Genomic DNA, 115,343 nt, shown 5'->3' on the forward strand with positions numbered 1-115,343 from the left:
TAGGTTTAATTGGATACATGATTATTGACGCCTTAATAAGTCTATCACCAAGATCCGTGTATTGTCTTTCAGATAATAAATGTATCACTGTAATGAATGGAAAAGATGATGAAATCTATTTTATCCCTGGAAAATATACAGGTGAAGAAATTCCTTCAGATGACTATGTGACGGTAACGAATTTGGACCGAGATTTTGCAAGTGCGGTTTTCTCAAAAAACAATGTTGTGCTAATTAGAATTGATGGCAATCCAAAGGTTATTCAGCGATCTTCTCGTGAGGTGATTAAATTATACAATGATGATCTAGCAAACAACGATAGTTTATACACTTGTTTTGATGGACGAGACTCGGTGTACAAAAAAGGAGTTCATTTTATAAATATGAATCTTAAGGAAAATTATGCTTGGAATTCAGAGGGTAAGCTTAAATAGATTTTTGTTTATAGAATCAAAAGCTTATGGCTTAGCATTTGATCTTTCTATTTACGATGCTCATAAATTAAGTATACGATATTCTAGAAGCAGTTTTGGAATATCCTTTGGTTGGTATTGATAGCATTACAAAATTCTGATATGAAAAAGACTGCTTCTATTAATTTTTTTTTATTAATCCCACTTTTACCTTTATTGTTTAATTGTGCAGATTACAATAAAAGGCAATGTGAAAAGTTTACTGGATTTTATAAAGATGTACAATTTGACGTGGTAATTTTAAGTAAACCAGTTGCTGAGCCTAATTATTACCGGTTTTCTGTAAGGGATTTAGCGTCAAAAAAAGATTCAATATTGTCTGTTGATAGAGAACTCGTCTCACTATCTCCAATATGGAATATAGGAGACACATTAACAAAGAACCAAGGAAATACCATCGTAGAATTGAGGAAGAAAGATTCAATATTAAATGCTAGGAAGTTTTTAATAGAATGGACATGTAAAGGTACTTTCATTAATGGTGAAGATGGTAATATATGGGAGAGAAGGTTGGCCTTCGGTACGTTTTAGTTTTTCTTGTGGTATTGATAAAACTATAAGATTTTAGAAGAAACATATATTTTTAATTGTACGTTTGTTTATCGATTAATAATGAAAAGATGAAGTTAAATTCTAAATATAAAGGCTGGAGATTTGCATGTATTGTTCTTTTTTTATCTAGTTGCCTAACCGAACAAGGCTGTAAAGAAACTGTCAATTATTACAGTAACCTTGAATTTAATGTTGTAGTAGAAGGTCCTAGATCTGCGGAACCCAATTATTACGAAATGGAGGCAAAGGATATCCTTTTAAATAAAAGCAGTAAAGTTAAAATAGACCGTAGCCTTGCTAGTATTGTTCCTAAATGGTCAATTGGAGATACTTTGGTTAAAAACAAAGGAAATACCATTGTTATGTTAAAGAAAAGGAAAGCTGTTTTGGGCACGAGAATCTTTCTCTCAGAGTGGACCTGCAATGGAGGTACGATTAATGGTACACCCGTGGATACTTGGGTAAGCAAGTTTAAAGAATCGGGTCTAACAGAGGATTCTTATGAATAACGATTCCGTGAATTTTTGACTTATTTGTGAGGATCATTGCTTTGTAGTTTACTTATAAAATGGAAGGTGTTACCAGTTTTAACAAAGTAATTAGCGAAATGGAATTAAATGATTTGGAGACTAGTTTGAAGGAGTTAAGCTTGAATCCACTTGATAGTTTGTTTAATAGCATTGACTTTGAGGAGTTTGAACAAGTTTTATATAGACTTGCTTATAATCCAGAAAACGGAGATGTTAACTTTTTTATCTATACTTATATGTTAAGACTTTTAGGGGGGAAAGAGAATGATTGGCGAATACATTTATCCATCAGTAGGTTGATGGGGGGCATTTTAAATCATATTGATGGGTGTGAATTGATAGGTCTATACCATGCGAAAGAAGCGGATAAACTAAAGCCAATGGATGCAGATATTCTGGAGTTTATTTTGTATTATAACCATATTCCTGAAAAAATATTGTCGGATGAAGAAGCTCTGGTTTATTCTCAAAAGCTGCTTGTGGTTAAACCTGATAGTGACATAGTAAAAAGAGATATCTAGTAGAGAAGGCCAACATGGTATGTGTTACACTATGATGAAAAACGCTATCGTGATGAAGAAGGAAATTTGATAAAGTGGCTGAAAAAATCTTAAAGGACAGCATAAGCACAGATTATGTCAGAGATCTTCAAAGACAATTTAAAAAGCCTCCCATAAACAAATCAGTAAAAGTTAATCATGGTTCATTGGTAAATCCTACAATTACTAACTTAGAGTTAGATGCTATTCGCTACCAACGATCTGTGAGAAGCTGGCAAAATACAATTGGAAAATTTGAAAAAGGTACAAAAGGTTATGAAAATAAATTTGCTTTTTAATATTTTAATGATAGTTATCCTATCTTCATGTCAATCTGCTAATAAATGTGAGGATCCAATTTGCTTTAATACTTCAATTGAAGAAAGCAAGAATAATTATGTTGTTAAACTTGAATTTGAATCAAAAAAAGATACGATATTAAAATTAGATGCGAGAATGTTTACGACAGGTTGCCCTGATTATTGGGAAGATCCAACGGAGTTCTATAAAAATCGAAATCCCAATGTTTTAAAACATAATCATATTATTGTTGAGAATACAGATAATGAAGTTAGGCTACTATCGAGACAGTTTTTTCCAAAAGGAAAACAAATACCAATTGAATTACCTAACTGTGCCTTCTTGGAACAGTTTGATTTGATATTGAAAAAGAATAAAGTAATTTCTTATAATTTTTTTGTTGGGAAGAATCAAAATGAGCTAAGAGTGTCGACCTCAGATCGAAAAGTCAAATTACACTTATACCTGAAAAATAACGGACACGGTACTATTATAAGCTCAAGTAACTGGATTGATCTGAATCGGTACATTTCTGAGTAAATATATCATTTCTCATTCATTGATTAATAATGGAGAAGGTTCTGGTCAAGCTTCATAGTAGAGGTTGGCCTTTATAGACCCACCATGGATGATAATTTGACTTTATATGGAAATAATAGGTTCAGAAGTAGCTTTTGGGGAAGTGGTGAGTATAGGCTTGAGCCTGGTGTATTCACTACTAAGTTAGTTTTAATAAACTCAGGAAATACTGTGGCGAACGAATTGTCTGTTATCCGGAAGAATAGTAAAATAGTTATTATGCTGGACGACCTTTGCGATCGGTACTACGAAAAAGAAGATTGATTTGAATTCCAGCTGTATAAAGATGGCACGTCGATGTAGTAATACAATTGGGATATTTGGAAAAATAACAACTATTTTATATATAAATTTTTGTTATGATATTATCTTCGTGTATTGGGCAGTGTGGCGATATCATGGCCCTGGGTAGAGCTAATCTTCCAGGCCACTTCCACAAGCGTACAGTCCTATGCATCCATTAAAAAAGTATGAACAGGAAACAAAAGAAAGACTATGGCTAATGCAAACCAACCCGTTTCTAGGGCAACCAAAGTGGTAAAAATGATCTTGAAAATTTTACTGATAAGTTTTATAGGTTTAATTGGATACATGATTATTGACGCCTTAATAAGTCTATCACCAAGATCCGTGTATTGTCTTTCAGATAATAAATGTATCACTGTAATGAATGGAAAAGATGATGAAATCTATTTTATCCCTGGAAAATATACAGGTGAAGAAATTCCTTCAGATGACTATGTGAAGGTAACGAATTTGGACCGAGATTTTGCAAGTGTTGTTTTTACCAATGATAATATTTTACTTATTAAAATTGATGATTATTCAAAGGTATTTCAGCGATCTTCTCACGGATTGATTAAACTTTATAATGATGATAAATATTACAACGATAGTTTATATATAGATTTTGAGGGTACAAAATCGTTGTACAAAAAAGGAGTTCATTTTATAAATATGAATCTTAAGGAAAATTATGCTTGGAATTTAGAGGGTAAACTTAAATAGATTTTTGTTTATGTAAGTATGTTTTTAAAAAATGGTGAACACCTGAGGGGTGTTTATAATTTTATTCGTTAATATTCGCGTTCCATTTGAATTCGGGCGTAAAGTAAACCTCCTAATTTTGTTCATTAGCGCATTAATTAAGCAGAATCAAAAGCTTATGGCTTAGCATTTGATCTTTTTATTTGCGATGCTTCATAAATTAAGTATAGGATATTTTTTTATTTACATCTTCCTGTAAAAAAATATAAGAGAACAACTAAATTTTCAGATGATTATAATATAAAACATAATATATTTACTAAAAAGGAATCAAATACATATCAAACTTATCTATTTTACTCTAAGTAATGAAAAAAACTTGAATTTGGCCATTCTTATTTATCTTGTTTTTATTAGCTTTAGCAATCGCGTATTCAAGGTTAATTACTCACCCAATGGCATTAGGGAAATATTATTTCAAATATCATGAATGTGGCGCTATTGGGGAACTTCCTGATAAGGATGATACGCTTACTTTACTTGATGATAATAAATATAGAAGTTCTTTTTGGGGGAATGGTGAATATCGTATAGAATACGGGATTTTTAGAACACTATTAGTTTTGAGTTATTCAGGTGGTACCGCTTCATACGAACTTGAAATAAAAAAAGTAGGCAATAAGATCACTATTGTTTTGGATGGTGCTTGCAATTTTTTTTACGAAAAGATTGAGTAATTGCAGTTAGAGGATGTAGCTTTTATATTTACTGAGAATTACAAAAAGGTCATTATATTATTGTCATGCAAAATGTATTGATTTTTCGTGTGAGACCTGTTGTGGCTAGGTAAACATATAGTTGATCCTGCCGAGCGTAGCGGAATCCAATAGTGTATCAGTCTTTCCTGAAAGATAGTCCAGCGACACGTCCAGCAATTTAATCGCCGAAAATAGTTGTTAATTTTTACATTAGATAGGAATTGATTTGTTTAGATTTAGGAAGATGAAGAAAATTGAATTTTTAGAAAATCCGATGGGTTATTGCAACGAAACCGAGTACATTGCATATCTCCCAAAAGTAAAAGATGAAAATGACCTATTTAGAGAGTTGAATGATATTCTTGCATTTCCAGATTATTTTGGAGATAACTGGAACGCTTTATTTGACTGTTTAAGAGATTTTAGCTGGATTAGTAAGCGAGGAGTTGCATTAGTGCATTTAGAAATTCCTATACTGTCTGAGGAAGAACTAATGACTTATTTTGAAATAATATTTTCTGCAGTTGAAGACTGGACAGATACTGATGATCATTATTTTAAAGTAATTTTTTCCAAAGAAGATGAACCTAAAATTATGAAATTTATTACCGATCTGGAACGATAAAAAAGATATTTAACTCACGAGAAGCTCTAGTTGGCGGGTGAAAGATAAAATTTTTAACCCAAACCCAAGTCGCCTTTCCATAGTTTAATTACTTATTTTGATGATCAAAGAGATCATGAGATGGTTAATCAAGGTATTCAATATTGGAATAATAATTTTAAAAATAAAAAATGAGACAAGTATTGTTTTTTCTTACAGGATTTATCTTGTATGGATGTAGTGATTATAAAATTAAGTATACATCAGAAGAAATGAGAAATCTTCAAGAATGTTTAATTAAAATTGAGGAATTGGAAAAGAAAATTGATCGTTTGACGCAGAATCAAGAAATGTATCCTTCTTTTATTTCAGGCGACAACAGTATATCTTTCGATTATACTGCAATTGGTGAAGATGAAATAAATTTTAATAACAGAAGTAAAAATCATTCCAATCCCAGAGAAATAACTAAGCTGGTAAAAATTCCTGGATTATCAGTAACAGAAACCTCGGAGCTAAAAAAATTAATAACTTACATTCAAAATCGCTATAATATACATTCCCAGTCATATGTTATTTATGATCCTCGTGATTTTTCTGGTGTTTATTTATACGAATATATTTACGGAGACTTATATACTGATAACCCAGAACAGGTTGGATACATTACAGTCTTAAATGAAAAAAAAATTAATACTAAATGGTTTTCAGATCACTTTGTTATAGAAGATAAAAAAGAAGGTTTATTCTTGGTACGGAATAAACTTTAGTATTGATTATGAATCAAATTTTATTTTGGTAATAAGGTGGGTTGATTAAATCTTATTGTAATGGTTGAATATTACTTATAGAAAAATGTGTTTGAAAAATAAAAAGAGATTTAGTCTTTTCTTGAGTGGTGTTTTACTACCTTTTTTGTCTGGTTGTAGGACTGAAGAGAAATGTAGACAAATCATGGAATATAATAGTAACATAGAATTTAACCTAGTGATCGAGGGGCCTACAACTGCGGAACCCAACTACTGCGAAATGAATGCAAAGGATCTTATTCTCAATAGAAGTGGAAGAGCCAAGGTGGATCGTGGTTTAGGAAGTATTGTTCCAAATTGGAGTATTGGTGATACATTGACCAAAAGTAAAGGAAATTCTATTGTGATTTTGAAGAAGAAAAAACCTATTCAGGGCACAAGAATATTTGTTTCGGAATGGACTTGTAATGGTAGCTTTATCAATGGCGAACCCTTTTGAAATCTCTGCATCTAAGTTTAAATAAGCAGTTCTTAGCAATGTTTCCTTCGAATAGTTGGTTGCAGATAGCAAGAATTTTAATAGTATGATTCAGCTTTTAACAATTATATTTTCTGCAATTGGTATTTCTGCAAAACCGCGGATTGAGAAAGGATAGGATAGGAAGCAAAAGCAGCCATCAAGATTGTTTTATAACAAATTTGATTGACTGCTCCTTTATTTTTTACTTAAATAGACCAGCTACAGGACTTAGCAGCAAAGAAAAATACCGCCAGCCATACAAGTCCCTTTGCCAGGAAGAAGATAAATGCCCCCATGCCGGCACGCTTCAACCATTTTGATTTATTGTCTTTATTATTGTCTTTTTGCTCCATCTGAAGGGTTAAACAATATTCAGCCTATTTAGTTTGCACTGGCAATAGGCGTGAATACTTCACCAAAGTTATAAAAAGTTTGGTTTGCAATTTCTACCGAACGGTCAAAAGTTGCAGGATCCGCAGCATATTTGTTCAATACTGCTGTAAATCCAGCCCACATCTCACGGCTATTGTCACCGTAGCCTTCAAAGAAAGAAGTTCCCTTGTTGACGCCATATTTGTTCAGCATCTGTACGATGTAGGGGCCACCCATGATCGATCCTTCCAGTACATACAATGACGCAAGGGCTTCTTGTACATTGGTTACCGCCGGAGCTGTTGCTTCCGGAAGATTCTCCACGTTACCTCCCAAGGCTTCAATATCACTTTTGATATACGATGAGTTGCGGCGTTCCGCCAGATCAGGTAATACTTCGGATGTAACAAAAGGAGCGATGCTATCTTCCACAGCACGGAAATAAGCATAAAAACCTTTTAAAACCTCTGCATAATCTGCTTCAGAACGAATATTTTTCAATTGGCGCACGATCGTTCCTTCTACGTTTTGGTGAGCAGCGTGCGTTTGCTCTTTGATATGTTGACTTAACATGTTCATTCTTTTATTTATAACGATTCTATACAAAGATTCGTATTTATTTCCAATTTTTTATGCTGTTTTCTGATTTATCATCTATGAAAAACGACAGGATTTTACTCCACGATTTTGATTGGATAGGCATGATAAGGAGTGGTTTGTGTGAGAAGACGATTGAATACTACACGTATGCTAATACCACTGCTTAAATCTGAAGTAAGTCCTATCGGCGCATCTTCGGGTATCTGCACTTTAATGGATTTTAAATCATCAGAAATACCGAGGAAAGTCAAAGGCAAGCTGTTGGCGTTACCCTCTTCGGTATATTTTAAATTTACAGCTCGAATCTCAGATGCTTTGGTCAGATGTCTTGCGGGCAAATTGATAATTTCACCTCTTTTGACCAGCCATTCTTTTGTATGGCTAAAATAAACATAAGGAAGGAATTGGCCGGCAGGAACGGTTACAAACTTTTTACTACTTTTAACAGGGATGCCGAATTTGTTGATCACCTGCGCGTAGTAATCACCGGCAGGAATACCTGAACCATCTTGCTGATCCACATAGAAAGTAGTAAATGTATTCAATATAAGTTTATAGCTTTTATTCTGATCGTCGACGAGGTAGAGATTATCGCTTCCATCCAGCGCAAGATTATTCATTCGGATATAAAAACTGCTTTGGCCGACAATTGCCGTCACTTGGGTTTCTTCGTCTTGGAAGGAGGGAAGAAGCGCACCGTTTGACAGTTTTATGGTATAGGTTTTGAGGGTGCCGTCCTGGGCTTTAACCTGATATTGCAGTCCGTCTTTGAGCGCAATGGCTGTTCCAGAAGCAGGGCTTATACTTGCATTTTTGGAAATGTTGATAATGGGAGCAACTGTCTCGGGAACAGGCCATTCGGTAGAGCCAGGCCAGGAGACATAGATGGTTTCGCCATCCACTGCTGCTACGATGGTATCTTTACCCGCGTTGTACGGAATCTTAAATGAGGTGATTTCGGTGTAAGGTGTCGGCGCAATTTCATACTCTTTTTTGCAAGCCGAGAATAGTGTGACTCCCATAGTGAGCAACAAAATGGGAATACGGTATAACGTGTTTCTTTTTTTCATGGTTGTGGTGACTTTCTATCGTCAAAAGGCATGTGTTGTAAAGGCGAAAAGCAAATGCATTTCATCCATAAGCTATCAATGTATAGTTAGTTGTTGTAAATAATTCGAATCGGATTTTTTAAGGTTTCCTCACGGCTGTAGTAACGCACTTTGACATAGTAATCACCCGCTGCTGGCACTTTGTTGTATACTGGCGCATTGGCCGGGCCTGTCAAACGTCCTTCAATATTATTCAGGCTAAGATTCATATAAGCACTTGCAACAGATGGGGGATTTGCCGTAGAGGCTTGTTTAAAAGGATATTCTTTTCCATCTTTATCCACTAAGCTGGCACGTGCTAGTTCCAAATCACTCTCATAAGTAGCAATATAGGGGTAGCTAATGAGGTTGTTGTAAATGTAAAGAGTATTGGTGGTATACCAGTTAGATTGGTCATATATAACTGGTGCGTTTGGATCTGAACTAATCTCTTGCACATGGAGTGCCGGCTGGTCACTCTTGACGATCAGTGTATAGGTCGCTGTACTACCATCAGTAGCGGTAACAGGGTATTCAATCGTACGCCCTTTGGCAAAATAATCAACCATATTTGTAATCAGGGTATCCGTACCTTGTTTTAGCGTAGCACCTGATGCGACTTCTATTTCGGGTTCTAGACTGGTCATATAAAGTCCCTCTGGAAGGGTGACCGTAATGGTCTTGGTTTCATTGTCTATGGCGCCGATGATTTCTTTGCTCGTATTGACAATCTTGAAACTGCTGATCCGGGCCTTGCTCTCCTGCTCGAAGGGCTGAGTCTCGGTTTTTGTACAGGAGCTTGCCAATAAGCTGCTGATGAAAACGCTCGAGGCGATGACAAATTTGTGTGTGGTTAATAACTGATTTTTCATTTTAGTTGAGAAAAGAACCGGTACCAGCATGGCTGGCACCGGATTTAAAATTTACAATTCTTATTACAAAATAAGGGTGTCAAGGCTTGTTATAATTTCTTATAATCAAAGCTCATAAACGGAAAGTTTGTTGCTGCGAAACCCGAATTTGGAGTTTCATCTTTGTACACACTATTTAAACGCAATTTCCATAATTCATGGGTTGTTTTATTTTCCAGAATATATGTCCTTGGGCCATAGCTGCTCATAATATGATTGCTAATGTTATAGATATACCAGCCAGTACTGCTCGGATTGCCCGTTCCATTTGTACTGTTGGAAGCGGCTGTACCGTTTGAAATTAAATTTGCATCATCAGGCAATGTTGTCACGGATTCAAATGCTGTATTTACATAATACAGGTTATATTTAGCCGTATTTACGGTTAAACTTGCATTTGCTGTACCACTAAATTGAAAATCATAGCTGGTGGATGTACCACCATCATTTGTAATCAAATTGTAGTAATAGGTACTTGCCGGGTTTTTCCATTGTGTGGTATCCACTAAATCAGGCACCGTACCTTGGTGGAAATTCCGAGCACCATAGGTGCCTGTAGCGATCGTTTTTAAATATCCTTTTGTACCGGTTGCGGTAAAGTTTACCGTACCGCCAATTGTCGTCGAAGGCGTAACAGCACGTTTGCTGAGTGATTGCTCTTCAATATTAGGAGCAAGTGAATTGTCTTTACTACATGATGCGGTCATGCCAATCGCGGCAAGACCTAAGGCAATGGATAAAGTTGTGAATTTGATTTTCATTTCTTTTTCGTAATTTTGCCACTTCTACAGTGGGCTAGTTAATAAATATATGTTAATTAGTCAATTTGTTACCGGATGTACCTCGACCGTATATCCGGTTTTTTTTAAGAATTGTACTGTTTAAGGCTTTATCTCAAATGTTTTACTGCCTTTGGGCACAAGGACATAATCAAAAGAGATAAATACATGGGGAGAACTTTTGAACCATTGTTCAGGTTTTAAAAGATCCTTATACATGGATAAAGGCTTAATCTTGGCGTAGTTACCTTTTGCCGTACGAACAATTAACGTCCGTGGTTTAATTACTTTTCCGTTAAGTAATGTCAGCCCATTTCCAAGCGCATAAGCAACATGTTCAGTTTCCCTGTTTGAAGTATGTTGTTTGACTAAGATTCCAAAAAAATCGTATAAACACCAGCCTACACCATTTCCCTCATCTCCATTCTGATCCATCCCGATTGCATCGCCGATCACCTTGAATTCAGCATCAGCTGGCACTTCCGTTACTTCGTCGAATGCTTTCTCGACGATTAGGATACCACCAGTAGCGTTGTTACCATAACCAAAATTTGTATTGTTTGCCCCATTATTTCCAGAAACATGGCTGTTGAAGATATTGCTGAAGGCAATGTCCCAGTTACGTGTTTGTCGGTGGGTTTCTGGTATACCTTTGTTCGTCTCCAGGCTATAATAGACAGTAGGAGCGGCGTTGTTACCATCGTTTTTGTCTGTAGCGGCAAAATCGCGTACTGTAATCAATTTATTGTAAAGCCCGGTATTACTTTCTTCCTCTTTGGGTGGCTCTACAACAGGTTCTGTTACTGGATCCGATTTGCTGCAAGCGGTATTGATTGCTAGACCAATGCAGAGCAATGCAATGTACTTTGTTCTGGTAAGCTGTCTTGATATCTTCATGTGTTATATTTATATTTATTTAAAATCATTCTAAATAATAGTAAAGGTAAAGAGTTTAGCTTATTACTTGTGTATGAAAAATGATATTTTATATATTAATTTTGGTTTTAGCTTATTAACAATAAACAGGCAATAGGGAGATTTTCCCTGTTGCCCATTGTCTTATTTGAATTCTTGGTAGTCGATGGAATAGAAGACGAAATTATTTGCGCCATCATTAGCCTTTTCATTTTCGTAAATACTATTCATCTTAAGTTTAAAAAATGGCTTCCCGTGTTTTGAAATAATAAGTGTTCTATTTTCCTGGGCAGTTACGAGATGATTGTTGTCCCCGTCATAATTGCACCAACCGGATTCAGAACGAACGCTTTCTTTTCCTCCAAATTTCATTTTATAGATAGCACTGCTGTTAGAGCCAATCGCTGTAAAGTTGTCTGTTGCAACGACATCATTGAATGCTTTATCAATATAAGATAAGGTGTATCCATCCTCTGCATTTGCGGTTAGTGTTACTTTAGCGTCGCCAGATAGGCTAATCATATTTGTTTTGTTGTCTGTTCCATCATTTTCACTGAAGTTGTAATAATAGATTTTAGCGGCTTCAGCTGTCGGTTTTCCATCTTCACCACGTGCGAATTGTTTAAAGTTTTTCAGCGAAAAAATATTGTTTTTAACAGTCAGTTCCCCTTGAGTAAAATCAGTTTTTGAACTGATTTTAAGATCTTTGATAACTTTTGGAGTTTCAACTTGTATTGTATCATCATCCTTGCTACAAGAAGTAAAACCTAAACTCAATGCACATACAAGTGCTGCTGTTGTAAATAATTTGTTCATCTTTAATTTAATTGTGTAATTTTTCCTTATTTATAATGTGTTTGTATTTAAGTTTTTACTGCCGTCTTCCTGCACATAATATTTAAAAGTGTAGTAGGGGGCAGGCCAGTTCATATTGGTCACTGCTGAGGGATTTCCCTTATAGGCATTGATCAATTGTAATTTGGCATATTTGCCATCGGGCAGGCGAATGGCATAGGTACGGTTCGGCAGGGCCTGCATAATATGCGTACTCAGGCTATACTGAAACCAGCCCAGCGATTCAGAGTTGGATGCCCAGCCGATTTTACCAGTGCCGCTTTTATTGAATTCTTCATCCGAAGGGGCGACCGTAAGGCTTTGGTAAGACTGTTTTAAGAGCATAACAGCTGTATTGTTGGCTTCACCCTGATAACCGGGATTGAATTCATCCACAGCATTATTGACAAAGACTTCGGAATTATAAGGCCCTGTGAAAGCAATATCCCAGTCTTTGGTCTTCAGCCATTGGGCGGAATCCGCCTTTGTCTTGATCCAGATTTGCTTTTGATCTTTAAAGCGAAATAGAAAGGTGTAGAATGGCCGTTTTTCCTTGCCCTCGGCTCCATCACCCATGGCAGCGTCGGTATCGCCCGCCAGATCTTTAATCACGATGCTTTTGCCATCTTCCAATCCAATCGTATAGTCTTTGTCCTTCCCACAGGATAGGAGCATCAGCGCCAGAAAACCTGAAAAAATACAGCGTCCAAGCTTATGAAACGAAAGCCATATACTACATTCTGCTATAATGATGTTAATTGTTCTCATTGTTTGTCTACTTTATCGTATTTCTCTTTAACTTTAATCTCCAATCTCCAATCTCCAATCGCTAGTCCTTCATCCATCGGTAACTCACTCCACCCATAATGACCCGTCCGGGCTGTCCTAAGAGATAACGGCTGGTGAAATTGAATAGGTTATCGCCGATCAGACGGAGGGTTAATCTCCGGTTCATCAGACTTTTTTCGATCGTCATATTCAGGAGTGTATGGTGGGGGATAAAGATGTCGTACTTGTCAATAAATTGATTCCCGTTATATTCCTGAAAGGGGGTCTTTCCGCGAAAATTAATACGGGCATTGACGTTGACTCCCCAGGGCTTGTATTCGTACTGTGCTTTGAAATTGACCATATGGCGCGAGCGATCTTCAATACCCCAATAATCTGATTTTTTGCTTTGCCGATAAAGATCAGTGGCTGCATCATTGATCTGATTATAGGGGTAGTTGCCCGCTGCGATGCTATCCAATACACTGAGATCCTTTGCGATCAGGTATTGATAACCCATGGATAATTGCAGATCCCTGGTTGCCTGATAACTCATCGAGACTTCAAAACCTTTGTTCATCGCCTTCGGCAGGTTTCGGTAACTGTAGATCTGGGCGATACTGGTACCATTACCTACACTGACGGTATTGATCTGATTGTTGATCCGATGATAGAACAGGGAGAGATCTGCCTGAAATTTGCCGGAAGGATTCCAGGTCAGCCCAATATTGTTGGAAAGGCTAGTTTCGGCCTTGAGGTTTCCTGCAACTAAATTCAGCATATAACTGTTTTTATAGCTCAATTCACCCGCTTGGTCCATGGCGGCAATAACATCGGCTACCCGCTCGCTTCCCACCACTAGATAGTTGGCGGCAGGATTGAAAAATACCTGATAACGCATCTTGTAGTCTGGTGCTTTGAATCCCGCACCAACCCCGCCTTTAATCAATAGGGTTGGACTGATATGGTATTGCAAACCTAAACTTGGACTCAAATGCCCATTGTACACATTGGTGTGGTCATAACGTAGGCCTAGTGTCGTAAGAAGACGATCAACGGGTTTCCACTCGGTTTGGAGGTAGGCAAATGCACTGTTGAGTGAGCGTTTGGCATCCAGGTCCTGATTGTCCATTTGCTCCACACTGCCGCCTATTCCACCGGTGAGCTTAAGTTGTTGCACCGGACTGTAGGCAAATTGTTGTTCGATGCGATGTACATTTTGGCCAAATTCTTCAGCGCTGGCCAAAACCCCTTGTTGCAGCCACTGCGCCGCAATTTGTGAATGGAATCTGGAAAAATAATAACGTGTCATACTGCGCAATCCGGATTTAAAATTGTGATCGTAACTCGCTGACAGATTGATATCCTGATCTTTTTGTTTATCCTGTAGCGTTCTATCCTCCGACCAGGCATTGATCATTTCGGATTCACGCGCCGCAAATCGGCCCGTGATGCCCAACGTCCCCTGTTTACTGGTGCGGTAGCGTACCCGTCCCTGAAAGCTATAGTTGGTATAAGGGGGGAAGGTTGTACTCTTTGAATCCAGATACTGCTTGTCTGTATTGAACCCATCCGTGCGGTAATAGTTTCCGGAGACAACAGCGCTGCCCCGTTGATTGGAAAATGGTGTTTCGCCCTCTATTGTCGCATCGACCGTATTTAATGTGCCATAGAGTAGGGAAGCATGCGCTTGTGGGGTAATGGCGCCATGACGTGTAATAATATTAATGGCACCGCCAAGTGCATCGCTGCCGTATAAACAGGACGATGCTCCCTTAATGATCTCAATGCGTTCGATATTGGTCACTGAAATACGCGAAAGGTCAAAATTACCGCTATTACGGCCAAGCATAGGCTGTCCGTCGACCAAGACCATGACATAGTTGCTGCTAAACCCCTGAATTTGCACACCTACAGCTCTAGAGCCTCCTGCAATATCGTTTACAATGGCAATACCGGTCTGCTCTTTCAGCACTTCGTCTAACCTGCGGCTCCCCATCAGTTCAATCTCCCTCTTGGTAATGACCTTGACCGGCATAGCTGCGTTTTCAGCTTTGATCAAGTTATCAACGGCTTCCAATTTGCGGTTGACCTCGACCTCGTCAATCTGGCGGTTATCGGTTTGTAAAGTGATGGTGAGTTGCTGGTTTTTATCCGTCAAGTCTACAAATTGACGCAGTTCCTTATAGCCTAATGCTTGTGCGACAAGTTCATAACGGCCGGCATAGAGTTTGTTAAATTGAAATCTCCCCGCAGTATCTGTTTTAAAAGCATATTTATCTGGATAAAGATAGACGGTCGCATTGGCGACGCCTTTATTGGATTCGTTCTTTAATACACCCGAGATTTTCCATTTTTCTTGTGCTTGCACAGTGTAGATCTGGCAGGCGCATAGGGCTATCAGGGTGCTTGTTCGAATAGAAGAGAGGCTTTTAAACACTATTTTTATTTTTAATCATTCTAAATAATGTCACAAAAAAAGGCAATACTATTGGATTTTTCTATATGCAAATTGTCATAAATTCTATTTAATTCGATTTTTATTATCCGTAAAGGGGACGGTATTGTGTTTTATTTGCCTGTTTTACAGTTGTATATCTTATTTTTCTTGCTGTTTGTGTTTATTTATAGGGATTGAAAATAATTTGTATTTAGACTGATTATTGATTTGTTTTGTAGTCAACTAACAGTTGCTGTGCCGGAAATTGGAATCAAAATCCTGTGCAGTTTTAAAGAAGTTAAAGAAAGAGATGCGTAGAATTTACTTATTTATGCTATGTTGTTTGCTGCATACTGTCGGATGGGCAAACGCGCAGCAACGGATTATTACATTGAACAGTTCGCTGACGGAAACAATTTATGGGCTTGGTTTAGGTGATCGCATGATCGCAACAGATGTGACCAGCATCTCCCCAAAAGCTGCAGCGGCATTGCCACGGGTGAGCAAAAACCGCTCTGTCTCTGCCGAGGGGTTATTGTCTTTTAAACCTACGCTTGTTCTGGCAAATGAGGGGGATGTGGCCAATGCGGTCATTCAGCAGATCCGTGGTGCCGGTGTAAAGTTTATTGCGGTAAAGCCGAATTATTCTGCTGCTGGTGCTTTACGCTATATACAGGATGTGGCGGATGCGGTCGGAGAGCCATCCTTAGGAAAATCTTTGGCATCACGTACAAAACTGAGTCTGGATCATACGCTAGCATTGGTGAAAAAAGAAAATAAGGGTAAAGCAGTTCCGAAAGTATTGTTTTTGTATGCGCGCGGAACAGGGACAATGAGTGTGGCAGGAAAGGGTAGCAGCCTGGATGCGATGATCAATTTAGCCGGTGGAAAGAACGCTATACAGGAATTTTCGGATTTCAAGCCGTATACGACAGAAGCATTGGTGCAGGCCAACCCGGATATTATATTACTGTTTGATTTTGGTGCGAGTAGCCTAGGAGGAGAGGAAGCTATTCTTAAATTGCCGGGGATGCGTATCACGAATGCTGGCAAAAATGAGCGTTTACTGGTGATGAATGCCTCTTTACTGGTCAACTTTAGTAACAGGTTACCTGATGCGATCTTGGAGCTGCACCGTGGATTTGGAAAAGTAATGGATTCAAAATAGGTCAGGTGCAGAAGAAACAAAAGTTAATATTAGTGGCTTTGAGCCTGATATTGTTTATTACGTGTATTGTTGCATTAGGTTTGGGAGCTTATCATATACCTCCGGGGGATATTTTATCCATGCTCATGCAGAAGCTGCATTTGTCGACAGTTTCTGATCAGGACAGCATGCATGCCGACGTTTTATTTGAGATCCGCATGCCACGTTTATTACTGGGGCTTTTGGTCGGAGCCGCCCTGGGTATCTCGGGCGCTGCCATTCAGGGAATTTTTCGAAATCCGCTTGCAGAGCCCGGGTTAATCGGTATTTCTTCTGGTGCGTCCTTGTTCGCCGTACTGATTATCGCATTTGAAACGTTTCTGCTGACTTCGCTTTCAGCGTGGCTAGGTTATTATATTTTGGCTTTTGGTGCTTTTGTCGGTGCCGGGCTGACCGCATTTTTGGTGTATCGTATTGCCAGTAAAAATGGACGCCCTAATGTGACTACGATGCTGTTGGCGGGTATCGCCATCAATGCATTTGCGGGCGCGCTTACAGGTTTGATGACTTACATGTCTACAGAGCAGCAGCTCCGCACCATTACGTTTTGGATGCTGGGCAGTCTAGGGGGCGCAACTTGGGACAATTTATTGGCCATAGGTCCTTTTATATGTATATCCCTGTTTATTCTTCCATTTTTTGGGAAGTCTTTGAATGCATTTGCCCTGGGCGAACTTCAGGCCGATTTATTGGGAATGCGCACTGATCGTGTAAAAAGATGGGTGGTCATCTTATCGACTCTGGCTGTCGGTGCCTCGGTAGCTGTCTCGGGGATTATTGGTTTTGTAGGACTTATTGTCCCGCATACTGTACGTCTGATGGGAGGGCCAGATCATCGTTTTGTACTTCCGGGCTCGCTGCTCTTAGGTGCTTTGGTGCTGACGCTGGCAGATGTTATCGCCAGGGTATTGATAGCGCCGATCGAATTGCCTATCGGTGTGATTACGGCCCTGTTGGGGACGCCTGTATTTTTGTATATTTTAATCAAGGATAAATAGCCTTCGTTCGGATGTTTAAATACTATTTTTTATGTTGCGTGTAGAGAAAATCAACTATGAGGTGAAAGGCCGAAAACTACTGAAAGACATTACCTTTCAGGTTCGTAAAGGGGAGATTTTAGCTGTGCTTGGAGCCAATGGCGCAGGAAAGTCTACCTTGATGGGGCTCCTTTGCGGCGAAAAGAAGCCTGATTCCGGGCAGATTCATTTCAATGGTAAACTGTTGTCTGCGTATGACGCAGCGACATTGTCCAAATGCAGGGCGCTCCTGAGTCAGCAGCAACAGATGACATTGAGTTTTAAGGTGGAAGAGATCGTATTGATGGGGAGGTATCCGCATTATAAAAATACGCCCACAGTACGTGATTACCAGGTGGTGGCCGAAACGATGGAGCTCTGTGGTGTCACGGCATTCGCTGACCGGGATTTTTTGAGCCTCTCAGGTGGGGAGCAACAACGTGTTCATCTCGCGCGTGTTTTGGCACAGATCTGGGATAGTCCAGATGCGCTCCTGTTACTCGACGAACCTATTTCAGCCTTAGATCTGCATTATCAGCAAAAGGTGCTGGCGATTGCTCGCGCATTGGCCCGAAAAGGATTTATGGTTATTTTGATTGTGCACGACGTCAATTTTGCCGCAATGTATGCCGATCGGATTTTGATGCTCAAACATGGACGTAAGCTTTTTCACGGTACACCTGTGGAGGTGCTGGCCCAGAAAGAAATCTATACAATTTTTTCGGTGGAATCAAATGTGATCATGAACCCCCGCACATTAAAACCGTATGTACAATTGGAGGAGATGGAGATTGATCTGGAATTATTTAGATAGATTATAAATAATTTTTAATTACCATCCTAATTTGTTAATTTTAACTGCTTCGGGCTTATTTGGATTGAAATCATGTTGGTGAAAAGTAAAATAGTTGAGTTGGCTGATTGGCTTTTTGAAGAAGAAATTCCAGACGGCTATGTGCCTGACAAACCTTTGGTAGAAAATAAAATCACAATCCATACGGAGCCTGTTCACATGGAAAATTTTCAGCTCTCAACCTCGGGCTTGTTCATACTGCATTCGAAAATGCAATTTGACCGGCCTGTTCAGATATTGACCGAGATCGAAGGGGAGACCATTACCAGTCAATTTATATTCTTTAAACCGGTGGACAGTAAATTGCCCTACGGTATGAGCAGGCACAATATCCGGTATATACCTTCGGTTAAATCGGTTCATCAAGTGGAGCCGGGTATCGAGTATACGTATTTTATTGCTGTGATATCCAAGGAATATTACCTGAACCTTATTAAGCGGGATTCGTTGTTGCACCAGCAGTTTGTGCATGAAATCGAAAAAGGGGAGTATACATCGTTTTCAGAAGAAGATCTGATGGCAACTTATGAGATGCAGCACACCATAGCCGAACTCATCGAATCGAAGAAAAAAGGTGAGATACGTCGGCTGCATACCGAGTCTCGTATTGTTGAATTGCTGATGTACCAATTTGAGCAGTATAACGAGAAAAATGATCAGGCCGTTTCATTGTTCCATGACGAAGACGTGCAGCGACTGGAGCTGGCCCGGCAAATTCTCGAACAGCGTATTGCCAATCCGCCGACACAAAAAGAACTGGCGGCAGAGGTGTTGACAAGTGAAAGCAAGCTGCGAAAGGATTTTAAAGAATATTTTTCAGTGACAATCCACGATTACCTCACCCGAATCCGCATGGAAAAGGCCAAAAGTTATCTATTGGATGATAAGATGACCGTTTATGAAGTGGCTTTGCTGACCGGATATGGTCATCAGAATAACTTTAGCAGTGCGTTTAAAAAATACTATGGAATCTCACCGGGTGAACTTAAAATGTAATTAGCTGTTCTTTAGCGGCAGGATTATTTCATCGTGTAAAGCATAGCAATTGTACTCCTGCGGCATTCTTCGGCTATCCAGTCCCGTAAACTTGCTAAATGCCGGTAGAATAATCTGTTGTGCGGAGACCCAGAAGCAGGGCAGACGGAGATGTTTATTGGGCGGAAGCTTGATACGGATGCCCGGATGAATATGTCCACTGATGGTGAAAGCCGACGGATCTATGATCGGTTCATGTACAAAGGAGATCTGCTCCAGCTCGAATTTGTCGTGGTGATAGATCAAATCAACCTGCTCAGCTAATTTCTCCACCTTTCTATCATGGTTACCCACGACCAGATGAAAATTGAGATCAGCATATCTTTGTTTAAACGCTGCCAGTAAGAGGACTTCCTGATTGATTCCTGCATGAATCAGGTCGCCGACGACCAAAATGTTCTCTGCCCGGTAGTGATCAATTAGCGCAGCTAGTCTGTCGAGATCCCGGCTAGATGTATCTGAAGGAATAGGAATTCCATGTTTACGGAAATGTGCGGCTTTACCAAGATGAAGGTCGGATAGAATGAGGGTATTCTGCTTCGGCCAAAAGATCGTACGTTGATTGTTAAGGATGAGTGTTTGTTTATTGAATGTAATGTGCTGTTCCTGTATATTCATTTTCTTCGTCCACGTTTTGATTTATTTGCATGCTCCATGCGTTGAATCCGTTCGATTAATGCTTCACTAGAAAGGGACTGACGTAAACTGTCCACTTTGATCGGAAAACTCAGCGGTGTATATTCCTCTGCAAAGGTATAGATGATTTGGCTATTGTTTATTCTTTCAAATGCTTTTATCAGACGGTATTCCTCGAGTTGTTGGTTGAACACTTCGGTGAAAGCCTGCTTTAACAATAGATTGTCCGGATCATGATCCATTAAAACACGAAATATGATACCCGAGGAAGCTTGCAAGGATTTGTTGTTTTGTTGGGTTCCGGGATAGTTTTGTATCACCAATCCGGAAATTACAGCAATATCGCGGAATTTGCGGCTTGCCATTTCAGCGGAATTGATGCTACTGATCACGTCCTGCATAAGATTCTCCCGGCTCAGTACCTCGGTTAATTGTGCGTGATCCAATTGAATTTCTTTGTCGGAATAAAGTTCGAAACCATAGTCATTCATGGCCATGGAAAAACTAATGGGATAGCGTTTGCTGATGCGGTAAGCGACGAGGGCAGCCATGACCTCGTGGATCAATCGCCCTTCCAGCGGATAGAAAAACAGATGGTGCCCTTCTCTGGTCTTGATGTGTTCGACAAGAAATTGTGATTCATTGGGCACGGCCGAAAGGCTTTGCTGCTTCTGGATCAACGGCGCCAGGAAGCGCAGTTCTTTTTCGGTGTTGTCGGGACTTATTGCTTCTGCAAGTTTTTTACGTAGAAAATGGCTCAGGTTGGAGGAAAGTGGTAATCTGCCTCCCAGCCAGCTCGGCGTAATGGCCTTACCAGATGAATTTTTGACAAATACAGTCATATCCTTGACCATAACAAGTTCGAGAATCCGGCCAGCAAGGTTAAATCGTTCGCCCTTCTTCAATTTGCTGATAAAATATTCCTCAATCATACCGATATATCCGCCCGAGAGGAACTTTACGCGCATCATTGCATCACCAACAATAGCACCGATATTCAGCCGATGGAGCAGGGCGATGCGTCTATTTTTTATTATCCAGTTGCCATCATTGTCCTGTACTACTTTGTGAAATTCCTCATAGCGTTTGCCGATTTTGCCACCCGCGGTGATAAAATACATACACCATTGCCATTCCTCATCTTCCATATAATGGAACGCATGGGTCCGGGCAACGATCTGATGGAGTTCTGTCGATTGGAAACCGCCCCCGAGCGCTATTGTGACCATAAACTGTACTAACACATCGAAACTCTGGACCATGGGGTCGCGGTTTTCTATGGTCCGGGTTTTGACAGCTTCCTTTAGCGCGGCGACTTCAATGAGCTCCAGGGAATGTGTCGGAACGAAGTAGATAATGGATGTTTCAAAAGGGCTGTGGCCACTTCTTCCGGCGCGTTGCATAAATCTGGCGACACCTTTGCTGGATCCGATTTGAATCACGGTGTCCACGGGCTTAAAATCCACCCCCAAATCCAGGGATGAAGTAGATACCACTGCTTTTAGCTTTCCACTGCTCAGATTTTCTTCGATCCATTCGCGGATGTGTGCATCTACTGAGCTGTGATGCAGCGCAATCTGTCCCGCAAAATCGGGATGTGCTTGTAGTAATAGCTGATACCAAAGTTCACTCTGGCTACGGGTATTGGTGAAAAGGATCGTACTCTTACTTTCCAGTATAATGGGGACAACCTGGTTCACGAGATTGCCTCCAAGATGCCCGGCCCAGGGAAGGAGCTCCACTTTGTCAGGATAGATGGATCTGATCGCAATTTTCTTTTTCTCCTTTGCGATAATCTGTACGCTCGTTTTTGCTGCCGGCAACAGTACATCCATCGCTTGATCCAGATTGCCTATGGTGGCGGTGATACCCCAGATCTGGAGATCTTTATATTTATATTTTAAATACGATAATGCCAATTCTACCATAACACCGCGTTTATTTCCAATAAGTTCATGCCATTCATCTACAGTAATACATCGGATATTCTTGAAATATTTGTCACGCTGTTTTTGAGCGAGCAGGAGATGAAGGCTTTCCGGAGTCACCAAAAGAATATCAGGCATCGCTTTGGTTTGTTGCGCTCTGATCTTTGGATCGGTGTCCCCATTCCGTACCTGTACGATCCAATCTAATCCGATATCGTCTATAGCGGTCTGCATTGCTCTGGCCAAATCCTTTGCCAAGGAGCGCAAAGGCGTGATCCATAGTAATTTTAGTCCTTTTTGGTAGCGTTGTGGATGATTCATGTAATCGATCAGGACGGCCATAAACACCGAAAATGTTTTGCCAAATCCTGTTGGGGCAATGACCATTCCGCTGTATCCCAGCATGTATCGGTCCCAGGTTTTAACCTGAAAGCCAAAAGGGGTATTGCCCAAGGATTCAAAATAACGATTGACGATCTTGAATCCTTCACTGTGTATTATCTTCTGACTCAACTTATGGTATTAATTTTTTGATATTTTCCAATGTGTCTATATCGGTTGCTTTTTTGTCCCTGCGCCAACGCAAAATGCGGGGGAAGCGCAGGGCGACACCCGATTTGTGGCGTTTGCTATAGCCTATTCCTTCGAAGGCAATTTCAAATACAAGTTCGGGTTTAACAGTTCTTACGGGTCCGAATTTCTCCACCGCATTCTGCCGGATATAGCGGCTAACCTCAAGTATTTCTTTATCTGTAAGTCCCGAATATGCTTTTGCGATGCTCACTAAGTGATCACCGTCTTTAACGGCAAAGGTATAGTCTGTATAATGCGCGCTTCGGCGCCCACTGCCTTTTTGCGCATATATCAACACGGCATCGATGGTCATGGGATTGACTTTCCATTTCCACCAGCCACCTTTTTTTCGGCCAACATAATAAACGGAGTCTTTCTTTTTAAGCATAATGCCCTCACTGTTCAGCGCACGCGAGGCCGCTTGTAATTTCCGTAGGTCGGCCCAATTTTCACCATGAATACGTGGAGACAGTTGGATTGTGGGGCCAACATGAGCTTGGTACAGCTGTTCCAATAACTTGCGCCTGTCCTGCAGGGACTCCGACCGGAGGTCTTTACCATCCAGCTCCAATAAATCATAAAGGTATACAACAATAGGGACTTCTTCACGTAAGGTCTTGGAAATTACCTTGCGATTGATCCTTTTTTGCAGTTCATTAAAATTCAATATCTGACCATCTTTCGACGCCAGAATTTCACCATCCAAGACAAAGCTCCCTTGCCATTGCCTGAGCGCATCGGTGATCTCAGGAAACTGTACGGTGACAAGTTCCTCGCCCCTTGACCAGATATAGATTTCGTCGCCTCTTTTGATCAGCTGTCCGCGTATACCGTCCCATTTGTACTCGCATTGCCATTCCGCAATCGGCCCAAGTTCTTCCACTTCCTTTTCAATGGGGTAAGCCAGACAAAAGGGATAAGGTTTTGAAAGGTTGGTATTGCTATATTCGCCGCGAACGAGTTTGTCAAATGCGTAGTCATGGGGATTCCACTCGCCCATAATACTGTGGGTGACAATACTTGGTTCGATCTGGAAATGTGCCGCAATGGTATTTATCAGCCCCTTGGATGATATTCCCAAACGAAAGCTGCCACCCAGCAATTTGTTGAAAATAAAGCGTTCAACGGTATTGAGCCTGTTCCAGGAAGCGAGTACAAAAGCTTTTTTTTCTTCCATTGAAGCATTTGCCAACAGCAGGATGTCTTCCATCCATTCACTGAGACTTTTGTCTATTTTTTCGGATGCGGGAGGCAATAATAAAGCTAAGGTTTCGGAGAGATCACCGACAGCGGCATAACATTCGACAAACAACCATTCCGGGATATTGGTAATTTCCATTACCCAAGTTTTAAGTTCTTTGGTCGAAATCGCACGCCTTGGCCTTTTGCCGGTCATTAAAGCGAGAAACCAGCGTTTATCTTTCTCCGGTGCAACGCTTAGAAAGCGGATGATCGCTTCTTTTTTTAAGCTGGCTTTATTGGAGCTATCCAGCGCATTGATCAATGTTGCGAATTCTATCATACGCTTAATTCTTCTCCGTAATTTGTATTTACCTCTTCGGCTTCAATACCTATTTCATTCAGATATTTGCTGAATGTGGCTGTCTGTCCATGCGTGACATACACTTTTTCGGCGCCACTTTCCTTCACTGCCTGCAGCAATCCATTCCAGTCCGCATGATCGCTGATGGCGAAACCTGCATCTGCACTGCGCCATCTTCGTGCACCACGGATTTGCATCCAGCCGGAGCAGATCGCATAGGCAACATGTGGTATCTTTTGGAGCAGTTGCGTATCAAGTAATGCCGGTGGTAGCAATACGATCTTGCCGTCGAGCTCTTTCATGTCCGTCATCGGGTCGATAATCTGGTAGGATGGTAATTTTAAACCTGCATCACTGTAGGCCATATTTAATTTGGCGATGCTGTAATGCACATATATTTCGCCCATATCCTTTACCGCATTTAATATCCTTTGGGACTTGCCCAATGAATAACCAATAAATACGGATGTCTTTTTGTATCCCTGATTGTGTGTGATCCATGCTTTCAGTCGTTGATTTTGGATTTCAATACTCTCCCAGCGATAGATCGGCAGACCAAAAGTGCTTTCGGTAATTAACTCATGACATTTTACAGGTTCAAAAGGGGTGGAGAGGCCATCATCCTGAATTTTGTAATCTCCCGTAAAAACGGTGACTTTACCTTTATATTCCAATCGTATTTGCGCTGAGCCAATGATATGTCCTGCAGGATGTAAAGAAATTTTTACACCGTTGATCTGGATCGTCTGGTTGTAAGCTAAGCCTTCAACCCGGATATCAGGTCCAATACGACTTTTCAATATACCAACGGTAAGGTGGTGACAAAGATACTTTTTCATGCCCGGGCGCGCGTGGTCTGCATGTCCATGTGTAATGATGGCAAGATCAACGGGTTGCCATGGATCCAGGTAAAATTTGCCGGGAATACAATAAATGCCTTTTGATGTGAATTGAATCATATCGAATCCTTGTTTTTGAAAACATGACTTCCGTATAGAGCATGTTATGTATTCAAACAGGCAGGGATAAGTTAAAGTTTTGTTTATTTTTTAGTGAAAGTCGATCCTAGTGATTAAATTGCGGGGGTAAGGAAATTTTTTGCCTGAAGAATGGATCCGGTTAATTTTTTTACATTTGTTTACTTTGATTCTTAGTTTAAGCGCTCTATGATATTAATAGTCGATGACAACCCAGATAATATTTATTCATTACAAAAGTTATTGGAATCCAAAAATTTTAAAGTCGATACTGCCCATTCCGGTGAAGAGGCTTTAAAGAAGATTTTAAAATATAATTATGCTTTAATCATATTGGATGTACAGATGCCCGATATGGACGGTTTTGAAGTTGCTGAGAACATTGCTGGATTCAGTAAGACTAAGGAGACGCCGATTATATTTTTATCTGCTGTCAATACCGATAAACGTTTTATTACGAAAGGTTATGATTCAGGAGGACTGGATTACGTCACCAAACCCGTCGATCCGGATATTCTGATGCTTAAAGTCAAAACATTCTATCGGCTGTATGAGCAGACCCAGGCCCTCAAGGATATCCAGCAGGCTTTGGAAATGGAAGTGGAGAGAAGGAAACAGGCGCAATTGGAACTTCGTTCGAAAGTAGACTACTTACATACCTTATTGGAATCATTGCCACAAATTGCTTTTACCTGTGACCATCTTGGTAATATTGGCTTTGTCAATGGCCGTTGGTTCCAGTTTTCGGACAGTGAGAACACATTCCCGCAGACGCATCCTGATGACCGGTTGATCATGGCTGAATTGCAGGAAAGTCTTGAGTCCGGTAAACCTTTGGAAATGGAGGTGCGGGTTAAAAAGCGGGATGAATCGGGGTATTCGTATCAATTATTAAGGGTCTGGCCAATTTTGGAGAATGGCGAAAATAATTGGGTGGGGACATTTACCGACATTGATGCGCAAAAGAAAGCAGAGCAGGAAAAGGATGAGTTTTTGAGTATTGCGAGCCATGAACTGAAGACACCGCTAACAAGCATCAAAGCTTATATGCAGCTACTTGACCGTAAGTTGAGTCTTGACAAAAACTGCCCGGAGGCCAAGTATGTTGGCCGGGTTCAGGATCAGGTTGGAAAGCTCAACAGTTTGATCACGGATTTGCTCGATATATCAAAAATCGACAATGGTAAACTGCGGATCAATAAAAAGGTGTTCTCGCTTGAACGTATGGTACAAAATGCCATTGATTCCATTGTGCAGACCCATGATCAGAGCAATATGGAATTATATAGACAGGGGGATATTTCGGGACTCATGGTCTACGGTGATGAGATACGCCTGGAGCAGGTTCTTGTTAATTTTTTAACAAATGCGTATAAGTATGCCGCCGGAACGGAGAAGGTGATCGTCGACTGCAGCGTAATGACAGATGTCGTAAAAGTCAGCGTTATAGATTTTGGAATCGGTATACCTGAAAACAAACTGTCGGAGGTTTTTGACAAGTTTTACCGTGTCGAGGAAACTTCCTTTGATTTCCAGGGGCTGGGAATAGGCCTTTATATTTGTTCGGAAATTATCCGTAGCCATCAAGGTACCATTGCCGTTGAAAGTTCAGCCGGTAAGGGGGCCACATTTTATTTTACATTACCATTAAATCTGCCTACAGATGCCGAATAAAACACTTAATAACTTATCTATAGGAATTGGTTTTTCACTACTGGCGCTGCTGGTGAGTTCTACAGCATCTTATTTGGGGATTAAAGAACAGAATAAGCACCGTCAGGAGCTGGCCGCTACCCGAAAAATAATCAGTTTATCAAATGTTATCCTTAACTCTCTGCAAGGGGCAGAAACGGGAAACAGGGGGTATCTGCTCACGGGGAAGGAGAATTACCTGGAACCATTCAACCAGGCTTTAGCGAGCCTGCCGGTTGAGCTGAATGAAATAAAGGAGCTTACGAAAGCCGATCCTGAGCAAAATGTTCGGGTAGACAGCTTATTTACAGCGGCCCAGCAAAGGTTAGCTGTATTAAAGGAGTCGGTGAATGTCAAAAGGAATGGCGGGACTGTTAGTCTGACGCAGCTGGACGAGAGCAAATCCGCAATGGACAAATGCCGTAGCATCATTAAAGAAATTATTCATTACGAAGATGATGGTATCGATCAAAAATCCAGCAATTTAGATAATTCTTCGTTTATAACGACCTTATTTATCGTGATCAGTGCATTGCTATCATTGGTGATTACGACATACTTTTATTTTCGGCTAAGGGCAGACTTTCTTAGACGCCTAGCGCTGGAAAAGTCACTCCGTGAGAAGGATGAAGGGATTGCCCGCAGGTTAAATATGGTTCAGAAGATCACTAATCGTATTGCGCTAGGGGATTATGATGTAAAAGCCGAGGACATTGAGGAAGACGACCTTGGTGCGATTGCCAAATCCGTTAACCGGATGTCAAAAGCCTTAAAGAAATCATTTGATCAGCTTAAAGATAACGACTGGCTGCACATGGGATATGCCGATCTTTATACCGGATTGGTCGGTAACAAAACCGAAAGGGTACTTACCACAGATTCAGTAAAGGGATTAGTCAATTATATAGGCGCTATTACTGGAGCGATCTATGTTTTTAATGAGGAAAAACTTGAACTATCTGGTGCTTACGGATTGGACCCAAAGGCACAGCAATATTTTCTCCCAAATGAAGGTTATGTCGGACAGGTCTTTGTTGATCGGGAAACGAAAATCATAAATAATATAAACACGGAAGACTATATCGTGAGTTTTGCCAGTGGAAAGGTCAATGTACAGCACCTTATTTTTGTACCTATTGTATGGGCTGATCAGGTGTTGGGTGTGCTGGAGATCGGGCACCGTCAGCCGTTTGCGGAAATTGAATCAACATTTCTGACGGAATGTGCCAGACAACTTGGTATCGCTATCGCTTCGGCGAGGGGCCGTGCTAAAATTCAGTCACTTTTGGAAGAAACTCAAGTACAATCTGAAGAATTGTTGACGCAGCATGCGGAGCTGGAGAATCTGAATACGGAATTGGAGGCGCAGACCTTGCGTCTGCAGTCGTCCGAGGAGGAACTGAAGGTGCAGCACGAGGAATTGATGCAATCAAACCAAGAACTGGAAGAACGTTCAAAACTGTTGGAAGACAAAAACCTATTGATTGCCGAACGTAACCTGGAAATTCAGCAGAAAGCGGAAGAACTCGCTTTAAGTACCAAATATAAGTCTGAGTTTTTGGCAAATATGTCCCATGAGCTGCGCACGCCCTTAAATTCCATCCTGCTACTTTCGCGTTTGCTATCCGAGAATAATGAACACAATCTTAGCGCTGACCAGATCGAATCGGCTAAAGTGATCCAAAGTTCGGGAACGAGCCTGTTAACCTTGATTGACGAGATATTGGATCTTTCAAAGATTGAGTCGGGTAAAATGACATTGGAGTATGCGACACTGAATTTAAATGATATCTCGGCGGATCTGAATAATTTATTTCTTCCGATTGTCAATGAGAAAGGCCTGGCTTTCACAATTAATATTGATCCCGGGGTCAATAAAAATTTTCAGGGCGACCGGCTTAGAATTGATCAGGTGCTGCGGAATCTGATTTCAAATGCGGTTAAATTTACAGCAGCTGGTGAGGTAAGACTGGATATTTACGAAGATAGTACCGATAAGGATAAGCTTGTTTTTGCCGTGATTGATTCGGGTATAGGGATTCCCCTGGAAAAACAGAAGATAATTTTCGAGGCTTTCCAGCAGGCGGATGGTTCGACAAGACGAAAATTCGGAGGGACAGGACTGGGTTTGTCTATCAGCAGAGAGATTGCACGCTTGCTGGGCGGTGAAATCAGACTGGAGAGTGAGGAAGGAAAGGGAAGCACGTTCTTATTTATCATTCCGAATCATCCAGTAGATCCCGGGGAACAGCGTACGAAAGAAGAGTTGCTTGTAGAAGAGATCCATTCTGAAATAGAGGAGGTGCGCGAGCTTGTGGCGGATGACGTCTATAATCCAGCCACAATACGTATTCCGGAGGAGTTACCTGATGATCGGGATAGCATTGTTGAGGGTGATAAGGTTATTTTGATCGTCGAAGATGATATCAATTTTGCGAAAGCATTATTGAAATACACGCATAGCCAGCACTATAAGGGTGTTGTTGTTGTACGTGGGGATCATGCATTGCCGGCGGCCAAGAAATATCATCCACAGGCGGTTTTATTGGATATTCAATTGCCGGTCAAGGATGGATGGGCTGTGATGGATGAGTTAAAGGGGGATAAGAGCACAAGACATATTCCGGTACATATCATGTCTTCACTTGAAGTGAAGAAGCAAAGTCTGTTAAAAGGTGCAATTGATTTTATCAATAAACCTGTCGCTTTGGAACAGATGACATCGGTTTTTCAAAAGATAGAATCTGCTTTGAGCAGGTCTCCAAAAAAGGTGCTCATTGTTGAAGAGAATCCTAAACATGCTAGCGCATTGGCTTATTTTTTAAGTAGTTTCAATATCTCACTTGAAGTAAAAGATAATGTTGAAGATAGCATCACAGCATTGGGAACCGCTGAGGTGGACTGCGTGATCTTGGATATGGGTGTTCCCGATGAAATGGGCTATAATACCCTGGAGGCCATCAAACAGCATGAGGGACTTGAAAATTTACCGATTATCATATTTACGGGTAAAAATCTGTCAAAGTCAGAAGAGCTGAAGATTAAAAAATATGCAGATTCTGTGGTTGTTAAGACTGCACATTCTTATCAACGGATTTTGGATGAGGTGGGTTTATTTCTACATCTGATCGAGATAAACAGTTCGGATGATGTGCGACGTAAAAACAACGGACTTGGCGCATTAGCGGATGTGCTGAAAGGAAAAAAAGTGCTGGTGGCTGATGACGATGTGCGCAATATATTCTCAATGACGAAAGCATTGGAGAAATTTCAGGTAGAGGTTATTCCGGCAATGGATGGTAAGGAAGCACTGGACGTACTGCGTTCGGGAGAGTCGATTGATATCGTGCTGATGGATATGATGATGCCCGAAATGGATGGGTATGAAACAATCAAGAATATCAGGCAAACACCTCAATTTGCGACATTGCCCATTATTGCGGTCACTGCCAAATCAATGATTGGTGATCGTGAAAAATGTATACGAGCTGGTGCTTCGGACTATATCTCCAAACCTGTGGATATAGACCAGCTGCTGTCGTTGTTGCGAGTATGGTTATATGAAAATTAATTAAGGCGGTTAATGAATCAAAATAAAGTGATATTAATTGTTGACGATGACAACCGGAATATTTTTGCACTCGGTTTGACCTTGAGAGCGAGAGGATACCAAGTTGTCAGTTGTACTTTAGCAAAGGATGCAATTCAACTTCTGGAAGAGGGAAATGGTATTTCATTGGTGCTAATGGATATGATGATGCCTGAGATTGACGGTTATGAAGCGATTCGTTTGATCCGGGCTTCCACGGTTATCAACGATATTCCCATCATAGCTGTAACTGCCCAGGCAATGCCCGGGGACAGGGAGAAATGTCTGGCATCGGGGGCGAAGGCTTATATTTCAAAGCCGATTGATGTTGATTTGCTGTTGACCGAAATAGAACGATTGACATCGTGATGTTGGGTCATAATATAATTAAGGACGAGGAGATCGATATTTTATTGGAAGATATCTATCAGCGCTATGGCTACGATTTTATACAGTATAGCCGGGCATCGATTAAGAGAAGGATCAACCGGATCATGACGAATGACCGATTTGCGAGTTTTGCGGAACTCCGATTCGCGTTGAAAGACGATCCGGAGTTTCTGCAGCATTTTGTGGAGGAAATTACGGTGAATTTGACGGAGATGTTTAGGGATCCTTTATTTTTCCGACAGCTGCGCGAGGAGATCTTGCCGCAACTGGGTACCTATCCATTGATCCGGATCTGGGTGGCAGGCTGCGCCAGTGGTGAGGAAGCTTATTCTTTGGCTATTTTGCTTAAAGAAGCCAATCTACATCACAAATCGTTAATTTATGCAACGGATATCAATCCACGTGTGCTGGAAATAGCACGCAATGGTGTCTATCCACTGAGTCAGATCAAATCTTTTTCGGAAAACTACATCGAATCTGGAGGAAAGCAGGATTTTTCGAGCTATTATACAGCAAATTACGACTGGGCTAAATTTGATCCGGAATTAAAACAAAAAATGATCCTATCAACCCATAATTTGGTTTCAGATACTTCTTTTAATAGTTTTCAGCTGATTTTGTGTCGCAATGTATTGATTTATTTCAATAAAGATCTGCAGGACCGTGTATTTAGATTATTTGACGCAAGCCTGGAAAATCTAGGTTTTTTGGGTCTAGGTAGTAAGGAAACCATCCGTTTCTCAAGTATTCAACAGAACTTCACCGCAGTGGGTGATCAAAAAATTTGGAAAAAACTCTACCCACAATAAGATGGTTTTATTTGGCACGATATTCAAGCCTTAATAAAGCCATGTATGGGAGATAAACTAAGCGATATGAGCAAAAGAAAAACTGTACTGATATTTGAAGACGATACCATTATATTGGAGGTCATAACAGTGGTGCTGACAGATTTGGGTTTTCATGTTGAAGTCTCCGAAACATCACATGATATCATTCAAAAAGTTGAGTCTACGGAACCGGACCTTATTTTAATGGATAACTGGATTCCAAATATTGGCGGGGTAGAGGCTACCCGTCTCTTAAAAGCCGATGATAGGTTTAAACATATTCCGGTTATTTATGTATCTGCCAATAATGACATCGAATCGTTGGCTGTAAGCGCCGGTGCAGATGATTTCTTATCCAAGCCCTTTGATCTGGATGATCTGGATGATATTGTTAATAAGTATATCTAATAATTGATTGAACGAGGATCGTGTTCGAACTCCGGCCAGCCCTTCTGGTTCGAATCCATATCGAATAAAAAAAAACTTTCATTTCTGAAAGGTTTCTTATGCGGAGAGTGAGGGAGTCCATTCGAACACTTAATACCATTTTTGACATTTTTAGATGAAATAAGTTATCAATTTATTTAAGCCTACCAAATGTTAACAACTCCGTCATTTATTGAAATTGGTGATATTTCTTTTACTTGTACTTCATGAGAACCGAATTTCCCTATCCAACCAATAATAACATTCCCCTTTAAATAAATATCAGTTACCTTGCTTAAAAAGGTAGGATAATCTTCAATAAAATCTTTGAAGTATACTTCTTTTAGTGTATTAATAAAAACACGCCTCAAGTACAAATCAGTTTGTGCCCCCAATAAAGAATTGAAATTATTCTGAATCAAATCAAAATTGAATTTTTGATTTGATATATACTCTTTAACAATTATATCGGTAAGGTTATTCCACGTATGTTGCATCTCATTTTTATGATGCAATGAAAGAAAGAGCTGACTGCGACGACCTGCTTCAATAAGCAAATTGTCCAAAGTAACAAAGTCTTTCACATCTCGTTTATAAGCAAGTTTTTTTTCAACTTCATCTATATTATCTGCTATCTCGACTTTAAATTCTGTATTGTAAATAGATTGCTGACCGCAAGCTCTAAACCATTCATTTTCGACTAAACTTTCCGCCATAATTTTCATCTCTGGCGTTAAAACAATCTTTTTCCCAAATAAATTATCAAAAAATCCCATATTTCTATATTAATGATGTGCAACTCTACGGACGTCAATATTCTCTACTTTAGTCCATGGGTACTTTCCATTTCTCAATTGCTCTCCAAATGCTTTATATACTCCTTTCATACTAGTAAATACACCCATTCCCGCATTTCTTAATGATTTATACAGTTCAAAATTATATCTCAATACTTCTTCTATCAATCCAAGCGGATCACTATATGAATTAGAATCTTTAACATAGTCGTAAAATCGTAATCCACCTAGTAAATTAATCGGATCTTGACTTATATAATTTCCTGACTCGCTATCATAATACCTGAAACGATTATAAGCCAACCCAGTTTCTATATCTACATACTGTCCTTGATATAAAAAAGGAACAAAGCTATTGCCTCCTTTTCTCAATGAACCATATACATCTAATTCTCTTTCCCAAACTAATCCACCTTTATCATCATATGCATGTGTAGGTGTACCCAAATAATCACTTATGATACTAAAATGCTCTTCACCAACAATTTTACCACAAGGAACAAAACTACCATACTGATACAGCCAAGTTATTACATTTTCTACAGATTCTGCAAGCTCTTGGATATTATTTTCATCATCAATGGTAAATCCTGGCGGGAAACTCCTCTGATATTCCCATTCATGCAAAGGAACGTTACCATCCCAAATCCAGCGGGTTACTTTATTTTTATATTCCTTGGAAATACGTCTTCCCAAAGGATCATAGAAGAAATTTACTTCACCACCTTTTGGCAATATCACTTTTGCAAGCATACCGTTTCCTTTCCACTCATACTGCCATCCGACACCACTGCCCGTAAGGTTAATTCCATATTTATGTTCTATGGTTGAAGGAGATAAAACTGCCTGTGCTGTACTTTTCCTGAATTCCTTAAAAATCAGGTTACCTTCGGCATAGTAATAATAATTATAGCACAGATCTTTTAGTAATTTACCTCCTGCACCATGAGTACGGTCTGTACGGTCAGGGGTCTCAAACAAATTACCAATAGTATCTGGAGCCTTGTAGATTGTTTGGGTATCTTTCCGGTTATCATAGGTACCACTGACCAAATTATCCCAGGTATCATAATTGAAAGTAGTACTTGTGCCTGTAAGCTCATTGATTGATTTTAACAATCTATTTGCTTTGCCCCAATGGTAGCGTGTTCTGCTTTTCTCCACATTGTGGCTGCTTATGCATCTTCTGACAACTCTTCCCTGCTGATCACGCTCTGTAACCTGGCTTATACCTCCGGTAAGTTCCCGCTGTATTTCCAGTCCTGTAGCATCATACTGCCACTGAGCCTTCCAATCCTTGGATTCCATTTCGGATAATTGTCCAAAATGATCGTACCTACTGGTAATATTAGCTCCCAATGAACTCTGTACCAGCAATGAATTACTTTCCTTATCAAAAGCCTTAGTTACCCAATGCTGTCCCTGCTGTTCTTTCAGGATACGTCCATCTTTGCCACGATGTATTTTCAGGGTAATCTCCTGATTCATGGCACCGATCAGGAATCCGTCTTTATTATAGTGGTATCCGATGAATGAAAGATCAGAATGCTGCACCGTTGGTATTCTATTTACAATGCAGAAATTATAAGTTTAAAAGGAGCTATTGAAAGGTTGAGTGAAAATAGAAGTCTTGCATTTGGTATACTGGAAAATAAATTGGATATGTTGACCGATCTACGCTATGTATATGATTCAGCGGAAACGCTTCAAAAACGGGAATTTGTAAGCTTGGTGTTCGACAACAATCTTTATTATGAAAATCGAATCTTTCGAACACCTACCATGATGGAGATATTATCGCATAATTACCTAAAAATGAAGGATAAAGGGCTGCTTTTATACTAAAAAAAAAGAGAGTCTTTTAATAAAAGACCCTCTCAGCGGAGAGTGAGGGATTTATCGCGTCCCTTATCCCCATGCTGCTAATACCCGCGATGATAGTGTTCGAACCCCGGCCAGCCCTTCTGGTTCGAATCCATATCGAATAAAAAAAACCTTTCATTTCTGAAAGGTTTCTTATGCGGAGAGTGAGGGATTCGAACCCCCGAACCTGTGACAGTTAACGGTTTTCAAGACCGCCGCATTCGACCACTCTGCCAACTCTCCGCGACAAAAGTACGAATTTTTGCTCTCCTGCCAAATTTTATTTTAGAAATAGTTCCTATTTAGCTTTTATAAACTGTATATCAGCGCTAAATTTTACATCGTCACTTACCATCACGCCACCTGTTTCCAAAGCTGCATTCCAGTTAAGTCCAAAATCTGAGCGTTTGATCTTTCCTTCGACGATAAACCCAGCTTTAGTATTTCCCCAAGGATCTTTTTGAATACCCGCAAATTCCAGATCAAAAACTACAGCCTTGGTCACATCACGGATGGTCAGATTTCCTTTAATTTGATCATTTTCTAAGCTCGTTGCTTCAAATGTTATTGCAGGATATTTTTCTACATCAAAAAAGTCAGCGCTTTTTAAATGTCCATCACGTTGCTCATTTCTGGTGTTGATAGAAGCAGTATCAATAGATACTTTTGCAAGTGCATTCTCAAAAGTATCATCTTCTGCATCAAGATCTATTTTAAAACTGTTAAAGTTTCCTTTAACATTTGTGATCATCATGTGTTTTACTTTGAATTCTATTTCGCTATGTGCAGCGTCCAATTCCCATTTTCCTTGTGCCATAATTTTGTGTTTTTTCTTATTTGTTTAATAACACAAAGGTAACAGCGTTATTTGTCTTTTTGTTTGACCTAGATCAATAAAATAATCTTGTTGAAAAGCAATCAGTTATTGAAAAACCATAAAAAAAAGCAAGTGATATTTTGGAATTGTTGAACAAATGTCTACTTTTGCATTACCGAAAGCGACGCGCCAATAGCTCAGCTGGATAGAGCATCGGTTTTCTAAACCGACGGTCTCAGGTTCGAATCCTGATTGGCGTACAAAAAGCCCCTTTGTTTAATACAGAGGGGCTTTTTTTATACTCTGCTCAATTTTTCCAATCTGTTAGCTAATTGGGGCTCTACACCAAAATTTGGAGACAAATAGTGCTCGGTCGAAAATATTCAAAGCGTTTCTCTATGTATTTTGGTTAGGCGTATAAAAATTAGAGTTACTATTTTAAGTCGCAAAATAGGGGTAGGGACCGTTTGTCCAACTATTGTAGTACATGAATTTTGCTTCATTGGAAATAGTCTATTATACTTGATTTTTGTACCTTTAGAAAACGTTGAATTGTAGTTTATTTAGCTTATAGACAAAAGAATTGGTAATACTTTGTGGTTAGCTAGATAGAGTTAAATAGTGTAATAACATCTATATGGATGAAATATTTAAAAAACAGGTATACGAATTAACGAGACTAATCCCAAAGGGGCGTGTTTCAACTTATGGTGCTATTGCTAAAGCTTTGGGATACCCAAATCACGCTCGTCATGTTGGAAAAGCAATGGGCGGTTGTCCCGGAGATGTGCCTGCTCATCGGGTGATTTCCAGTGGTGGCATTCTGTCCGTTCCGGAATTTCAGATTAAACTGGAGGGCGAAGGTATTGTGATAAATAATCTTAGGGTCAGGGATTTTAAGAATTTATTCTGGAACCCGATAAATGAACTTTAAAAAATGGATAAATGATAAAATATTGTGCATTTCTACGGGGAGTAAATGTGAGGGGAACCAATATGAAGATGGCCGATGTATGCCGGGTATTTAAAGATACGGGCATGGATCATGTAAGTTCGGTGCTGGCTTCCGGAAATATAGTTTTTTCATCGGATAGCCCTGTGGACGAACTTAAAATCGTTTTGGAAGCTGCTATGTCCAAGTCTTTTTCCTACGATGCTTTTTTGTTCATTAAATCGGAGGAAGAAATTACGCTATTCAGGCGTAATATTCCTTTTGACATTCGTCCCGATTTTCATATTTATGCTTTTGTAGGTTTGCCAGGCGTAGAAGAACTGCTCATGCAAGAATTCAATAACAGTGCGAAAGCAGCTGATGAAAAAGCCAAAGTGATTAATGGGGTATTTTATTGGCAGGTGCCCAAAGGAAATACACTGGATTCAACATTCGGAAAAATATTGGGTAAGAAAAGTCTGAAGGATAAGTTCACCAGCCGCAATGTGAACACATTTGAAAAAATTCTGAAGATCATGCAGTAGGCTATTATTGTTATTGCATGCTAACATCAAAAAAGGCGTAATGATTATCGAATGATAGCCAGTACGCCTTTGATATTAAAATAATTTACAGATTGATCTAGCTTCTCTCAATCTCTGCGGATTGAGCCCATATATTAATATGTCCATCTTTTGCATAGAGATCAATCTCATGGATTTCTTCTGCCGTAAATGATAGCTTTTTGAGTGATCCGACACAATCAATGACCTGTTGCGGTCTCGACGCCCCAATAAGTGCAGAAGTCACCTGTTGTTTTCGAAAAACCCATGCAATGGCCATTTGCGCTAAGGTCTGTCCTCTACGTTGTGCAATGGCATGTAGCGCCTGAATATTTTTTCGGTTTTCTTCACTGAGAAACTTGGTCTGCAAGGATTTTGATTGTGAAGCCCTGCTATTTTCAGGAATATCATGTAAATATTTATCGGTTAACATGCCCTGGGCAAGTGGAGAGAAAACAATTGAGCCAATACCAATCTCGCCCAGAGTGTCTAATAGACCATCCGACTCAACCCATCGATTCAGCATGGAATAACTCGGTTGATGGATAACAAAGGGTGTTCCCAAGGATTTCAGTATTGCATAGGCTTCCTTGGTACGTTGCGAATTGTAGGATGAAATGCCGACATAAAGGGCTTTTCCGTTTCGCACGAGCTGATCCAGGGCCATCATAGTTTCCTCCAAAGGCGTGTTTGGATCGAAGCGATGTGAATAGAAAATGTCAACGTAATCTGTTCCTAAGCGTTTTAAGGACTGATCACAACTGGAAATAATATACTTTCGGCTGCCCCATTCGCCATAAGGACCATCCCACATGTGATAACCTGCTTTTGAGGAAATGATCAGCTCATCGCGATATCCCGCAAACTGTTGCTTAAGAATTTGTCCGAATGCAATTTCCGCGCTACCCGGGGGCGGTCCATAGTTATTGGCTAGATCGAAATGCGTGATTCCGAGATCAAAAGCCGTTGTGCAGATGTCAACCTTGGTTTGATGTGCCGTGTCATTTCCAAAATTGTGCCATAAACCTAAGGAAATAGCAGGTAACTGAAGTCCGGATTTACCACAACGGTTGTATATCATCTGTTGGTAGCGGTCGGGATGGGGAGTGTATTGCATAAAATTGAATTGTTTTATTCCAAATATAAGTAATAAACAAATTTCCGCGAATTGAAATTTAATGTATTTTTATGTCAAATTTTGCATAAGTTGAAGCTATAAAAAACATGAAGAAAATCACATGGATCTTAGGGGTGTTTTTGTTCTGGGCAGGCGGTGCCCAGGCACAGTCGAAACACCTATTATTTAAAACCGCATTTGGGGAGTTTAAGGTCGTACTTTATGATTTTACACCACAGCATCGTGATTTGATGTTAAGGTCGATTAAAGATAGTGTTTATCAGGGCGCCCTGTTCAATCGCATTATTGAAAATTTTGTTGTACAAGGAGGTGAACATGATATAGATATCGAAAAGAAGGAGGCAGCAGATCCTTTACACCGAAAACCTAGACTGGCGGCGGAATTCGACGAACGTGCTTTTCACAAAATGGGGGCATTAGGAGCGGGACGTGACGGCAATCCGGAGAAAGCCTCCTTCCTTGATCAGATCTACTTTGTAGTTGGAAAAAAGATCACTGCGGCAGATCTCGATAGCTTGGAAATAAAAAAAGGGATTAAATATAGCAAAGAACAGCGGGATGGATACCTCGCTCATGGTGGACAGCCCAGACTTGATCAGGATTTTACAGTCTTTGGTGAGATATATCAAGGGCTAGATGTCATCATGAAGATAAGTCGGGTGAAAACGGATAAACAAGATTTTCCTTTGACAAAGGTACCCTTTAGTATTGTGGAGATTAAAGAATAAAACCATCTTGAAAGATGGTTTTATTCTTTAATTTTTCAATCGATGTATTCAATTCTTAGCTATGACCGTTTTTATCGCAATAAATGACCGGGAAAATAAAACGGTCAATGCGAGAAAGGACACAAAAAGCCCCATTAATTACTTAATGGGACCTGACATATATAAAACTGATTAAATTTGGCAGACGAAAAATATTAAATCTTTCCTGTTTCTTTCAAAAGTTTGTAATATGCATACACAATATTGATTTCAGCATTTGTATACTTCAGTTCCGCTTCGAGTTTTGAATTGGAAGCATCCATAATATCGACTATAAGTGCCAGTTGGTTCAAATACTTTTTTTCAATTATACGATAGTTCTCATCTGCAAGTGCTTTGTTGTACTCGAGCGCATTGCGCTGTGAGTAGGCCTCATTGTATTTAATGTATGCGGTATTAACGGCCACACTGGTCTTTTGTTTCAGTGCTTGTTCGTATTTCTTGTTTTTTTCAATTTGTAAATCGTTTAGTTTTAGCTTTTTGTCCGTTGTATATAAAGAAGAAATGTTGTAACTCAATGAGACGCCCACATTCCAGGTATTCATATATTTATCAATGACAGGCATAACATTGGTGATCGGTTTGACCAGATTATTTCCAGCGAAAAGGCTGAGTGCGGGAGATTTCTCGGATTTGGTAATATCTTTTTCGGTGTAAAGAAGCTCTGTTTCTTTTGCGGCGAGCTGGACATTTGGATTTGATATGTAAGCCTCTTGTTTTAATGTTGTTAGATCCCGTGGTTGAAAGTGGGCCTTTAGAATACCGTCGTCGGGTGTGATGCGAGTGTTTTCCGGCAGTCCCAGTGCAACGACAAGTTCATCATTCAGAATACGCATATTATTTTGGACGACTTCTTTGGCGAGTTGCAATTCGGAGATCTGTAACTGATTTCTTATGACATCATTTTTGGTAATCATCCCTTGCTTGTATAATTTTTCTGTAAGTTCCAGCCGCCTTTGGGCCAATTCGATATTCTGATGATAAACCTGCTCTTGATTGCCGAGTTTAAAGAGGTCCAGATAGTATCCCAATACCAAAATTTTGATGTTTTGCTCTTCATTTTGGTGGTCCAGTTCCGCTAGCTCTTCTCCCAAAGAAGATGCTTTAATTGAATTCTTGATTACTCCGCCTTTCCAGATAAGTTCCTTGGCCTCCAAGGAATAGTTGTTTCCGAAATGGGGGAGAGGAACCTTCTCGGAGCCCGATAGGTTCTTCTCGATCAGCGCCGCATCACCAAGGTAAAACGCTGAAGCTGATGCACTGATCTCCGGTAATGTTTTCAATTTTGCGACTGCAGTTTTCTGCTTGGCAATATCAACTGCTGTCTTTGAAACAGCAAGGTTGGGGTGATTGCGTATGGCGAGCGCAAATAATGTTTCAATATTGATCTTTTTGGTCGAAATGCTATCCTGACCGTATGTTAGATTGCTAAAAGTTGTAAAGAAACAAACGACCAAGTACAAACCTGTTTTTAGTGCGCTTGATTTAATATTCATGGTATATTTCTTAGTGCTATATATGTAATACAAAGTTACATACCGGTATGATGTCTAGAAATGTCTATTTAATGCTTTGTGATGTTCAATTGGTAACAGTTGTGGCTTGTCGCTCCCGGAATATATTGGGGGTAATACCGACGTGTTTTTTAAAAAACTTGCTGAAAGCGTACTGATCAGAAAAGTGAAATTCTTGAGATAACTGATTGATTGTTTTATTGGAGACAATCAATTGTGCCCGAGCTTCGCTCAGTAACCAATTGCTCAGGATCGCGGAGGGAGAGTCTTTGGTGATTTCCCTGACACATATAGAAAGGTATTTGATAGAAATATGGAGTAATTCCGCATAGAACGCCAAATCCCGATGCTGTTTATAATTGTCAGCAACAAGTTGTAAAAATTGAACGGTAATCTCTTCTTTTCGCTGATTGCGGATTGTTAAATGACGCTCTCCGGCATCATAAATCACAGCGGCCAGTAAATAAATGATTGCCATAAAAATATTAACATTTGCTTTTTGAAGAAAATCCATCCCTTGATTTTGCGCTTTTTTTCTATTTTGATGTAATGTTGAAATTAATGTCCAAATCGTTTCAAAGTCAGTAGCCGTGGGGCTGAATGGAACGGAACTATTTGCATGGATAAGACGGTAAGCATCATATTTGCTAATGGAGAACCGGATTCGGTTGGAGAAATTTCTGTCGTAATTCAATACTTTGAATTGCGCATCTTGGCTGATCTCCGAAAAGCAATAGTACTTATTATAACCGATAAAGAAAATACTGCCTGCGTGCAATTGGACCGGGTTGCCGTTGCAATCAATGGCAACGGTCCCTGTATGTACGAGGATACAGGTCGTGTTAAGCGGGTGGTAAATATATTCACCTACTTTTTGGAGGAGCTCCGATTGATCTATAAGCTGTATTTTGTTCATCACCGGTATTATGCTAAAAAACCATCCTCTAGCATATAAGCACTGGAGGATATGGTCTTTGTGATTTAAAATGCAACTTTTTTAGGATCAGAACCAGAGAAACCCATCGTCGGCAATTCGCGAATTGTCTGTATATCTTCTTCCGTGAGATCGAAGTTGTCAACCGTTAAATTTCGCTTGATATTTAATGGATTGGTGGACTTTGGTAGCGGTAGTATGCCTTGAGATAAAGCAAATTTAATACAAATCTGTCCGACGCTGGTGTCCTTTTGCTCCGCTAGAGCAATTAGAGTCTCGTCTTGTAGGATTCTCCCCGAACCTAGGGGCGACCAGGCCTGGACTAAAATGCCATTGGATTTGCAAAGGTCAACGGTCTCTTGTTGGAGGTAACCCGGATGAAATTCAATTTGGTTGACGGCCGGGACGATTGTTACGGTTTCCAATAATTTGGCAAGGTAATCTTTTGGAAAATTGCTGACTCCGATTGCCTTCACCTTTCCTTGTTGATATAAATATTCAAGCGCTTTCCATGTTTCAGCGTTGATAGTTGCCCAGTTTTCGAATTGTGATTCATTGGCCGGCCAGTGAATCAAATAAAGATCAATATAGGCCAAACCCAAGTCTGTGAGGGATTTTTCGAATGCAGCAATTGTTTTATCATAGCCACGTTCGGTATTCCAGAGCTTGGTCGTTATAAATAATGTATCACGCGCTATTCCGCTGTCTTTGATAGCTCGGCCTACACTTTTTTCGTTACCATATATGGCTGCGGTGTCAATATGTGTATACCCGACTTTCAATGCTTCCGTAACGGCCTGGTATGCCTCTTCACCTTCCGGAATTTGCCAAGTTCCAAATCCAATTGCTGGAATATCAATTCCATTGTTCAATTTGAATGATTTCATGCTTAATCGTATTTTTTGTTTGACTAAATTAGGGTTTCAATTGTATTATCCCGTCACTGAAATGTAAAGAGGGCTGTCTTTTCGAGGGCGGAACCCAAACTTATTCTGGATTGCCAAAATATATTTATTTTCACAATTTTATTGTCAAAAAGGTCGGATTAACGCATGGTTTATGGCATTAATTCTTATCTTTAGGCGAAATTTTGAAAAATTTAGATTTTTCATTGATTTCACATAGCATTAAAAATTAAACATATTTCTAATAGATTACTATGTCAAACAAATCAAAAATTGTTTGGACAAAAACAGATGAAGCACCTTTGTTGGCGACTTACTCGTTTTTGCCTATTGTACAAGCGATTACAGCTACAGCTGGTATCGATGTTGAATTGAGAGATATCTCTTTAGCAGGTCGTGTTCTTGCAAGCTTTCCCGAATTTTTAAAAGAAGATCAGAAAATTGCCGATGCTTTGGCAGAGTTGGGGCAAATGGCTACAACTCCAGAAGCGAACATCATTAAGTTACCGAATATTTCAGCATCTATTCCACAATTAAAAGGCGCTATTGCTGAGTTGCAAAAAGCGGGTTACGCTATCCCTAACTATCCGGATGAAGCAACCACGGAGGAAGAAAAAACAATCAAAGCTAAATATGCAAAAGTACTGGGCTCTGCTGTAAACCCTGTATTGCGTGAAGGTAACTCGGATCGTCGTGCACCGAAAGCGGTCAAGAATTACGCGAAAGCAAATCCACATAAAATGGGGGCTTGGGCAAAAGATTCTAAAACAAAAGTTGCATCGATGACATCCGGTGATTTCTATGGTTCAGAACAATCTGTAACAGTGGAAAATGCAGGTCAGTTCAAAATTGAATTTGTAGATGCACAAGGGGGCGTTACTGAATTAAAAGGGCTTTCGCCTTTAAAAGCGGGTGAAGTAATTGACTCATCGACATTAAGCTTAAATGCATTAAAAGGTTTTGTGGCTGACGCGATCGCTGAGGCGAAAGCGGCTGGCGTGTTATTGTCTGCGCATTTGAAAGCAACGATGATGAAAGTTTCTGACCCTATTATCTTTGGTGCTGTTGTTGAAACTTATTTCGCAGACGTATTTGCTACCTATGGTGAGTTATTCAAAGAATTGGGTATCAATAAAAATAACGGTTTAGGAGAAGTTTACGCTAAAATTGCAGGTCATGCAAAAGAGGCGGAAGTGAAAGCTGCCATCGATGCTGCTATTGCGCAAGGTCCTGCTTTGGCGATGGTCAACTCAGATAAAGGTATTACAAACTTCCACGTTCCTTCTGACGTTATTATTGATGCATCTATGCCGGCGATGATCCGTATTGGCGGTAAAATGTGGAATAAAGATGGTCAAGAAGAAGATACAATCGCGATGGTTCCTGATCGCTCATACGCAGGTGTTTATGAAGCAACAATAGAAGACTGTAAAGCGAATGGCGCTTTGGATCCCAAAACAATGGGTTCTGTTCCAAACGTTGGTTTGATGGCTCAAAAAGCGGAAGAGTATGGTTCTCACGATAAAACTTTCCAAGCTGCAGGTAACGGTGTTATCCGTGTGGTGGACGCCGATGGTCATGTGTACATGGAACAGAGCGTTGAAGAAGGGGACATTTTCCGTATGTGTCAAACAAAAGACGCACCGATTCAAGACTGGGTGAAATTAGCTGTAAATCGTGCGCGTTTGTCAGATACTCCGGCAATATTCTGGTTAGACAAAGACCGTGCGCACGACAGAGAGATCATTAAGAAGGTAGAGAAATATTTGCCTGATTTTGATACGACAGGTTTAGATATTCGAATTCTATCTCCGATTGAAGCAACTAAGTTCTCGTTGGAACGTATCCGTAAAGGGGAAGATACTATTTCTGTAACAGGTAACGTACTACGTGATTATCTGACAGATTTGTTCCCTATCTTAGAAGTTGGTACCTCGGCCAAGATGTTGTCTATTGTGCCATTGATGAACGGTGGTGGTTTGTTCGAAACTGGTGCTGGTGGTTCTGCTCCGAAACACGTGGAGCAATTCCTGCAAGAAGGTTACTTGCGCTGGGATTCATTGGGTGAATTTTTGGCTTTAGGAGCATCATTGGAACATTTGTCGCAGGCACAGAATAATCCCAAAGCATTGGTTTTGGCTGAAACGTTGGATGAAGCAACAGAGAAATTCCTTGCAAATGACAAATCTCCGGCACGTCGGGTAGGTCAGATTGATAACCGCGGGTCTCATTTTTATTTGGCATTGTACTGGGCTCAGGCCTTGGCTGCTCAAACGAAAGATGCTGAACTGGCGAACCGTTTTGCCGCAGTAGCAAAAGAATTGACAGATAATGAGGCGAAGATTAATGATGAATTGATCGGCGCACAAGGTCAGGCACAGAACATCGGTGGTTATTACTTCCCGAATGACGAATTAGCGACAAAAGCAATGCGTCCTTCTGTGACATTAAACAATGCCATAGCGCGTATTTAATTATTACCTGATGTTGCAATAAAATAAGAAGAGCCCCGGTCAATGATCGGGGCTCTAATTTTAGGTCTAGTTGTTGTATGCTCTTACTTTATCGAAAGGAATAATCTATTTTAGCGGATATTTTACACCTTTAAAAGTCATCTTGACAGGTTGAATATGCCCCTTTTTGTCAAATTTCATTTCGTCGATGCAAGTGACACGTTCATTCGCACCTTCCTTGCCCAATGGTCTGCGATGATAAACGATGAAATATTTATCTTTATTAGGAACTTTAATGACTGAATGGTGCCCAGCGCCGACGGCAACTTCTGGATCACGTTCGAGGATAGTTCCAATACGCTCAAATGGCCCAAACGGAGAGTCGGCAATTGCATAAGCGACTTTATAGTCAGGACCAGTCCAGCCGCCCTCTGACCACATAAAATAGTATTTGCCATCTTTGATAAACATAAAAGGGCCCTCGACATAATCCTTTGGCGTAATTTCCTTGTAATAAGTTCCGTCATCAAAAGGGAGCAAGCCCGTAAAATCCGGTTTGAGTTTGACCATATTGCAATGTTTCCAGCCACCATAATACATATAGAACGTACCGTCTTTATCTTTAAAAACAAATTGATCTATGGGTTGCGCGCCGTTGATAATATCATTTATCAATGGTTTTCCTAGGAGATCTGTATAAGGGCCTTCAGGTTTGTCCGCTACAGCAACGCCAATTCCACCGATTTCCCCTTCATGTACGTCGTTAGCACTAAAGAACAAATAATATTTACCGTTATTTTCAAGTACGGCGGGCGCCCACATCGCTTTCTCGGCCCATTTTACTTGTGTATTTTGGAGTACCCGCGGATGTTTTTCCCAATGTGCTAAATCCGAAGAAGAAAATGCATCAAAAAATAGCTGTTCTTCATAGGGGGCTGAATAGGTCGGGAAAATCCAATATTTGTCATTATAAATAATTCCCTCAGGATCGGCATAATTACCATTTAAAACTGGATTCTTTTGCGCAATAAGTGTCGTCGCCAGAAACAAAGATGTTGTCGTAAAAAATGTCTTGATCATCGTTATGGTTTAAAAGCTTAAGATAATACATTCTATAGGAGCATATGGCTGATAAAATATCATTTTTATGCTGATTTTTCTCAATATTTTTAAAATGTTAAAATTATGTTAAAATAAGGCTGAGCTTTCGAATCTTTCCGCTTTATTTCACATATTTGTTTATGTCATTTCCAAATGGCATAAATACTTTTCATAAAATAGGTTAATAATATGGCTAAAATACCCGAAGTCCCCCAGGCTTCGGGTATTTTCTTATTCACGCTCCAACCCGAAGATCATAACTAATTTTCCATCAATATAAAAGTTTAATGTCTGCTCGGCGATGTCAAATTGAAGCTGCTTTTGCTCCACCACTGCAAAGAAATCATTTTCAATATTGGCTCCGTTGCAGGATTTCATCGTACTGGCGAGATGCGGAAAGCTGATCAAATTGCCTTTAACACTAAAATTACCCCAAAAATTATTACATCCGGTCGATCCGGCGATGGTGCCATTTTTTGCATCGAAACCAATGTTGGCTTTGTTGTTTGAAACATCTTTGCCATTTAATTGCAGTAAATTCCACCGGAATCTGGCGAGAAATGAAGCCACACTGGGTAGCCCGGTGACCTTTTCTTTGGAAATAATATCAAGTAATTCATATTGCATACTGTCGGTGTCTCTTGCTTTCGTTTGCTTTACTTTGATACGGTAACGATATTGCTCTTGGTAATCAAAACCGAGGATCGGATTAGAAATATATTCCCATTTATTTTTTTTAGTGGATTTCACCTGGAGGCAGTTTAATTTTCCCGAAGTTGGATTATTTACATAATTCTCGGCAACATCCCAAATGGCAATTTCCGCGTTTTTGGTTTTGGATTTGCTGATGATTTTCGCCAGTGAATAGATTGATTTGTGCGCGGTCTGCGTTTTTTTTACCCGAATCGTGTATTCAAAGTTGGCATTGTAGTTAAACTGTTGTATTTCTGCATAGAATTTTTCCCAGTCTTTGCTATTGTAATACTTTACGAGATAGGGTGGTGTACTTTCTAGCCCAGATTTAACTTTTATCCGAAACGTGCTGATTTGTGCATATAAACCGTACGGGAATAGAAATAAGAGCATAAAAAACAAGCTGGATTTCAGGGATTTCTTCATAATGGGCATTAAATATCAATAAAAACGTATCTTTAAACATGAATATTGCACGAACAAAAGTACTGTTAGTCATCGTACTTTTTCTGTCCGGCTTTCGGATATATGCCCAAAATAACAAGGATTATTTTAAAACACAAGTCCCGCTAGGTGAATTGACGGATCCGGGGCTAAAAGAAGTGTCGGGTATTGTAGCCGCCCATGAGGAAGGAACCTTTTGGGTTCATAACGATAGTGGCGATGGTGCAAACATCTATTTGATCGATCGTCAAGCAAAGTTGATCAAGAGCTTTTCACTAGAAGGAATAGATGTAATTGATTGTGAAGATATTGACCGTGTTAAAATTGCAGATAAAAATTACCTCGTTTTAGCAGATATTGGAAATAATCTCGGGAAGCGGACTTGGGCGTGCCTTTATGTGTTTCCTGAACCTTCAGTTAGCGATTCGTCACTGATATCAAAGAAAAATATCAAAACCATATTTGTTAAATTTCCGGGGCAGAAACGGTTGGATGCGGAATCTATCATGGTTGACCCAACAGATAATACCTTGTATGTGGTTTCGAAGCGCGAATTTCAATCGTCTGTATATAGCGCGCCAGTTTTCCGAAATAGAAAACAACAGTATTTCACGTTAAGTAAAGTGGCTGAACTCCCCTTTACTTTCGCTACAGCTGCGGCGATAGACCCTACAGGAAAAGAGCTGCTTATCAAGAACATTACAACTATTTTTTATTGGAAAAGGAAACCGGGTGAATCATGGGGCGAAACGCTTCAATCGAAACCGATTGAAGTGCCTTATTCGGTAGAACCTCAGGGGGAGGCCATCGCATTCGATAAGGATGGGACGGGTTTTTATACCATCAGTGAGCGTCCATTCGGTTTAAAATCCTATCTTTATTATTTCGGAAAAAATCCTAAATCAAATGATAAATAACAAACTTTTTTTAGTGAAACAGATGGGTGCTACAGCACGGAATAAATGGAATAGAAAGAACAGCCCAGTTCATTATTTCATGAATTTAAAACAATTATTAGTTTTATCAATTGCCTTATGTTGTTTTTGTATAGCCAGTAAAGCTGCAAAAGTCGATACTTTAGCGATCCGAAGTCAGCGCATGGACAAAGTTATTAAAACTGTCGTTATTCTTCCCAAGGGATATTCGGAAAGTACCAAATATCCGGTGCTCTATTTACTTCATGGATATTCGGGTAATTATAGCAATTGGGTGAAGAACTCCAATGTCGCTGCTCTGGCTGACCAATATGGATATATGGTTGTTTGTCCGGATGGGGGATTTGGAAGTTGGTATTGGGATATCACAAATGATCGAAATTATCAATACGAGACATTTGTTTCCAAAGAACTGATTGATTATATAGATGGACATTACGCCACAGTTCAGGACCGAAGAGGAAGGGCGATTACAGGACTTAGCATGGGGGGACATGGAGCCTTGTCACTTGCAATTAAGCATCAGGAGCTTTATGGTGCTGCAGGCAGTACCGCCGGCGGAGTGGATTTCAGACCCTTTCCCCTAAACTGGGAAATTAAGGACCGTATCGGGAATTACGCCGATTCGACCCAGGCCTGGGATGATCGCGTGGTGATCAATATGATTCCCAAATTAGTGAACAATCAACTTCGCCTGATTATTGATTGTGGAAAGGAAGATTTTTTCTATCCTGTCAATGTTGCACTTCACGATAAACTCATGTACCACAACATTAATCATACCTTTGTTACAAGTGAGGGGGGGCATAACTGGACGTATTGGTCACGCTCCATTATCTATCAAATGGCCTTTTTTAATGATTTTTTCAGTCAGCCAGAAAAAAAATAAAAAGAAAAATAGATAAATATTTGGCTTAAATGAATAAAATACTATTTTTGTTTCTAGAAGATCTTGACTAACAAATTATAAACTTATTATTAAGCCTTACAAATTGTAAGGCTTTTTTATTATTTTCAACAAATTTTTGAATTCAGTCTGCTATGCTTAAACCTATAAAGGTTGTTTTTTATTTTTCTTCTATTTTGTTTTGCGCACAGCAATCCTATGGTCAACAATCTAAATCTATATCAGGATTTATCAGAGATAGTATCAGTGGTGAAAATATCATCGGTGCTTTGGTCCGTAATGAAGCCGAAAAAAGATCTACGGCTTCCAATAAATATGGATTCTTTAGTTTATCCTTACGTGGACAGGATACTTTTCTGGAAGTTTCTTCCATGGGATACCGAACAAAAGTTTTGCCCGTTCAGGTGGGGAAGGACTCAACTTATATTGTGCAACTGGTGCCGGAAGAAAGCCAATTGGCTGAGGTTGTTGTCACCGGAAATCGGAGAAAATCAATCAAAGACCTTACGCCGGGTCTGACACAGTTTAGCCCGAAGGAGATTGAAAAAGTACCTGTATTATTTGGCGAAAAAGATATTTTAAAGACGATTCAATTGTTTCCGGGGGTGACAAGCGGCGGAGAAGGAAGTAGCAACTTTTATGTTCGTGGCGGGGGAGGAGACCAAAATCTGATCTTGTTGGATGAGGCTCCGGTTTACAACAGTTCGCACCTTTTTGGTTTCTTTTCGACATTTAATTCGGATGCCATCAAAGATGTCAATTTTTATAAGGGCGGTGTGCCGGCGCAGTATGGCGGTAAAATCTCCTCAGTCATGGAAATAACAACACTGGATGGGAATAACCAGCATTTTAATGTGGAAGGAGGATTAGGGCTGATCGCGTCGCGACTTAAGGTCGAGGGGCCTATACAGAAAGGAAAAAGCTCTTTTATGATCTCTGGCAGACGCACCTACGCTGATTTATTCCTGAAACTTTCAAGCGATGAAAATATTAAAAAGAGTGCTTTATTTTTCTATGATCTCAATGCCAAGCTAAATTATCGGGTCGACGATAAAAATACCCTTTACTTATCGGGATATTTTGGTAAAGATGCAATGGCCTATCATGATTTATTTGATTTCAATTGGGGAAATGCGACGGGAACCATGCGTTGGAATCACGTTTGGAGCAACCGCCTATTTAGTAATACCACATTGATATTCAGTAAATTTAATTATCAAGTGAAGATTGAAGACGACAATAATTTTAAGATTCGTTCCGATATATTCAACTATAATTTTAAACAGGATTTTCAGTACAGCCTTTCGGACCGTCACAATTTAAAGTTTGGTCTGCAGGCAGCGTTACAGGAAATCCGTCCGGCAAGTATTGAAGCCGGCGAAGATTCTAAGGTAAATTCATTGCGTATTCAGCATCGCAAGGGGCTGGACATTGCTGCTTATATCTCTGATGACTGGTCGATAAATGATAAGCTTAAATTGAATTACGGTGTTAGAGCAACAACCTACGCAACTTTAGGACCCGGCACCTTCTATACATTTGACAATGCCGGAGAAGCCGTCGATTCCACTTATGTTGGCCGTGGGGAGATGGGAAAAAAATATATCTATCTGGAACCCCGTATTTCCCTTAACTACGCCTTGAATGAATCGACAACATTCAAAGCTTCGTATAATACGAATGTTCAGTATTTGCATCAGTTGAGCAATACAACAAGTAGTCTCCCGACAGATCAATATGTATTGAGCAATAATACCATCAAACCGCAGTTGTCTAACCAGTATTCGCTGGGCTATTTCAGGAATTTCGTGTCCAATCGATATGAATTTTCTGTAGAGGGTTATTACAGAGACCTTAAAAATCAGATCGACTATAGGAATGGGGCCGATCTCCAGGCCAATGAACTTTTGGACGGGGAGCTCTTATTTGGAAAAGGTAGGGCGTATGGTGTCGAGTGGTTTATAAAGAAACGACTGGGGCGGTTGAATGGCTGGATCAGCTATACGCTATCCAAAAGTGAAAGACAATTTGAACAGATCAATGATGGGCAATGGTTTAACGCGCGTCAGGATAAAACCCATAACATCGCTGTCGTGGCACAGTATCAATTGAATCCCAAATGGAATCTAAGTGCAAACTTTGTCTATTATACCGGTGACGCCGTAACAATGCCTGCCGGAAAATATTTTGTTGATGATAGGACGATCTTCTACTATGATAAACGAAATGGCCAACGTATGCCTGCATATCATCGTTTAGACCTTGCTGCGACCTATGATATCAAACGTACAAAAAATACGTATTCCAGTTTATCTTTCGGGATTTATAATGCCTATAATCGCAAAAATGCTTATTTGATTGACTTTAGGGAGAAAGAGGGACAATCCAATATAACCGAAATTTATAGGATTGCATTATTTGGCACAATACCTTCAGTCACCTGGAACTTTAAATTTTAGCACAACATGAGAAAGATATTGGCATTAATAGCCTTAACCTGGATAACCTTGGTCAGTTGTGAAGATAAAATTGACCTTAACCTGCCCGAAAATACGGGGCAGATTGTAATTACGGCAGACCTGATGGTGTCAGACCAACAACATGAGATCAGCATACAAAAAGTAGTCGGTCTAAAGGAATCTATGTTGGCTCCCATAACAGACGCGGAAGTCTTCGTAAGAAGTCTGCAAAATAATCGGATTTATACCTTTTCGCCAGGTGCAAATGGCGTGTATACCAATAAGACATTGCGATTACAGGAAAAGGCCAGCTATCAACTGTATGTAAAGACTGCCGATGGAAAAGAAATTGAAGGAACTTCGACGGTGCCGAGCTATGTTGATGTTGATTCGATCGGCCTATCGGAGCGCATCATATTTACAGATACCATTTATTATCCAACTTTAGTCTTTAATGATCCGCCGGAGAAGGGAAACTACTACAAGTACAAGATGTCCGTAAATGGAGGAGAATTACGTTTTATTGATGTATTTGATGATAAGTATAATAATGGACTGCAAGTACAGCACGATATTATTGATCGGGATAGAGATCTTAAACTCGGAGATCGCGTCCGTATTTTGCGTCAATGCATTGATGTCGGTGCATACAATTATTGGAATAGCTTCCAGATGATCAATCCCGGAGCAGCCTCACCTTCGAATCCAATTTCAAATCTGTCTAATAACGTCTTGGGATACTTCAGCGTCAGTGTCGGAAAATATTATGAATCTGAAGTGGTGTTGTCAAGAAGCAGACCATAATCTTCATTCGAATCTTTCTATTTGGTATTGATTTGCCAGGAGAAATTCGATCGTTTTAGGTAGCGCATATTCAACACGGGGAATGGCTTTGATATTGTCATGAAAGATAATAACAGAGCCATTCTGTATATTGGGAATGACGTTCTGAAGGCATTTTTCGGGACTTAAACTTTGATCAAAATCTCCGGACATGACATCCCACATCACCACGCGATAATTGTTGTATAATTTTTTGAGCTGTGATTTTTTTGCTTTGGCATAAGGAGGCCGAAAGAGGTCCGTTTGTGTTAGTTCCTGACATTGAGCTACATTATCAATATAGGAATCATCATCTATATCCCAGCCTTTGAGATGATTGTAGGTATGGTTGCCAACTTGATGTCCTTCTTGTAAAATTCTTTGGAACAAATGTGGATTTTTTTTAATATTTTCACCAACACAAAAAAATGTTGCCTTGACCTGATATTTTTTTAGGATATCGAGTATAAAAGGTGTAATTTCAGGAATTGGACCATCATCAAACGTGAGATAGACTTTTTTTTCCGACCTCGGCATATGCCAGATCGATCTGGGATAAAGCCAACGCAGGAAAAAAGGGGATTTGACAAAATACATAACCGATAAATGAAGTTCAAATCTATAAAAATTGTATGGTTCTACATATGAACATGAAAAGATTTTATTATTCTGCAGTAATTTTTACTGGTTTTTTTCTGGGAACGAACAACCTGATCCAAGCCCAGCAGGTCGTTGGGGTAGCCGAGGCCATACGCATGACATTGGAACGTAATGTCCAAATAAAGCAAGCCGAGTTGAGCAAAGATCTCGCTGCGCAGGACTTATTTCAAGCCAAAAGTAATTTATTACCAGACTTAGGTGTCTCTGTTGATCAAAATTTCCGTTACGGCTTTGCCTTCGATTTGACTTCGGCGCAAATTGTCAACAATGCTTGGACCAGAACAACCAATGGATCCATAGGATCCCAAGTGAACATATTTCAGGGTTTTCAACAGGTCAATCAAATAAAGGTTAATAAATTGCAGTTGGAGTCTGCTGCTACACAGGTGGATAAGATTAAAAATGACCTTGTTTTAAATGTCTTAGTGAATTATTTGGAAGCCATTACAAACCATGAGTTGATGGTGGCTAGTGAGGATCAGATTGCCTTATCGAAACAACAATTTTTGTTAGATTCTATTCAATTTTCTGTTGGAAATAAGACTATCGCTGATCTCGCAAAATCAAAGAATCAGGTTGCTTCAAACGAATTGAATAAAGTCAATTTAAAGAATTCATATGAAATGTCACTGTTAACTTTGAAACAATTGATGGAAATGCCTTCTGAAACTGTTATTTCTCTCGAACGTCCAAGTTTAGAAGCTGTCTTGGTGAATGCAGAAGATAAAAATGCCATGGATGTATATCAAAAAGCATTAACGAGACAACCGGATATCCATAAATCTGCTTTGGATAAGGATGCAGCATTAAAACAAATTGATATCGCCAAAGGGGGGTATTATCCAGCACTCAATTTGAGTGTGAGCTATGGTACAAATTATTCTTCGGCAACAACTAGGCAAACAGATCCATTAGATATCAAAACGAGATACCGTGTACCTTTTAGCACACAAATATCGGAAAACAAATCATTTTTTACCGGCTTATCACTTACTGTTCCAATTTTTTCCAAAAACCAGAATAAGGTCAATGTTGCAAAAGCTAAGATTGGCTTAAAACAGGCTGAAGCAGCAGAACAATTGGCAAAAAATAATTTAAATAAAGCTGTTAACCAAGCAGTATTGGACGTCAATGCTGCCAAGCAAAAATACACTTCGGCAACGGCGGCATTCGAAAGCGCCGAAACAGCTTACAAAGCAACTAAAGAACGATACGATATTGGTATGGCAAATTCATTGGAACTGTTTACCGCGCAGACAGAACGTAACAAAGCTGAATTTGACTTAATTCAGGCAAAATATAACGTAATATTCAGATCTAAGATTATTGATTATTACTTAGGAAATCCAATTCAATTCGACAACAATTAACCTATTTGATTAACAAAGGCAATGGCAAAGAAAAAACGTAGTGTAGTAAAGATTCTATTAATAGTAGTAGCGCTTCTGGCAATTTTTGTTTTTGTCGGCTTTAAGGCCGGCTGGTTTGGAAAAGGGGATATAACCAAAGTCGCTGTAGATGTGGTAAAAGATATGGATGTGGATGAATTGGTATCTGCCAGCGGGAAAATACAACCTGAAATAGAAGTTAAGCTGAGTTCTGAGGTTTCGGGTGAGGTTGTAGAACTGAATATCAAAGAAGGTGACTTTGTAAAAAAAGGACAGGTACTCTGTCGGATCAAACCGGATATCTTGCAATCTGGATACGATCGCTCTGTGGCAGCAATGAATTCGCAGCGTGCGAATCTGGCTGCGGCACAACAACAGCTCAAACAACAGGAGGAAAATTTCAAAAATGTAGCGGCAACGTACAAGAGAAACCAGGAACTTTTTGAAAAGAGAGTTATATCAGCGGCTGAAATGGATAAGAGTTCTTCGGAATACTTTTCGACTCTTGCAGCTATCCAGGCACAAAGGGAGACTGTCCGATCGACCAGATATGGTATCGATCAATCTCAAGCCTCTGTCAAGGAAGCGCAGGACAACCTCAACCGAACAACGATTTATGCACCAACGGATGGTATTATCTCTTTATTGTCCATAGAGCAAGGTGAACGTGTCGTTGGAACGGCGCAGATGGCAGGTACTGAAATTATGCGTATCGCCAATATGTCTTCGATGGAGGTAAATGTGGATGTCAACGAGAACGACATCAATAACGTGAGAGTGGGAAATCAAGCCGAAATCGAAGTGGATGCTTTTCAAGATAGAAAGTTCAAAGGTATTGTTACGGAAATCGCAAGTTCATCAAAAAATATAGCAACGACAACTGCAGCAACATCTTCTACAGATCAAGTCACAAATTTTAACGTAAAGGTTCGCATTAGCGCAGAATCTTATCAAGATTTGGTTAAAGAGAACGTAGCTTCTCCTTTCAAGCCGGGATTATCTGCTACTGTACAGATTTTCACAAAACATGCGAAAGGTTTGGTCGTGCCCATACAGTCTGTTACTGTAAGATCCGATGATAAAGATTCGACCAATACAAATAAGAAAATACAAGAATATGTATTTATCTTAAACGGTGAAGCTGTCAAACAAGTGCCAGTTAAAACGGGGATCCAAGATGATAAGAACATTATTATCCTTACGGGGCTGAAAAAGGGAGATCAGGTTGTTTCTCGGCCATTTGACGCTATTTCCAAAACTTTAAAAGATGGAAGTAAAGTGGAAAAAGTAGATAAATCGGCACTATAAAATTATAACGGTATTAATATTTAACAAAGGGAGGTGTTTTTTAAACATCTCCCTTTTTATTTTCCTTCTAATTTATTAAATTTATAAAACCAAACCATTAACGGCTTATGAAAAGGCTATGGACTTATTTGAGATTTAATAAAACAGAGCAAAATGGTTTTTTTGTTGTATTGGTGTTAATCATTTTGTTTAGTATTGTGTATTCTTTGGTTCGTCGGAATGATAAAAAGGATCCAATAGCACATCAGGTGCGGGTTTTTGAACAGTCCTTTCATGACTCAACCGGTCTTGTTGATTATCAAAATAAGAAATATTCTGGTGCCGATGTTGATTTGGAAAAAAAAGTAGCTGTCGTAGAACCGGGGGCCGAAAGTAAAGAAAGGAGTACGAAGCTATTCTATTTTGACCCCAATAATTTACCTCCGGATGATTGGCAGAAACTCGGACTGTCTGCCAAGCAAATTGCAGTGATCAAGAATTACGAAAGAAAAGGTGGTCGTTTTAGAGAGAAAAGCGATGTCAAAAAGATGTACTCGATCAATGAACAACTGTATAGCAAACTTGAACCATATATTCGTATAAAAAAGGAAGCCGCAACAGAAAATGGAACAGATAAAACGACCTTATTGTATGATAAATTTGAAACCAATAAAGCTGAACAAATAGATATCAATACCTGTGATACAAACGCATTGATGAGTTTGAAGGGGATCGGGGCTATCCTTTCTAAGCGTATATTAAAATATAAGGAAGTACTTGGCGGTTTTTGTCGTATAGAGCAATTGAAAGAAGTGTATGGTGTCACTTCCGAAACATATGACCTGATTAAGGATAACGTTATGGTGTCTAATTTAGAAGGAATCAAAAAAATCAATATTAACCAGATTGATGCGAATTCATTGGGCAAACATCCGTATCTTAGCCCGAAGGATGCGAAATTAATAGTCAATTACCGTGATCAACATGGTAATTACACTAATATAGAGGATCTTACCAAGATAGGTACGCTTTCAGATCTTGCTATTGCTAAAATCGCGCCGTATTTAATATTTGAGAATGATTCAAGATAAATTGAAATTGGAAATCCGGGATATAGTGGATTTTCCTAAACCGGGTATTGTATTTAAAGATATTACCCCCTTGTTGAAAGACGCTGCGCTATGCAATGAAATGATCGACGCGATTATTGACCAACTTCAAGGAATAGAAATTGATGCCATTGCGGGTATTGAAAGCCGCGGATTTCTTTTTGGATTTTTACTGGCCAACCGATTGGGCTTACCTTTTATTCCGATCCGTAAACAAGGCAAATTACCCTTTAAAACGATTTCTGAATCTTATGCACTGGAATATGGTCAGGCAACCATTGAGATTCATGAGGATGCCTTTGAGCGGGGGAGTCGTATTTTGATCCATGATGATCTTTTGGCAACAGGGGGAACTGTTGTGGCGGCTAGTAAGCTTATTGAAAAATTGGGCGGAGTGATCGCTGCCTATAGCTTCATTATCTCATTGGACTTTCTCAAAGCAAAAGGCCGGTTATCTCGCTTTAGTGATACAATCTGTTCACTAGTGAGCTATTAATACAGAATATAACTGTTGATTTAGACGATATCACATGATACTCTTCGCAAATGCTAAAATAAATATTGGACTGCAAGTGATTGCCAAGCGGCCAGATGGTTACCATGAATTGAATAGTGTATTCTATCCGCTACCGCTCTATGACATTATAGAGCTGCTGGAGACAGATAAGCAACAATCGACATTGACAGTTCAGGGGGAACGTATCCCCGGAGATCAGGCCGACAATCTCTGCTTACGGGCTCATGCGCTGTTAAAAAAAGAATTTGATATTCCTTCCGTCACGATTGATTTAATCAAACAGATTCCGATCGGAGCTGGGCTTGGAGGAGGATCTGCAGATGCATCTTTTGTTTTGAAAGGGCTTAGTGAATTGTTTAAATTAAACTTAACAGATCTACAATTAAAAGGATATGCAGCACAATTAGGCGCGGATTGCCCATTCTTTATTGGAAATACGCCTGTATTTGCGACTGGAATCGGGACAGATTTTAAGCTGGTATCGCTTGACCTAAGTGAATACTATATCGCCGTTATTATGCCTGATATTCATATCTCAACTGCTGAGGCGTACAAGGGTGTGAAGCCAAAGGCTTCGGATGTCAACCTGGAGGAAGCGATCCGTTTACCCATTCAGGAGTGGAAGTTCCTGATTCGAAATGATTTTGAAGATGATATTTTTGATAACCATCCTTTATTGAAAGAGATCAAAGAAGCATTGTATCAGAAAGGGGCGATATATGCCTCCATGTCCGGCTCCGGTGCTGCCATTTATGGTATTTTCTGGAAAAAAACAGATCTAAGTGAGTTTTCCCGATATGGAAAGATTTATTATCCGGTTGCGCTAACGCAATAATATCATTTTAAAGAAAAAATAAGCCATACCTAGCGAAATGTATGGCTTATTACTTTTCAGCTTGATGCTATTAATATTCTTCTTCTACCTTATAGTCTAATAATTCACGGGCTTCTTTAAGAACTTTTTCTTTTCTGTCTTTGTTGAGTCCTAGAAAATCAAGTTTTTCAGGATTGTTTACAATATCTTTTACGAGGATCACCTGATTTTTTAATAGCTGCTGTTCCTCCAGGTCCGAAAGCGTCGTCAAACAGGTGATAGGGTAAAAGACCGCCTTGTCGACTCTTCTTTTGATACTATTTTCTTTCGGATAATCCCAGGATAGCAGATTGATGCCATAATACTCTGCAAAATCAATGGAATCTGTTGTAAAATAGGCGTTCGTAATCAACCAGCCTTCCTGAAATTGCAATTTTTTACCGAAAAACTCGTAATCAATCCCGCTGATATCTTTAAATCTTGACAGGTAATACATTGCTGTGGTGACGGAAATCTTAGCATCAATATCATTTCTAAATTTACATTCTGCTGTCATTAATTTACCATCCTTATACGCGACGACATCCAACTCGTGGGAAACGGCATGCCCCTGTACCGTTTGTCCGGTGGTGCTTTCGTAACCGATGGAGCGCAGCAGATGTGCAATATATTTTTCAAAATAAAAACCCTCTGGTCCCAGATCGCGTAGCGCTTTCTTTAGGCTGTAGCGTGCAGCAAATGAGCTACGAACTGTTTTCAGCGTATCGAATGCCAGTTGATACAACTCTCTCGTGGAAATACCATCATATATTTCACTGATAACACGAGCGTATACTTGGTTTACCTGCTCCATATTTGCTCCCGAACGGGAAAGGGAGTGCTTTAAGGCCTCACCGTTAAAAGGTACTAATTCACCGGAATATTTTTTGACTTGCATGGACATTGAATTTGATAAATACGAATATAAGCGATGTGATCGGAGAAATCACATAAAAAACTATTATTCTATATGTAAACTTTTTTGGGGCATCATTTGTTTACATTAAGAAACAATACTTAAATATAGATAATTATGAGTAACCTATTGACATTTGCATTTGACAAGATTAAAGCTAAGATAAAGGATGACTGTATTGAAGAGAATATTGGAGCTTCCGAACGTGTATTATCTGTAATTGCCGGTGGCTTTATTTTAGGGTTGGGAGTTAAAAAGCTTTTTAAATCACCACTGACGGGGATTTCGGGTTTGACACTTGGCGGGACACTAATTTATCGTGGCGTGACGGGGCATTGTGACGTAAAAAAAATGCTGGAAGATAAGGATGTTAAAAAGGTGGAAGTAATCGAACATCGTTATTTTGTTAAATAGCAATGGATGGCGGGTTTTTCGTTAAAAAAAGCTGAACAAGGATTCGTGAAGTTGCAATGCACATGGATTCACTTTTGTTACAGCTGAACGATAGCAGGAATGCCGGATATGAAAGAAAAAACCGGAGTTCGAAAAGATAATTTCGGACTCCGGTTTTTCCAGCCTCATGAATTAATCAGCTAGTTTTATACGTTAAAACGGAAGTGCATAATGTCTCCATCTTGCACGATATAAGTTTTTCCCTCTACGGCTAATTTCCCAGCCTCTTTTACAGCACTTTCTGAACCTAAAGTAACAAAGTCGTCGTATTTGATCACCTCAGCGCGAATAAATCCTTTCTCAAAGTCCGTATGAATAACACCTGCTGCCTGAGGGGCAGTAAAACCGTTTTCAATCGTCCAAGCGCGTACTTCCTGAACACCAGCAGTAAAGTAGGTAGCTAAATTCAATAGTGAATAGGCCGCTCTAATCAATTTGTGAACACCGGATTCTTCCAAACCAAGATCATCCAAAAACATCTTGCGTTCTTCATAGCTCTCTAATTGCGCAATTTCAGATTCAATTTGCGCGGATATGATCAAGACTTCGGCTTTCTCATCTTTGACCGCTTCTTTTACACGCTCCACATAAGCATTACCTGTATTGACAGATCCTTCGTCGACATTACATACATACAGTACAGGTTTCGCTGTTAATAAAGCCAAGTCTTGAATAAATTCAAAATCTTCGGCTTCAATCGGAGCTGTACGGGCTGATTTACCTGATTCCAAATGTTCTTTGACAACGGAAAGTATATCAAAAGTCTTTTTTGCATCTTTATCACCGCCAGTTTTTGCCATTTTCTCTACTTTTTGGATACGTTTTACCACGGTATCCAAATCCTTTAGCTGCAATTCTGTATCGATGATTTCTTTATCTCTGATCGGATCTACAGAACCATCCACATGAATGACATTTCCATCATCAAAACATCTCAAAACGTGAATGATCGCATTTGTGGTACGAATATTTCCTAAGAACTGGTTCCCTAATCCTTCTCCTTTTGACGCTCCCTTCACCAATCCCGCGATATCGACGATTTCAATGGTATTGGGAACGATACGTTGTGGATTGACTAACTCAGCTAATTTATTTAGACGGGCATCCGGTACGGTAATTACCCCAACATTTGGTTCAATTGTACAAAATGGAAAGTTTGCTGCCTGTGCTTTCGCATTCGACAGACAGTTAAATAATGTTGATTTACCAACGTTTGGTAAACCTACGATACCGCATTGTAAAGCCATATATAGTGCAAATTTTTGAAATTGCACAAAGATAGAAAATTCACTGTAATTTTTAACTATCTTGTGGTATGCTTCAGTGGTACAAAATTGATGAGGCCCAATTTTTAAAGGATAAGGGGATAACCGAACATAAGTTTGGCGGAAAAACCATTTGCCTGACTTGGTTTGAAGAGCAATTGCATGCATTTTCCAGAAAATGTCCGCATGCGGGAGCTCCTTTGAAAAACGGCTGGTGTGAGCGGGGCAAAGTAATCTGTCCCTTTCATCGGCATGAATTTGATCTTGTGACGGGAAAAGGGGCCCCTGCTCAACATGACTTTATTCATATTTATCCTATTAAACAGGAGGGCGGTGCCCATTTTGTAGGCATTGAGAAAGGTTTTTGGCAAAATTTTCTCCCTTCTAAAAGTAACTAAAGTATCATATCTCCCGATGTAATCGCATATCTAAGCAGTAAATAAGTATATTTGCTTTCGAAAACAAATTAAAAACATGCAGGGGAAAAAGATTGGTATAATAGGTAGCGGGAGCTGGGCGACAGCGATGATCAAGATGCTATGCGAAAATGACCAAGACAAACATATTTTTTGGTGGATTAGAAAAGAGGAAGATGCAGAATATATTCAAAAGTTTAAACACAACCCAACCTATTTGAGTGGCGTTGCTGTCGATTTGAGTATTACCAGCATTGATACCAATGCAAAAAATGTAGTTGCCAATTCAGATATTGTTATTTTAAATACGCCAGCAGCCTATTTAAAAGATGCATTGAGTGGTATCACCAAGGAAGATTTCAAAGATAAAATAGTAGTATCAGCCATCAAGGGGATTATTCCTAAGGATAACTTGATCATCGGTGAGTTTTTGGAACAGCGCTATGACATCGATATAAGGCAGATCTGTGTGGTAGGTGGTCCTTGTCATGCCGAAGAAGTGGCGCTGGGTAAGCTGTCTTACCTGACATTTGGCTGCAAAAATCTCGATAATGCTGCCTTGGTTGCTTCGCTTTTATCTTCTCGGGTTATAAAAACGATCCTTTCGGAAGATATTATAGGAATAGAGTTTGGAGCCGTATTAAAGAATATTTATGCCCTTGCAGGCGGTATATGTCATGGCTTGGGCTATGGCGATAACTTTCAGGCGGTACTGGTTTCCAATGCCATTCGGGAGATGCGCCGGTTTGTCGCTAAAGTAGATGGGGACACGTCTCGGGATGTCAATACCTCTGCTTACTTAGGCGACTTGTTGGTCACAGCATATTCACAGTTCAGCCGCAACAGAACATTTGGGAATATGATCGGCAAAGGATATAGTGTGCAATCTGCCCAACTCGAAATGAATATGGTGGCTGAAGGTTATTATGCTTCGGCCTGCATTCAGGAATATGCAGAGAAGTATGCTGTCGAGTTACCTATTTGTGATGCCGTATATCAGATTTTATATGCACATCAACCCGCATCCAAAATTATTCAAGCTTTGAGTGAAAAATTAACTTAAACGTAGCGATAAAGTAAATGATAACAAAAGAAGCAATTGCTTTAGCTTATAAAGAAATTCAAGATGAAATATGCCAGGCGCTGGAGCGTTTGGATGGTTCGGCCCGATTTGAGGAAGAACTATGGGAAAGAGAAGGTGGGGGCGGCGGCCGTACGCGGATTATTCAGAACGGAAATATCCTGGAAAAAGGTGGAGTCAACTTTTCTGCTGTGCACGGGAAACTACCTGAGAGCATAAAGAAGGCTTTTGGCGTAGACGAAGATGATTTCTTTGCCACCGGAGTTTCCATTGTTATTCACCCCAATAATCCTTGGGTACCGATTATTCATATGAATATCCGGTATTTTGAATTGAATGAGGAGATGCGCTGGTTTGGCGGGGGGATTGACCTGACGCCACACTATGTGAATGAAGCGGACGCCCAGTTTTTTCATCAGCAATTAAAAACGGTCTGTGATAAACATAATCCAACTTTTTACGATGAATTTAAAAAATGGGCCGACGAGTATTTCTTCATTCGCCACCGACAAGAAACCCGTGGAATAGGCGGGGTATTCTACGATAAGTTAAATACGGCGAAAACAGGAATGTCCATGGCGGATATTTTTGCATTTTCCTGTGATTTAGGGCGTAGTTTTGCACCTACTTATACCACATTGGTCGATAAAAACAGAAATAGGGCGTACGATGAGGCACAAAAAAATTGGCAATTGATCCGCCGCGGGCGTTACGTTGAGTTTAATTTAGTCTGGGATTCCGGTACTAAATTTGGACTTGAGACAAATGGTCGCATAGAGTCCATATTGATGAGTCTACCATCCCAGGCCAATTGGGTATATGACCATCAACCTGAAGAAGGCTCCGAAGAAGCCAAGACCTTGTCCTTACTGCGAAAAGGTATTAACTGGATTTCATAAAATCGAAAAAAAACTACATGGTTTCATACCAAAAATTTACATTAGAAAACGGACTTCGTGTATTGATACACGAAGATCATAACACGGCAATGGCCTGTGTGAACATATTATACGATGTAGGCGCACGCGATGAGTCTCCGGAGCAGACGGGTTTTGCCCATTTGTTTGAGCATCTCATGTTTGGTGGTAGCGTCAATATCCCTAATTTTGATACCGAACTGCAGAAAGTCGGCGGAGAGAATAATGCCTTCACCAGCAATGATATCACCAATTACTATATTACGTTGCCTTCTTCCAATCTGGAGACTGCACTGTGGTTAGAATCTGATCGTATGTTAAGTCTGGCATTCTCACCACAGAGTCTTGAAGTGCAGCGAAATGTGGTAAGCGAAGAATTTAAACAACGCTATCTCAATCAGCCTTATGGTGACGCCTGGCTCAAGCTGCGCCCTCTGGCTTATAAGGTGCATCCGTATCGTTGGGCTACCATTGGGAAAGAACTAAAACATATCGAAGATGCAACCATGGCGGATGTCAAGGCTTTCTTCAAACTACACTATAATCCGCAGAGTGCGATTATGGTGATTTCGGGAGATGTTTATTATGAAGAAGTAAAATCTTTGGTTGAAAAATGGTTTGCCGATATCGAACCCGGTCAAAAATATCACCGCCAGTTGCCACAGGAGCCTGTACAACAGGAATTAAGAAGGGAGACTGCTTTTGCTCCGGTACCTTTAGATGCGCTCTATATGGCTTTTCATGGTCCAGCACGACTGGAAGAAGGCTATTTTGCCATGGATTTACTTTCGGATATCCTGTCCAGAGGCTCTTCATCGAGACTGTATCGCAGACTGGTGAAAGGGGAACAGGTTTTTAGCGAATTAAATGCCTACGTAATGGGTAGTATTGATAATAACTTGTTTGTGATCGAAGGTAAACCATCCGAAGGAATAACATTGGAAGAAGCGGAACGTGCCGTATGGGGAGAGCTCGATTTATTGAAAAAAGAATTGGTATCTAAGGCAGAACTGGAAAAAGTAAAAAATAAAATCGAGTCGACAAATGTGTTTGCTGAGCTGTCCATCTTGGATAAGGCAATGAATTTGGCGTTCCATGAATTGCTCGGTGACGCCAACGGTATCAATACAGAAGTATCAAAATATCTGGCTGTAACGGCTGAGGAAGTGCAGCAGCAAGCAAGAGCTATTTTTAACCCTGAAAACGCATCAATATTAATGTATAAAGCACAAGAGGAGGAGATACGTCATGTTGGATAGAACAAAAGCGCCCGAATTCCGCGAAATCGCTCATATAAGCTTGAAGCAACCAGTCAAAAAACAGTTTGCAAACGGCTTACCTGTATATGTGTTTCATTCACCTGAACAAGAACTTGTCCGTATTGAATGGATTTTTGAGAATAAGTATCTCGATGAACAAAATGAAAATCCGCTACTAAATAGTGCATTATGTGCATTGCTCAAAGAGGGGACAACGACGATGTCAAGTGCGGAGATTGCTGACAAGGTCGATTTTTATGGTGCATTTCTTGTTCCCGAATATTCTTTCGACGTGACGTCTTTGTCGTTGTATACATTGAATCGACATAGCAAAGTGTTGTTGCCCTTAGTAAAAGATATTTTAACGGAAGCATCGATTCCGCAGGAGGAGCTCGATACTTACCTTCGTAATAATAAACAAAAGTTTCAGGTATCTATTCAAAAAAATGACTACCTGGCGCGACGCAAGTTCTACAACCTGATCTTCGGTGAAAATAATCGTTATGGACGTACACCAAAACTTGACGATTATGACGCCATTAACCGTGAGCAATTGACGGCACTGTATCGCAAAGAAATCGTACCTAATAATTGTACCTTGATTGTTTCAGGCAATGTTTCTAATGACCTCATCAACGAGCTGGAACAGATCTTTGGCTTTGAGTGGCAAGGACCTGAGGCAGCAGTTCTTGCTGCGAGTCCCATATTGATTCAGGAGTCAAGCGGTTTAGCTTACGAAGAAAAGGAAAATGCGCTACAATCGGCTATTCGTTTGGGGAGTCAGACAATTTCGAGAACGCATCCGGATTACCCGGCACTACAGTTTGTTAATACACTGTTAGGCGGTTTTTTTGGTTCAAGGCTGATGCGCAATATACGCGAGGAAAAAGGTTATACCTATAGTATCGGATCGGCTGTGGCCACGTTAAAACATACGGGTTTCTTAACCATTGCTACAGAAGTTGGTGTTGATGTAACCAATGCAACTTTAGTCGAGATAGAGAAGGAGATCAATCTGCTGAAGACCACACTGGCTTCGGAAGAGGAAGTGGATTTGGTGAAAACGTATATGGAAGGATCTCTATTGGGATCATTGGAGAGTATATTTTCTCATGCTGATAAATTCAAGAGTGTTTTGTTGAACGACATGAGCCTAACGTATTATTCTTATTACATGGAGCAAGTTAAAAATATGACGCCCGAAAAAGTTCGTGATATTGCTGATAAATACCTTGATTTTGAGCAAATGGTAAAGGTTGTTGTGGGTAAATTCAACCAATTCGAACCGATTCATCAAGCGGTTGTAAATTAAATTTCACAGACTACAAAAATCAAATCCAACTTTGTATTTTTGGTTTTTGTTAAAAAAAGCATACGATCCAGCATGGAATTAAAATTAAAAAGACCATTGGTATTTTTCGATTTGGAGACGACAGGAGTTAATGTTGCGACCGATCGAATTGTAGAAGTATCATTTTTGAAAGTGATGCCCAGTGGTGAAGAAACAGTATATACGAAGAAAATTAATCCAGAAAGACCGATTCCTGCGGAATCAACGTTTTTTCATGGCATTCGTGACGAAGATATTAAAGATGCGCCAACATTTAAAGCAATTGCAGTAGAATTGGCCGCTTTTATTGGTGAGTCGGACTTGGCAGGATATAATTCAAATAAGTTTGACGTGCCCATGCTCATGGAAGAGTTTTTACGTGCAGGCGTAGATTTTTCTTTGGAAGGGCGTGCCTTTGTTGATGTACAGAACATCTTCCATCAAATGGAACAACGTACATTAAAGGCAGCCTATAGGTTCTATTGCGATGAGAACCTTGAAAATGCGCATACCGCCGAAGCAGATGTGCGGGCTACCTATGAAGTGTTGAAAGCGCAATTGACTAAATATGAGGGGGCCGCATTCGAGGACCGTCATGGCGTGGTTTCATATCCCGTCGTCAATGATGTGGCTGCATTACATGAGTTTACAAACTTAAGTAAACCCGTGGATTTTGCCGGAAGGATTGTATATAACGAAGACGGATTGGAAACTATTAATTTTGGTAAACACAAAGGTAAGGCCATTGTAGAAGTATTTGAGCAGGAACCTAGTTATTATGCCTGGATGCAGAATGGTGATTTTCCTTTATATACCAAAAAAGTACTGGAAAATATCTGGATAAGATATAAGAAAGAAAAAAGTGAGCAAAAAGCGAAAGTGGCACCTACCCATTCGGTAGAGGATAAAAAAACTGCTAAAAAGGAATTCAATCAGCAAAAAGAAGAGGCACCCCAAAGTATCTCGCTGGACATGCTGAAAGGATTGCAAGATAAATTTAAAAAATAACTTTATTAATAGCTTAGAAAAAGGATTATGGAATTCAAACAAGAAGTGGAGCATGTACAATGTTTGATTATTGGTTCAGGTCCAGCGGGATATACTGCAGCAATTTATGCAGCTCGTGCGGATATGAAGCCGGTAGTTTATACAGGTATTGTACCGGGGGGGCAGTTGACACAAACAACAGAAGTGGACAATTTTCCGGGATACCCAAAAGGGATTACCGGTCCAGTTATGATGGAAGATTTACGGGAGCAAGCTGAACGCTTCGGAACTTCCGTGCGCTTTGGTTATGTGACAAAAGTAGACTTTACAGGTGATGTACATCGTGTAGAAATAGACGGAACAGTACAAGTTACAGCAGACACGGTGATCATTGCCACAGGAGCAACTGCGAAGTGGCTGGGCTTGGAGTCCGAACAAAAATATAACGGTTTTGGCGTATCAGCTTGTGCTGTGTGTGATGGTTTCTTCTTTAAAAATCAGGAAGTTGCGATTGTAGGTGCCGGCGACACTGCTGCAGAAGAGGCAACTTATCTCGCAAAATTATGTTCGAAAGTACATATGTTGGTGCGTCGTGATGAATTCAGAGCTTCCAAAGCGATGGTACACCGTGTAATGAACACGCCAAATATCGAAGTACATTATAACTCCGAAGCAAAAGAAGTTTTAGGTGACGGTCAGGTAGTGACTGGAATCCGAGTCATCAACAACAAAGACCAGTCTGAAAAAGATCTGGACGTAACAGGCTTCTTCGTGGCAATCGGTCATAAACCCAATACGGAATTATTTACAGGAGTATTGGATATGGACGAAACAGGATATCTGATTACTAAGCCAGATAGTACCGCAACGAATATACCAGGAGTATTTGCCTGTGGAGATGTACAGGACAATATATTCCGTCAGGCAATTACTGCGGCCGGTACCGGTTGTATGGCAGCGCTTGAAGCAGAAAGATATCTTGCTGCCAAAGAAAGCGGAGAATAGAATGGTGAAAAATAGGGAATTCCGAATGGTATATGTCCCCGCAAAAATAAACGGATTAACATATCTGTAGTAATGAGCCCGATTTAATATCGGGTTCATTTTTTTTCCATACAACTATTCGATTAGATGGATTCAACTTGTAAAAATAGTTTTCAAAAAGACTACTTATTTGGTAGACTTTTTGAAAACTATTTTTATATTTGTACTGTCGTTAACAATTGGCGTTGGCAACGAACATAAAATATAGACTACAAATTTTGAACAAGTATGAACAACGACTATCTAACCGCTTCTGTAAGCAACTGGGAAACTAGCCCGATTTCTAATTCCTTCCTTTTCATTTGTCGAATGCGAATGTGCCGTTGAGCACTTTCTTTTTTCTTGTTTATGCTTCATTAAACAAGTAATCCGAGTTTTAAAAAACAAAAGTACCAATGGCGTTGGCACTTGTTTTCGTATTCACATTAAATAGAACTGACAATGAAAAATTTCAGTGTACTCTCGTATGCTATTTTAGCTGTGCTTTTGCTGTATAACTTTGCGTCGGTACAAGCACAGCAGCCTCAACCGATCATCAACGCGTCCCTAATAGGAACGGTAATAGATGCGACAACCAAAGAGCCCATTGAAGGAGTGACCATACAATTGGAAGCTGTGACACATAGTGTAAAAACAGACCGCAATGGTAAATTCCAATTTGTCACAGGGCAGAAACTACCTTTTTCGCTTATCTTAACCTTTGTTGGTTATCAGAAGAAAAAGATCATCGTAAATACCTCACCAGCTGTTATTGAGCTTTCTCCTTCATCGGAGGATCTGGAGGAGGTCGTGGTCGTGGGTTACGGAACCCAAAAACGCCGTGATTTGACAGGAGCGGTGGCATCCTTGCCGGAAAATCTGCTCAAGCAACCTGTGTCTTCTCTCGATCAGACCCTGAAAGGTGGGATTTCTGGTGTTCAGGTTACGCAAACTTCGGGGCAGCCCGGAGGCGGCGTGAGTATCCGTATACGTGGCGGTGCATCCGTTCAGGGCGGAAATGAACCGCTATATGTCATCGATGGCTTTCCTGTCTATAATCAGACGGAAAGCACGGGCGTTGGGAGCGGAACCCCCGTGAATCCCCTGGCCAGTATTAATCCTGCGGATATTGAAAGTATTGAAGTATTAAAAGACGCTGCAGCGACAGCAATATATGGTTCACGCGGGGCAAACGGCGTCATTTTGGTGACCACCAAAAAAGGAAAAGCCGGACATGTACAGTTGAACTATGATGGTAGTATCGGTGCACAAAGTGTGCTCAAGAAAATTGACGTCTTAAATGCCCATGATTTTGCCGTTCTTCGAAACGAGGCATTGTATGATGCCAACCCTAGTTTGGGTCAAAATCAATATCGGAAACAGACAGAGCTGGATCAATTAGGGGAAGGAACAAATTGGCAAAAGGAGGCCTTTCGGACCGGGAAAATACAAAACCATCAATTGTCATTGTCCGGAGGAGCTGAGAAAGTGCAGTATTTTCTGGGGGCAAATTACTTCGATCAGGAGGGCGTCATTATAAATACAGATTTCAGACGTTTGGGATTCCGTTCGAACATCAATGCAAATCCCTTCGATCGTTTGCAGGTAGGAGCCAATTTATCGATTAATAAGACAAATGCCCAAATCGCTCCATCAGGTATCGTAAATGCACTGCTGATTATGCCGCCTACGGCTACAATATACGAGCCCAACGGCGATTACACCCTACGCAATCCCTTTGAGAACATCTTTGCTAATCCTATTGCGACATTGAAAGAAACCACAAACACATCAAATGGTTTACGTGTCTTAGGTACTTCCTTTGCACAGTACCGTATTCTGAAAGGACTACAGGCGAAAGTGCTTCTTGGGGTTGATCTTAATAACCGCAATGACAAATTCTATCTTCCGTCCTATATCTATGAAGGTGCGGGATCAAAGGGGGAGGCAAGTTTGGGAAATTTAAATGGCACTTCTTGGCTGAATGAGAATACCTTAACTTATACCGGAGTTATCGGGCAACATAATTTCAATGCGTTGCTGGGTTTTACACAGCAGGAAAATAAAAATGAAGTGTTCAGCGCCGGTGCACAGAATTTTGTCACAGACGATTTGCTTTTCAATAACCTGCAGAGTGGCTCTATCCTCACAAGACCAACCTCGGATACCTATAATTGGGTGTTGCATTCCTATTTGGCGCGGGTCAACTATAATTATGCAAATAAATATTATGTTTCGGCGAGTGTACGTCGTGACGGCAGCTCCAGATTTGGCGCTGACAATAAATGGGGAAACTTCCCCTCATTGGCGTTCTCATGGCGTATAATAAACGAGCCCTTTTTTAAACAGGTTTTCCCCAGTATTGATGATTTTAAAATACGCACTAGCTTCGGCACAACCGGAAATCAGGAGATAGGACAATATCAATCACTTTCTACCTTGTATAGTTTAAATTACCTCTTTGGAAATAACGTGATCACAGGATTTGCGTCACAACGGGTGCCGAATAAGAACCTGGGCTGGGAGACTACCTTTCAATATGATGTCGGTTTTGACCTTTCACTTTTGAGAAATCGATTACAGTTTACTGTCGACTATTATTATAAAAAGACAAAAGACCTCTTATTGAATGTGGAGATTCCCTGGACCTCAGGTTATGCCACTTCACTACAAAACTTCGGTTCTGTTTCAAATAAAGGTTTAGAGTTCGGTCTGAAATCAAAAAATCTACAAGGAAACCTCAGTTGGAATACAGATCTAAATGTCTCATTTAACCGAAATAAGGTGTTAACTATCGGTGAAGGCGCCACATCTTATGTTGCTGGAAACTACATTATTAAAGTTGGAGAACCTTTGGGTACTTTTTATGGGACTGTTATCGATGGTATTCTACAATCGGGTGAAGAGAATGGTAAGGGGGCGTTGACGGGGAATGCAAATCCTAAAGCCGGCGATCGCCTGTATAAGGATATCAATGGCGATGGCCAGTTTACCACTGCCAACGACCGGACCATCATCGGCAACGCGCAGCCTGATTTTATATTTGGTATCAGTAATACGCTTTCCTACAAAGGATTTGACTTATCTTTCCTGATTCAGGGAACAGTTGGCAACGACCTGCTGAATATCAACCGCCAAAACCTCGAGATGTTTACCGGTCAACAGAACGCATCGATTGATGCGCTAAACCGCTGGACAAAAGACAATCCAAGCCGGCTATATCCTAGAGCCAAACTTGACCCTGCTCCGGTATTCTCGAATCAATTTGTTGAAAGCGGAGCATTTGCGCGACTGAAGTCGCTGCAATTTGGCTACAGCTTTCCGAAAGAATGGTTGAAAAATGCACATATTACGAATTTGAATCTATACCTGGCCGCACAAAATCTATTGACATGGACTAGCTACAGGGGATTTGACCCTGAAGTAACCTCAGGTAGCAACGTACAGATTGGTACGGATGCTGGAATTTATCCGGCTGCTAAGTCTGTTTCTGTTGGTATATCCTTAACCTTCTAATTTTTACAGATCCCAATGAAAAAATTATATTATTCTATTCCTTTATTGTTCGTTTTGTTAACAGGAATCTCCTGTTCAAAATTGACCGAGAAGCCCGAAAGTGCATTGGTTTCCGAACAGTTTTACCTGAATCAAGGGCAAGCAGTGGCCGCAGTAACGGGTACTTATCGAAAACTGTATGAGACGGGGCAATCGTTGTACAACAGCTTATTCCAGATCGGCGTGGAGATGGCAACAGATGACTATGAAGCAGGACCCCGGGCGCGAAATGCTCATGTGCGCGCCATCAGTAATTTAACCCACGACGCCTCAAACGATCGGATGGAACAACTCTGGAAACAAAGTTATGATGCCATTAACGCGTCAAATCTAAATATCATTAATATCGAAGCGATGAACCAAAATCAGATCGATGCCACGGTACAACAACGTCTGGTCAACGAAGCTAAATTTTTGCGTGCATTACATTACTTCAATCTGGTGCGCTGGTTTGGCCCTGTTCCGCTTGTCATACGTCCCACAGAAGGCTTATCAGCACAAGAATTATACGTGGCAAAAGCTTCAGAAGACGAAGTCTATGCACAGATTATAAACGATCTAAAAGCTGCCTCCAGTCTCCCGAATTATAAGAATTATGGCGATGCGGACAAAGGTCGTGCTACATCCGGTGCGGCTAAAAGCCTCCTGGCCAAGGTATATCTGACCCGATTGGATTGGACTAATGCCAAATTGTTAGCCAAGGATGTGATTGACAAAGAGGGATATGCACTTTTTCCGGATTTTTCAGATGTCTTCAATATCGATAAAAAAAATGGTATTGAACATATTTTTTCAGCACAGTTTAAAGGAAATAGTGGCTATCAAGGGAACTCATTGGCCAGTCGTTCCGCTCCGGCAGATATACCCGGTATCAATGGGGATTATGCCGATGCCTTACATGCCGAAGGTGGCCTGTACAAGAGCTTCGCGCTGACTGATAAACGTCTTTCCGTAACATTTACAACTGGCATGATATCACCCACAGATGGAAAATATTATGCGCTAGCCAAACCACAATTCAATAAGTATTATGACCAGACCGTAGTCGGCAACCAGGCGCAGTCTTCAAAGAATACCCCCATCATACGATATGCGGAGGTCCTGCTTATTTTGGCAGAAGCGGAAAATGAGTTAAATGGGCCAACGCAGGAAGCGCGTGATGCGATCAATGCCGTCCGTATACGCGCTGGCGTTGAAAAGCTGTCTGATACGGAAAGCAAAGATAGCTTTCGGGAACTGGTATTTGAGGAACGACGCAAGGAATTGGTCTATGAGTACCAACGTTGGTTTGACTTGGTACGTCGTGGAGCAAACTATTACATCACAAAACTAAAAACGGCAGGAAAAACAAATGCTGCAGCGCGACATCTTCATTTTCCAACACCGCAACGGGAGCTGAATTTGAATCCAAAATTGGTTCAACACCCAGACTGGTTGGCTAAATAACGAATGGTATCGCTGTTATGGAACACTCTATTTTTATTCGTACTACAAAACATCATAAATTATGAAAACAATATACATTCTTATCGCACTTTGTCTAAGCTGGACGCTGAACAGGAGTATTGCACAGGACAAACGACCAAATATTGTATTAATTCTGGTTGACGACTTGGGTTTTTCAGACATAGCGCCTTATGGCGGAACAGATTTTCATACCCCAAATTTGACGGAGCTGGCAAAACAGGGTACACGTTTCCAGGAGTTTTATAATAATTCAATCTGTGCGCCGACGCGAGCAACATTATTGACAGGACAATATGCACATCGCGCGGGAATGGGGTATTTTAATGTTAACCTTGGCCTGCCCGCATACCAGGGCTTTTTAAACCACGAGTCGCTGACGCTGGCGGAAGTACTAAAAGGAGCGGGCTATTCTACGATTATCTCCGGAAAATGGCATGTTGGCGATGATTATGACCAATGGCCTGCGCAACGTGGTTTTGAACGCTCCTTTAATTTTGTGGGTGGGGCTTCCAATTTTTATGAAATCAATGGACCTGAAAATCCTACCGTGCCTTTGTATCGAAATAATAAACCTTTCTATCTACAGCGAGGACGTTACCTCACGGACGAGATTACTGATCAGGCAATTGGCTTTCTGCGTGAACAAGAGCAGGATAAAAAACCGTTTTTTCTATATCTCGCCTTTAACGCACCACATTGGCCTTTGCAGGCTCCGGAAGAAGAAACCCAAAAATACAAGGGCGTATATCGGCAGGGCTGGGATAGTCTGCGTGTGAAACGTTATGAAAATGCGGTTCAAAGTGGAGTTTTTCCGAAAGGACAGCCTATTTCGACAAAGGATTCAAGTGTACAGGAATGGAACAAGCTCACCTATGACGAACAGCAATACTGGCAACGTCGACAGCAGGTGTTCGCTGCCATGGTCGATCGCGTCGACCAAAGTATCGGAAAAGTGCGAAAAACCTTGAAGGAACTGAAAAAAGACAAGAATACCATTATCATCTTTTTGTCCGATAACGGCGCACAAGGCGGTGATCGCAACCGCATCTATACCTCACGGAATACGGAGACTGTAGGGTTGCCTGGTTCCTATGATATGCAAAATAGCAATTGGTCACAAACGGGTAACTCGCCCCTGCGGAGCTATAAAGATAATCCTTATGAAGGTGGTATCGGTGCGCCGTTTATTGTCTGGTTTCCAAAGGAAGTGAAAGCCAATGTTGTTAAGAAAGGTACGGGACACCTGATTGATATCGCCCCGACATTATATGATTTTGCCCAGGCAAAATATCCGTCAAAAGAGGGCAACTTACCCATCAATCCCTTACCAGGCATTAGTCTGAGAGCCTTATTGCATACCGATAAAAATCAGGTTGAGCGTCCGACTCCATTATTTTGGGAACGAGCCGGCAACAAAGCCGTACGGTATGGTAAATGGAAACTCGTGTCTTTATTCAAAGAGGGGAATAAACCACAGCTGTACAATATCGATGCGGACAGGGGTGAAAACAATAATGTCGCAGATCAATATCCGGAAATTGTTGAAGATCTCGAAGCGCGTTATAAGCTTTGGGCAAAAGAGAATGGGGTAGTGGACTATAAACTGCTGAAAATAAACAGTCAGTTTCGCTAGGCATAAAAGATAGGCTATGAAAACCCTGATGATGTATTCGTACCGAGTGAAGAGAGTTCATCTTTATCGTGGAGACTAAACACATATAAAAATTCTTATCAAATGAAAAAACTAACACTATGTATTGCCCTTATTTTTGGTGGTGCAAGTGCTCTTGTGGCACAAAGCAACAAGCCGAATATTATCTTGATTCTTGCCGATGACCTCGGATACTCCGATTTGGGTGCTTATGGATCGGAGATCGCAACCCCCAATCTGGATCGTCTGGCCAGCGAGGGAATACGGTTAAAACAATTTTATAATAACTCCATCTGTGCGCCAACACGCGCATCCCTGATTACAGGTCAGTACCAGCATAAAGCTGGCGTGGGGTATTTTTCCAATGATTTGGGCTTACCGGCTTACCAAGGTTATCTCAATGCTGAATCATTGACGATTGCCGAAGTTCTTCGTGCCAACGGCTACGTCACCGCGACATCAGGCAAATGGCATGTGTCTGGCAAAGGCAAGAGCCTACCTTGGGACCGTGGTTTTGATTTCGTTTTTCCAAGAGAAGAAAAGAATTCAGATTCAGGAGCCCCGACATTTAAAGAAGCAACAGATGCTGCAGGCTACCCCTTGGAAAGTTCTTTTTCTACGGAAGTGATCAATCGGAAGGCCGAAGGTTTTCTAGATCAGATCAAGGGTCAGGATAAACCGTTCTTCCTATATTTAGCGCATACGGCACCGCATTGGCCTTTAGTAGCTCTACCACAGGATATTGCCAAGTATAAGGGATACTATGATAAAGGTTGGGAGAGCATCCGTAGGGCACGGTTTAAGCGCCAAAAAGAACTGGGGATAGTTGACAATACGACCACACTTTCCATTGCTGACGAAGATATCTACGACTGGGAACGCTTATCCTTTGATCAAAGACAGCAGTGGGCCAGAAAAATGGAAGTTTTCGCTGCGATGGTCGACCGCCTGGATCAGACAATCGGTAAATTGTTGCAAAAACTCAAAGAAAATGGCCAGTTAGACAATACCTTAATTGTGTTCCTGTCGGATAATGGTGCACCTGCAGAGGACCTCGTCCGTTGGTTCCATGGCGCCCGATTGAACAGTGGGCCAGTGGGTACGGTAGGTTCATTTGAATCACAAAGTAAAAATTGGTCTTATGCATCAAATACGCCGTTCAGGGCATTTAAAGATTACACCTACGAGGGTGGGATCAATGCTCCATTTATCGCCTGGTTTCCGGGGAAAATCGCCAGTGGCATCAAAAAAGGAACTGGCCATATCATCGACCTGGCGCCAACCTTCTATGAACTTGCCGGAGCCATTTATCCCAAGGAATATCAAGGCCATCAGGCAAATAAGCTTCCCGGAAAAAGTTTACTTCCGGTGCTGTTCAATCAGCAGGATACCGTAACGCGTGAAGAAGGTCTTTTTTGGGAGCGGGCTGGAAACCGTGCTGCACGGATAGGGAAGTGGAAGTTGGTGTCCACCTGGCCATCCTACAAGTGGGAACTATATGATCTGGAACAAGATCCGAGCGAACGAAAAGATATTGCGGCACAACATCACGATGTAGTATCGCGCCTATCTACCGCTTATTTTCGTTGGGCCAAGGATAACGGGGTGGTGGAATTTGCTGAATTAGAAAGCAAGGAACCGAGTAGTATGAAGGAGTTTCGGGAAAGTAAGGTGCAGGAGATCGCTGCACCAGCATTTCGTTTTTAAGAAGCAAACCCTTTTTCAATGAAACAGACGTTTTAGGCTTCGGATTGATTGCGGTTGAACCGTTTCACTTTACATTATTTTATAAAAAAGGCACCAAGTTCCAATGGATCGGGTGCCTTTTCGCTAACTGGAGCAATATCCAAATTTATCTGCCTCATTTCTCAATATCGCCCATTGAATTTTATCTTGCTACTTGTTTTCTTCGACTTCAAATACCGTGTCGATTTTCCAATTGGACTTATCTTTGGATGCGGCCACAGCCAAACGGTCGCAACGTTCGTTCAAAGGATGGCCAGCATGGCCTTTTACCCAAACCAATTTGACTTTATGTAGTTTATAAACATTCATTAAACGCATCCACAGGTCTTTATTTTTTTTGCCGGCAAAGCCTTTTTGGATCCATCCGTATACCCATTTTTTGTCAATGGCATCAATGACATATTTGGAGTCGGAATATACCGTAACGGCCTGATTTAAGTTTTTTAATGCTTCTAGCCCTACGATGACGGCCATCAGTTCCATACGGTTATTTGTTGTTTTTCTATATCCTCCTGAAAATTCCTTTTCAATTAATTTTCCCTTGAACGCCTCATTGTCGCCTGTATAGATAGTCCTTAAGATAGTTCCATACCCTCCCGGACCTGGATTTCCACTAGATGCCCCGTCTGTATATAATTCGATCATACCCGCCAAACTTAGATAAATTTGCGTTGAAATACAATTATAATTGTGCGCTGCAATGCGATGTTCTGAGAATCTGCCTATCATATCAAGGAGTTATTCGGTTTAGCAAGAGCGTCTTCGCTGTAATTTATCGCTTACACAATGAAATTCTAATGATTTATATGTATTTTGCTGGCTTAAACTCGTTATGTAATCGATAATTTAACTCTATGAAGTTTCAAAAGGTTTCTCTTTTTGTTCTTTTAGCGTCGGCATGTTTCAACGTCAGCGCTCAGAACACTATTTCAGCTCAAAAAATGGATTGGTTTGAAGACGCCAAGCTAGGGATTTTTATTCATTGGGGGATCTACTCCGTTGACGGGATCTCCGAGTCCTGGTCATTCTTCAATAATTATATTAACCACGATAATTACATCAAACAGCTCGATGGTTTTACAGCCAAAAATTATAAGCCAAAGGAGTGGGCTAAACTGATCAAACAAGCAGGTGCAAAGTATACGGTGATTACAACGAAACATCATGATGGGATTTCCTTGTGGAATACTCAGGCGGATAAAGCGATTACCACCCTAAAAGATGCCGCTGCCAAACAGGACGTTATTACACCATTTGTTCAGGCTATTCAGCAGGAGGGACTGCATACAGGTCTCTATTATTCCCTGCCGGATTGGAGCCATCCTTATTACGATGTATTTACACGTGCAAGAAAACGTTACGAACTTGTCAAAGACCCAAATCGTTGGAACCGCTATGTCGAATATTATCAAAAACAACTCAGCGAATTATCCCAGCAATATAAACCTGAATTGATCTGGTTTGATGGCGACTGGGAGCATAGCGCCGAAGAGTGGAAGTCCAAGGAAACATTGTCGCTTCTACGTAAATACAACCCGAACATCATTATTAATTCGCGCTTGAACCACCATGGCGATTACGAGACTCCTGAACAGGGGATTCCTGTAAGCCGGCCAGATGCTAAATTCTGGGAACTTTGCTATACCATGAACGACTCTTGGGGGTATCAGCCTTTTGACAAGAAATACAAGTCACCCAATATGATTATCCGTACTTTGGTAGACTGTATTTCCATGGGTGGAAACCTCCTCCTGGATATCGGCCCAAAAGCTGACGGTAGCATCCCCGAAGAGCAGATGAATATTTTGAAGCAGTTGGGAAGATGGACGAATAAACACGCTTCGGCAATATATGGTACAAGAGCAGGCATTCCATTCGAAAATTACAACGGGAAGTCCGCTTTGTCAAAAGATGGAAAAACCCTCTATCTCTACCTATATGAACAAAAACCACAATTGCAGTTAAAGGGGTTGCTGAATGATGCTATTCAGACGGTTTCTGTTGTTGGAGATGCTGCGTCTAAGGTAACTGCAGTATCGTTGGATGAAAAAGTCCAATTGGACCTGACAAAAGTTAACTTTGATCAGGACGTCACGGTATTGGCCTTGACATTCAAAGACAAGGTACAGTGGCACACACCTCGTGAAGAAGCTATTAGTTTACAAGCTGTACTTGACAACAAGCAAACCAATACCGCATTAAATCAAATCGCATCAGTGCTCCATAGTGGAAAAAATATCTTCGATCATTCCGGTTTAACTATAGATGGTATGGAGTCAAAGTTGCCTGTGGGAAATTTGACAAATCCAGCCGTTTTAGATTGGGTTAAGAAGCATGCAGAAGCACTTTATGATACCGGAAAGGGACTACCTGAAGGACATTATGAAGGTTTAAGTGCGCTTTCAAAGGATCGTCAGACCCTTTACCTTTTTGTCGAAGGGACGCCAACAGGCCCTATTGCGCTCAAAGGAATAAAAAACGGTATTGCTCGGATTCGACTGGTGGGTGAAGGATCCATGATCAATCATGAGATTTTCAATAAACTTTACTGGAGCAGTATTCCGGGGATTGTTTATATTCAGGCACCTAAGGAACGCTTGGATAAAAATATGACTGTTATAGCGGTGTTATTGGATTCGCCTTTGGCATTGCATCGCGAGAAAGTTGGCGCCATTGAAAATAATTTATAACATCACCGTTATGGCGGGAATTATTTTTATACTAAATTAGGCGGATGAGTCTATTGCATACTTTTCTTGCATCTCTGTCTGTGGTCGCACTAAGCGTGTCCTGTGCTGCCGGAGATGGAAATAAAATGGAACGACAACGTGCGGATTCGCTAGCCAATAAAGTGGTTGAGGGAAAAATAAATCTGGAATGGCTGGCCAATTCAGATGAATTTATGTATTTCAATGAGAAATACTTTCACGAGGCGGCTGATTTGAAAATGATACCGAAGTTTGACAAGGTACAGATTCAAATTGTAACCTATCGTATTTATAAGCATGTCAAGCTGTCGGATAACCGTTATCATTTTGCTGTAAAACAGGCAAAAGATCTGCATATACCCAATAAGGCCTTTGTTTATTACCAGCGTTCTTTCGATGAGATGAACCGAAAGGCCGCCGCTAGCAAAGATTCCATTCGGCTGGAGCTTCCTGATAACTACGCTATTAAATTGATAAACGAGTAGTGAACTCGTCTCTTGTTAAAAAAGTTATCCTTTTGAGCTCAATAGATTCATCAGATTTATTTATTTTTAAGGGACTAAGCAAGCACATGGAAAAGAAAAATATCGTTGTATTAACAGGAGCTGGGATTTCTGCCGAAAGTGGCATACCTACTTTTAGGGATGCAAATGGACTTTGGGAGGGACATGATGTGATGGCTGTAGCCTCTATTGAAGGCTGGAAAAAAAATCCGGCGCTTGTTCAGGAATTTTACAACCTTAGACGGAAGGCTGCGCTGGCTGCAAGGCCAAATGCGGCGCATCTCGCGTTACGTCAGTTGGAATCGGCCTATCAGGTCACGATCGTCACACAAAATGTCGATTTGTTGCACGAGCAGGCCGGCTCTACAAAGATTATACATTTACATGGTCGGTTGGATCAATCCAAGTCATCCATTGACGATCGTTTGATTTACCAGGTAGAAGGCGAAGAAATAAAAATGGGAGATCTTTGTGAAAAAGGAAGTCAACTGCGACCGAATATCGTGTGGTTTGGTGAAGCTGTTCCGGAGATTGAACGCGCAATGTCCTATGTTTCAAGAGCAGATATCCTCATTATTATCGGAACTTCCTTACAGGTTTATCCAGCCGCCGGGCTGCGGCAATTTGCGCCTCATTATTGCCGATCTTTTTTGATCGACAAGCAAATCCCGAACAGTACAACATTAGGTCGGATAAAGTGTTTTGAAGAAGCAGCCACCGTAGCGGTTCCGATCTTGGTCAAACAGTTGCTTCAGGAGGCTTCAGTTAAAGATTAATGTAGCAGCGGATTATAAACTTCAAATAAACCTCATCCTGAAAAATGGAATTAAAACAAAAAAAATGAAAAGAATAATAGGACTGATTTGTAGTTCAGTATTGGCTATCTCTTGCCACAATAACGCAGAGATCAAGGTAAATAATAGTACAAATAATGCCCCGATACAATTGGATAGTGCCCAAGCAAAACATTTGCTTACATTGCCATTGCATTGTATTGAAATAGAATATCCGAACAAATTGGGACAAGTACTCGGAAGTGACCAGGATTTGAAGGGACCGCGTACATTACATCCGATTTTTTACGGTTGCTTTGACTGGCATTCCTCAGTCCATGGTTATTGGTCAATCGTACGAATTTTAAAGCAATTTCCTGATTTGGATAAGTCCGGCGTAATCCGGAAACAGCTGGACAGGAATATCACTGCAGAAAATGCGGCAACTGAATTAGCTTTCTTTCAGGATAAGAATAATAAAAACTTTGAGCGCACCTATGGTTGGGCCTGGTTATTACAATTGCAGAAAGAACTACTAACCTGGAAAGATCCAGATGCGGAACGCTGGGCAAAAATTCTCGATCCGATGGTAAAACATATCATGAAAGCCTATCAGGAATATTTGCCAAAATTGGTTTATCCAATTCGAACTGGCTATCATGATAATTCTGCTTTTGGCCTATCGCTGGCATTGGATTTTGCGCGAGGAACAAATCAGGTTGCTTTCGAAAAATCATTAATGACAAATGCTGTAAGGCTGTATAGCCATGACAAAAATTGTAATATCTCCTTTGAGCCTAGCGGAAGCGACTTCCTTTCACCCTGTCTTGAAGAGGCACTTTGCATGAGTGCGGTTTTAAGACAGGATGAATATCGAAAATGGCTGAAGGATTTTCTGCCTGATCTTTTCAATCCGGATTTTAACTTGGAACCTGGCATTGTGAAAGACCGTACAGACGGGCACTTGGTTCATCTGGATGGATTAAATTTTAGCCGGGCGACTTGTCTAAATGGTATTGCAAAGGCACTTCCTGAGCTAAATCATCTGCATGGTTTAGCCAATAAACATCTAAAATATTCACTGCCCAATATTACTTCCAAAGACGACTATATGGGTTCACATTGGTTGGGTACTTTTGCGCTCTATGCACTTTCCAAAAATTAATGCCCACAGTCAAGTGAAAGCCGTGAACCGAGGTCTGGAGCAACAATAACAAAATAGAGTCCCTGTATATTCAAACACAGGGACTCTATTTTACATATTTGTCTCACCCCATTCATCCATAAGGATTAAAATATTTTCCAATGAGCGTCCCAATGCTGTTAGTTCATATTCCACCTTCGGGGGGACTTGTTGATAGACAATACGGTTGACCAGTTTGTCCTGTTCAAGTTCCTTCAGTTTAGCAATAAGCATACGCTCTGAAATGCCGACGAGCCTTTTTCGCAATTCACCATAACGTAGTTTGTCCTCATGCAAGAGATAAGAAAGAATATTTATTTTCCATCTTCCTCCAATCGCAGATAAAGTGAAGGCAATGCCACAATGATCCTTCCAGTAGCTTTCGTTGATCGTGTTGGTGGAGTTTTCTTTTCTGTTATTCATACTTACTTTTCTGTTCGTATCATACAATTTCGTGCGTACTGTTATTCATGCAATTTAATAAAGAAATTTGTAGCTCACCTCATAAAGTATAAAATGGAAACTATAAAATTTGTCGTTCATTGGTTGAGTTATGCCTATTACCTCTATGTATTTGGATATGCCTCATTATTCAAAGTTTTTCAGAAGCAGTCCATGATGCAAAGCATGGACTCTTTAGGTTTTAATAAGACCTGGACACTAGGTATCGGCGTAGGCGAGTTGCTAGGGGTTTTACTCCTTCTGATTGGTTTGTACAAACCAGAATTCAAAACCGTAGGGATTTTACTTTTGTTTCCATTTGCAATAGGCGCTTTTACGGCACATATGGCTCATGGAGAATACCAACATTTTTACAATTCATTGGTGATGTGTATTCTTAGCGTTGTTTTACTGGCAACGGACAAAAATTTTAAAATTATTATTTAGCGTTTTGATCGCACAGATCAGGAATGTTTTATTTTATTGAAATATTCCTGGTCTGTGCTATTTTTTTAATTCTTTTTATAGAAGGAATAACTTTTATGAAAACAATCATTTATGCCGCACCGCGGATAACGCGCAACAATACCACTATAATTGCGATAACCAACAATGTGTGAATGATATTTCCTGTCGCATACCCTCCCAAAAAACTAATTGCCCAAATGATGACTAAAATAACGGCGATAATGTATAATAAATTTCCCATAATTTTGATGTATTTTTTTATTAATAACAGTAGCTGTTTAATGATTGTTTTGGAATAAAAAACAAACTATGTTCCGTTGGCTATTGTTAGCCTGTTAAAGATCACCATTGTGAGAAAGTTTAATCATTAAAAAAACTAATACCATGGCAAAAGCTTATTTACAAGTAACCTTAAAAATTAATAATAGCGATAAAGGTGCCGTATCAGGCATATTTGACAAATTTAGGGACTCGTTTATTGATCAGATAAAAGGCGCAACTTCGATAGAATTGCTAATTGGGGATGGTTATATCCAGTTATTACATGTTTTTGATACGGTTGAAGACGCACACGCATTTTTATCAACGGAGTTGTATAATAATAACATTCTTTTTGCCCTGAAATCCCTAATGGTCGATACACCTCAGGTCAGTATATATGCTGTCTTATAGTAACGGTTTTAAGGAAACAACGAAATAGGATCTGTATTTCAGGGAGCGCAAATCTAAAGGATATGAACAAAATACAATTTTTCAAGGCACAACTTAAACAGATTAGAAACTCGCTCCTGATTCAGCGTGAACGTTTAGCAGTAGCAGAGAGCGTTACTGCTGGCCTGCTACAGTTTGCCTGTGCACAAATGGAAAGTGCGATGGATGTCTATGGGGGAGGAATGACAGCATACACCCTAGACGAAAAAATCCGTCTATTGGATGTTGATGCAGAGGAAGCCCAAAAGTGTGACTGTGTGTCACCGCTTATCGCTGAACAAATGGCGGTAAGGATAGCGACTTTATTTCATACGGAATGGGGAATCGCGACGACGGGTTATGCGACTATCGTGCCCGAATCAAAAGGGAAATTATACGCATTTTTTTCAATCGCTTACCATGAACGGATTGTTCATACTGAAAAAGTGGAACTAGAAGCAAATACCAAAGCTGAGGAGGCGCAAAGGATTTATGTCATTAGGGCACTTCGGGCATTTTACTTGGCTCTAAAGAATCAGAGTAGATCGGAAATTATCAGCGTATAAATAGAAACGTCTCTCTAATTGGAGAGACGCTATTCCTTATGCTTCCTGTTTTAAATCAAAAGAACGGTAATTCTTGTAATGTACTAAGGATCGTATCGGCGTTGATAAGTTGGATAGTACCTCGAGATATACCTTTGCAACCATTTTCCAGGTTGTCTGTTCGCCGTAACTACGCGCTTTGAAACGATGCCAAGCAAGCAGTCTTCGAGATTTATAAAGCAATTGGATATTCTCGCTCATTGTTTGAATATCGTTGAAGGGAGTGAGAATTCCCCGCTCGTCTGTCAAGAGATCTGTTGCATGCCAATATGGGGTCGAAATGACAGCAGCACCCGCACCGACAGCAAATGATAATGTCCCGCTACTGATTTGTTGTTCATGTTGATAGGGGGATAAATAAATATCACAAGCTGTTAAGTATTCTTTCAGTTGCTCATCGCTTAAAAATTCATCTACAAAAACTACTTTATCTTGTAATTTCAACTGAGCCACTAGGCTTTGTAATTCAAAACGATAGGATTCACCTTCGTGAGCTAGAACATTCGGATGTGTTTTGCCCACGATCAGGTATTTGAAATTTGCTAAATCCAATCCTTCCAGGGAGCGGATTGCATATTCAAGTCCTTTGCTTCGACCAATTAAGCCGAAAGTCATCATCACAAAATTATCTTGAAAACCTAATCTGTATTTTGCTAACCCTTGGTTGTAATCAAATTGTGGCACGCCGTGGGGAATCACTTTAATTTTTTTATCGTCAACCATAGGGAACAGTTCCATTAACAATTCACTTCCTTTTGGTGATAAGGACACCACAGCCTGCGATTTTATGAGGAGCGATTCCATAATCTCCTTTTGACGCAATGAGGGAGATTGCAATATGGTATGAAAGATGGTTAGCAAGGGGATATTTAAACTATTGGCAAGCTGATTAATAAATAGGCCGTCAGCACCACCAAATATACCATACTCATGTTGAATGATACAATAGTTATATTCTTCATTGATAATATGAGCGGCTTGAATATAGCTATCCAATCTTTCCTTATCAATAACAAAGCGAACAGACGGATCGAATTCTTCAACGCCGGATCTGGATACGGCGATCACATCTATGATGGTATTCCCGTCCGCACTCATGCCTCGTTTAAGATCTTTTGTGAAAGTTGCCAATCCACATTCCTGGGGCGGATAGGTACTTATAATAACGATTCTTCTCATACACTTAGGCTTTTTTGCTGTCTTCTTTCTCGTTATCAACAGGAATATCCAAAATAGCCATCAATAATAGATAATATCCCTTTTCTAATCCCATTTTTTTTGCTTTTTGATCTATATTTTCCATGTTAAGTATTATGATTAAGGTGTTATAGTTTTTTTTCCTTTCGTAAATCAAAAGCTGTACCCAAAAGACCGTATTTATGACATATCCGTAGTTTTCAAATGTGTAATCCGTATAGTATGGTGTATTTGCCGCAAAAAAACTTTTTGACCAGGTATTTTTCCCCTAGTAAAGAAATTTATTCCATCGCCTAAAAAAGTATTTGCCACAGCTATTTATTTTTGCCTTCATTCTAAACAATATGCGCCGGCTTATGGTTTATCTACGGAATTATAAAAAGGGCCTTATGAAGAGTCCTAAAAATGTATTTTATTAAATATGATGGAAAAGAATAACTCTAAATAAAATCAATGATCATTTGCCAACGAGCGTACATTCTTAGCCTGGATAACCACGAGTTTGGGTATCATCCATTAATGTACAATTCAAAAATGACAATGGATATTGAACATAAGAATTCTGGGGCTTTTGGTATTTCGATTGTTATTATCTGTTCTGTTACCGTAGTATTGGCGTACATCCTGCTCTCTCATTATTGGCCTTCTTCAGGTTTTTTTGTGAAATTTTTGGTAAAATAGTAGATTTAGTGCAGGTTTTGTCTCAGCTTACTAGCTTTTCATATTCATTCTTTCTTCTTGAAGGTCAAGCAGACGTAAGTGTTTTCGGATAATTTCCTCATCAAGCAAAAGCTCTTCACGATTTTTATTGATCAGCCATACCCGTTGAGTTTCCAGAATGTCAATATAGATTTTTCGATATTCAGCGTAATTAATGATGATTTCCGAACTCATCAATTGATTTTCATATTTCTGCAATTGGTCCTTCAATGTAGGGAAGCTATCTACTTTGTCTGCATAGTCCTGACGGATTTTATCCACTGCTACCTGAGCGAGCTTGTTTTGAATTTCGTAATCTATTTCCTTTTCCGTTCTCACAAAATCCCGGTCTACAAGCGGGAATTTTTTCAATAAAAAGGGAAGGGTAAGTCCTTGAACAAGTAATGTTAAAAGAATGGTGACAAATGTGATAAAGAGGATCAGATTTCTTTGTGGAAAAGGTGTGCCGTCAGCCAAAGTCAAAGGTATTGAAAGTGCGGCGGCCAAAGAAACCACACCCCGCATTCCGGTCCAGCCAATGATCAGGGGAGTTTTCCATCCGGGAGACTGCGCATCCGCCACAGTGATGAAATTTCTCATAATTAATGTGGTAATTACCGCCGCATAACCAGCGAGAATTCGTACAATAATTAGTACAGCGGTAACTGCCAGACCATAACCGATTGCTGTATAAATATCAGTGTCGCCCAATCCATTAACAATTTCGGGTAGATCCAAACCGATAAGCATGAAAACAATTCCGTTAAGCAGAAAACAAAAGCTTTCCCAAACCGTTACAGTACGAATTCTGGAGGCGCTACTCAAAAAGTCGTGACTTCGATAAGATAGAAACAAGCCACCGCTTACTACCGCCAAGACCCCAGAAGCGTGAAATTCTTCCGTAACCAAATACATGGAGAAGGGCGCAATGAAAGTCAATAATATATCTGTATTTGGATCGGTAGGCAAAATCTTGTGCATTTTAAGAAAAATATAGGCCATTGTGATTCCTATACCTACGCCGCCTACACACATCCACACAAAGTTTCCTGCCGCTTCATACCATACAAATTGTCCCGTTGCGGCTGCAATCATCGCAAAACGGAAAATTATTAACGAAGAAGCATCATTCAGCAAACTTTCTCCTTCAAGAATGGAAGCCAATCTTTTCGGCACTTTTACAAATTTCAAAATTGCACCTGCACTTACTGCATCGGGAGGAGAAACAATTCCACCCAATAAAAAGCCCAAGGCCAAAGAAAATCCGGGGATAAAATAGTTTGCGAAAATCGCTACCGATAATGCTGTAAAAAACACGACAACAAAAGCGAAGCTGAAAATAATTCTGCGCCATCGCCAAAGCTCCTTCCAGGAGGTTGACCAGGCCGCTTCATACAGTAGAGGTGGCAGAAAAATAATAAATATTAATTCAGGTTCTATTTTTATGGGTGGTACTCCCGGAATAAAACTTATTAAAAGCCCAGCCACCACAAGCAAAACAGGATAGGCGACCCGAATTTTTTTTGCCAGCATAATAAGCATGGTGATCAATAGAACCAAAAAAAGATAGAATGCGAAATTTTCTAACATGTATAAGTTTTAGATACATAAATATATATTAAATTTTTAAAAACATGTAGGGGCTTTCTAAAATTTAGGCCGACCCTAAATGTTGTTCAACCCGTTTCAATAGCAATGGTCAATTGACCTTGATGCCGGAGTAACAGCCTATCAACAGGCAAAACAGGCGAGCTGCACACATGGATTGCTTGCAAGCGAAAATCTATATGATAGTTTAGCTCAAGCTTATTAGAAAGCCGGCCAGAAAGACAAGGAGAAGCAGCGTTAAAAAAAGATGCTCGAAATTAATTCTAGGAACGACAAAGCAATTAAGACTTTTTTTTTCCTAATTTGCGACATGTCAATGCAAGCAAATACGTATCAATTATTTTCCGACGGGATTCTGTCCATCTGGAAAAATCAAGGAATATCCTATATTAAGGTTGAGGAACTATCTACAATAGAGGGGATCACTTTTTTTGAGCTGATACCCGATGCTGAACTTTTGGATGGCGGTGAGGTAGATACGCTTTATGCCATAGGTTCTGAGGATGTGGATGATATGCTATTATTTAGTAAAAATGTTAGGTTTGTCGTTCACAAGATCTACTTAGAAGAAGATTAGGTCGAATATTTGTGTAAAATAAGAAACGGCATTCTGAAAATTGAAAATTAGTAATAATGGCAAAGCTTTGCTTATAATGCGCTTATTCAAATGACAAAAACGAGATTCAGTGCTGGAATATTACTGTATAAATTTCAGGGAATAGAAATTTCCTTTTTTCTGGTTCATCCCGGCGGTCCCTTCTTTGCAAAAAAAGACGAAGGATGGTGGACCGTGCCCAAGGGGGAGGTGGAAGACAATGAAAGTGACCTGGAGGCAGCTAAGAGAGAGTTCCAGGAGGAAACTGGGTATTTGCCCCACGGGAATTTTATACGATTAAATCCTGTTAAGCAAAAAGGTGGAAAAATTGTACAGTGCTGGGCTGTTGAGGGCGACATCGACACAAACGGTCTTGTCAGTAATAATTTTGAGCTGGAATGGCCACCAAAATCGGGTAGGATACAGACATATCCGGAAATAGACAGTGGCGCCTGGTTTACAATGGAAGAGGCCAAGAGGAAAATCAATGTGCAGCAAATTTCTTTCCTTGAACAAATAGCGGCTATTTTTTGTTGAAATAAGGGTTGAATACCCGAATCAGAAATCGGTATCGAATATGTTTGGGGAAAGGAAAGAGAGATACTACAGATGGTTGGTCCGCGGAACTTAAAAATAATATCTATACCGAAGATTGGAATTTATCATTTTTGCGAGATAAGATCTTTTGGGTAGGGAAGGAAATTGAACCGAGCTAAAATAATATGTTAAATAATAAAAGGTCGCGCATTTATACGTTATGAAAAAAACTATCTTTCAATTTTGGCTGGTCAATATTCTGATAAGCATTACCCTATCTGTTCTGTATAGAATTGTTATCAATGACCTGAACTCCGCTGATAATACCCTTTTTGAAAGGTTTATGAGTATATTGGATCTATTGATAAATCTGGGGCTATCAACGGTGTACCTTGTTGTGATCGTTTTTAGTTCCCTATCATTTTTTCTCAATCAAATTGAAAAAATCAGGTATAATTATCTTTTGTCGTTTTTGACATTTTCAGGGATACCCTTCTTCTGCGTTCTTGTTCTGGGAGCTGAGGTTTTGATCAACTATTATCGATATGATATCGTACTTCCGCCGCTAAAGCTGCTGCTGCTCTTTTCAATAGTTTATTTAACATGCACAGTTGTCGAATTTTTGTTATTCAGGAAAAAAAGTAGAAAAGACATATAGCTGATTTTTTTAGCAAACCAACAAATCGCTATTGATATCACATTATCAATAGCGATTGTTTACTGCCGGGAGCATATCGGCGCTTAGGTCAGCACTTCATCGATTATGCCGAATTCTTTTGCCTCAGCCGCAACCATCCAATGATCTCTATCACTGACATCATGGACCTTCTGATAAGCTTGTCCGCTATGTTTGACGATAATGTCATAAAGTTCTTTTTTTATTTTCAAAACTTGATTGGCTGTAATTTCAATGTCCGAGGCTTGCCCTTGGACACCGCCTAAAGGCTGATGTAACATGACCCGTGCGTGTGCCAGGGCACTCCGCTTGCCCGCAGCACCACCGCATAATAAGATTGCGCCAAAGGAGAGTGCCATACCCGTACAGATTGTTGCGACGTCAGGACTGATTAATTGCATGGTATCATAAATGCCCAGCCCCGCATAAACTTCGCCTCCTGGAGAATTGATATACATGTGTATATCTTTTTTGGGATCGACAGATTGTAGAAATAATAATTGAGCCTGTACAATGTTGGCGATATTGGATTCGACAGGTGCCCCCATAAATATAATACGATCCATCATCAATCTGGAAAATACATCCATTTGCGATACCCTTAATTCGCGTTCCTCAGTAATGTAGGGCGTCATCGCTAAAGGGACATTATTGCGTTCAACGCTGCTTAAATAATTATCTACCCGATCTTTTGGGACATAGCAGTGCCCGACCGCAAATTTGCGGAACTCATTTTTATCAATATTCATGATTTTTTTGATTTATATTTTTTTGAATAGCCGCCTTATTTTTTGGCTAAAACGGATATGTTGTGGCTGTGTAAACAGTATTTGCTGTATTGCTTCAATTTCTTGTTTCAATTGTTTGCGACCAAACTGTTTTACGATTTCGTAAGCTTTTTGCTGTGCGATTACTTTATCAGCCAATTCATTGTCTAGCAACAAATGTGCATCAAATAACAGTGCTTCGCCAGGATTCGCTGTCCCCAAGAGATGGGTTTCTATCTGTTTGGTCTCATTCCATGAAGTCATCATATGCTAGCGATTTTTCTCTGATGGTCTCTCTTATTTTCTCCAGGCATTTATACTTCTGAACGGTGGCACTCCGTGTTCCTGAATAGCCAAATTCATCTGCGATTTCCTGGAGCGATAGTCGGTCATAATAAAAGCTTTTTAATAAATTCATACATTTGCGCCCTGCAGTTTCCAAAAAGCGCAACAGCCGCCCGCTGGACGGAGACTCTTCATCGGTTAAAGGGATCTCCAGATGGTCCAATGGCAGATGTTGGCTTGTTTGGTAATAACGTTTTAACCACAAATTCCTCGCCGTACCGATAAGGTAACCAATATCATTTTTCAATGCCGTAGGACTTAAGATAACTTTTTCATAATAAATGATCAAGGCATCCTGAAATACATCCTTCGCTTCGTCAAAGTCGCCCCCCATACGGCTTACATATTTGGCCACCGTAGGAAACGCACTTTTATAGAGATCCATAAAAAGTGCCTGTCGCCTCATTGCTTGATTTGAATTACTAACACCTTGCATATATTTATCTTTTATAACAATGTACCAATTATGGTCAAAGTATCACCTTTTATTTTCAAAAATAATTCAAATAATAACAGCTTCCCCTTAGAGGAAGCTTTGGAGGCTTTAGTCTTAGCAATGTTCTTCTTGACTAGCTGTTTCTAAGGTCAAGTACCACTTGGATCTTACAGCGTTGATTCTCCAGGTATAATTTCGCAGCTCCCAGGGTTTTCGCTTCCTCAATAATCGCGCGCCCCAGTATAGTACCTACCTTGTGCTTTCGGGGAAACTGCCATTTTTGCCAATTCGTAATCAAATGCAGGGTGATCCATTTTGATGAGCAAACAAACGCCCAACGGCTCATTATTATTAAGAGCAACCAGAATTTTTCCTCCTTTTGCTAAATTATATGCTTCAGGGTTGTCAATCGTTTTGTTTTACGACGGTATCCAGCTTTGTCAGGTAGTAGATAAACCGTTTCTTTTTTTGATTGCCTTGGCCCTGCATGGCATAGGCTTTTACGATAAAGGAATTATCATCTAACCACCTGATATCGTCGACGGCCCAATCCTTGGTTTGAAAGCTCATGAGCTCTGAAAGACGTCCCTTTTTTCGGTTCCCTCCATCATGTATTTTAAGAAGCCCTATAAAACAGCTATTGCGTTCATAGTCATAATTGTAGTAGTAAGTCAAAAAACGGCCGCTAGGAGAGGGAATAGGGAGCTCAACTGCGGCATCACCGACGGAAATAATGGTATTTTGTACCGCACTATTGCTGTCTATCAATACCAAGTCGCTGAAATCTAAATGTTCCGAAACACTATGGCTGATCAGGGTGTAACATTTTAGGATGGGAAAATAGCCTTCGTACTCCCAGCCACGGAATCCATCCGGCTGATTCGGAGAATCGTTGTATTTTTGCAGCTTGATCTTTCCTTTCCCTGTAGGAATAATAATGTTGTTCCTATTGATAGTGGGAATAGAGCGGGTAAGCTGATTTACTGCACTTGACTTTTTATAATCTTTTTCCTTAGCTGTTTTAAAATGAATCGTAGGAAGATTATCATAGTTGTCAGCATAGCCAACAGCAAATTCCTTATCTGCTTGACCCAAAGCGGTTCTTATTAAAAGGAGAAAAATGATCGTTATTGCTACGCTTATTTTGGACATAGGTCGCATTAATTTAGGGTACGCTATGAATTGATCTTTTATAACCATTGAATTTACAAAATTGTCGTGGGAAATGAAGCATCACGGCTATATCTACTTTCGAAGAAATGAATAGTATGCTTGAATGTTCGAGAAACATGCTTTGGTAGAATAGGCTGGACTTTGTTTAATAAATTGTCTATTTTTACTATAGTAAATGGATATGATGATTTTACCCAAGAAAAGCCTTGTAGCTTTTATCGCGCTGTTAAGTTGGATTGCGATTATTGCGCAGTTTTTGATTAGTATGCGTGATACTACGGTTTCGATCGGTGATCTGGTCGTACGATTTTTTAGCTACTTTACCATTTTGACGAATTTAATGGTCGCAATTTGCTGCAGCAGTGCCGTACTTTTCCCCCAGAATGTCATCGGACGATTTTTTGCCAAACCAGCAGTAGTTACAGCGATAACATTATATATTCTGATTGTCGGACTCATCTATAATACAGTTTTGCGCTACTTGTGGCAACCGGTAGGGATAACCAGGGTTGTTGACGAAATGCTTCATTCCATTATTCCTATCTTGGTTTTAATTCATTGGTGGCGCTCGCTTGATAAAGCTGTCCTACAATGGCAATCTGTTTTTAGCTGGTTACTTTATCCATTCTTTTACCTGCTATATACTTTGTGGCATGGCTCATTTTCTGGATTTTACCCCTATCCCTTTGTTGATGTTTCCGTGTTGGGAATGAACCATGTACTGACAAATAGCTTGGTCGTAGCTTTGGTTTTTGTGTTTATCGGATTACTTTTAATTTTAATAAATAGACGACTTGTTAAAAACCGGTAACAAGGTTATCTCCGCGGGAAAAGATCAAGCAAAATATGTTGATGAGAATTGATTTCGACGCTTCGGAAATTGTTGATATAAACCGATAGTTATGTTTTTACAATCGTGTCACCATAGTGAAAAAAAAGAAGTATCGAACTTTTTTGATAAGCTAAAATAGCAGGAGTAAAAAAACCTGTTATGCTGGAACAACTTTTGCTTTATTATTTTAATAACTGAACATATATTTTTATAAACCTATACACATGACTAGACTGGTAAATATAGCTATGAAGCGGACTACGGCAATCAACCAAGAGTGTGCTACTGCCATGTCTATCGTTGTTTTGTTTATGGTACTGATTTTATATGCATTTACGGCCAGTGCATCACGGAAGACGATCGATCACAGGAGTATACAAAAAAATACGCAATCCCATGTATTGGCGAGTGTTTATGTGAAGATGGTACTTCTTGATTCCATCGTGACAGAACGGGGCTATCAGGACATATACGGCAAAAATATGCTACACGTAAAAGTCACCAATCCTTGTAATGCAGATTCGTCCAGATTTGATGGTCTACTTAGCCATATCGAGGTCCAACTGAAAAACAATAAAGGCAAGACTTCGGTAACCTATAAGCATCCCCATCCCCAAATGTCACTCATCCAATTTATACAGGAAGAAATACATATTAAAGATCTTGGTGGACGTAAGGCGGCGATCGTTCCTTTCTACTACTGTGGGGGATATGAAAGTTATGACATGAAGGTGTCGTATATCGTTCTTTATGAAAACAAAAGCTATATCTTCCACTTGGATTACTACTGTGGAGAGGGCGTGGAATGTAAACCCGTGCGAACACTACAGGCCACACTGAAAAACCTTCCAAAGGATATTCGTACCTATCTGATCAGGTATTTAACCAAGAAGCATAGGTCCAGAGATAGTTTTCATCAAGAGTAAAGTTTATAAGGCCATTTCGGTAGTTTATGGATTCGTTGTTTTCACTTATTGTAATATAGAATACTATTTTAGGGTATATGCATAAAATTAATATCGTTTGTTTTGCTGTTTTGCTTTTCCTTTTCTCTAGTTACAGTAAAGCTCAGACAAAAAGGAAGCTAATAGATACTGTGGTACATGCCGCGGTTAAAGAAGCAATTTTCTTTAATACAAATAAAGCGGATCGTATAACATTACCGTTTGGTTACTCAGCGATTTCAAAAGAACTAAGCATCGACTCCATTCTGTCGATGGTAGAAAATGGTAATATGATAAAGGAAATCAATGCATTAAGATTTGATCAGCCAGTCAAAAAAGACCTTGTGTTGCTTCCGGAAGAATACGATGTTGTTCTGCCATTTAGCAAACATGTCAATGAAAAGTATGACAATATTAAAATTTCTTCCCGTTTTCTGTATTATGGAACATATTCAATGTATTTTATGGCTGTTTATAATACCGTCCGCTACACCGACCCATTTATTGAAAAGATGTATTTAATTTCAACGAAGGAAGGCCAACTTATTGATATAAAGAGAATCTTTCTGCATCATGAAGGAGAAATGGGAAATACAAACTATACATTATTTAATATAGACAAGAATTATATTATTTCTCTTCGGGATTATGAATTTAGCGAAGATCCGTTTCGTATAAAACCATTGCATAAATACAGGATTCTACCCTCAGGAAAATTTTCTAGATACTATGATCATGATGGTTTCTATAAAAATGACGAAGAACAGGGCATGGTGAAAAATCATAGTAGAGAAGGGAGGTGGATAGAATTTAAATTAAACAGCTGTATCGATTTAAAAAATTATCCAACATTTACGGATCCATATACCTATTTGGAAGCAACCTATAAAAATGGTTTGCCGGTTGGAAAATGGAAATTTTATAAATTATTGCAGAAATATAATGAAGAGACCGGATTGCCCATATTAAACACTCGCCAAAAAGGACAATTGATTTATACTGAAGTGTACCGGGAAGGGCTGTTGGAAAAACGGGAATTTCAGGATTAATCAAAAACTGAATATATTATCTGCAATTATTGCGCAGGTGTAATGACAGCAATTATAACTCCTAAGTTTCCATCGCTTTGGATCCAGTTTTATTCAGGCAGATAAGCTCTGGATACGTATCCGTCTAGGTATAGGGCATTTACGCACCCTGATTGCTTGAAAAACTGTGCAAGACTATAAAAATTGATCTTTTTTTTCTTTTTCCCACTTAATTCACCAAACGTCATTTTGCTTCAATTTTTCAAGATTCGACAAGAGTCGTGTACAGCAGCTTATCATTATCAGGATTGGACAGTATTGTTTATGGATTGCTAGTAGCCAACTTCCTACTAACTGAATAGCATATTCGATATTAAATGAGTTATAAAAGTAATTTAACAGAGATATAGTAGTGAGTTAGCACGGATTTACCCCTGTTATACCCCTGTTAACCCCCTGTTAACTCCCGGTAATTACCTTATTATTATAAAACATGGTATGAACCAATTGTTATTTTGTGCCGAATAAATAGATGCTGGTTAGTTCAGTTTTCTTATCAGAATTGATATGTAAATGATGATGGTTATGATGATCTGTTGCTGCTCGATCTTCAGAACAGTATGTGGGATAAATTGTTATTCTGTTAAATAAGCAATCCGTTTTATAGTTGTTATGTAAAGTAATTGGCTATTTTGCGTATTTAATAAACCAAAATTATGGTGAAACTGTTTTCAAATCAGATGGCCAAATTGGTCTAAGCTTTGATTGATAAAATGAGATATAAATTATATAGGGAACAGCAACTGAAGTGCGATATCCAAACTGCATGGAATTTTTTTTCTTCCCCGATGAACCTTTCTGAAATAACGCCAAAAGAGATGGGCTTTGTTGTGGTTTCCGACCTTGGTCGGGATGAAATTGTTGAAGGTCTGATCATTGATTATTTTGTATCACCGATCCTCGGAATTCGGTTGAAATGGAAGACAAAAATAACACAGGTCGAAAAAAATAAAAGTTTTACGGATTTTCAAGTTCATGGTCCTTATAAATACTGGAACCATTTCCATGAATTTATTCCAAATGGAAATGGAGTATTAATGAAAGATACGGTCGATTATGAGCTGCCTATGGGAATTTTAGGGACAGTTGCCCATGGGATTTTTGTTAAAAGAAAGTTAGGGCGAATTTTTGACTATCGTTATCGGGTTTTGGAAGAATTATTTAATCAAACGAAAAGCAAACCATAGCGTTTTATTACATCTTGCTATTTTCATGAGGCCTCACTAAAATAGGTTCGGCTGAAAAGTACCTTAATGGCGAGACCATTCGGCAACCATCAATAATTTCGTATATTAGGAATATATTAATCTCAAATTATCCAGAGTATACGCTATGGCTGTACCAACAAATAAATCAGAACTGCAATTGGCAATCAAAACGAATTATGATAAATTAGTGAAGGAGTTAATTACAATCCCTCACCAACAGACTATGGTAGTTGAACTGGAAGGGCATAGCAAGGGTACATGGATGAGCATTAATAATCTGTTGGCCTATTTGATTGGGTGGGGGGAACTTGTCCTAAAATGGAATCGTGACAAAGATAGTAACGAAGTGGTGTACTTCCCCGAAAGAGGCTATAAATGGAATGAACTCGGCAAGCTAGCTCAAAAATTTTATCAGGATTATAAAGAATTCGATTTTAAGATGCTTCTACAAGAACTTGATAAAACCGTATCTGCTATTTTAGATTTGGTTGCTCAGAAATCAAATGATGAGCTTTATGAAACCGCTTGGTACGAAAAATGGACACTCGGTAGAATGATACAGTTCAATACCTCCTCTCCTTATTCAAATGCGAGAAACAGGATAAAAAAATGGAAAAAAGGAGTTCATGTTTTATCGATTAATCACTGTTGAGATTTTTTCCGCTAAATGGATCCCTAAGTGTATGAAACGATTTATTCTCTCAATTTTTGTATTTATGCCTGTGCTGGCTTATAGTCAGCTGCAAGGTACTCTTGGACTGACAAGTCCAAAAATAGAGGATTCCATAATCGTCAGATCCGATTTTAAGCGGTATTTTGATGCGTGTGAGGTGGATGGTTCAATTGCCATTTATGACAATGCCAGAAAGAGTTGGATACTGTCGGACACCCTGGGTACAAAGCAGCAAGATCTTCCAGCCTCCACGTTTAAGATCATCAATATGCTTATTGCTTTGGAAACTGGAACCATAAAAGATGAGAATGATATTGTTAAATGGCCGGGGAAGACCGATACAGTGAAATACGGATATCGGCCAAGTATCTATCATGATATAACTGTAAAGGAAGCATTTGAAGTGTCTGCTGGCTGGGCTTTTGTTGAGTTATCCAAGCGAATAGGAAAAGAGAGATATAAGTCTTATCTGGCTAAATGTCATTATGGAAATCTTGATCTTTCCCAGACTGATCCGGATTTTTGGAATTATGGGAAGTTTGCGATATCACCGATAAATCAAGTCATTTTCTTAAAGGAACTTTATGATGGCATACTTCCTTTTTCGAAAAGGAATATGGATATTGTGAGGCGGGTCATGCTCACCGAACAACAGAAAGGATACAGTATCCGGTCCAAAACAGGATGGACAAGACAGGACGGAATCAATACTGGCTGGTGGATTGGTTATTTAACAACGAATGACAATGTTTATTTCTTTGCGACCAGACTGCGACAATATCGTAAAAATAATAAGCCGTCCTTTGGCAATTGTAGGAAAGAGATAACACTGTCGGTGTTAAAGGATCTTGCGGCATATCGCCAAAATTAATCGCCTCTTTATACTGTAATCACAAGTATTTATTAGCTCAAATAACTGTTAGTAGCCTGAGGTTTTCATCATCAAAACAAAGTATTGTGATTTGTTTGATTGATGTATCGGATTGTAGACAGTCATTTATCGTTTTAATTGATTTCTGCGCCGCCAAATCCTTTGGGAATCTATAGAATCCTATAATGATATATTTATCGCGAGAAATGCACAATCGTGGTTTACTTTCAAATAGGGAGTGCTGTATCATAAAAATAAATTAAATTAGTAGAGCCGTAATCAGGGTAATTTCAGCTGGTAATTAATAATAGAGTAGAAAGAGTGTCAGGCACATCATAAAATTTAATGAAGAAAAAATACATAATCATCATAGGAGTTTTAGTATTTATCGCTGCATTAGGAATAGGATATCTCATTTTTCTTAGTGCTTTGAGCGGAATTGGAAACCCGACCGGAGGACGAGGGCCTGATTATCCTTATTTTATTACAACCGAGTCAGTAACGGTCAAAAAAATTGCTGTTCCTAAAGGAACAAAGCTGATCTACGAAGAACAGTTTTTTAAGAAAGGACAACAGGACAAAATAATGAATGAAAAAAAACTTACCGATATCCATTTACCCGAAGGAAAAACAATAGAGTGGGGAGGTGTGCCTGTTTATACGATTACTAAATTTTTCAATCCTGAAATGACGGGATACTCGGTTTTCGCCGATTTTAGCCAATTGAGAGATGAACAAAGAACCAAATTTTCCGAATTATGGCGGCGTTGTGGGGGCGAGTTGGGCGTGTTGGTCAAAGACGCAGATGACTGGACTTTTAATACGAAGAACATTACTGATATTGCCAATTGCAGCGTGAACTATCAGCGTTATTTTAAGGAAGATGATAGGCAGCAAAAGTTTCTTGACAGCCTATATAATGCACTGGGAAAGCAAGTCAAAATCAAATAATATGAATAGAATTAATAAATATTTTTATCGCTGCTTTATATTCATTTTAATTTCAGTCCCAATGATGCTATTCTCTCAGAGTATTAAAAATAAAAACAATTATACTTATCAAGTTAGAGAAGAAAGTGGGGATCTAAATCATGATGGCAAAATGGACAAAGTAACCGTGAAAATGGATACCGTAACTGAAACAAGGCCGTTACGATTGCAAATTTTCCTGTCTCAACCAAGTGGAAAGTTAACATTGGCGGTATCCTCAGATAAAATCATCGAACCACAGTATCCTGCTGAAAACGGGGGCAAGTTTAATGGTTTTCAAATTCCTAATTTTTTTATAGAAAAAGGAATTTTAAAAATGTGGAGCGAGATTAAAGGCGGAAATATTACCTACCACTTCAAATATAATAAGGGCAGTTTTGAATTGATCTATATTGATAAGCTCACATACGACGCAACTAAAGGTTACATTGATGAAAATACCATATTTACAGAAACCAAATTTGACCTGATTACAGGGATTAGAACCGAAACCGATGAAAGATTAGGTTTGGATAAAGTATTGAAAGTAAGGAAGAAAAGAGTTTTAATAAGACCTTTACCCAAAATACAGGATTTTAAATTTTCAGATAAAGATCTGTATTGATTATGATCCATCTTCTTCGTCCAAAGGAGCTATCATTTGTTTTATAATTATCTAATGCTTTTTAACTGTTCCGTTTCGATGCGGTAGACTCGCCATTTACCGTTTTTTTCCGCGAGTATACCGACCTTTTTTAATAACTTTCCATTTTTACCATACCAGTTCCATTGATCGGTCTTATCGCCGTTGGCATATTGTCCGGTGATTTCTATTTGCCCATTGTTGTGATACCATTTTCGGCTGCTTCCGGATGACGATTTTCGTAGTAATATTTCCATCCTCCGATCGATTTGCCGTTGATTGAATTTCCAGTTTTGCTTAATTGTCCGTTTTCATAATAAGATCGCCATTGGCCTGTTTATCGTTTATTTTTCTTTACTGTAGTGTAATTGTGTAAGGCCTGTTTCAAAAGCTTTTGCCGTTATTAGCTTAAGTGTTTGTTCAGGTCTACCGTCTTTGAATAGCCTTGTTCCATTACCTAATAAGATTGGTATTATAGAAATTACAAATTCATCTATTAAATCCTGCTTTAGCAATTCATTTATTACTTCTGCTCCGCCGTCGCAATAAATATTTTTTCCATTTTCGGATTTTAGCCTTTCGATCAATTTTGTCAGATCTCCCGTATAAAAGACGGTTCTTCCCACATTTGGTCTTTCAGTTCCTGTAATGACATAAACGTCACGATTTCCGTTGTCATAGTGAGAGGAGCCGATATTTTTAAGGACATATTCATAGGTTTTCCGACCGATGATTATTGTGTCAATTGAATCGGTAAATTCGGCATAGCCATAATCTTCACCTTCTTTTTCCACAAGGTTTAAAAAACTGAGGTCATCATTGGGCTTTGCAATGTAACCGTCCAGGCTCATTGCAATGAAAATTGATATTTTTCGCATTTATCTTAAATTTTAATGATACTACAAAAGTAGTGTTAAACAGACACCCGTTCCTTGTAAAAATGCGACAAAATTAAATTTGTGAGGGCGGAATTCCTGTATTCCTCTTGATTTCATTGCTGAGATGTGAATGGTCATAATAACCACATTCAAAAGCGATATCCGATAAACTTCGATTTTCATCTGAATTTCTGATCATGCACAAGGCATGTTGAAAACGAATAATATTTGAATATTCTTTCGGTGATAATCCAATATGCTTCTTAAAACTTCTTTCCAGTTGCCTAACAGTAGTAAAATTGCGTCTGGATAGGTCAGGCACGGTAATTCGCCCGTTTGATGCATGTATATCATTGATGGTGGCTTGTAATTGATTATTCGTATTTATTATTCTGTCCAAATAAAAACGGTTAAGGTAATCGAAGGGATTATGGAGGATCTTATCTACGTCAAATGAACTGGATTTTTCAAATTCAATGGTATTATTGGTTAATACCTGTTGTGTCTCATATTTATAGAAGTTGCCAAAAGTGGCCGGTTTAAAACAAACACCGATTAAATAGCTGTCGCTTTCGATGAAGCTGTCTTTGAAAGTAGTCATCGCACCCACTACATACGTTTTTCCAAATTCTATCGAAACTGAGCCGTTGTCTGTTAAACAGTGATCTCCCAAATTTAAGAAAATACCCGCACAGCCATCGGGAAAGACCCGCTCACATTGTTTGCCCAGCTCACTTCCTTTCAGTTCCCAGTAGAAATGGATGAAGGGTTCTAATTCTTTGTGAGGTTTGCTTTTTTTGTATTCCATCTATTATTACAATTGATTCGTCAGCCGATGATCATCCGGCAGATCATTCTTTGTGAAATTACTAAAGCATATTGTAAAGGGCAAATTCTTATTTCTTTGTGCTGCTCTTGAGCGGAAGGCTCTAGGTGCAATTGACAATATTAACGGACTCACCTCAATTTGAGTAAATTTGGCAAAAAAATAACTTTGATAAATTAAAGGAATTGCTATAGGAATGACAATGTAAAGACGTAAGTTTGTGATTCACCAATACTAAAATTAAGGTTATGATATATTTAGGAATTCTAATTTTCTTCGGACTTATTACATTATTCGCTTCTTTTTATACCGTAAAACAAGAATCCGCAGCTGTGGTCGAAAGGCTAGGCAAATTTTTAAAAGTAAGCCATGCCGGACTGCATTTAAAAATTCCGTTTTTGGATCAGATCTCTAAACGTCTGAATCTAAGGATAAAGCAATTGGATGTCATTATAGATACTAAAACGTTGGATAATGTTTTCATAAAGATGAAAGTTTCTGTTCAGTATCAGGTCATTAGAGAAAATGTAAAAGACGCTTACTATCGTTTGGAAAATCCTGAAAACCAGATTACATCTTATGTTTTTGATGTTGTACGTGCTGAAGTTCCAAAAACAAAATTAGATGATGTTTTTGTAAGAAAAGATGATATTGCAATTGCTGTAAAAAGTGAACTGCAGGAAGCGATGCAAAGCTATGGATATGATATTATCAAAGCTTTAGTGACAGATATTGATCCTGATGAACAAGTAAAACACGCCATGAACAGAATTAACGCTGCAGAACGTGAAAAAACCGCTGCAGAATACGAATCTGAAGCTCAAAGAATTCGAATTGTTGCTGTTGCAAAAGCCGAGGCTGAATCTAAGAAGCTTCAGGGACAGGGAATTGCGGACCAAAGAAGAGAGATTGCAAAAGGATTGGAAGAATCTGTAAAAATGCTTAACGCTGCCAATATCAACGCTCAGGAAGCTTCTGCCTTAATCGTGGTTACCCAACATTATGACACACTGAATGCTATCGGAGCCAATAGCAGAAGCAATTTGGTTTTACTTCCCAACTCACCAACAGCAGCAAGCTCCATGCTGAATGATTTGGTCGTTTCAATGGCGGCAGCACAAAAAATGGGATCGGATAAGGAGCAGATAAAATGATTATGCCTGTTTTTCTTTTGCTCTTTTTACATGTTATTGTTTTTATGAAACCGAATGATATTTGCCAGTTCCTTTAGGTCATCGTGTTATATGGCTTGCTGCTTGAGGGGATTCCTTTGGTTACGATTATAAAAGAGGAGAGGCGAAGCAACCGATATTTTTTTGCATAATGATAAAATTCGACAGTAAATTGAAACAGAAAGGCTAGTGTTTTTTCTGTTTTTGACGTACTTTTCGAGAACTTGTGTAAACCTTTAAATTATATTCCATAATGCTTAAGAAAAGCATTAAATAATCACTAAAAATTTAAAAGTAGGCAATTCAGTCTTTATGGATTGAGCACATTATTTTGCGAAGGTTGATGGGTAAGCAAGAACTCGTCCCGGCAATAAAAAAAGGAAAATCATTGATAATCAACTAATATCAACATAAGCCGAAAATGAAGAGAAGAACATTTTTACAGGCCTTAAATTTAGGTATAGCATCAGCGACATTATATCATGGTGCGGGAAATGCAATGTCCTTAACAGCTATCTTGGGCGGCAACATTCAGGATAGGGAACTCTCGTATCACCGGATACAGGAAATAAAATATTCAACCGTTCAGATGAAATATCCCCGCCTTGTGGGGAAAAATGCCCGACTGAACCTGCACGGCTATGGGCCCAATGTAGAAATCTGTGTGATCAAAACGGACAAAGGTGCCATGGGCTGGGCTTCGTTGCGAGGGTCCAGAAAAGATGCGGAGCAGATTGAAGTGGAACTCATCGGTAAAAAAGTATCTGAACTTTTTGCTTCCAATTTTGGTACTTTGAATGACAGGTATATAGCTTTTGATATTGCTCTTCATGACCTTGCAGGGATAATCTTGCAGAAGCCAGTTTATGAACTACTTGGTCGTAAAAAACCTTATGTCACTGACTATTATAGCGGTATGATCTATTTCGACGATTTGGAGCCATCAGAAAAGCCATCGGGGATAGCCAGGATTCTGGAAGAATGTCGATATGATTATGAGGTGGGGTATAGACAATTTAAGCTTAAGATCGGTAGGGGACATAAATGGATGCCGTTCAAGGAAGGGCTCCAGCGTGATATTGACGTAACCAATGCAGTGGCCAAGGCCTTCCCTGACTGTGACATTTTAGTTGATGGGAATAACGGTTTTACAGTGGATCAATTCATTCAATATCTAAAAGGTATTCCATCGGTCAACTTATTCTGGATAGAAGAACCTTTTCATGAAACCGTTTCCGATTATGAAAAATTGAGAAATTACATAGAAACAGCAGGTATTGGCACTTTATTGGCAGATGGTGAAGCTGATCCCGATCCAGCTCTGCTTAAGGAACTCTTTGAAAAGAAACTACTGGACGTACATCTGACAGATATCGAAGGACTGGGTTTCACGAACTGGAGAAGATTGATGCCAGAGTTGAAGAAACTCGGGGTCCAAGCTTCCCCACATGCCTGGGGCTCACTGCTTAAGTCTTACTATACGGCGCATTTGGCAGGAGGGCTGGGCAATACAGTTACCATAGAAGGGGTAACGAGCACGTCAGAGGAGGTTGATCTTTCAGGCTATAAGATCCAGGGCGGCAAACTGATCCCACCGCCAGCAGCAGGTTTTGGGATGCCTCTTTTAAAGAAAATATGATGAATGATCGAAAATAAGTTAATTATGAAAAAGACGCTCTATAGTTTGGTCATCTTCATATCCACATCGGTTATTTTTGACGCGAAAGCTCAAGCGCAAAAAAACAATAATTATGATTTTTTTGACACTGTGGTAAACAACCATAACCAGATCTTTCCGCCTTCAGGTATTCCTTCAGCTATCGAAATGGTGCTGAAATATTGCAAAGCAGTGGATTTTAATTTTTATAACTTACAAATTAAATGGCAAAATAAAACGGATGGTTCTTTCCGTGACTTTGACAAGAAAGAATTATACGGAATTACTTTTTCCCAAAAATTTAATTTGCCCCGGGATGAAAGCTTTCCAATGGATAGTCTTTTTCAAACGATAGAAAATGAATTGAAATCTGGTAAAAAGGTAATTATCGCACTTCAGGTCGAAACAGGCTGGTCTATTTTTGTCGTCTATAAACAGACTCCGAATGGAGAGTTTGTTTCTTACAGTAAACTAGGAAGCCATACAACGATACTTAGAAATACAAAAGAAATTGTGAAAAAGTCTAACGGTACAGAAATCATGACGTACAGCATTCTTTCTCGTTCGTAGCAGGATACAAGCAGCTTTCTGTAGCAAGGTTCAGACGGTCAAACACTGTATTGTTGGCTTTGGTTATAAACAAAGAATTTAAATTATGAAAAAGATTCTCTTCAGTTTAGTCATATTAATATTCACATCGCTTATTTTTCATGCGAAGGCTCAGACACAAGAAAATGATAAGGACGATTTTTTTGATACTGTGGTAAACAACCATCATCAAATCTTTCAAATGTCCTGTATTCCATCGGCTGTCGAAATGGTACTGAAGTATTATAACCTGGTAGATTTTGATTTTTATGACTTACAAAATGAATGGCAGAACAAAACTGATGGTTCTTTCCGCAACTTTGACAATAAAAAATTATACGGCATTACTTTCTCCCAAAAATTTGTTTTGCCTCGGGATACAAACTTTCCGATAGACAGCCTTTTTCAAACGGTAGAAAATGAATTGAAGTCTGGGAGAAAAGTGATTATTTCACTTCCAGCAGACGCGGGCTGGCATATGTTTGTCATCTGCAAACAGACTCCAGATGGAGAATTTGTATCCTATAGCAAACTTGGTGATCATACTTTAATACTTAGAAATACAAAAGAAATTGTAAAAAAGTCTAATGGTACGGAAATCATGACTTACAGTACTTCTCCGGGGTTGCATTCTCCCCAAGCATCTGCGGATTAGATAAATCCTAAACGGAAGTACAATGAATAAAAAAACTGACATTATGATCTATTTTTTGTTTTTTTTAAACGAGATCCTGTATTTTTTTTCTTCGACGCTTTTGCTGACGGATTATAATCAAGACATATTTTGATCCAGTACTCAAAATCATCAGATTTCTGAAATCCGCTGGGTTCTACATAACAATATCCTTTGAGCTGCTTTCCTTTCATCATCATCGGCAAGAAGCCTTTTTTTTCGGAAACCTCATCTTCTAGTTCAGCGTTATAACGGCACATCAGATTATCGTGGCTAATATTGATACACATTTTCCCGTTAACAAGAAAAGATAATCCACTGAACATTTTCTTTTCCTCAACTTCCATATTGTCTTCTATTGAAAGTCTTTCACGGACACGGTTGACAAGTTCATTATTATAAGCCATTTCTTGGGTTTTTCTATCAGTTACAATCTAAGTCCATTTCCCTTTTTACCAGATTATTCTTGGTATTTCTTGGAGTAACATCGCCACAATAAAAATGTTTTGGAAAGGACGTCAATTTCTATCGGAATTCATCTTATTTGAAGATAAGAATACATATTCCAATGAGTACGTGTATGATGAATTTGAAAAGAAAGAGTTTAAAAATGGTAAACTTCTGAATACAGAATTGACCAAAATTGAATACTATAAATGATTTTCAGACGCTAGCGCATATTCCTTTTCTTTACCTGTTTGTCAAGAATTATTGTAAAATCACTTCCGCAAAAAAGCAACTGCTTTCATTGTTAACTATCATTGCTTGTGGACTTATAGGCTGTGTTATGAGAGCGATTTATCTAAAATATGAAAATGCTCAAATAAGAGACCTCTTGAGAAGAGCCGAGTTGGCTGTGGATGGCGATATACCCGGTGTTGGCTTTCAGGATATGCATCTAGAGTTCTATCTCTTGGCAGGTTTGCTTGCGGGATCACTATTTTGTATGATTGTTTTTAGAATATCTTTAAATCGTCAAAACGGAGAGCCAAATGTAAAATATTAATCAATTTAAAATTATTATACTTTTACGACCTTTGGTGCCAGCAATAGCGGAATATTTTCAATTATTTTTGTCCAATATTTCTTCGCCTCCTCACGTTGATTGTCATTCTCTAATTGATCAACATGAATCGAAATTGTCGTTTTATCACTCTTTTGGGAAGGAATAAACCTGATTTGCAAGTTTGCGCGTTCCTTGAACCCAACGTGTTTCCATTTTGTACGTATATGAGAGTATTCTTTAAAAGTTGAAAAATCCTGTTCAACTCCTTCGGACCAATATTTTAAGCCCTCTTCTGAAAAGAAGAGTTTCCATATACTTTCTAAATTTGATGGGAATGTTTTTCTGATTCCGAACTGCCAGCCTGAATCTTTTGTTAATCCAATACGTTTTATCATGTTTTTATATACTAAGAAATTACGCTCTTATTGATCTTTTTTAAGCAAAATTCAAACGCTTTTAAGATACCATTTGTTTTAAATATGAAATTACTGAACGAATATTTTCTACCGCATGCAATTAATCAAAAACTTGATTTACACAGGGTGGTTTGCCGTAAGTTATATTGTTGTGATTTCATTCTTACACTAATATAGAAGTATTATTTCAAATTTAGTTTTTGTACGAATTGATATTTTTCCCCTTACATAGTATAAACCAGAGAACAATCGGATATGAAAAAAGAAAAGAATTTAAAAACTGCTGAGATTGATCAGCGTTTAGTAGACAATATTGAACAGATTATGACCACCAATGATGGTGTGCCTATTTCTGATAACAACAATACATTGAAGGCAGGTGAGAGGGGGCCATCATTACAGCAGGATCATATTTATTTTGATAAGTTGATGCATTTCGACCGAGAGCGTATACCAGAACGTGTCGTTCATGCCCGCGGATCAGGTGCCCATGGTATTTTCGAAGCCACTGCTGACTTATCCCAATATACAACTGCAGCATTTTTAAAAAAAGGAACAGTAACTCCTGTTTTTACGAGATTTTCTACTGTTGCGGGTTTCAAAGGCTCTACAGACCTTGCCAGAGATGTAAGAGGTTTCGCTGTTAAATTCTATACCGAAGAAGGCAATTACGATCTTGTGGGGAATAACATTCCAGTTTTTTTTATTCAGGATGCGATGAACTTCCCAGATCTTGTCCATGCTGTAAAACCAGAGCCGAACAATGAAATGCCGCAGGCGGCATCGGCACATGACACCTTTTGGGATTTTATATCGCTGATGCCCGAGTCTGCACACATGATCATGTGGACTATGTCAGATCGTGCGATACCCCGAAGTTTCAGGATGATGGAAGGTTTCGGCGTTCATACATTTAAATTTGTGAATGCCGAAGGAGTAGGTACATTCGTTAAATTTCATTGGAAGCCGAGATTAGGTGTACATTCGGTCGCATGGAACGAAGCCCAAAAGATTTCAGGATTTGATGCTGATTTTCATCGAAGGGATCTTTATGAAGCTATTGAGAACGGAAATTTTCCACAATGGGATCTCGGTGTTCAATTGATTCCAGAGGCAGATGAGCTGAAATATTCGTTTGATATTCTTGATGCGACCAAGATTATTCCAGAGGAGCTGGTGCCAGTTCAGATTATCGGAACGATGACACTGAACCGCAACCCGGAGAATTTTTTTGCAGAGACCGAACAAGCCGCTTTCGACCCCGGAAGGCTAGTACCGGGTATAGATGTTTCGGATGATCCGCTATTGCAAGGACGGATATTTTCCTATATGGATACCCAAAACTATCGATTAGGTGGTCCTAATTTCCATGAGCTTCCTATCAATCGTCCAGTGACGGGTAAGCATAATAACCAAAAAGATGGTTTTGCGCGGACTGAGATCCCCAAAGGTGCTGTGAGTTATTTTCCTAACAGTAAGGCTGTGGGCTGTCCTTATCATGCAATGCTTAATGATGGTGTAGGGTTTGAATCCCACAAGCAGCCTATCAATGGTTCAAAAGTTAGAGCTCGCTCAGATTCCTTCGCAGACCACTTTACACAAGCAAGACTGTTTTTTAATTCACAGAGTCCAGAAGAACAGGACCATATGGTTAATGCCTTGAGCTTTGAGCTTTCGAAAGTTAACGATGTTAATATACGAACGCGAGAACTGGCAATTTTGAATCAGATCGACGAAGAACTAGCAAAAAATGTCGGTACAAACCTCGGACTTATCCCACCAAAAGAACTTGATCCCTTAACTCTCAAATTTGCACGCCAGAACCACCCCGAATATCCTCTTAAACCGGTCGAGCCAGAAGTTGAAAAGTCTGCAGTTTTGAGCATGAAAGTAAAAGATGGCGAGGGAACAATCAAAACCAGAAAGGTTGCTTTCCTTGTTGATAATGGAGCTAGCAAATCCTCCATAGATAAAATGAAAACTGCTCTTGAAAGGGAAGGGGCACAAGCCGTTCTGATTTCATCTCATGTAGGAAAGATCCGGTTCAAGGAAGGAACAGAAGAAGATATTCAGCATTCATATCTTACTGAAGCATCTGTTTGTTACGATGCATTCTTTACACCAGCAGGTGAATCGGTAAAAGCCCTTGCGCAAAATGCCGATTACCTCCAATTTATCAATGAAGGTTACCGACACTGTAAAACGCTCGCATTTGCACAAGATGCTGAAGAGTTAGCTGAACGATCATTTATTAAAAAAGATAAAGGTGTTATTTTCGAAAGCAAGGATAATCTCACCGAGGATTTTATAGCGATCATGAAAGGGCATCGTGTTTGGGAGAGGGAAAAATCAAGAAAGGTACCTTCCTAACATCTAGCATAAAGCAGATAGCCGTTTGAAAGGACGGCTATTTGGTTTTTACACATTATGGAAATCGCATATTGTTTGTCGTTATTCAAAAGAAGTAGCATGGAAAAAGTAGCAAGTAAAAAGATCTGACCTTTGCAAAAAAGCAATCCGGATTGGAGATAAATATGATGCCAGTTCCTAACACTTATCCATTAAAGTACGATAAAGAAGGAAAATTAAAAAGATAATGCTGTTGAATCTGCATCCTTCGATATAACAAGTCTGTTGATAGTTGATATCATTTTAGTTCGCTAAAAACTCTTTGATCAATTCAGCTGTTTCAATTGGTTTTTCAGCAAGAATAAAATGGCCACAGTTTTCGATTTTTTTTAATACTAAGTCACTTGTGATCTCTGGTAATGAATGATGAAGTAAGTCATAGCCACTTGCACCGATTGCCAGAACCGGCATTTCCAATTTATTATAGCTCTCATAGTCTTTAATATCTTGCGGAAAGGCCTGATACCATGCATTAGAACAACGAATACCATCTTTATTGTCATAAGCCTCACTATAAACGGATTTATCAAATTGGCTTATGCTATCTTTATTGACAAGAAGGTTGTCGAATAACCAAGAAATGACAATTGACATGCGCCCCTCAAGTAGCTTTTCGGGCAATTCTTTTACCTGATTGAAAGCGAGCCACCAGGGATATAGATAACTGGTCCCCAAAACAGGTAACATGGGCAGCTGATACATGTTTGGGTCTGGATGTGGTGTATCCAGCAGTACTAATTTTGCAGGTTGCTTTAGGGTAATTACAGGCAAAACTAAATGCAACATGTGCACCGATATCATGACCGGCGATAGAAACTTTGTCAAAACCCAAATAATTGATTAGTCTATATATATCCTTTGCTATGTTCTTTTTTTCGTAACCATTTTCCGGTTTATCCGAACTGCCCATTCCCCGGATTTCGACGACAATTACCTGGTAAATTTCAGCCAATATCGGCATGATATGATGATATGCCCACCATGTTTCCGGGTAACCGGGAATGAGTATTAAAGGTTCCCCTTTGCCTCCGCTAACATAATGCATGGATATATCATTTATTACCGTATAATTGTTTGTGAAGCCGGGTACTAGTTTAATAAGCTCTTTGTCTGAATATGCTGTTTTCATGATGAAAAGATAACTTGTGATTGCGATTGATTTTCTATTGACAAATTTAACCTGTATTTTTACAACCCACAAGTATGAAGTATACTATATACTTGTGTTATTTGTTGTAAATAATTGATTATCAATGAAATTAATTAGTCAGCTGTCTCGGGAAGCAAACATACCTATTGGAACTATACGCTTTTATGAAAAGAGTGGCCTTATTTCGGGGACGACAAAGCAGGGTGTTACATCCAATAACTACGTTTATTATGACGATGAAGTAACCGAAAAACTTAGGTTTATAAAAATGGCCAAGGCTGTAGGCTTCACCTTAGCAGAGATTAGACAGGTTATTGATGCATGGTATCAAAAGGAGCTTACTAAAGCCAGTAAAATGGAAGTGCTTAATCTTAAATTGGAACAGATTGACACCAAGATAGGGGAACTTAAGGCAATGAAAAAACAAATAGCACGATGTAAATACAATATCGAAAATGGCCTAAGTCAATAACTTGGTTGTAACGGTCTAAGACCGTGATCTGATTATGTAAAATATACTTCACATTATCCCTTGTTGCGCCATAAAAATTTTTGCCAGATCGTCACGCAGGATGTCAAGTTGTTCCGAAGTCTGCATTTCCTTTTGGAAAAGATCTTATGATTTGAATATCTTTTATTAACTAACCCCGTACCTATCCATATTGCATTTGTCGTGATTGGATGAGAGAAAGACAGTGCAATTTTTAAAACATTAAAATATTCTTTTATATTTTAAAAAATAAACGTTAATTTGACACTAATTAATTTTGTCTACCATAATGGAGGCATCAATACGAATGGGAAAAGTTATAGCCGATCGACCTTTATAAACAACCTGGAGTATCGCGCAGATGGTACTATAAGATGGATTAATACAACCACGGAAGGTCCTTTTAATGAAATAGATTGATAAAAGGTATGAAATATAAAATTAATTTATTGACCATAAAGAAACTAATAACTCTTAGTGCATTGTTGACAATGCTATTTTCGGGGCTGCGTGCACAGGAACTGCGGGTAACTGGGCCAGACGGGAAATTGGAAGTAAACTTATCGTTAGAAAAGGGCAAACTTTATTATCGCGTGAACCTAGCTGGACAGGAGATGTTAGAAAATTCGCCCTTGGGCTTGCTGGGCGACAAGGTCGATCTTGCCAGTAATCTCCAGTTGGTTGCTTCCGACACAAAGACAATCGACCAAAAGTATGAGGAACCTAAAATCAAACGTAGACTGGTACGTTATCAGGCAAACGAATTGCTTTGTACATTGGAGAATAACTTAAAACAACAGCTTGTTGTGATTTTTAGGGTCAGCAATAATGATATCGCTTTTCGCTATGGTATCCCACAGGTGGCGGAACCCGCAAATTTTCGGGTCGAGGAAGAAATAAGCGGTTTTAAATTTCCCCATTCAACCACCACCTTTCTCACCTCACAAGCTACACCGATGATCGGCTGGAAGAAGACAAAACCGAGCTATGAAGAATCCTATGTACCGGATCAGGCGATGGGCGTACCGTCGAAATACGGCGTTGGTTACACCTTTCCGGCGCTTTTTCATGTAGGGTTCAGAGGTTGGGTACTGCTTTCGGAAACTGGATCGAATGGCAGTTACTGCGGCACCAAGCTCAGCGAAGGCACAAAATCGGGTTTTTACAAAATTGCCTTTCCCGAGAAAGGTGAAAATAATGGCATTGGCGACCGGGGCCCGACGCTAGCGCTACCGGGCTTTACACCATGGCGTACAATCACTGTGGGCAGTACGTTAAAACCTATTGTGGAGACCACGATTCCTTTCGATGTAGTCGAACCGCAGTACAGGGCAAGTAAGCCTTATACCTTTGGACGTGCCACTTGGAGCTGGCTGGAGTGGCAGGACGGAAGTATTAATTTCGAAGATCAGAAAAAATTTGTTGACCTATCTGCTGCTTTGGGTTACGAATTTGTCCTGGTGGACAATTGGTGGGACAAGGAGATCGGGCACCGTAAAATCGAAGAGCTTGCGGCCTATGGACGAGAGAAAGGTGTGGGACTCTGCCTTTGGTACAACTCAAACGGGTATTGGAACGACGCACCACAGACACCTAAAAATCGGATGAATACGGGTATTGCGCGAAAAAAGGAAATGGCCTGGATGCAAGCTGTCGGAATCAAAGGAATCAAAGTCGATTTTTTTGGTGGCGACAAACAGGAAACACTGCAGCTTTATGAAGATATTCTTGCGGATGCAAATGATTATGGGCTGACCGTGATCTTTCATGGATGTACCTTGCCCCGGGGTTGGGAACGCATGTATCCTAACTTTGTGGGAAGTGAAGCGGTATTGGCATCCGAGAACCTCATCTTTACACAAGACGCCAATGATAACGAAGCTTTCAATGCTACTTTGCATCCCTTTATACGTAATGCTGTAGGGGCCATGGATTTCGGTCCTGTGCTGCTCAACAAACGACATAATCGTGAAAACAATGGGGGCACGGTCCGTAAGACAACAGAAACATTTCAGTTGGCCACGGCGGTATTATTCCAGACTCCCGTACAGAATTTTGGACTAACACCCAACAATCTACTTGAGATGCCCACGCATGTGATCGACTTTATGAAACAGGTCCCCACCGTATGGGATGAGACGCGGTTTGTGGATGGTTATCCCGGAAAATATGTGGTGCTGGCGAGACGCAAAAAAGAGCAGTGGTATATTGCTGCTGTGAATGCCGAAGGGAAGGAAAAGACGATTGAGGTGACCCTGCCCATGCTTTCTGAAAACGTCGTGCAATGCATCAGTGACAATAAGTTGCGCGGGTCGGAGCAGAAAACGATCAGCCTAAGCCGCGAGAAAACAGTCAGATTAACCTTGCAATCGAGTGGTGGGGCCATATTGATTGGAAAATAGGTTTTTTATTTCTCTTTTTTTTGCCTTTTTTTGTTGTCCTATGAAGAAATGGCTGATAGTTCTCATCTTAATATGGCAATGCCTACCAGTATCTGGACAAACGGATCGGACTCATTTTTTTTCGCTACGCGAAGGCCTTACAAACCAGCAGGTACTTGATATTGTACATGATGACGAAGGCTTCATGTGGGTTGCGACAGAACTTGGATTGAACCGATTTGCAGGAAAGTCATTTAAGCATTACTATGCTTCTAAAAGGAAAGACGGGCACACTGTCAATAGCAACGAGATCAATACGCTGCTCCATGACGATAAAAAGTTGTATATCGGTACGCGCGCGGATGGTTTAAATGTCCTTGATTTAACGACAAATAAATTCAGCTATTATGTGCATGATCCAGCTGATCCAAAATCCATTGCTACAAATGATATTACAGATATGATTCGTGCAAGGGATGGCGGCCTATGGTTAGCGACCTATCACCAGGGGATTCAGCACTTCGATCCTATCAGAAAAGAATTTCAACACCTCAATAAAAGTAATTTACCGGATTTCCCTGAAAACAGTATATGGTCATTAGCCGAAGACCGAAAAGGAATGCTCTATGTCGGCCATGTAAAAGAGGGAGTCACGATCCTGAATCCAATACGTCGATCTTTAAAACGCTTGACTTACCAAAATTCCGGAGCTGAATTGCCTGACAACGAGGTTAAAGTCTTATTTTGTGATCAATATGACAATATCTGGATCGGCACCCGGAAAGGGCTTGCCGTCTATCATACCTCGAGTGGTCAGCTAATGCATATATCTCTGGCTGCGTCGTCTAAAAATGGAAATGAGCCCTTTATTTATGCAATTAAGGAATTTGGCGGTAAGCTTTGGATAGGAGCAGAATCGTCTCAGCTTTTTGTAATACAACTAGGCTATGGATACGACAAAAGGGTCGAGGGTGTCCGGCAAATACAGCTTTTTGACCTGGGAAAGGGAAATAATTCAATGGTCCAACATATTACACCGGACAAATTTGGGAATCTTTGGCTCGCGCTATACGGCGGTGGTGTGGGGGTGATCAGCCATATCAAACCCTTTTTTAATGTTTTCCCGACAGGCGCATTATTGCCGGATCAGCTGGCAACAGTGAGTAATATTATCGTCAGGGGTACAGACGCGGTCTGGTTGACGACAGAAGGCTCCGGAATCGTAGAGATGGGCAAAAATGGCAGATTACTCAAATGGATGACACAAAAGAACGGCAGTCCTGATGATTTTATATTGGCTGCATTTAAGGATCATAAGCAGCATGTCTGGTTAGGTTTACGAAAAGGCGGTGTTGCAGTTTGCTATGCCGGATCCACAACATGGCATACGATAGATCTTGGAGAGCCAGTGTCGGAGGTTCGCGCAATTTATGAAGATCACAGCGGTGTAATCTGGATTGCTGCATACCAGGGTCTGTTTATCTATGACCCGCACAATCATAGCGTGCAAAAATTGCTGATCAACAATCCGATGCTCGGAGACTATGCTCCTCGAGCGCTTGTCGAGGACGGGAAGCATAATATGTGGGTAGGAACGTATGGACAAGGGTTGTATGTGTATAATGATAGTCGGCAGCTGATTCGGAAAATGGATAGCGGAAATGGATTGAGAAATAATACTGTCAACCATTTGCTATGCGATAAAAATAATAATATCTGGATTGCGACAAATCAGGGAATAGCTTTACAGGAAGCTCAACGCGGAATAGGTGAACTGAAAGCTTTAATGCCTCCGGGTGACGATGCCTGGCTGTTTGTCAATGGCCTTTCAGAAGATCAAAATGGGCATATCTGGTGCTCTACAAAGTCAGGTATACTGCGCTTTTTACCCAAAGAAAACCGCTTTTTACAATACGATCAGTCATTCGGCCTACCACTGGGAGGTTTTATAAATGGAAGTGTGGGGCGGGATTTGGCAGGACGCCTGTATTTCGGGATGCAAGACGGCATATGTTATTTTGATCCGAATGAAATCCCCTCAAAACTGCCAAAATCTCCGATTCGGCTGAGCCGATTTATTGTTTTCCGCTCCGGCGAATCGAATGCACAGGAAGACAAATATCTTACATCATCCGATGAGATCAGGCTTGATCATAACGAGAATAGCTTTCGTATCGAGCTTGCGGTCATGGACTATGCGCTGGATGGATTGGTCGAGTTTGGATACCGGCTTCAGGGACTTAATAACGACTGGATTTTCCTAGGCAACGAAACTAATCTTGATTTTCGGAATGTACCCTATGGAGATCATGAACTTTTGATTCGCACACGCATGAAAAATGGGCAATGGTCTCAAACCTGTCAACGTTTACTGATTAAGATCAAACCACCTTTTTATCTAAGTCTGCCCGCAAAAGTTACTTATTTTCTGATTTTTATGCTGGTCATTTATGTGCTTATTTTCTTTTACATAAAAAGAATAAAGGCTGAGTCTGAACTGAAGCTGAAAGAACGCCAGCACCTTCAGGATGAACGCTTGCATAACGAGCGCATGAATTTCTATACCCATATCACGCATGAACTCCGTACACCATTGACGCTCATATTGGGGCCGCTGGACGATTTGTCTCACGATGAACAATTATCTCCTAAAAACAAAGGATTAGTGTATACGGTTCAAAAAAGTGCCAACCGGCTTTTTACTTTGGTTAGCCAGCTTTTGGAGTTCAGGAAGGTGGAATCGCAGTTTAAACCACTTGTACTTGAAGCTGGGACCTTGAGTGACATGCTTGTTGATATCGTGGATAAGTATCGAACCTTAAATAACAAACCAAACGTTGAGATATATGCAAATTTGCCCGAAACAGATTACCGTACTTTATTTGATGCAGAGATCATACAGTTGATCGTAGATAATTTGCTTTCTAACGCCTATAAATATACCGATTCGGGCCATATCAGGCTGGGCCTTAAGTATGAGCAATCAAATTTAACCCATTGGGCAGTTTTATCCATTGAAGACACGGGTCGTGGGATTCCGGCGGACCAAATGGACCGAATTTTCGATAAGTTCTATCAGATTCCCGGCAGGGGAATCCACGGAACGGGCATAGGTCTGGCCCTGGTCAAAGAATTGACGGCGATTCATC

General features: G+C 39.9%; 116 protein-coding genes, 2 tRNA genes and 1 pseudogene (1 of these 119 running past the window's edge). 75 read left to right on the plus strand and 44 right to left on the minus strand.

Features of this window, described 5'->3' with window-relative positions; translation table 11 throughout:
- The 11 genes from DCO56_RS10545 to DCO56_RS10605 all read left to right on the plus strand — a co-directional run.
- The coding region (locus tag DCO56_RS10545) for a hypothetical protein (RefSeq protein ID WP_219929367.1) at nt 1–434 on the plus strand (434 nt) is incomplete at its 5' end.
- A 141-nt stretch (nt 435–575) separates the two neighbouring features.
- A complete protein-coding gene (locus DCO56_RS10550; protein ID WP_108633751.1) occupies nt 576–1,004 on the plus strand; it encodes a hypothetical protein in 429 nt (142 codons plus the stop codon).
- Between the two features lie 89 nt (nt 1,005–1,093).
- Nucleotides 1,094–1,534 carry a hypothetical protein gene (locus tag DCO56_RS10555; protein WP_108633752.1) on the plus strand — a complete coding sequence of 147 codons (441 nt, stop codon included), beginning with the start codon at nt 1,094–1,096 and terminating at the stop codon, nt 1,532–1,534.
- Between the two features lie 59 nt (nt 1,535–1,593).
- Nucleotides 1,594–2,076: a hypothetical protein gene (locus DCO56_RS10560; RefSeq protein WP_108633753.1), complete on the plus strand. Its 483-nt coding sequence runs from the start codon at nt 1,594–1,596 to the stop codon at nt 2,074–2,076.
- 74 nt (nt 2,077–2,150) lie between these two features.
- On the plus strand, nt 2,151–2,393 hold the full coding sequence (locus DCO56_RS10565; protein ID WP_108633754.1) for a hypothetical protein: 243 nt from the start codon (nt 2,151–2,153) through the stop codon (nt 2,391–2,393).
- The gene (locus DCO56_RS10570) at nt 2,371–2,934 is read left to right on the plus strand and encodes a hypothetical protein (RefSeq protein ID WP_108633755.1); all 564 of its coding nucleotides are present in this window, start codon (nt 2,371–2,373) and stop codon (nt 2,932–2,934) included. The genes DCO56_RS10565 and DCO56_RS10570 overlap by 23 nt, the downstream gene beginning before the upstream one ends.
- Before the next feature lie 534 nt (nt 2,935–3,468).
- The gene (locus tag DCO56_RS10585) at nt 3,469–3,981 is read left to right on the plus strand and encodes a hypothetical protein (RefSeq protein WP_146191021.1); all 513 of its coding nucleotides are present in this window, start codon (nt 3,469–3,471) and stop codon (nt 3,979–3,981) included.
- Nucleotides 3,982–4,415: 434 nt separating this feature from the next.
- The gene (locus DCO56_RS10590) at nt 4,416–4,697 is read left to right on the plus strand and encodes a hypothetical protein (protein ID WP_108633759.1); all 282 of its coding nucleotides are present in this window, start codon (nt 4,416–4,418) and stop codon (nt 4,695–4,697) included.
- A 265-nt stretch (nt 4,698–4,962) separates the two neighbouring features.
- Nucleotides 4,963–5,343: a barstar family protein gene (locus DCO56_RS10595; RefSeq protein ID WP_108633760.1), complete on the plus strand. Its 381-nt coding sequence runs from the start codon at nt 4,963–4,965 to the stop codon at nt 5,341–5,343.
- Nucleotides 5,344–5,513: 170 nt separating this feature from the next.
- Nucleotides 5,514–6,092, plus strand: a complete 579-nt coding sequence (locus DCO56_RS10600; RefSeq protein ID WP_108633761.1) for a hypothetical protein — start codon at nt 5,514–5,516, stop codon at nt 6,090–6,092.
- 184 nt (nt 6,093–6,276) lie between these two features.
- Nucleotides 6,277–6,570 carry a hypothetical protein gene (locus DCO56_RS10605; RefSeq protein ID WP_146191022.1) on the plus strand — a complete coding sequence of 98 codons (294 nt, stop codon included), beginning with the start codon at nt 6,277–6,279 and terminating at the stop codon, nt 6,568–6,570.
- A gap of 227 nt (nt 6,571–6,797) precedes the next feature.
- On the opposite strand, the gene DCO56_RS29245 is transcribed toward DCO56_RS10605, so the two are convergent.
- The 9 genes from DCO56_RS29245 to DCO56_RS10645 form a co-directional block, all read right to left on the minus strand.
- Nucleotides 6,798–6,944, minus strand: coding sequence for a hypothetical protein (locus tag DCO56_RS29245; RefSeq protein WP_181390520.1), 147 nt, complete (start codon nt 6,942–6,944; stop codon nt 6,798–6,800).
- Nucleotides 6,945–6,972: 28 nt separating this feature from the next.
- Nucleotides 6,973–7,536 carry a biliverdin-producing heme oxygenase gene (locus tag DCO56_RS10610; protein ID WP_108633763.1) on the minus strand — a complete coding sequence of 188 codons (564 nt, stop codon included), beginning with the start codon at nt 7,534–7,536 and terminating at the stop codon, nt 6,973–6,975.
- Nucleotides 7,537–7,637: 101 nt separating this feature from the next.
- Nucleotides 7,638–8,633: a hypothetical protein gene (locus DCO56_RS10615; RefSeq protein WP_108633764.1), complete on the minus strand. Its 996-nt coding sequence runs from the start codon at nt 8,631–8,633 to the stop codon at nt 7,638–7,640.
- 86 nt (nt 8,634–8,719) lie between these two features.
- Nucleotides 8,720–9,523 carry a hypothetical protein gene (locus DCO56_RS10620; protein WP_108633765.1) on the minus strand — a complete coding sequence of 268 codons (804 nt, stop codon included), beginning with the start codon at nt 9,521–9,523 and terminating at the stop codon, nt 8,720–8,722.
- A gap of 89 nt (nt 9,524–9,612) precedes the next feature.
- Nucleotides 9,613–10,323, minus strand: coding sequence for a hypothetical protein (locus DCO56_RS10625; protein ID WP_108633766.1), 711 nt, complete (start codon nt 10,321–10,323; stop codon nt 9,613–9,615).
- A 120-nt stretch (nt 10,324–10,443) separates the two neighbouring features.
- A complete protein-coding gene (locus tag DCO56_RS10630) occupies nt 10,444–11,238 on the minus strand; it encodes an HmuY family protein (RefSeq protein WP_108633767.1) in 795 nt (264 codons plus the stop codon).
- Between the two features lie 162 nt (nt 11,239–11,400).
- Nucleotides 11,401–12,072: a hypothetical protein gene (locus tag DCO56_RS10635; RefSeq protein WP_108633768.1), complete on the minus strand. Its 672-nt coding sequence runs from the start codon at nt 12,070–12,072 to the stop codon at nt 11,401–11,403.
- Nucleotides 12,073–12,102: 30 nt separating this feature from the next.
- The gene (locus DCO56_RS10640; RefSeq protein ID WP_146191023.1) at nt 12,103–12,858 is read right to left on the minus strand and encodes an HmuY family protein; all 756 of its coding nucleotides are present in this window, start codon (nt 12,856–12,858) and stop codon (nt 12,103–12,105) included.
- Between the two features lie 61 nt (nt 12,859–12,919).
- Nucleotides 12,920–15,298 carry a TonB-dependent receptor gene (locus DCO56_RS10645; protein ID WP_245935821.1) on the minus strand — a complete coding sequence of 793 codons (2,379 nt, stop codon included), beginning with the start codon at nt 15,296–15,298 and terminating at the stop codon, nt 12,920–12,922.
- Nucleotides 15,299–15,608: 310 nt separating this feature from the next.
- On the opposite strand from DCO56_RS10645, the gene DCO56_RS10650 reads away from it, so the two are divergent.
- From DCO56_RS10650 to DCO56_RS10665, 4 genes are all read left to right on the plus strand, one after another.
- The gene (locus DCO56_RS10650; RefSeq protein ID WP_108634515.1) at nt 15,609–16,466 is read left to right on the plus strand and encodes a heme/hemin ABC transporter substrate-binding protein; all 858 of its coding nucleotides are present in this window, start codon (nt 15,609–15,611) and stop codon (nt 16,464–16,466) included.
- 5 nt (nt 16,467–16,471) lie between these two features.
- Nucleotides 16,472–17,503 (plus strand): FecCD family ABC transporter permease, encoded by a 1,032-nt coding sequence (locus DCO56_RS10655; RefSeq protein WP_108633770.1) that lies wholly within the window; start codon nt 16,472–16,474, stop codon nt 17,501–17,503.
- Nucleotides 17,504–17,534: 31 nt separating this feature from the next.
- Nucleotides 17,535–18,335, plus strand: coding sequence for a heme ABC transporter ATP-binding protein (locus tag DCO56_RS10660; RefSeq protein ID WP_108633771.1), 801 nt, complete (start codon nt 17,535–17,537; stop codon nt 18,333–18,335).
- Between the two features lie 72 nt (nt 18,336–18,407).
- Complete coding sequence (locus DCO56_RS10665; protein WP_108633772.1) at nt 18,408–19,370, plus strand: helix-turn-helix transcriptional regulator; 963 nt, start codon at nt 18,408–18,410, stop codon at nt 19,368–19,370.
- On the opposite strand, the gene pdeM is transcribed toward DCO56_RS10665, so the two are convergent.
- From pdeM to DCO56_RS10685, 4 genes are read right to left on the minus strand one after another with little or no spacing between them, the layout of a single operon-like run.
- Nucleotides 19,371–20,027 (minus strand): ligase-associated DNA damage response endonuclease PdeM, encoded by a 657-nt coding sequence (pdeM, locus tag DCO56_RS10670; protein ID WP_108633773.1) that lies wholly within the window; start codon nt 20,025–20,027, stop codon nt 19,371–19,373. It lies immediately after the preceding gene.
- Nucleotides 20,024–22,486: a ligase-associated DNA damage response DEXH box helicase gene (locus tag DCO56_RS10675; protein ID WP_108633774.1), complete on the minus strand. Its 2,463-nt coding sequence runs from the start codon at nt 22,484–22,486 to the stop codon at nt 20,024–20,026. The genes pdeM and DCO56_RS10675 overlap by 4 nt, the downstream gene beginning before the upstream one ends.
- Before the next feature lies 1 nt (nt 22,487).
- On the minus strand, nt 22,488–24,068 hold the full coding sequence (locus tag DCO56_RS10680; RefSeq protein ID WP_108633775.1) for an ATP-dependent DNA ligase: 1,581 nt from the start codon (nt 24,066–24,068) through the stop codon (nt 22,488–22,490).
- The gene (locus DCO56_RS10685; protein WP_108633776.1) at nt 24,065–25,048 is read right to left on the minus strand and encodes a ligase-associated DNA damage response exonuclease; all 984 of its coding nucleotides are present in this window, start codon (nt 25,046–25,048) and stop codon (nt 24,065–24,067) included. The genes DCO56_RS10680 and DCO56_RS10685 overlap by 4 nt, the downstream gene beginning before the upstream one ends.
- 207 nt (nt 25,049–25,255) lie before the next feature.
- On the opposite strand from DCO56_RS10685, the gene DCO56_RS10690 reads away from it, so the two are divergent.
- The 5 genes from DCO56_RS10690 (at nt 25,256) to DCO56_RS10710 (ending at nt 31,975) form a co-directional block, all read left to right on the plus strand.
- Nucleotides 25,256–26,740: a hybrid sensor histidine kinase/response regulator gene (locus DCO56_RS10690; protein WP_108633777.1), complete on the plus strand. Its 1,485-nt coding sequence runs from the start codon at nt 25,256–25,258 to the stop codon at nt 26,738–26,740.
- Nucleotides 26,730–30,329: a response regulator gene (locus DCO56_RS10695; protein ID WP_108633778.1), complete on the plus strand. Its 3,600-nt coding sequence runs from the start codon at nt 26,730–26,732 to the stop codon at nt 30,327–30,329. The genes DCO56_RS10690 and DCO56_RS10695 overlap by 11 nt, the downstream gene beginning before the upstream one ends.
- Nucleotides 30,330–30,341: 12 nt before the next feature.
- Nucleotides 30,342–30,716, plus strand: coding sequence for a response regulator (locus DCO56_RS10700; protein WP_108633779.1), 375 nt, complete (start codon nt 30,342–30,344; stop codon nt 30,714–30,716).
- Complete coding sequence (locus DCO56_RS10705) at nt 30,716–31,546, plus strand: CheR family methyltransferase (protein ID WP_108633780.1); 831 nt, start codon at nt 30,716–30,718, stop codon at nt 31,544–31,546. The genes DCO56_RS10700 and DCO56_RS10705 overlap by 1 nt, the downstream gene beginning before the upstream one ends.
- Before the next feature lie 66 nt (nt 31,547–31,612).
- Nucleotides 31,613–31,975, plus strand: coding sequence for a response regulator (locus tag DCO56_RS10710; RefSeq protein ID WP_108634516.1), 363 nt, complete (start codon nt 31,613–31,615; stop codon nt 31,973–31,975).
- Nucleotides 31,976–32,157: 182 nt separating this feature from the next.
- On the opposite strand, the gene DCO56_RS10715 is transcribed toward DCO56_RS10710, so the two are convergent.
- Nucleotides 32,158–32,769: a hypothetical protein gene (locus tag DCO56_RS10715; protein ID WP_108633781.1), complete on the minus strand. Its 612-nt coding sequence runs from the start codon at nt 32,767–32,769 to the stop codon at nt 32,158–32,160.
- 9 nt (nt 32,770–32,778) lie between these two features.
- Nucleotides 32,779–34,344: an RHS repeat domain-containing protein gene (locus tag DCO56_RS29870; RefSeq protein WP_108633782.1), complete on the minus strand. Its 1,566-nt coding sequence runs from the start codon at nt 34,342–34,344 to the stop codon at nt 32,779–32,781.
- 57 nt (nt 34,345–34,401) lie between these two features.
- On the opposite strand from DCO56_RS29870, the gene DCO56_RS10725 reads away from it, so the two are divergent.
- Entirely contained in the window at nt 34,402–34,635 is a 234-nt protein-coding gene (locus tag DCO56_RS10725) for a hypothetical protein (RefSeq protein WP_181390521.1), read from the plus strand.
- 176 nt (nt 34,636–34,811) lie between these two features.
- On the opposite strand, the gene DCO56_RS10730 is transcribed toward DCO56_RS10725, so the two are convergent.
- Nucleotides 34,812–34,896, minus strand: a tRNA-Ser gene (locus DCO56_RS10730).
- 55 nt (nt 34,897–34,951) lie between these two features.
- Nucleotides 34,952–35,470: a YceI family protein gene (locus DCO56_RS10735; RefSeq protein ID WP_108633784.1), complete on the minus strand. Its 519-nt coding sequence runs from the start codon at nt 35,468–35,470 to the stop codon at nt 34,952–34,954.
- A gap of 186 nt (nt 35,471–35,656) precedes the next feature.
- On the opposite strand from DCO56_RS10735, the gene DCO56_RS10740 reads away from it, so the two are divergent.
- The 3 genes from DCO56_RS10740 (at nt 35,657) to DCO56_RS10750 (ending at nt 36,946) form a co-directional block, all read left to right on the plus strand.
- Nucleotides 35,657–35,730: transfer RNA gene (locus tag DCO56_RS10740), tRNA-Arg, on the plus strand.
- 377 nt (nt 35,731–36,107) lie between these two features.
- Entirely contained in the window at nt 36,108–36,404 is a 297-nt protein-coding gene (locus DCO56_RS10745; protein ID WP_108633785.1) for an MGMT family protein, read from the plus strand.
- An 11-nt stretch (nt 36,405–36,415) separates the two neighbouring features.
- Nucleotides 36,416–36,946, plus strand: coding sequence for a DUF1697 domain-containing protein (locus DCO56_RS10750; RefSeq protein ID WP_108633786.1), 531 nt, complete (start codon nt 36,416–36,418; stop codon nt 36,944–36,946).
- Between the two features lie 97 nt (nt 36,947–37,043).
- On the opposite strand, the gene mgrA is transcribed toward DCO56_RS10750, so the two are convergent.
- Nucleotides 37,044–38,081, minus strand: coding sequence for an L-glyceraldehyde 3-phosphate reductase (gene mgrA, locus DCO56_RS10755; RefSeq protein ID WP_108633787.1), 1,038 nt, complete (start codon nt 38,079–38,081; stop codon nt 37,044–37,046).
- 107 nt (nt 38,082–38,188) lie between these two features.
- Here mgrA and DCO56_RS10760 point away from each other — a divergent pair, with 107 nt between their 5' ends.
- Nucleotides 38,189–38,830: a peptidylprolyl isomerase gene (locus DCO56_RS10760; RefSeq protein WP_108633788.1), complete on the plus strand. Its 642-nt coding sequence runs from the start codon at nt 38,189–38,191 to the stop codon at nt 38,828–38,830.
- Nucleotides 38,831–39,024: 194 nt separating this feature from the next.
- On the opposite strand, the gene DCO56_RS10765 is transcribed toward DCO56_RS10760, so the two are convergent.
- The 3 genes from DCO56_RS10765 to DCO56_RS10775 all read right to left on the minus strand — a co-directional run bounded on the left by DCO56_RS10765 (nt 39,025) and on the right by DCO56_RS10775 (nt 42,204).
- A complete protein-coding gene (locus tag DCO56_RS10765) occupies nt 39,025–40,365 on the minus strand; it encodes a TolC family protein (protein WP_108633789.1) in 1,341 nt (446 codons plus the stop codon).
- Between the two features lie 85 nt (nt 40,366–40,450).
- Nucleotides 40,451–41,299: a helix-turn-helix domain-containing protein gene (locus DCO56_RS10770; RefSeq protein WP_108633790.1), complete on the minus strand. Its 849-nt coding sequence runs from the start codon at nt 41,297–41,299 to the stop codon at nt 40,451–40,453.
- A 65-nt stretch (nt 41,300–41,364) separates the two neighbouring features.
- Entirely contained in the window at nt 41,365–42,204 is an 840-nt protein-coding gene (locus tag DCO56_RS10775) for an aldo/keto reductase (protein WP_108633791.1), read from the minus strand.
- Between the two features lie 272 nt (nt 42,205–42,476).
- Here DCO56_RS10775 and DCO56_RS10780 point away from each other — a divergent pair, with 272 nt between their 5' ends.
- Complete coding sequence (locus DCO56_RS10780) at nt 42,477–44,696, plus strand: NADP-dependent isocitrate dehydrogenase (RefSeq protein ID WP_108633792.1); 2,220 nt, start codon at nt 42,477–42,479, stop codon at nt 44,694–44,696.
- Nucleotides 44,697–44,801: 105 nt separating this feature from the next.
- Here the strand turns inward: DCO56_RS10780 and DCO56_RS10785 are convergent, their stop codons facing one another.
- Nucleotides 44,802–45,755, minus strand: a complete 954-nt coding sequence (locus tag DCO56_RS10785; RefSeq protein ID WP_108633793.1) for a glycoside hydrolase family 43 protein — start codon at nt 45,753–45,755, stop codon at nt 44,802–44,804.
- A 252-nt stretch (nt 45,756–46,007) separates the two neighbouring features.
- The gene (locus tag DCO56_RS10790; RefSeq protein WP_181390522.1) at nt 46,008–46,895 is read right to left on the minus strand and encodes a DUF4377 domain-containing protein; all 888 of its coding nucleotides are present in this window, start codon (nt 46,893–46,895) and stop codon (nt 46,008–46,010) included.
- A gap of 38 nt (nt 46,896–46,933) precedes the next feature.
- Here DCO56_RS10790 and DCO56_RS10795 point away from each other — a divergent pair, with 38 nt between their 5' ends.
- From DCO56_RS10795 to DCO56_RS10810, 4 genes are all read left to right on the plus strand, one after another.
- Nucleotides 46,934–47,830: a hypothetical protein gene (locus DCO56_RS10795; protein ID WP_108633795.1), complete on the plus strand. Its 897-nt coding sequence runs from the start codon at nt 46,934–46,936 to the stop codon at nt 47,828–47,830.
- Nucleotides 47,820–48,737: an alpha/beta hydrolase gene (locus DCO56_RS10800; protein WP_245935822.1), complete on the plus strand. Its 918-nt coding sequence runs from the start codon at nt 47,820–47,822 to the stop codon at nt 48,735–48,737. The genes DCO56_RS10795 and DCO56_RS10800 overlap by 11 nt, the downstream gene beginning before the upstream one ends.
- Before the next feature lie 152 nt (nt 48,738–48,889).
- A complete protein-coding gene (locus DCO56_RS10805) occupies nt 48,890–51,214 on the plus strand; it encodes a TonB-dependent receptor (protein ID WP_108633796.1) in 2,325 nt (774 codons plus the stop codon).
- A gap of 6 nt (nt 51,215–51,220) precedes the next feature.
- Complete coding sequence (locus DCO56_RS10810) at nt 51,221–52,018, plus strand: DUF4249 family protein (protein WP_108633797.1); 798 nt, start codon at nt 51,221–51,223, stop codon at nt 52,016–52,018.
- 3 nt (nt 52,019–52,021) lie between these two features.
- Here the strand turns inward: DCO56_RS10810 and DCO56_RS10815 are convergent, their stop codons facing one another.
- Nucleotides 52,022–52,633 carry a polysaccharide deacetylase family protein gene (locus tag DCO56_RS10815; RefSeq protein ID WP_108633798.1) on the minus strand — a complete coding sequence of 204 codons (612 nt, stop codon included), beginning with the start codon at nt 52,631–52,633 and terminating at the stop codon, nt 52,022–52,024.
- Nucleotides 52,634–52,686: 53 nt separating this feature from the next.
- Between DCO56_RS10815 and DCO56_RS10820 the strand changes: the two genes are divergently transcribed.
- The 5 genes from DCO56_RS10820 (at nt 52,687) to ispE (ending at nt 57,832) form a co-directional block, all read left to right on the plus strand.
- The gene (locus DCO56_RS10820; protein ID WP_181390523.1) at nt 52,687–54,066 is read left to right on the plus strand and encodes a TolC family protein; all 1,380 of its coding nucleotides are present in this window, start codon (nt 52,687–52,689) and stop codon (nt 54,064–54,066) included.
- A 21-nt stretch (nt 54,067–54,087) separates the two neighbouring features.
- Nucleotides 54,088–55,392, plus strand: a complete 1,305-nt coding sequence (locus tag DCO56_RS10825) for an efflux RND transporter periplasmic adaptor subunit (RefSeq protein ID WP_108633800.1) — start codon at nt 54,088–54,090, stop codon at nt 55,390–55,392.
- A 107-nt stretch (nt 55,393–55,499) separates the two neighbouring features.
- Nucleotides 55,500–56,462 carry a helix-hairpin-helix domain-containing protein gene (locus tag DCO56_RS10830; protein ID WP_108633801.1) on the plus strand — a complete coding sequence of 321 codons (963 nt, stop codon included), beginning with the start codon at nt 55,500–55,502 and terminating at the stop codon, nt 56,460–56,462.
- Nucleotides 56,449–56,976, plus strand: a complete 528-nt coding sequence (locus tag DCO56_RS10835; RefSeq protein ID WP_108633802.1) for an adenine phosphoribosyltransferase — start codon at nt 56,449–56,451, stop codon at nt 56,974–56,976. The genes DCO56_RS10830 and DCO56_RS10835 overlap by 14 nt, the downstream gene beginning before the upstream one ends.
- Before the next feature lie 34 nt (nt 56,977–57,010).
- Nucleotides 57,011–57,832, plus strand: coding sequence for a 4-(cytidine 5'-diphospho)-2-C-methyl-D-erythritol kinase (gene ispE / locus DCO56_RS10840; RefSeq protein WP_108633803.1), 822 nt, complete (start codon nt 57,011–57,013; stop codon nt 57,830–57,832).
- A gap of 70 nt (nt 57,833–57,902) precedes the next feature.
- On the opposite strand, the gene DCO56_RS10845 is transcribed toward ispE, so the two are convergent.
- Nucleotides 57,903–58,748 (minus strand): ATP cone domain-containing protein, encoded by an 846-nt coding sequence (locus tag DCO56_RS10845; RefSeq protein ID WP_108633804.1) that lies wholly within the window; start codon nt 58,746–58,748, stop codon nt 57,903–57,905.
- Between the two features lie 135 nt (nt 58,749–58,883).
- On the opposite strand from DCO56_RS10845, the gene DCO56_RS10850 reads away from it, so the two are divergent.
- Nucleotides 58,884–59,180 carry a YgaP family membrane protein gene (locus DCO56_RS10850; protein WP_108633805.1) on the plus strand — a complete coding sequence of 99 codons (297 nt, stop codon included), beginning with the start codon at nt 58,884–58,886 and terminating at the stop codon, nt 59,178–59,180.
- Between the two features lie 185 nt (nt 59,181–59,365).
- On the opposite strand, the gene ychF is transcribed toward DCO56_RS10850, so the two are convergent.
- Nucleotides 59,366–60,466: a redox-regulated ATPase YchF gene (ychF, locus tag DCO56_RS10855; RefSeq protein WP_108633806.1), complete on the minus strand. Its 1,101-nt coding sequence runs from the start codon at nt 60,464–60,466 to the stop codon at nt 59,366–59,368.
- Nucleotides 60,467–60,534: 68 nt separating this feature from the next.
- Between ychF and DCO56_RS10860 the strand changes: the two genes are divergently transcribed.
- From DCO56_RS10860 to DCO56_RS10910, 11 genes are all read left to right on the plus strand, one after another.
- Nucleotides 60,535–60,882 carry a Rieske (2Fe-2S) protein gene (locus DCO56_RS10860; RefSeq protein ID WP_108633807.1) on the plus strand — a complete coding sequence of 116 codons (348 nt, stop codon included), beginning with the start codon at nt 60,535–60,537 and terminating at the stop codon, nt 60,880–60,882.
- A 76-nt stretch (nt 60,883–60,958) separates the two neighbouring features.
- Nucleotides 60,959–61,963, plus strand: coding sequence for an NAD(P)H-dependent glycerol-3-phosphate dehydrogenase (locus tag DCO56_RS10865; RefSeq protein ID WP_108633808.1), 1,005 nt, complete (start codon nt 60,959–60,961; stop codon nt 61,961–61,963).
- 17 nt (nt 61,964–61,980) lie between these two features.
- Entirely contained in the window at nt 61,981–62,880 is a 900-nt protein-coding gene (gene hemF / locus DCO56_RS10870; RefSeq protein ID WP_108633809.1) for an oxygen-dependent coproporphyrinogen oxidase, read from the plus strand.
- Between the two features lie 17 nt (nt 62,881–62,897).
- Nucleotides 62,898–64,157: a M16 family metallopeptidase gene (locus tag DCO56_RS10875; protein WP_108633810.1), complete on the plus strand. Its 1,260-nt coding sequence runs from the start codon at nt 62,898–62,900 to the stop codon at nt 64,155–64,157.
- Nucleotides 64,147–65,469 (plus strand): M16 family metallopeptidase, encoded by a 1,323-nt coding sequence (locus tag DCO56_RS10880; RefSeq protein ID WP_108633811.1) that lies wholly within the window; start codon nt 64,147–64,149, stop codon nt 65,467–65,469. Before DCO56_RS10875 ends, DCO56_RS10880 begins: the two co-directional genes overlap by 11 nt.
- Before the next feature lie 72 nt (nt 65,470–65,541).
- On the plus strand, nt 65,542–66,495 hold the full coding sequence (locus DCO56_RS10885) for a 3'-5' exonuclease (protein ID WP_108633812.1): 954 nt from the start codon (nt 65,542–65,544) through the stop codon (nt 66,493–66,495).
- Nucleotides 66,496–66,522: 27 nt separating this feature from the next.
- Nucleotides 66,523–67,479, plus strand: coding sequence for a thioredoxin-disulfide reductase (trxB, locus tag DCO56_RS10890; protein WP_108633813.1), 957 nt, complete (start codon nt 66,523–66,525; stop codon nt 67,477–67,479).
- A 480-nt stretch (nt 67,480–67,959) separates the two neighbouring features.
- Nucleotides 67,960–71,013 (plus strand): SusC/RagA family TonB-linked outer membrane protein, encoded by a 3,054-nt coding sequence (locus DCO56_RS10895; RefSeq protein WP_108633814.1) that lies wholly within the window; start codon nt 67,960–67,962, stop codon nt 71,011–71,013.
- 15 nt (nt 71,014–71,028) lie between these two features.
- A complete protein-coding gene (locus DCO56_RS10900; protein WP_108633815.1) occupies nt 71,029–72,498 on the plus strand; it encodes a RagB/SusD family nutrient uptake outer membrane protein in 1,470 nt (489 codons plus the stop codon).
- Between the two features lie 61 nt (nt 72,499–72,559).
- A complete protein-coding gene (locus DCO56_RS10905; protein WP_108633816.1) occupies nt 72,560–74,152 on the plus strand; it encodes an arylsulfatase in 1,593 nt (530 codons plus the stop codon).
- Nucleotides 74,153–74,254: 102 nt separating this feature from the next.
- Nucleotides 74,255–75,877, plus strand: a complete 1,623-nt coding sequence (locus tag DCO56_RS10910; RefSeq protein WP_108633817.1) for an arylsulfatase — start codon at nt 74,255–74,257, stop codon at nt 75,875–75,877.
- 189 nt (nt 75,878–76,066) lie between these two features.
- Here the strand turns inward: DCO56_RS10910 and rnhA are convergent, their stop codons facing one another.
- A complete protein-coding gene (rnhA, locus tag DCO56_RS10915; RefSeq protein WP_108633818.1) occupies nt 76,067–76,561 on the minus strand; it encodes a ribonuclease HI in 495 nt (164 codons plus the stop codon).
- Between the two features lie 209 nt (nt 76,562–76,770).
- On the opposite strand from rnhA, the gene DCO56_RS10920 reads away from it, so the two are divergent.
- The 4 genes from DCO56_RS10920 to DCO56_RS10935 all read left to right on the plus strand — a co-directional run bounded on the left by DCO56_RS10920 (nt 76,771) and on the right by DCO56_RS10935 (nt 81,065).
- Complete coding sequence (locus DCO56_RS10920) at nt 76,771–78,606, plus strand: alpha-L-fucosidase (RefSeq protein ID WP_108633819.1); 1,836 nt, start codon at nt 76,771–76,773, stop codon at nt 78,604–78,606.
- Nucleotides 78,607–78,650: 44 nt separating this feature from the next.
- Entirely contained in the window at nt 78,651–79,109 is a 459-nt protein-coding gene (locus DCO56_RS10925; protein ID WP_108633820.1) for a hypothetical protein, read from the plus strand.
- Between the two features lie 86 nt (nt 79,110–79,195).
- The gene (locus tag DCO56_RS10930; RefSeq protein ID WP_108633821.1) at nt 79,196–79,903 is read left to right on the plus strand and encodes an SIR2 family NAD-dependent protein deacylase; all 708 of its coding nucleotides are present in this window, start codon (nt 79,196–79,198) and stop codon (nt 79,901–79,903) included.
- Between the two features lie 64 nt (nt 79,904–79,967).
- Entirely contained in the window at nt 79,968–81,065 is a 1,098-nt protein-coding gene (locus DCO56_RS10935) for a DUF2891 domain-containing protein (protein WP_108633822.1), read from the plus strand.
- Between the two features lie 90 nt (nt 81,066–81,155).
- Here the strand turns inward: DCO56_RS10935 and DCO56_RS10940 are convergent, their stop codons facing one another.
- Complete coding sequence (locus tag DCO56_RS10940) at nt 81,156–81,506, minus strand: winged helix-turn-helix transcriptional regulator (protein WP_108633823.1); 351 nt, start codon at nt 81,504–81,506, stop codon at nt 81,156–81,158.
- Between the two features lie 93 nt (nt 81,507–81,599).
- On the opposite strand from DCO56_RS10940, the gene DCO56_RS10945 reads away from it, so the two are divergent.
- Nucleotides 81,600–81,971 carry a DoxX family protein gene (locus tag DCO56_RS10945; RefSeq protein WP_108633824.1) on the plus strand — a complete coding sequence of 124 codons (372 nt, stop codon included), beginning with the start codon at nt 81,600–81,602 and terminating at the stop codon, nt 81,969–81,971.
- A 109-nt stretch (nt 81,972–82,080) separates the two neighbouring features.
- On the opposite strand, the gene DCO56_RS10950 is transcribed toward DCO56_RS10945, so the two are convergent.
- A complete protein-coding gene (locus tag DCO56_RS10950; RefSeq protein ID WP_108633825.1) occupies nt 82,081–82,233 on the minus strand; it encodes a lmo0937 family membrane protein in 153 nt (50 codons plus the stop codon).
- Nucleotides 82,234–82,376: 143 nt separating this feature from the next.
- Between DCO56_RS10950 and DCO56_RS10955 the strand changes: the two genes are divergently transcribed.
- Both DCO56_RS10955 and DCO56_RS10960 read left to right on the plus strand, forming a co-directional pair.
- Nucleotides 82,377–82,664 (plus strand): hypothetical protein, encoded by a 288-nt coding sequence (locus DCO56_RS10955; protein ID WP_108633826.1) that lies wholly within the window; start codon nt 82,377–82,379, stop codon nt 82,662–82,664.
- A 62-nt stretch (nt 82,665–82,726) separates the two neighbouring features.
- Complete coding sequence (locus DCO56_RS10960) at nt 82,727–83,248, plus strand: CinA family protein (protein WP_108633827.1); 522 nt, start codon at nt 82,727–82,729, stop codon at nt 83,246–83,248.
- A 36-nt stretch (nt 83,249–83,284) separates the two neighbouring features.
- Here the strand turns inward: DCO56_RS10960 and DCO56_RS10965 are convergent, their stop codons facing one another.
- The gene (locus DCO56_RS10965) at nt 83,285–84,466 is read right to left on the minus strand and encodes a glycosyltransferase (RefSeq protein ID WP_108633828.1); all 1,182 of its coding nucleotides are present in this window, start codon (nt 84,464–84,466) and stop codon (nt 83,285–83,287) included.
- A 478-nt stretch (nt 84,467–84,944) separates the two neighbouring features.
- Here DCO56_RS10965 and DCO56_RS30075 point away from each other — a divergent pair.
- Nucleotides 84,945–85,004: pseudogene (locus tag DCO56_RS30075) on the plus strand (DUF202 domain-containing protein); the annotation flags it as partial.
- A 191-nt stretch (nt 85,005–85,195) separates the two neighbouring features.
- Here DCO56_RS30075 and DCO56_RS10975 read toward each other — a convergent pair.
- Complete coding sequence (locus tag DCO56_RS10975) at nt 85,196–86,773, minus strand: Na+/H+ antiporter (protein WP_108633829.1); 1,578 nt, start codon at nt 86,771–86,773, stop codon at nt 85,196–85,198.
- Nucleotides 86,774–87,107: 334 nt separating this feature from the next.
- On the opposite strand from DCO56_RS10975, the gene DCO56_RS10980 reads away from it, so the two are divergent.
- Nucleotides 87,108–87,368 carry a hypothetical protein gene (locus tag DCO56_RS10980; RefSeq protein WP_245935823.1) on the plus strand — a complete coding sequence of 87 codons (261 nt, stop codon included), beginning with the start codon at nt 87,108–87,110 and terminating at the stop codon, nt 87,366–87,368.
- A gap of 90 nt (nt 87,369–87,458) precedes the next feature.
- On the plus strand, nt 87,459–87,923 hold the full coding sequence (locus DCO56_RS10985) for an NUDIX hydrolase (protein WP_108633831.1): 465 nt from the start codon (nt 87,459–87,461) through the stop codon (nt 87,921–87,923).
- A 741-nt stretch (nt 87,924–88,664) separates the two neighbouring features.
- Here the strand turns inward: DCO56_RS10985 and DCO56_RS10995 are convergent.
- The 5 genes from DCO56_RS10995 to DCO56_RS11015 all read right to left on the minus strand — a co-directional run bounded on the left by DCO56_RS10995 (nt 88,665) and on the right by DCO56_RS11015 (nt 91,299).
- Nucleotides 88,665–89,348 carry a ClpP family protease gene (locus DCO56_RS10995; protein ID WP_108633833.1) on the minus strand — a complete coding sequence of 228 codons (684 nt, stop codon included), beginning with the start codon at nt 89,346–89,348 and terminating at the stop codon, nt 88,665–88,667.
- Between the two features lie 12 nt (nt 89,349–89,360).
- Nucleotides 89,361–89,633, minus strand: coding sequence for a hypothetical protein (locus DCO56_RS11000; protein ID WP_146191024.1), 273 nt, complete (start codon nt 89,631–89,633; stop codon nt 89,361–89,363).
- A complete protein-coding gene (locus DCO56_RS11005) occupies nt 89,614–90,147 on the minus strand; it encodes an RNA polymerase sigma factor (RefSeq protein WP_108633835.1) in 534 nt (177 codons plus the stop codon). The genes DCO56_RS11000 and DCO56_RS11005 overlap by 20 nt, the downstream gene beginning before the upstream one ends.
- Before the next feature lie 221 nt (nt 90,148–90,368).
- Complete coding sequence (locus DCO56_RS29975; RefSeq protein WP_342749295.1) at nt 90,369–90,485, minus strand: hypothetical protein; 117 nt, start codon at nt 90,483–90,485, stop codon at nt 90,369–90,371.
- Between the two features lie 67 nt (nt 90,486–90,552).
- Nucleotides 90,553–91,299 (minus strand): hypothetical protein, encoded by a 747-nt coding sequence (locus DCO56_RS11015; RefSeq protein ID WP_108633837.1) that lies wholly within the window; start codon nt 91,297–91,299, stop codon nt 90,553–90,555.
- A 202-nt stretch (nt 91,300–91,501) separates the two neighbouring features.
- On the opposite strand from DCO56_RS11015, the gene DCO56_RS11020 reads away from it, so the two are divergent.
- The 3 genes from DCO56_RS11020 to DCO56_RS11030 all read left to right on the plus strand — a co-directional run bounded on the left by DCO56_RS11020 (nt 91,502) and on the right by DCO56_RS11030 (nt 94,145).
- Entirely contained in the window at nt 91,502–92,131 is a 630-nt protein-coding gene (locus DCO56_RS11020) for a Pr6Pr family membrane protein (protein WP_146191025.1), read from the plus strand.
- A 245-nt stretch (nt 92,132–92,376) separates the two neighbouring features.
- Nucleotides 92,377–93,078: a hypothetical protein gene (locus tag DCO56_RS11025; RefSeq protein WP_146191026.1), complete on the plus strand. Its 702-nt coding sequence runs from the start codon at nt 92,377–92,379 to the stop codon at nt 93,076–93,078.
- 77 nt (nt 93,079–93,155) lie between these two features.
- Nucleotides 93,156–94,145, plus strand: coding sequence for a hypothetical protein (locus DCO56_RS11030; RefSeq protein WP_108633840.1), 990 nt, complete (start codon nt 93,156–93,158; stop codon nt 94,143–94,145).
- 89 nt (nt 94,146–94,234) lie between these two features.
- Here DCO56_RS11030 and DCO56_RS30080 read toward each other — a convergent pair whose 3' ends face one another.
- Nucleotides 94,235–94,372, minus strand: a complete 138-nt coding sequence (locus tag DCO56_RS30080) for a phosphodiester glycosidase family protein (RefSeq protein WP_108633841.1) — start codon at nt 94,370–94,372, stop codon at nt 94,235–94,237.
- Nucleotides 94,373–94,897: 525 nt separating this feature from the next.
- On the opposite strand from DCO56_RS30080, the gene DCO56_RS11040 reads away from it, so the two are divergent.
- The 5 genes from DCO56_RS11040 (at nt 94,898) to DCO56_RS11060 (ending at nt 98,530) form a co-directional block, all read left to right on the plus strand.
- Entirely contained in the window at nt 94,898–95,371 is a 474-nt protein-coding gene (locus DCO56_RS11040) for an SRPBCC family protein (protein ID WP_108633842.1), read from the plus strand.
- Between the two features lie 145 nt (nt 95,372–95,516).
- Nucleotides 95,517–96,044 (plus strand): ClbS/DfsB family four-helix bundle protein, encoded by a 528-nt coding sequence (locus tag DCO56_RS11045; protein ID WP_108633843.1) that lies wholly within the window; start codon nt 95,517–95,519, stop codon nt 96,042–96,044.
- A gap of 64 nt (nt 96,045–96,108) precedes the next feature.
- Nucleotides 96,109–96,936 (plus strand): penicillin-binding transpeptidase domain-containing protein, encoded by an 828-nt coding sequence (locus tag DCO56_RS11050; RefSeq protein WP_425444071.1) that lies wholly within the window; start codon nt 96,109–96,111, stop codon nt 96,934–96,936.
- Between the two features lie 345 nt (nt 96,937–97,281).
- Nucleotides 97,282–97,887 (plus strand): hypothetical protein, encoded by a 606-nt coding sequence (locus tag DCO56_RS11055; RefSeq protein WP_108633845.1) that lies wholly within the window; start codon nt 97,282–97,284, stop codon nt 97,885–97,887.
- 1 nt (nt 97,888) lies between these two features.
- Nucleotides 97,889–98,530: a hypothetical protein gene (locus DCO56_RS11060; protein WP_146191027.1), complete on the plus strand. Its 642-nt coding sequence runs from the start codon at nt 97,889–97,891 to the stop codon at nt 98,528–98,530.
- 47 nt (nt 98,531–98,577) lie between these two features.
- On the opposite strand, the gene DCO56_RS11065 is transcribed toward DCO56_RS11060, so the two are convergent.
- From DCO56_RS11065 to DCO56_RS11075, 3 genes are all read right to left on the minus strand, one after another.
- Complete coding sequence (locus tag DCO56_RS11065; protein WP_108633847.1) at nt 98,578–98,805, minus strand: hypothetical protein; 228 nt, start codon at nt 98,803–98,805, stop codon at nt 98,578–98,580.
- An 87-nt stretch (nt 98,806–98,892) separates the two neighbouring features.
- Nucleotides 98,893–99,426, minus strand: coding sequence for a dihydrofolate reductase family protein (locus DCO56_RS11070; RefSeq protein WP_108633848.1), 534 nt, complete (start codon nt 99,424–99,426; stop codon nt 98,893–98,895).
- A 73-nt stretch (nt 99,427–99,499) separates the two neighbouring features.
- Nucleotides 99,500–100,234, minus strand: coding sequence for a helix-turn-helix transcriptional regulator (locus DCO56_RS11075; protein WP_108633849.1), 735 nt, complete (start codon nt 100,232–100,234; stop codon nt 99,500–99,502).
- 266 nt (nt 100,235–100,500) lie between these two features.
- Between DCO56_RS11075 and DCO56_RS11080 the strand changes: the two genes are divergently transcribed.
- From DCO56_RS11080 to DCO56_RS11095, 4 genes are all read left to right on the plus strand, one after another.
- The gene (locus DCO56_RS11080) at nt 100,501–101,406 is read left to right on the plus strand and encodes an SPFH domain-containing protein (protein WP_108633850.1); all 906 of its coding nucleotides are present in this window, start codon (nt 100,501–100,503) and stop codon (nt 101,404–101,406) included.
- 439 nt (nt 101,407–101,845) lie between these two features.
- Nucleotides 101,846–103,063, plus strand: coding sequence for an enolase C-terminal domain-like protein (locus tag DCO56_RS11085; RefSeq protein WP_108633851.1), 1,218 nt, complete (start codon nt 101,846–101,848; stop codon nt 103,061–103,063).
- Between the two features lie 24 nt (nt 103,064–103,087).
- Complete coding sequence (locus DCO56_RS11090; RefSeq protein ID WP_146191028.1) at nt 103,088–103,651, plus strand: hypothetical protein; 564 nt, start codon at nt 103,088–103,090, stop codon at nt 103,649–103,651.
- Between the two features lie 85 nt (nt 103,652–103,736).
- Entirely contained in the window at nt 103,737–104,324 is a 588-nt protein-coding gene (locus DCO56_RS11095; RefSeq protein ID WP_108633853.1) for a hypothetical protein, read from the plus strand.
- A gap of 41 nt (nt 104,325–104,365) precedes the next feature.
- Here the strand turns inward: DCO56_RS11095 and DCO56_RS11100 are convergent, their stop codons facing one another.
- The gene (locus tag DCO56_RS11100) at nt 104,366–104,749 is read right to left on the minus strand and encodes a TfoX/Sxy family protein (protein ID WP_108633854.1); all 384 of its coding nucleotides are present in this window, start codon (nt 104,747–104,749) and stop codon (nt 104,366–104,368) included.
- A 94-nt stretch (nt 104,750–104,843) separates the two neighbouring features.
- Between DCO56_RS11100 and DCO56_RS29250 the strand changes: the two genes are divergently transcribed.
- Both DCO56_RS29250 and DCO56_RS11105 read left to right on the plus strand, forming a co-directional pair.
- Nucleotides 104,844–105,002 (plus strand): hypothetical protein, encoded by a 159-nt coding sequence (locus DCO56_RS29250; RefSeq protein WP_165307134.1) that lies wholly within the window; start codon nt 104,844–104,846, stop codon nt 105,000–105,002.
- Nucleotides 104,986–105,348: a hypothetical protein gene (locus tag DCO56_RS11105; RefSeq protein ID WP_108633855.1), complete on the plus strand. Its 363-nt coding sequence runs from the start codon at nt 104,986–104,988 to the stop codon at nt 105,346–105,348. The genes DCO56_RS29250 and DCO56_RS11105 overlap by 17 nt, the downstream gene beginning before the upstream one ends.
- Nucleotides 105,349–105,362: 14 nt before the next feature.
- On the opposite strand, the gene DCO56_RS11110 is transcribed toward DCO56_RS11105, so the two are convergent.
- Nucleotides 105,363–105,743 (minus strand): hypothetical protein, encoded by a 381-nt coding sequence (locus DCO56_RS11110; protein ID WP_108633856.1) that lies wholly within the window; start codon nt 105,741–105,743, stop codon nt 105,363–105,365.
- A gap of 276 nt (nt 105,744–106,019) precedes the next feature.
- Between DCO56_RS11110 and DCO56_RS11115 the strand changes: the two genes are divergently transcribed.
- Entirely contained in the window at nt 106,020–108,134 is a 2,115-nt protein-coding gene (locus DCO56_RS11115) for a catalase (RefSeq protein ID WP_108633857.1), read from the plus strand.
- Nucleotides 108,135–108,416: 282 nt separating this feature from the next.
- Here the strand turns inward: DCO56_RS11115 and DCO56_RS29530 are convergent, their stop codons facing one another.
- Both DCO56_RS29530 and DCO56_RS29535 read right to left on the minus strand, forming a co-directional pair.
- The gene (locus DCO56_RS29530; protein WP_219929368.1) at nt 108,417–108,767 is read right to left on the minus strand and encodes an alpha/beta fold hydrolase; all 351 of its coding nucleotides are present in this window, start codon (nt 108,765–108,767) and stop codon (nt 108,417–108,419) included.
- A 7-nt stretch (nt 108,768–108,774) separates the two neighbouring features.
- Nucleotides 108,775–109,302: an alpha/beta fold hydrolase gene (locus DCO56_RS29535; protein ID WP_219929369.1), complete on the minus strand. Its 528-nt coding sequence runs from the start codon at nt 109,300–109,302 to the stop codon at nt 108,775–108,777.
- 124 nt (nt 109,303–109,426) lie between these two features.
- Here DCO56_RS29535 and DCO56_RS11125 point away from each other — a divergent pair, with 124 nt between their 5' ends.
- From DCO56_RS11125 to DCO56_RS11135, 3 genes are all read left to right on the plus strand, one after another.
- On the plus strand, nt 109,427–109,795 hold the full coding sequence (locus DCO56_RS11125; RefSeq protein ID WP_108633858.1) for a MerR family DNA-binding protein: 369 nt from the start codon (nt 109,427–109,429) through the stop codon (nt 109,793–109,795).
- A 446-nt stretch (nt 109,796–110,241) separates the two neighbouring features.
- The gene (locus DCO56_RS11130; protein ID WP_219929370.1) at nt 110,242–112,215 is read left to right on the plus strand and encodes a glycoside hydrolase family 97 protein; all 1,974 of its coding nucleotides are present in this window, start codon (nt 110,242–110,244) and stop codon (nt 112,213–112,215) included.
- A 40-nt stretch (nt 112,216–112,255) separates the two neighbouring features.
- Nucleotides 112,256–115,343: the 5' portion of a hybrid sensor histidine kinase/response regulator transcription factor gene (locus tag DCO56_RS11135; protein ID WP_108633860.1), read on the plus strand. Its footprint extends 929 nt past the window's final position; the window shows 3,088 of its 4,017 coding nt (coding positions 1–3,088); it begins with the start codon at nt 112,256–112,258; its stop codon lies beyond the right edge, outside the window.

The sequence above is a fragment of the Sphingobacterium athyrii genome, assembly GCF_003071065.1.
Classification (GTDB): domain Bacteria; phylum Bacteroidota; class Bacteroidia; order Sphingobacteriales; family Sphingobacteriaceae; genus Sphingobacterium; species Sphingobacterium athyrii.

What these genes read in the sequence shown, in the direction of transcription:
- DCO56_RS10625 (WP_108633766.1), bottom strand. Translation starts at nt 10,323, where the DNA reads ATGAAAATCAAATTCACAACTTTATCCATTGCCTTAGGTCTTGCCGCG.
- DCO56_RS10595 (WP_108633760.1), top strand. Translation starts at nt 4,963, where the DNA reads ATGAAGAAAATTGAATTTTTAGAAAATCCGATGGGTTATTGCAACGAA.
- DCO56_RS10775 (WP_108633791.1), bottom strand. Translation starts at nt 42,204, where the DNA reads ATGAAATCATTCAAATTGAACAATGGAATTGATATTCCAGCAATTGGA.
- DCO56_RS10810 (WP_108633797.1), top strand. Translation starts at nt 51,221, where the DNA reads ATGAGAAAGATATTGGCATTAATAGCCTTAACCTGGATAACCTTGGTC.
- DCO56_RS10690 (WP_108633777.1), top strand. Translation starts at nt 25,256, where the DNA reads ATGATATTAATAGTCGATGACAACCCAGATAATATTTATTCATTACAA.
- DCO56_RS10735 (WP_108633784.1), bottom strand. Translation starts at nt 35,470, where the DNA reads ATGGCACAAGGAAAATGGGAATTGGACGCTGCACATAGCGAAATAGAA.
- DCO56_RS10860 (WP_108633807.1), top strand. Translation starts at nt 60,535, where the DNA reads ATGCTTCAGTGGTACAAAATTGATGAGGCCCAATTTTTAAAGGATAAG.
- DCO56_RS10770 (WP_108633790.1), bottom strand. Translation starts at nt 41,299, where the DNA reads ATGAACAAAATACAGCTTATAGATCAATCGGAGCTCCTCCAAAAAGTA.
- pdeM (WP_108633773.1), bottom strand. Translation starts at nt 20,027, where the DNA reads ATGAATATACAGGAACAGCACATTACATTCAATAAACAAACACTCATC.
- DCO56_RS10590 (WP_108633759.1), top strand. Translation starts at nt 4,416, where the DNA reads ATGGCATTAGGGAAATATTATTTCAAATATCATGAATGTGGCGCTATT.
- DCO56_RS10710 (WP_108634516.1), top strand. Translation starts at nt 31,613, where the DNA reads ATGAGCAAAAGAAAAACTGTACTGATATTTGAAGACGATACCATTATA.
- DCO56_RS10825 (WP_108633800.1), top strand. Translation starts at nt 54,088, where the DNA reads ATGGCAAAGAAAAAACGTAGTGTAGTAAAGATTCTATTAATAGTAGTA.
- DCO56_RS10785 (WP_108633793.1), bottom strand. Translation starts at nt 45,755, where the DNA reads ATGATCAAGACATTTTTTACGACAACATCTTTGTTTCTGGCGACGACA.
- DCO56_RS10975 (WP_108633829.1), bottom strand. Translation starts at nt 86,773, where the DNA reads ATGTTAGAAAATTTCGCATTCTATCTTTTTTTGGTTCTATTGATCACC.
- DCO56_RS10850 (WP_108633805.1), top strand. Translation starts at nt 58,884, where the DNA reads ATGAGTAACCTATTGACATTTGCATTTGACAAGATTAAAGCTAAGATA.
- DCO56_RS10830 (WP_108633801.1), top strand. Translation starts at nt 55,500, where the DNA reads ATGAAAAGGCTATGGACTTATTTGAGATTTAATAAAACAGAGCAAAAT.
- DCO56_RS10765 (WP_108633789.1), bottom strand. Translation starts at nt 40,365, where the DNA reads ATGAATATTAAATCAAGCGCACTAAAAACAGGTTTGTACTTGGTCGTT.
- DCO56_RS10760 (WP_108633788.1), top strand. Translation starts at nt 38,189, where the DNA reads ATGAAGAAAATCACATGGATCTTAGGGGTGTTTTTGTTCTGGGCAGGC.
- DCO56_RS11020 (WP_146191025.1), top strand. Translation starts at nt 91,502, where the DNA reads ATGATGATTTTACCCAAGAAAAGCCTTGTAGCTTTTATCGCGCTGTTA.
- DCO56_RS11130 (WP_219929370.1), top strand. Translation starts at nt 110,242, where the DNA reads ATGAAATATAAAATTAATTTATTGACCATAAAGAAACTAATAACTCTT.
- DCO56_RS10995 (WP_108633833.1), bottom strand. Translation starts at nt 89,348, where the DNA reads ATGAATATTGATAAAAATGAGTTCCGCAAATTTGCGGTCGGGCACTGC.
- mgrA (WP_108633787.1), bottom strand. Translation starts at nt 38,081, where the DNA reads ATGCAATACACTCCCCATCCCGACCGCTACCAACAGATGATATACAAC.
- DCO56_RS11125 (WP_108633858.1), top strand. Translation starts at nt 109,427, where the DNA reads ATGAAATTAATTAGTCAGCTGTCTCGGGAAGCAAACATACCTATTGGA.
- DCO56_RS10910 (WP_108633817.1), top strand. Translation starts at nt 74,255, where the DNA reads ATGAAAAAACTAACACTATGTATTGCCCTTATTTTTGGTGGTGCAAGT.
- DCO56_RS29250 (WP_165307134.1), top strand. Translation starts at nt 104,844, where the DNA reads ATGTTTTGGAAAGGACGTCAATTTCTATCGGAATTCATCTTATTTGAA.
- DCO56_RS10555 (WP_108633752.1), top strand. Translation starts at nt 1,094, where the DNA reads ATGAAGTTAAATTCTAAATATAAAGGCTGGAGATTTGCATGTATTGTT.
- DCO56_RS10835 (WP_108633802.1), top strand. Translation starts at nt 56,449, where the DNA reads ATGATTCAAGATAAATTGAAATTGGAAATCCGGGATATAGTGGATTTT.
- DCO56_RS11040 (WP_108633842.1), top strand. Translation starts at nt 94,898, where the DNA reads ATGAGATATAAATTATATAGGGAACAGCAACTGAAGTGCGATATCCAA.
- DCO56_RS10940 (WP_108633823.1), bottom strand. Translation starts at nt 81,506, where the DNA reads ATGAATAACAGAAAAGAAAACTCCACCAACACGATCAACGAAAGCTAC.
- DCO56_RS10795 (WP_108633795.1), top strand. Translation starts at nt 46,934, where the DNA reads ATGAATATTGCACGAACAAAAGTACTGTTAGTCATCGTACTTTTTCTG.
- DCO56_RS11100 (WP_108633854.1), bottom strand. Translation starts at nt 104,749, where the DNA reads ATGGCTTATAATAATGAACTTGTCAACCGTGTCCGTGAAAGACTTTCA.
- DCO56_RS11075 (WP_108633849.1), bottom strand. Translation starts at nt 100,234, where the DNA reads ATGGAATACAAAAAAAGCAAACCTCACAAAGAATTAGAACCCTTCATC.
- DCO56_RS11050 (WP_425444071.1), top strand. Translation starts at nt 96,109, where the DNA reads ATGCCTGTGCTGGCTTATAGTCAGCTGCAAGGTACTCTTGGACTGACA.
- DCO56_RS11115 (WP_108633857.1), top strand. Translation starts at nt 106,020, where the DNA reads ATGAAAAAAGAAAAGAATTTAAAAACTGCTGAGATTGATCAGCGTTTA.
- trxB (WP_108633813.1), top strand. Translation starts at nt 66,523, where the DNA reads ATGGAATTCAAACAAGAAGTGGAGCATGTACAATGTTTGATTATTGGT.
- DCO56_RS29535 (WP_219929369.1), bottom strand. Translation starts at nt 109,302, where the DNA reads ATGAAAACAGCATATTCAGACAAAGAGCTTATTAAACTAGTACCCGGC.
- DCO56_RS10705 (WP_108633780.1), top strand. Translation starts at nt 30,716, where the DNA reads ATGTTGGGTCATAATATAATTAAGGACGAGGAGATCGATATTTTATTG.
- DCO56_RS10715 (WP_108633781.1), bottom strand. Translation starts at nt 32,769, where the DNA reads ATGGGATTTTTTGATAATTTATTTGGGAAAAAGATTGTTTTAACGCCA.
- DCO56_RS10980 (WP_245935823.1), top strand. Translation starts at nt 87,108, where the DNA reads ATGCAAGCAAATACGTATCAATTATTTTCCGACGGGATTCTGTCCATC.
- DCO56_RS10950 (WP_108633825.1), bottom strand. Translation starts at nt 82,233, where the DNA reads ATGGGAAATTTATTATACATTATCGCCGTTATTTTAGTCATCATTTGG.
- DCO56_RS10700 (WP_108633779.1), top strand. Translation starts at nt 30,342, where the DNA reads ATGAATCAAAATAAAGTGATATTAATTGTTGACGATGACAACCGGAAT.
- DCO56_RS10695 (WP_108633778.1), top strand. Translation starts at nt 26,730, where the DNA reads ATGCCGAATAAAACACTTAATAACTTATCTATAGGAATTGGTTTTTCA.
- DCO56_RS11110 (WP_108633856.1), bottom strand. Translation starts at nt 105,743, where the DNA reads ATGATAAAACGTATTGGATTAACAAAAGATTCAGGCTGGCAGTTCGGA.
- ispE (WP_108633803.1), top strand. Translation starts at nt 57,011, where the DNA reads ATGATACTCTTCGCAAATGCTAAAATAAATATTGGACTGCAAGTGATT.
- DCO56_RS11065 (WP_108633847.1), bottom strand. Translation starts at nt 98,805, where the DNA reads ATGGAAATATTACTACGAAAATCGTCATCCGGAAGCAGCCGAAAATGG.
- DCO56_RS10600 (WP_108633761.1), top strand. Translation starts at nt 5,514, where the DNA reads ATGAGACAAGTATTGTTTTTTCTTACAGGATTTATCTTGTATGGATGT.
- ychF (WP_108633806.1), bottom strand. Translation starts at nt 60,466, where the DNA reads ATGGCTTTACAATGCGGTATCGTAGGTTTACCAAACGTTGGTAAATCA.
- DCO56_RS10935 (WP_108633822.1), top strand. Translation starts at nt 79,968, where the DNA reads ATGAAAAGAATAATAGGACTGATTTGTAGTTCAGTATTGGCTATCTCT.
- DCO56_RS10845 (WP_108633804.1), bottom strand. Translation starts at nt 58,748, where the DNA reads ATGCAAGTCAAAAAATATTCCGGTGAATTAGTACCTTTTAACGGTGAG.
- DCO56_RS10550 (WP_108633751.1), top strand. Translation starts at nt 576, where the DNA reads ATGAAAAAGACTGCTTCTATTAATTTTTTTTTATTAATCCCACTTTTA.
- DCO56_RS10900 (WP_108633815.1), top strand. Translation starts at nt 71,029, where the DNA reads ATGAAAAAATTATATTATTCTATTCCTTTATTGTTCGTTTTGTTAACA.
- DCO56_RS10800 (WP_245935822.1), top strand. Translation starts at nt 47,820, where the DNA reads ATGATAAATAACAAACTTTTTTTAGTGAAACAGATGGGTGCTACAGCA.
- DCO56_RS10570 (WP_108633755.1), top strand. Translation starts at nt 2,371, where the DNA reads ATGAAAATAAATTTGCTTTTTAATATTTTAATGATAGTTATCCTATCT.
- DCO56_RS10560 (WP_108633753.1), top strand. Translation starts at nt 1,594, where the DNA reads ATGGAAGGTGTTACCAGTTTTAACAAAGTAATTAGCGAAATGGAATTA.
- DCO56_RS10930 (WP_108633821.1), top strand. Translation starts at nt 79,196, where the DNA reads ATGGAAAAGAAAAATATCGTTGTATTAACAGGAGCTGGGATTTCTGCC.
- DCO56_RS11000 (WP_146191024.1), bottom strand. Translation starts at nt 89,633, where the DNA reads ATGATGACTTCATGGAATGAGACCAAACAGATAGAAACCCATCTCTTG.
- DCO56_RS11055 (WP_108633845.1), top strand. Translation starts at nt 97,282, where the DNA reads ATGAAGAAAAAATACATAATCATCATAGGAGTTTTAGTATTTATCGCT.
- DCO56_RS10615 (WP_108633764.1), bottom strand. Translation starts at nt 8,633, where the DNA reads ATGAAAAAAAGAAACACGTTATACCGTATTCCCATTTTGTTGCTCACT.
- DCO56_RS10780 (WP_108633792.1), top strand. Translation starts at nt 42,477, where the DNA reads ATGTCAAACAAATCAAAAATTGTTTGGACAAAAACAGATGAAGCACCT.
- DCO56_RS10585 (WP_146191021.1), top strand. Translation starts at nt 3,469, where the DNA reads ATGGCTAATGCAAACCAACCCGTTTCTAGGGCAACCAAAGTGGTAAAA.
- DCO56_RS29245 (WP_181390520.1), bottom strand. Translation starts at nt 6,944, where the DNA reads ATGGAGCAAAAAGACAATAATAAAGACAATAAATCAAAATGGTTGAAG.
- DCO56_RS10660 (WP_108633771.1), top strand. Translation starts at nt 17,535, where the DNA reads ATGTTGCGTGTAGAGAAAATCAACTATGAGGTGAAAGGCCGAAAACTA.
- rnhA (WP_108633818.1), bottom strand. Translation starts at nt 76,561, where the DNA reads ATGATCGAATTATATACAGACGGGGCATCTAGTGGAAATCCAGGTCCG.
- DCO56_RS11090 (WP_146191028.1), top strand. Translation starts at nt 103,088, where the DNA reads ATGAAAAAGACGCTCTATAGTTTGGTCATCTTCATATCCACATCGGTT.
- DCO56_RS10650 (WP_108634515.1), top strand. Translation starts at nt 15,609, where the DNA reads ATGCGTAGAATTTACTTATTTATGCTATGTTGTTTGCTGCATACTGTC.
- DCO56_RS10905 (WP_108633816.1), top strand. Translation starts at nt 72,560, where the DNA reads ATGAAAACAATATACATTCTTATCGCACTTTGTCTAAGCTGGACGCTG.
- DCO56_RS30080 (WP_108633841.1), bottom strand. Translation starts at nt 94,372, where the DNA reads ATGACGTTTGGTGAATTAAGTGGGAAAAAGAAAAAAAAGATCAATTTT.
- DCO56_RS10635 (WP_108633768.1), bottom strand. Translation starts at nt 12,072, where the DNA reads ATGAACAAATTATTTACAACAGCAGCACTTGTATGTGCATTGAGTTTA.
- DCO56_RS11005 (WP_108633835.1), bottom strand. Translation starts at nt 90,147, where the DNA reads ATGCAAGGTGTTAGTAATTCAAATCAAGCAATGAGGCGACAGGCACTT.
- DCO56_RS11015 (WP_108633837.1), bottom strand. Translation starts at nt 91,299, where the DNA reads ATGTCCAAAATAAGCGTAGCAATAACGATCATTTTTCTCCTTTTAATA.
- DCO56_RS10880 (WP_108633811.1), top strand. Translation starts at nt 64,147, where the DNA reads ATGTTGGATAGAACAAAAGCGCCCGAATTCCGCGAAATCGCTCATATA.
- DCO56_RS10685 (WP_108633776.1), bottom strand. Translation starts at nt 25,048, where the DNA reads ATGATTCAATTCACATCAAAAGGCATTTATTGTATTCCCGGCAAATTT.
- DCO56_RS10750 (WP_108633786.1), top strand. Translation starts at nt 36,416, where the DNA reads ATGATAAAATATTGTGCATTTCTACGGGGAGTAAATGTGAGGGGAACC.
- DCO56_RS10920 (WP_108633819.1), top strand. Translation starts at nt 76,771, where the DNA reads ATGAAGTTTCAAAAGGTTTCTCTTTTTGTTCTTTTAGCGTCGGCATGT.
- DCO56_RS10665 (WP_108633772.1), top strand. Translation starts at nt 18,408, where the DNA reads ATGTTGGTGAAAAGTAAAATAGTTGAGTTGGCTGATTGGCTTTTTGAA.
- DCO56_RS10960 (WP_108633827.1), top strand. Translation starts at nt 82,727, where the DNA reads ATGAACAAAATACAATTTTTCAAGGCACAACTTAAACAGATTAGAAAC.
- DCO56_RS10965 (WP_108633828.1), bottom strand. Translation starts at nt 84,466, where the DNA reads ATGAGAAGAATCGTTATTATAAGTACCTATCCGCCCCAGGAATGTGGA.
- DCO56_RS10895 (WP_108633814.1), top strand. Translation starts at nt 67,960, where the DNA reads ATGAAAAATTTCAGTGTACTCTCGTATGCTATTTTAGCTGTGCTTTTG.
- DCO56_RS11060 (WP_146191027.1), top strand. Translation starts at nt 97,889, where the DNA reads ATGAATAGAATTAATAAATATTTTTATCGCTGCTTTATATTCATTTTA.
- hemF (WP_108633809.1), top strand. Translation starts at nt 61,981, where the DNA reads ATGATAACAAAAGAAGCAATTGCTTTAGCTTATAAAGAAATTCAAGAT.
- DCO56_RS10605 (WP_146191022.1), top strand. Translation starts at nt 6,277, where the DNA reads ATGGAATATAATAGTAACATAGAATTTAACCTAGTGATCGAGGGGCCT.
- DCO56_RS10805 (WP_108633796.1), top strand. Translation starts at nt 48,890, where the DNA reads ATGCTTAAACCTATAAAGGTTGTTTTTTATTTTTCTTCTATTTTGTTT.
- DCO56_RS10640 (WP_146191023.1), bottom strand. Translation starts at nt 12,858, where the DNA reads ATGAGAACAATTAACATCATTATAGCAGAATGTAGTATATGGCTTTCG.
- DCO56_RS10945 (WP_108633824.1), top strand. Translation starts at nt 81,600, where the DNA reads ATGGAAACTATAAAATTTGTCGTTCATTGGTTGAGTTATGCCTATTAC.
- DCO56_RS29530 (WP_219929368.1), bottom strand. Translation starts at nt 108,767, where the DNA reads ATGTCAATTGTCATTTCTTGGTTATTCGACAACCTTCTTGTCAATAAA.
- DCO56_RS10680 (WP_108633775.1), bottom strand. Translation starts at nt 24,068, where the DNA reads ATGATAGAATTCGCAACATTGATCAATGCGCTGGATAGCTCCAATAAA.
- DCO56_RS11030 (WP_108633840.1), top strand. Translation starts at nt 93,156, where the DNA reads ATGCATAAAATTAATATCGTTTGTTTTGCTGTTTTGCTTTTCCTTTTC.
- DCO56_RS10925 (WP_108633820.1), top strand. Translation starts at nt 78,651, where the DNA reads ATGAGTCTATTGCATACTTTTCTTGCATCTCTGTCTGTGGTCGCACTA.
- DCO56_RS10610 (WP_108633763.1), bottom strand. Translation starts at nt 7,536, where the DNA reads ATGTTAAGTCAACATATCAAAGAGCAAACGCACGCTGCTCACCAAAAC.
- DCO56_RS11070 (WP_108633848.1), bottom strand. Translation starts at nt 99,426, where the DNA reads ATGCGAAAAATATCAATTTTCATTGCAATGAGCCTGGACGGTTACATT.
- DCO56_RS11025 (WP_146191026.1), top strand. Translation starts at nt 92,377, where the DNA reads ATGACTAGACTGGTAAATATAGCTATGAAGCGGACTACGGCAATCAAC.
- DCO56_RS11080 (WP_108633850.1), top strand. Translation starts at nt 100,501, where the DNA reads ATGATATATTTAGGAATTCTAATTTTCTTCGGACTTATTACATTATTC.
- DCO56_RS10790 (WP_181390522.1), bottom strand. Translation starts at nt 46,895, where the DNA reads ATGAAGAAATCCCTGAAATCCAGCTTGTTTTTTATGCTCTTATTTCTA.
- DCO56_RS11045 (WP_108633843.1), top strand. Translation starts at nt 95,517, where the DNA reads ATGGCTGTACCAACAAATAAATCAGAACTGCAATTGGCAATCAAAACG.
- DCO56_RS10955 (WP_108633826.1), top strand. Translation starts at nt 82,377, where the DNA reads ATGGCAAAAGCTTATTTACAAGTAACCTTAAAAATTAATAATAGCGAT.
- DCO56_RS10885 (WP_108633812.1), top strand. Translation starts at nt 65,542, where the DNA reads ATGGAATTAAAATTAAAAAGACCATTGGTATTTTTCGATTTGGAGACG.
- DCO56_RS11085 (WP_108633851.1), top strand. Translation starts at nt 101,846, where the DNA reads ATGAAGAGAAGAACATTTTTACAGGCCTTAAATTTAGGTATAGCATCA.
- DCO56_RS10630 (WP_108633767.1), bottom strand. Translation starts at nt 11,238, where the DNA reads ATGAAGATATCAAGACAGCTTACCAGAACAAAGTACATTGCATTGCTC.
- DCO56_RS10865 (WP_108633808.1), top strand. Translation starts at nt 60,959, where the DNA reads ATGCAGGGGAAAAAGATTGGTATAATAGGTAGCGGGAGCTGGGCGACA.
- DCO56_RS10875 (WP_108633810.1), top strand. Translation starts at nt 62,898, where the DNA reads ATGGTTTCATACCAAAAATTTACATTAGAAAACGGACTTCGTGTATTG.
- DCO56_RS10820 (WP_181390523.1), top strand. Translation starts at nt 52,687, where the DNA reads ATGAAAAGATTTTATTATTCTGCAGTAATTTTTACTGGTTTTTTTCTG.
- DCO56_RS11095 (WP_108633853.1), top strand. Translation starts at nt 103,737, where the DNA reads ATGAAAAAGATTCTCTTCAGTTTAGTCATATTAATATTCACATCGCTT.
- DCO56_RS10620 (WP_108633765.1), bottom strand. Translation starts at nt 9,523, where the DNA reads ATGAAAAATCAGTTATTAACCACACACAAATTTGTCATCGCCTCGAGC.
- DCO56_RS10985 (WP_108633831.1), top strand. Translation starts at nt 87,459, where the DNA reads ATGACAAAAACGAGATTCAGTGCTGGAATATTACTGTATAAATTTCAG.
- DCO56_RS10815 (WP_108633798.1), bottom strand. Translation starts at nt 52,633, where the DNA reads ATGTATTTTGTCAAATCCCCTTTTTTCCTGCGTTGGCTTTATCCCAGA.
- DCO56_RS10745 (WP_108633785.1), top strand. Translation starts at nt 36,108, where the DNA reads ATGGATGAAATATTTAAAAAACAGGTATACGAATTAACGAGACTAATC.